Genomic DNA, 115,343 nt, shown 5'->3' on the forward strand with positions numbered 1-115,343 from the left:
TATTCAAGAGCAGCGTCAGTCTTATCGCAATGCGACAAAAAATGGTTTTGAAGTAGGTACCTTTGAAGAGTTGATTCCTACGGCAGATATAGTGTGTAATTTAACACCAGATAAGCAACATACTAAGGTAGTACATGCCATTATGCCACTTATGAAACACGGAGCTACATTGTCGTATTCGCACGGTTTTAATATCGTAGAGGAAGGCATGCAAATTCGAAAAGATATTACGGTTATTATGGTAGCGCCAAAATGTCCTGGATCAGAAGTAAGAGAAGAGTATAAAAGAGGGTTTGGTGTTCCTACATTAATTGCGGTACATCCTGAAAATGATCCTGAAAACAAAGGGTTTGCCCAAGCAAAAGCATATGCGTATGCAACAGGCGGTCATAGAGCAGGGGTTTTGGAATCTTCTTTTGTAGCAGAGGTTAAATCGGATTTAATGGGAGAACAAACCATACTTTGCGGGGTTTTGCAAACAGGATCTATACTTGCGTTCGAGAAAATGGTTGCCGAAGGAATAGAACCTTCTTATGCTGCTAAATTAATTCAGTATGGTTGGGAAACGATTACCGAGGCATTAAAACATGGTGGTATCACTAATATGATGGATCGCTTGTCAAATCCTGCAAAACTAAAAGCATATACACTGTCTGAAGCTCTCAAAGAAATCATGCGTCCGCTTTTTCAAAAGCACATGGATGATATTATGTCTGGCCATTTCTCTAAAACCATGATGGATGATTGGGCGAATAACGATAAAGATTTATTAGAATGGAGAGCTGCTACAGGAGAAACTAGTTTTGAAAAAACAAATGCAACGGATGCAATCATAGAGGAGCAAACATACTTTGATCAAGGAGTGTTATTGGTTGCCTTTGTTAGAGCAGGAGTAGAACTAGCTTTTGAAACCATGACAGATGCAGGAATTATAGCGGCATCAGCCTATTACGAATCTTTACACGAAACACCGTTAATTGCAAATACTATTGCAAGAAAGAAGTTATATGAGATGAATAGAATCATATCAGATACAGCAGAATATGGTTGTTATTTATTTGATCATGCATGTAGACCATTGCTTGTAGAGTTTATGGAAACAATAACAACAGAAGTTATAGGGCACTCTTTTTTAGGATCTACTGCAGTAAATAATCAGGAATTGATTGCGGTAAATGATGCTCTTAGAAGTCATCCTGTAGAAATCACCGGTAAACAATTACGAACTGCAATGACTGCCATGAAGTCTATTAAAACCAAAGTAGAGGAACCTGTTTTACAATAAGATGAAAGTACAAGTACAATCCTATTATCCCAAACTATCCGATATCAAAAGTGCAGTAACTACCTTGCAAGCAGTTGTTTCGGAAACACCTTTGTCTTTAAACTATTCGTATACGAATAAATTTGAAGCTAATATTTATTTTAAAAGAGAAGATTTAAACCAAGTACGTTCTTATAAAATTAGAGGAGCGTACAATAAAATAGCTTCTTTACCGGAAGAGGATTTAGTAAATGGAATTGTTTGTGCTAGTGCGGGTAATCATGCACAAGGTGTAGCACTTGCCTGTAGTATTAAGAAAATCCATGGTACCATTTTTATGCCCACTACTACCCCTAAACAAAAGGTCGAACAGGTGAAGATGTTTGGTGGTGAATTTGTAGACATCGAGTTGAGTGGTGATACATTTGATGATGCTTTTAATACTGCAATATACGTTTCCAATAGCTTACAGAAAACATTTGTGCATCCTTTTGATGATCAAAAATAATAGAAGGGCAAGGCACTATAGGATTGGAAATCTTAGAACAAAGTAATGCGACAATCGATTACTTGTTTTTACCCGTTGGGGGTGGTGGGTTAGCAGCAGGAGTTTCCAGTGTTTTTAAATATTTATCACCTCACACCAAAATAATAGGGGTGGAGCCTGAGGGAGCACCTTCAATGTCTACTGCGATGCGACAAGGTGATATCGTAAAGTTAGCCACTATAGATAAGTTTGTAGATGGTGCAGCGGTTCAAAAGGTAGGAGATTTCACCTTTCCAATATGTAGAGAAAATCTTTACGATATGATAACTGTTTCAGAGGGTAAGATCTGCCAAACTATTTTAGATATGTATAACAAAGATGCAATTGTTGTAGAGCCAGCTGGCGCATTAACTATAGCTGCATTAGATACCTATAAAAATAAAATCATAGGAAAAAATGTTGTCTGCATCGTAAGTGGAAGTAACAACGACATCACTAGAACGGCAGAGATTAAAGAAAGAGCCTTGTTGCACGGAGGATTAAAACACTATTTTATCGTTCGTTTTCCACAGCGCTCTGGAGCTTTAAAAGAGTTTGTAATTGATGTTTTGGGAGAAAATGACGATATTACATTTTTCGAATATTCTAAAAAAACCAGTAGAGAGAATGGTCCTGCCGTTGTTGGGGTTGAATTAGAAAATGAAGAAGATTTAAAACCATTAATTTCCAGAATGCAAGAGAGAAATTTTTTCGGAGAGTATTTAAATAATAAACCCAATTTATTTGAGTTTCTAGTATAGTGCTGTCAAGAGATGATGAAGCTATTTTGCTTTTAAACTAAAAAACCCGAACGAGAGTTCGGGTTTTTTATGTGGTGCCTCCAGGAATCGAACCAGGGACACAAGGATTTTCAGTCCTTTGCTCTACCAACTGAGCTAAGGCACCATTGGAGCTTAATTAAGTAGCGTTTAAAATATGAAAATCGCAATTAAAGCGATTTGATACTTTTGTGGTGCCTCCAGGAATCGAACCAGGGACACAAGGATTTTCAGTCCTTTGCTCTACCAACTGAGCTAAGGCACCAGTTGCTACTTTCATTAAGCGGATGCAAATATACAATCGTTTTTCGATTTACCAAAAGAATTAAAATAAAAAAATGAATTGTAACTTTGCTCTGTACTAAATACGTAATATGCTTCTAATAATTGATGTTGGTAACACTAGGGTAAAGCTTGCTGTTTTTGAGCGAGATAGCATTGTTGAAAAATTTATTTTTGATAAAAGTGAAATTGTAACTGCTATAGAGAGTGTTATTTTAAAATTTCCAATTTCAAAAAGTATTATTTCATCCGTGGCTTCAATACCAGAGAAAGATGTTGCGACAATTTCTACATTGATATCTCCTTTATTTTTAAATCACGCTACAAAAGTACCTTTTGTTAATTTATATGATACACCAACAACCTTAGGGGTAGATAGAATCGCTTTAGCTGCGGCTGCAGTTCGAAAATACGAAAATAAAAATTGTTTGGTAATTGATGCGGGAACTTGTATAACGTATGATTTTATCTCTAGTAAAAAAGAGTATTTTGGAGGAGCTATTTCTCCTGGTATTGCAATGCGCTTCAGAGCCTTACACGAATTTACTTCCAAATTACCTTTAGTATCCGATACGGAATCATTTGAGTTAATTGGAAATAACACCAACGCTTCCATTCTCTCTGGTGTTTTAAATGGGGTATGTTTTGAGATTTCTGGTCTTATAGATAAATATAAGTCAGAGTATCAAGATTTAACAGTTGTTTTAACAGGAGGAGACACAAAATTCTTGTCAAAACAATTAAAAAGTGGCATATTTGCCAATCCAAATTTTGTTTTGGAAGGTTTACATACGATTTTGATATACAATTCAAAGGATGATTAAAAAAATTACAGTTACAATATTGCTGTTGAGTTCCTTGGCTATACTGGCCCAGAGAAATAGTACTTCCCCGTATTCTTATTTTGGAATAGGTGAAAATTTTGATCCATTAACCGTAGAACAAGCTTCTATGGGTGGAATTGGAGTGGCACTTAAAGATGTATATCATTTAAACTTCACCAATCCGGCTTCTCTTGCAGATTTAAAAGTAGCAACTTATGCCATGGGTGGAAGTATGTCTTTTATTACCATTAAAGAAGAAGGAATTAGTGATTCTGGAAGTTCAACAAGTCTTCGCTATGTTTCTTTGGCCTTCCCAATTTCCAAAAATATGGGTTTTTCTGTCGGACTTCAACCTTTTTCCTCAGTAGGTTATGCCTTACTAAACACCGAGTACAATGGAGAAGATATATCTAAAGTAAGTAGATATTCTGGCTCAGGTGGTACCAATAGACTATATGCTGGTTTTGGGGTGTATCTGTTCAAAGGTTTTTCCTTAGGTGGTGAGGCAAGTTTCATATTTGGTTCAATTGATAAAAATATTTTAGAAATCTTAAATGAAGTTTCCAGAGGGACACAAGTTGAGGAAAATTTAAATATTCGAGGAGGATTATACAAAGTAGGTGCTCAATACCAAAAGATCTTGAAAAACGACTTGCAATTGAGTACTGGTGCATCTGTAACTTTCGGGGCAGATCTTTCTGCGAAAGGAAGCGAACGTATTTACTCTATTGGTGCAATAGATAGCAGAATTAGAGAGTTGTTAGATGATTCCGCTGTGCAAGGAACAGTCACTATTCCTTTAAATTATACCATTGGAGTTGGTTTAGGAAGAGCAAATAAATGGTATGCGGGTCTTAACCAAGAATTTAGCGAAGCTGCCTCTGTGTCAAGTAATGTAGATATACCCGATGCCTTATACCAATATGAAAAAGGTTCTAAGTTTTCAATAGGTGGTTATTACATTCCCAAATTTAATTCAATATCAAGTTACTGGGATAGAATAACCTACCGTGCTGGTTTCCGTATGGAAAATATAGGGGTAGCAGTAGATGGTCTCGGTACGGGGCAAGATTATACCTCAATTAAAGACTTTGGCATAAATGTTGGGGTTGGATTACCATTGCCAAAGCAATTATCTAATTTAAATCTAGGATTTGAATACGGACAAAGAGGAACTACAGATAACAATTTAGTTAAGGAGGAATATTTTAATATTAAATTAAGTTTATCCTTAAATAGCCGTAACTGGTTTAAACAAAGAAAAATAGATTAAATATAATAACTGACAAATGATGAAAAAAATACGTATTTTCTTGCAGCCATGTTTTTGTTTGTTGCCGTGAGTACCGTTCATGCACAAGCAAGCCAAGAATGTGCTATGAAGTACAATCTTTTTAAACAGAAAGCGATTACCAAAAAATATGCAGAAGCGAAGCCTGACTTAGAATATTTAATAGCAAATTGTCCAAAATTATCTGTGAATATATATAAATACGGTGCTAAAGTTGCTGAAAAAAGTCAAGATCCTGATTTAGCAAAACGCATCTATGAAACAAGATTAGTAAACTTTCCAGATAAAGGAGCTGCTAAAGCACATAGTGATTATGCTACGTATCTGATAAATAATAAACTCGCTTCGGATGCGGAAGTATTCGCTATTTTACAAAAAGCATATACCATTTCTCCAAAAGAAATGAGTGTTAAAAATATTTTCAGATACTTTAAGGCAGTTACGGAACAAAATAAAGATTCCAATCCTCAGTTAGTTTTCGATACTTACGATGATGTTATTGAGTCTGTGCAAGAGAAGTTAGATGATTATAATGTAAAAATAGCAAAACTTCAAGCCAAAGAAGAGGCTGGTACCATTGACGCTAAAGAAAAGAAACTTTTAAATGCTTACACTATCAACTCTACATCTTTAGGAAAAGTTGAAGGTGGGTTAGATGCCATGATTTCAGAAATTGCAACATGTGAACGATTAATTCCAATATATTCTAGAGATTTTGAGGCTAACAAAACCGATGGTGTTTGGTTGAAAAGAGCGGTTTCAAGAATGTATAATAAAGGGTGTCAATCGGATCCATTATTCGAGAAATTGGCAGTTGCCTATGCGGATGTTACACAGTCTGCTGATGCATTTAATTTTGTTGCTGGTATAATGGATAGAAATGGGGATAGTAGTGGAGCAGCAAGCATGCGAAAAAAGGCCTTCGATTTAGAAACAGATCCTCTAAAGAAAGCTAGACTTAAGCTTCGTGAAGCACAAGGTTCAAGTGGAAGTAGGGCGAGAGCTCTGGCCAATGAGGCACTTCGTTACAACCCTAATATGGGTAAAGCTTATCTATTTATCGCGAGTTTGTATGCAAAGAGTGCTAATTCATGCGGTACGGATGAATTTGAAAAAAGAATGGTTTACGTAGCTGCTCTTAACAAAGCGCAAAAAGCTGCTAGAGTTGATCCTGGTTGTGGTGCTGGAAGATATATATCAAATTATAAAAGGAATATTCCTTCTAAAAAATTAATCTTTCAGAAAGGATTAGCATCAGGTTCTTCACATAAAATTGGATGTTGGATTGGAGAAACTGTTCGCATACCATAGAGGATATGAAACACATACTAAGTAAAAATTGTAAAAACATTGTTGTCATTTTATTGATAACAATGTTTTTTCTTGTGTGAACAATCCTAAAGAAGTACGAGATTTTCTTGCCGACCGAAACCTTCCTATTGCCGTAGGAAAAAACATACGCCATTCCTATAGAGATTCGGGTGTGGTTACTTCTAAATTAATCACCCCTATTTTAAACGACTATACCAATAGAAAAAAACATCCCTTTAATGAGTTTCCTCAGGGCATAAAAATTATTACTTTTGATGCTACAAAAGGAGACTCTACAACCGTAACTGGTAATTATGCTTTAACCTTTACAAATACAAAAATTTCGGATATAAGAGATGATGTAGTAATTGTTAATCATAGTGGAGATACCAAATTAGAGACTAATCAGTTATATTGGGATCAAAAGGAGAAAGTAGTTTTTACAGAGGATGGTTTCCGGCTAACCACTGCAACGGACACCATTACTGGTTTTGGATTTGAATCGCTGCAAGATTTATCCAAATGGGTAGCTAAAGACATCACTGGAGAAATTATAACAAAAGAAGATTTATAATGAATACACTTTGGAAATATTTGCAATATGGTTATCTTGTTGTAGCTGTAATCTTTTTAGTGGAGGGGATAGTCCGAATTAATTCAGATCTTCCACAAGCATTAATTATGTTTGGTTTATCGCTATTTATTGCTTTTATATTTTTTTTCAAACGACGTTTTAGAAAAAAGTTCAAAAGAGAAATAAACAAAAGTAAATACAAGGCTAATGCAGTTTGAAATTATTGTTATTTTAGTTTCTATTTTATTTTCTGCTTTTTTTTCAGGAATGGAAATTGCCTTTATCTCTGCGAATAGACTTCATATTGAATTAGAGAAAAAGAGTGAGGGCATAGTGGCTGCAGTTTTGGCCAAGTTAACGCAGAAATCCTCTAAATTCATCACTACTATGTTAGTTGGCAATAATATTGCTTAGTGGTCTACAGCTACTTTATGGGTGATCTTTTAATGAATTGGTTTCAAAATTTTTTACCCTCTAATAGTGCTTTTGTTACGTACTTATTAAAAGATGTTAGTTTACTCACACAAACTTTAATTTCCACCCTTATTATACTGGTGACTGCTGAATTTTTACCGAAAGCTATATTTAGGATCTATTCGAATAAACTTCTCAAGATTTTCGCCATTCCTGCGTATTTCTTTTTTTTGCTTTTTTACTTTATAACCTCTGTTCTTACTATAATTACTGATTTTTTTCTTCGTGTCTTTTTTAAAGCTGCCGAAAAAGAAGCAAATACAGCTTTTAGTAGAGAAGAGTTAGGTAATTTTATTTCCGAGCACCTAGACGGAGGGAATGAAGAAGAAGAGGTGGATTCTGAGATTCAGATTTTTCAAAATGCCTTGGAGTTTCACAAAGTTAAAGCGAGGGAAATAATGGTGCCGAGAACAGAGCTTATGGCTGTTGATATTCACGAGTCTGTAACTACCTTAAGAAATCTTTTTATAGAGACAGGATTTTCAAAAATTTTAGTTTACAAAAATTCATTAGACGATATTTTAGGATATGTAAGCGCTTTTGAGCTCTTTAAAAAACCAAAGTCTATAAAGTCTTTATTACTGCCAGTGGAGTTTGTTCCAGAGTCTATGATAATTAAGGATATTTTAAATACACTTATCAAGAAAAGAAAAAGTATTGCTGTGGTCGTTGACGAGTATGGTGGAACTTCAGGAATTATTACGGTAGAGGACGTAGTCGAAGAACTATTTGGGGAAATTGAAGATGAACATGATACCCTAGATTTGTTTGAAGCAAAATTAGATGCTAATGAGTTTCAATTTTCAGCCCGTTTGGAAATTGATTATTTAAACGAAGAGTACGGCTTAGATATTCCAAAAGAAGAGGCATACGAAACACTTGGAGGTTTTATTATCGAGCATACAGAAACTATTCCTGTGCAAGACGAAGTTATAACAATAGATAAGTTTGAAATTAAAATATTGCGTGTAAGTGCCTCTAAAATCGATGTCATTTACCTCAAAGTCTTAACGAACCAAGAGTAACAGAATACCTGCTTAATTCTCCGAGTGAAAACCACTAAAAAACATTGCATTATTAAATGTGAAATTGTATTTTCGCACACTGTTAATAAATTAAAATGACGTATGGCAATTTTATCTAAAATTAGAGAACGATCAATGTTCTTAATTCTTGTTATTGGTTTAGCACTTTTTGCGTTTGTTCTAGATCCATCAACTATTTCAGATTTTTTTAATTCCAACAAAGTAAATGAGATTGGTGAAGTAAATGGAGAGGTAATTTCTCGTCAAGATTTTGCGGAAGCTTTAGAGGCGTATAAAAAGCAAACTGGAAATAGAGTTTCTGAAATGCAAGCTGCAAAAACAGTGTGGAATAATTTAGTACGTCAAAAGTTATACAAAGCGCAATTAGAGGAAGCAGGAATAACGGTAGGGGAATCGGATATTTTAAATGCATTGATAGAATCCTCAGGAGTTCAAAACCAAGAAAGATTCCAAACAGAAGGTATTTTTGATAAAACTAAATTTAAAGAGTTTTTAGCAACTACCAGAGCCTCTGGTTCACAAGAATGGGAAGCTTGGCAAAATTACATGGCCTCTCTACAGAATAATATTGAGAAATCAACTTACGACAACTTGGTAGGGGCTGGTTTGGGAGCTTCTTTGAAGGAAGGAGAAATGCAGTATCTATCGGAGGGAACCAAAGCATCTGGAAAATTTGTGTATGCTCCATATACCGCTATAGCAGATAGCTTAGTTACTGTTAGCAAAAGCGAAATCAAAAAATATATTGAAAACCATGCTGCTGCATATGAAGTAGACGCAAGTCGCGATATTAAGTTTGTGAAGTTTCCTATTTTACCAACAGTAGAAGACGAAGAAGCAATAAAACGCGAAGTTGCAGGTTTTGTTCCGGATGCAAAGGGCTTTACAGGATTAAAAAAGGCAACAGACTACGAGCTTTTAGCCGAAGATGTAAAGTCGGACGTTGTGATGAATAGCAATTATCGTTTTAAAGTCGGTGTGCCTCAAGTAATAGCTGAAGATCTTTTTAAAGGTGAGGTGGGCGATGTATTCGGCCCTTATAAAGATAATAATCAATTTAAGGTTTCTAAGATAACAGAAATAACTACTATCCCTGATTCTGTAAAGGCTAGTCACGTTTTAATTCCTTTTGTTGGGTCACGCTCTGCAACTCCAGAGACTACAGATTCAGACATACTTGCAAAAAAGAAAGCAGACAGTTTAATGGGGGTTATTAAAAAGTCACCTTCTGCTATTATTGCAATAGCAAAAGCGTATTCAGCAGACCAATCTAATGCAGATAAAGGAGGAGAACTTGGATGGTTCACATATAATAGAATGGTACCTGAATTTAGAGATTACTGCTTTACGAGTAAAAAAGGAGATGTTGGTGTGGTTAAAACTGCTTTTGGATACCATGTTATTTTGATTGAAGATCAGAAAAACTTTCAACCGGTAGTTAAATTAGCAACTGTTGGTCGTGATATCGTTGCTTCTGAGGCAACTGAAAATCAAATTTTTCAAAATGCCGAAACTTTCGCATTAGAATTATCTAATGGCAAAAAATATGAAGACTTGGTGAAAGAATCTAATCTAAACTCTTTACCAGCAGTCGGTTTGAAAGCTTTGGATGATAATGTTCCTGGAATCGGAAATGAGAGAGATATCATTGTGTGGGCCTTTGACAAAGAGGTGAACGTAGGTGACTTTAAACGATTTGATATTGATGGAGGATATGCTGTTGCAGTAGTTACAGATAAAACGGCTAAAGGATTAATGCCTGTTGACAAAGCCATAACGAAAGTTCGTCCGATTTTATTAAATGAAAAGAAAGCGGCCATAATCAAAGATAAAATGGCTGGCGCAACACTTAAAGAAATTGCTGCAAATGTAAATGATCGTGAACGTAACTTTACTGATGTGAACTTACAATCTCCTACGATTTCTGGTGTAGGTTATGAGCCTAAAGTTGTTGGCGCTATGTTAACAGCAGAGGAAAATAAAGTGTTTTCGAAAGTAGTAGGAGATAGAGGCGTGTATGCTTTTGTGGTAGAAAAGAAAGTATTGCCTGCGGCATTACCTAATTATGATACCTACAGAAAAAGAATAGCCAATGATAGAAAAAATAAGTCGTTCCAAATGTACGAGGCGGTAAAGGAAGCTTCTAAAATTGAAGATCGCGTTAGTTCATTTTACGGCATCGAGGAATAATTGTCTTCCTATTAATGTATTGTAAAAAAAGCCTAGGTGTAATCCTAGGCTTTTTTTCTGTTTTAGAAAATGGGTTGTGATAAAGTTATGGATTCCTGTTCAATAGTAAATTTTGTTACTTCCTATAGTTTAAATACAAAAAAACAACTCCTTTTGAGAGTTGTTTTTATTTAAATGAGTATGTTTTTTAAGCGTTTAATGGTTTACCGTCCCATGCTGCTTTCGCAGCTTCCTTAACAGCCTCTGCATAGGTTGGATGACCATGGCATATTCTTGCTATATCCTCTGCAGATGCTCTGAATTCCATCGCAACAGCCATTTCCATAATTAAATCTGCAGCACGTGCCCCTACGATATGAACTCCTAAAACTTCATCGGTATGTTTGTCTGCTATAACTTTAACAAAACCATCTATGTCTCCACTTGCTCTTGATCTTCCCAAGGCACGCATGGAAAATTTACCTGTTTTGATATCTTTTCCAGCGTCTTTTAACTCGAGTTCAGTTTTACCAACAGATGCAACTTCTGGCCACGTATAAACAATTCCTGGTATCAAGTTATAATCGATATGTGGTTTTTGACCTGCTAAATATTCAGCGACAACAACGCCCTCTTCTTCGGCTTTATGCGCTAACATCGCCCCTCTAACCACATCACCAATTGCAAAAATGTTTGCGATGTTTGTTTGTAGGTGGTCGTTTACTTCTATCTGACCTCTTTCATTTACTTTAATTCCAGCTTTTTCTAAATCTAATCCTTGTGTGTAGGCTTTTCTACCAACGGATACCAAACAATAATCACCCGTAAAGTTTACTTCTTCACCTTTTTTGTTAGTAGCAGTAATTTTAATTTCCTCTCCATTTCTCTCTACTGCTGTTACGGCATGATTTAGATTAAATTTCATACCCTGTTTCTTTAGAACTTTGGTAAGTTCTTTCGAAACATCTTTATCCATGGTTGGTGTTATGGTTGGGGCGTATTCAATTACCGTAACTTGTGCCCCTAAGCGTTTGTATACCGAGCCCAATTCTAATCCTATAACGCCGCCACCAATCACTAACAAATGCTTTGGTACTTCCTGTAATTTTAGCGCTTCTGTAGAGGTTATGATTCGCTCTTTATCTATATTTATAAATGGCAAGCTAGCTGGTTTAGAGCCTGTTGCAATAATCACGTGAATTCCTTCAATTATTTCCGTGCTTCCGTCACTTTTAGTAATCTTTACATGCGTAGCATCTTCAAAAGAACCTAAACCTTCAAACACGGTAATGTTATTTTTATCCATTAGATATTTGATACCTCCTGTAGTTTGCTCTACAACAGATGCTTTACGCGCTATCATTTTACTAAAATCATAGGTCGGTTTTTCTACAGATATTCCGTGCTCTTCAAAATGATGTACTGCATCGTAGTAATGATGTGAGGAATCTAATAATGCTTTGGACGGAATACAACCAACATTTAAACAAGTACCTCCTAGTGTAGAATATTTTTCAATAATAGCGACTTTTTTACCTAATTGAGCAGCTCGGATAGCAGAAATATATCCTCCAGGTCCTGAGCCTATAACGATTACATCGTATTTCATTGTTATTTGTTTTTCTAAGCGTTATGCTTGTATTATTTAGTTCTTATTTAAGCCACAAAGTTACAATTATTTGTGATAAATAGCATTACAACCATCCAAATACTAACATCTAACGCAATAAAAAATGATGTTTCTTAGTTTGCTTATTCTATTTTTTCTTTTGCTATACCAACTCAGGAATTTTTACAACAAACTCTTTATCTTTGATTGTTGTACATACAGTAATTTTATTAAAGAAGAGTAGTGGTGAGAAAATCAATTTTAATTATAGGGTATGTTTGGGTAGAACCAACGACATCTGCTGCAGGAATGAGGATGTTGCAGCTAATAGATTTTTTCTTAGCAGCAAATTATTCGGTAATTTTTGCCTCACCCGCACAAAAAAGTTCTAAAACTTTAATTTTAGAGAATCCAAACTACTCAGAAGCAAGTATTGTTTTAAATTCTTCTTGCTTTGATACTTTTGTAACTAAAGTAAATCCTTCCGTGGTATTGTTCGACCGTTTTATGATGGAGGAACAATTTGGGTGGCGAGTAGCCAAATGTTGTCCGAACGCACTCCGTATTCTAGACACTGAAGATTTACATTTTCTTAGAAAAGTTCGGCAAGAACAAGTACAAAAGAACATTCCTTTTTCAGAAAATGCATTGCTTCGTTCTGATTATGCCAAACGAGAGATTGCTGCTATTTTACGTTGTGATTTAAGTCTTATTATTTCTTCTTATGAAATGGCGCTTTTAACTACCTCTTTTAACATTGCTTCAGACTTACTGTTGTATTTGCCATTTTTTATTCCTGAAATTACTAAAAGCGATAGTGCTGCTTGGCTTCCTTTCGAAGAAAGAAAAGATTTTATTTTTGTAGGGAATTTTCTGCATGCACCAAATGTAGATGCTGCGGTTCAATTGAAAAAACAACATTGGGATAAAATTCGCAAGAAAAATCCCCAAGCTAAACTACACATTTATGGTGCCTATGGGACACAACAAATACAAGAGTTTCACAAACCCAAACAAGGTTTTTTGGTACACGGTTACGTTAATGATATTAAAACTGAAGTTGGTAAGGCTAGAGTTGTATTAGCGCCATTGCGTTTTGGCGCTGGTATCAAAGGAAAGTTAACCGAGGCTATGACATGTGGTACCCCAAGTGTAACTACAGAAATTGGCGCTGAAGGCATGCATAAAGATCTTGCATGGAATGGGTTTGTATCGATAACAGAAAATGATTTTATCGACGATGCTACAACCTTGTATACGGATAAAAAAAATTGGGAAATAGCCCAGAAAAATGGAATTTCAATAGTTAATACCATATACAATGAAACGGCATTAGCTGCTGTCTTTTTAGAGAAATTAAACGCACTAGAGACGGATTTGAGTGCACACAGAAGACGTAATTTTATGGGTGCATTGTTACAATATCAAACATTGCAATCTACCAAATACATGAGCAAGTGGATTGAGGAGAAGAACAAACGCTAAAAAAATTAGTACAGGCATATCTTGGTATTATTTTTATTGGAAACAATATATGTAAAAGTAAAAATATAGGTTTCTAGATATCTTTGTCTTCAGGTAATCTCTATGCTTTTGAAGATTTGGTGCAATACTAGTACCATTTCGCTGCTGCATATTATTATTATTATAGTAGTAATAGTAAAATATTCTAGATCTACAGTTTGGCCAAGTTTTTCACCAATTATATATCTCTCTTGAACGGTTTTATTTCCTTTGGAAAAATTCTGTTTTATGTAAGTATGTTTCCCCTCCGTTGTAATAGCATTTCATTATACATAAAACAGTACCCTAATATCATGGTGTTTTGTGTATTATACGATTTTATTATGCATTCAGTAGTCCTGCTCTTTTCAGCAAAGCTTCTGGTTTTGGTTCTTGTCCGCGGAAGCGCTTGTATAAAATCATTGGTTTTTCTGTACCTCCTTTAGATAGTATATTGTCCTTAAACCTAGCGGCCACTTCTGTGTTAAATATTCCTTTCTCTAAGAAATATTCAAAAGCATCTGCATCTAGTACCTCTGCCCATTTGTAGGAATAGTATCCAGCAGAATACCCACCCTGAAATATATGAGAGAAAGAAGTACTCATACAGTTTTCCGCTACGTCTGGATATAAACTGGTATTCTCAAAAGCTTGTTTTTCGAAATCTTTAACAGAAATTATTTCCTCTATATTGCCAGAATGCCACTGCATGTCTAACAGTCCAAAACTTAATTGTCGTAAGGTTTGCATTCCTTCATGAAAGGTTGCAGAAGCTTTTATTTTGCGAATAAATTCCATAGGAATTGTTTCCCCAGTGCTGTAGTGTTTTGCAAATAATTCTAAAGCTTCTTTTTCATAACACCAGTTTTCTAAAATTTGGCTTGGTAATTCCACAAAATCCCATGAAACAGAGGTTCCTGACAAACTCTTAAAGGTAGTATTAGCCAACATACCGTGCAAGGCATGACCAAATTCATGAAACAGGGTAGTAACTTCATTAAAGGTTAGTAAAGAGGGTTTGCTTTCGGTTGGTTTTGTGAAATTACAAACAATAGAGACTTGTGGGCGATGATTAATATCGTCTTGAATTTGTTGTGATTTATAGGAAGTCATCCAAGCGCCATTTCGTTTTCCTGCTCTCGGATGAAAATCTGCGTAAAAATGAGAAACAAAATTTCCATCAGCATCTGTAACCTTATAGGTCCTTACATCTTCATGGTACTTATCGATCGAATCTATTTCCTCAAAGTGGATAGCAAATAATTTATTTGCAATTTCAAAAACCCCTAAAATCACATTGTCTAATTTAAAATAGGGTTTTAAAATTTCTTGATCTAAATCGAATAATTCCATCTTTAGTTTTTCAGAATAATAAGCAGCATCCCATTTCTCCAATCGATTAATCATCTTGTTTTTTGGCATAATTTTCCAAATTTTGGAATTCTCGTTCGGCAGCAGGTTTTGCTTTCTTTAATAAATCATTTAGAAAGCTAAGTACCTTTTCCGGTGATTCAGCCATTCGTTCTTCCAAAACAAAATTTGCATGTGTTTTGTACCCTAATAAATTTGCTCGTTCTCGTCTCAGAGCTACAATTTCTAAAACGATACTTTCATTATTGTTTTCGTTATTCTGAAAGCCTTTTTTACCAAATGCTAGGGCTAATTTTTTCTGAGAGTTCTATTTTTAGCGTAAGTCATGAAAGGGATATAACTAGGGTAGTCGAGGGTAATTATCCAGCCTTTTTTTTCTCTTTGTTCTGCCAGTATTTTTGCAGCTTCCTTTGCCCCTTCAGGAAGCCCGTCTAGATCTTTTATATCGGTTAAAAGTAGCTCAAAATCATTGGTGTCTGCCAAGACATTTTCTCCAAACTGCAATGCCAAATTAGCAAGTTTTGTGTCGATTTCGCGAAGTTTATTTTTATCGCTATTTTTTAGATTAGCACCATTGCGAGAAAAACTTTTGTATTGTTTTTCTAATAAAGTGTGTTCTTCAGCGGTTAATGAAAGTGTTTTTATTTGCTCGTAAACTTTTTTTATTCTTTCAAATAAGGTTTGGTTAAGTGTTATATCATTTTTGAATTCACTGAGCCAAGGAGCTATTTCTTTTGCTATTTTTTGAATGGTAGGATTGGTTTCCGCTGCATTTAAGTTAAAGAAAATAGCAGTAATTCGATCTAATTTGCTTCCTACTTCTTCTAATTTTACAATAGTATTTGCAAATGTGGGTTTTTCTAAACTATTTACAATGTCTTGAATTTCTTTTTTTGCCATACCAATGGCTGCTTTAATAGCTGGTGTAAAGTCTTTTTCTGAAATTTTTGAAAATGGGGCAGTATCAAATTCTTCAAGTAATGCATTCATAAATAGTGTTTTTTAGTAGGTATTTAGGTATTTTTTTTCTATTAACTAGGGGCTAAAAACAAAATTATTCTTATTGTGAAAATAAGAATAATTTTAGTTTTATAGGAAAAGCTCTGGAGTCTTTATTTTTTAACTCGCTCGGATGCTTTTTCTACCTTTAACTTAAGTCCTTCTTTATAGGCAATCACTTTATCAAGTACACAGGTATCCGAAGCACCAATTATTTGTGCCGCCAAAATCCCTGCATTTTTTGCACCATCTAAGGCAACGGTTGCTACTGGAACACCGCCGGGCATTTGCAATATGGAAAGTACAGAGTCCCAGCCGTCTATAGAATTCCTACTCTTCACAGGAACTCCAATAACTGGCAAAGGGCTCATACTAGCGACCATACCTGGTAGATGTGCAGCGCCCCCTGCACCAGCAATAATAACTTTAATGCCTCTTTTATGCGCATTACTCGCATAATCAAATAGCTTTTCTGGAGTTCTGTGAGCAGAAACTATATCTACCTCTATTTTGATATCAAAACTTTCTAAAGCATCAATTGCTTCTTGCATTATTGGGAGATCGGAATCACTTCCCATTATTATTCCTACCATAATTTTTTATAATCGTTATTTTATTTACTAATTACTTTTATTATTTCTTTGACCTCCTGAGCAATATTTCTAGCAATATTAATATCTTCATTTACAATGGTTACATGTCCCATTTTACGAAATGGTTTGGTTAGTTTTTTACCATATATGTGGGGTGTTACTCCATTAATTTTTAGTATTTCGGCAATGTTTTCGTATACCACAGGACCAGAATATCCCTCTGCACCAACAAGATTTACCATAATACCTGCTACTTTACTTTCGGTATTTCCTAATGGTAAATTTAGGATACTTCTTAAATGTTGTTCGAATTGGTTAGTGTAACTTGCTCAATAGAATAGTGACCAGAGTTATGTGTTCTCGGAGCTACTTCGTTTACAAGGATGTCATCGGATTCGGTTTGAAACATTTCTACCGCTAACAATCCGATGAAGTCGAATGCTTTGGCAACATCTAAAGCTACCTGACGAGCTTTTTCAGCAACGCTAGAACTTATTCTCGCAGGGCAAATAACATATTCTACCTGATTAGCCTCTGGATGAAATTCCATTTCAACAACAGGATATGTAGTGATGTCTCCTTGTGGATTTCGAGCAACAATTACTGCGAGTTCATTTTTAAAGGGTACTAATTTTTCAGCAATACATTCGTTGTTCGGAAGATTTTCAAGATCCGTAATATTTCGTACAATTTTGACCCCATTTCCATCGTAACCAAATCTTGCAGATTTCCATACAAATGGGAAAGTAACTGCCTCTCTTGTAATCGAATGCCTTAACTCTTCTAGAGAAGAAAATCGAACAAAATCTGCTGTCGGTATAGCATTGTCTTTATAGAATAATTTTTGCTGTGCCTTGTTTTGAATTATTTTTAAATTTTTTGGTTTGGGATATATGGTTAGTCCCTCAGCCTCTAGTTTTTCTAAAGCAGTAATGTTTACATTTTCAATTTCTATAGTTAAAAGATCTACCTTTTTACCAAAGTTGTAAACGGTTTCGAAATCTTGTAAATCTCCTTGATGAAATTCATTACAAATTGCCGCTGATGGTGCATCTTTACTAGGGTCTAATATAGCGGTATAGATATCAAATTTTTGGGATTCTGTAAGCAACATTCTTCCAAGCTGTCCTCCACCAAGAACGCCTAGTTTGAAATCTGAAGAGAAGTAATTTTTCACGTTAAAATTGTTAGTGTGTGTTGTAAGTGCAAAAGTAACAATCTATTTCATAGATTATTCAATTTAGTTTGTAATTTGTATGGAAGTACCATTTAGAAATACGTTATAGACTCTTGCTCCTCCATCACAGTTGTTTTCTCCTGAAACCAAACGACCGTCTAACATGCTGTATTTACTTTCGTCGCAAGGGCAAACAAGAAAAGGAACTTCAATGCGCATGGGCGTTTCACAATCTCTATTTGGAGATTGTCTGTCTAAAGCAATGAATTGTCCAAAAGAACCACCTGTGCCTTTGTTAAAGAGAACAATGCCATTGATACCTCCGTTTATTTCAGCGACTCCATTTGGGGTCAGTACACCATTTAATTGCGGATTGTTGACATCCAGAAAAATCGGTTGAATAGTATTGTTAAAACAGCTGTTAATCACGTCATTATCGGAGCAACTTAAGTTTAAAAAAAGGACAACGGCAAAAACTATTTTTTTCATTTGATTCTGGAATGGGTCTACAATCGAGCCACGAATTTACGAAAATTTTGTACATTTGTATCTGATCTCATTCCTAATGGTGTGAGATTTTTAAATTTAAGTAAACAATGGGAAATGTATCGTATTATTCTGCGGAAGGCCTAAAAAAGCTGAAAGAAGAATTAGCACAATTAGAGCAAGTGGAGAGACCTCGAGTGTCACAGGAGATAGCGGATGCCCGAGACAAAGGAGATTTAAGTGAAAATGCTGAATATCATGCAGCAAAAGAAGAGCAATCTTTATTAGAGACGAAAATAGCAAAACTAAAGAACGTAGTAGCAAATGCAAGGATTCTTGACGAGAGCCAACTAGATGCCTCTAAGGCATTAATTCACTCTATTGTAAAGATTAAGAATACAGCAAATGCCATGGAATTTACCTATACCTTAGTAGCAGACAGCGAAAGTGATGTGAGAAATGGTAAATTATCTGTTAATTCACCAATAGGTAAAGGTCTTCTTGGAAAAAAGGTTGGTGATGTAGCCGAAATTAAAGTGCCTAATGGTATTATGAATTTCGAAATTATTGATATATCTCGATAGTAATAGGGTATAACTGTTTGTTTTACAGTCTCTAAAACTTTTTTTAGTTTAAATATATTTATATGGCAAGCATATTTTCAAAAATTATTTCGGGGGAAATACCCTGTTATAAAATCGCTGAAAATGACATTTTTTTGGCTTTTTTAGACATCAACCCTAATGCGAAAGGGCATACTTTGGTTATTCCAAAAAAGGAAGAGAACAAAATATTTGATTTGTCTGAAGAGGCATACAATGATCTCATGTCTTTTTCGTATCGCGTGGCTAAAGCATTAGAAAAAAGTATTCCTTGTAAGCGCATTGGCATGAGTGTAATAGGCTTGGAAGTACCACACGTTCACGTACATCTTATTCCAATTCAAACTATGGCAGATATGCAGTTTGTACAAAAGGAAGTCATGTCTGAGGAAGAGTTTCAAGCATTAGCGAAAACAATAGCAAGAAATTTTACGTAAATTCTTCTAAAACGCTTGCGTTTTATGCAATTTGATTTCAAAAGTGGTTCCCTTGCCAAGCTCGGAATCTAATACAGCTATTTTTCCTTTATGATATTCCTCAATAATTCGCTTCGATAGCGATAGTCCTAAACCCCATCCTCGTTTTTTTGAAGTAAAGCCAGGATTGAAAATACTTTTGAATTGGGACTTTGGTATTCCTTTACCAGTATGCTTACGCGAATACTTACTCCTTTACTTTTTTCTGTAATAAACACTGAAATTTTTCCTTTTCCCTGCACAGCATCTATTGCATTTTTGAGAAGATTTTCAATAACCCAGCCAAAAAGTTCCTCATTTATACTTGATTTGAGTTTTTCATTCTCGCTTTCGAATACAAAGGTTATTTTCTTTGAACTTCTAGATTCTATATACTTAAAAACGGTATGTGTGATTTTAGTAATATTACTATGTTGTAGTTCGGGTAAAGATCCAATTTTAGAAAATCTATTGGCAATAACGCTTAAGCGGTCTACATCTTTTTCAATTTCATTGACATACATTTCATTTATTTGCTCTGAACGAAGTATCGTTACCCATCCTAATAAAGAGGAAAGTGGCGTACCAATTTGATGTGCAGTTTCTTTTGCCATTCCTGTCCAAAGTTTGTTCTGTTCGGCAATCTTTCCAGATTGAAACATCATGTAAACAATTAGAAGAAATAATCCTAAAATGAGCAAAAGAGCCAATGGATAATAGGTAAGCTTGTAGAGCAGGTCTGAATTTCTGTAGTAAATATATTGTTTTTGGGTGTTCTTATAGCTGATTTCGATTGGGTCATTTTCAGTTTGCATAATTTGTAATTGTTTTTCCAAATATCTTGGATTCAACGATTTAATGCTATCCAAGTTATGACTTTCTAAAATAGTACCATTACTATCCGTTAAAATTACCGGAATGCTTTTCGTGTCTTCAATAATTTTTAGCTCTACGTTAAATTCATCATCAAGATTTGTATTGGTCCCAAATTCTTTCATAGCAGCTGCGAGTAATTCCATTTTGGTTCGTTCCTCTTCCTTAAATTTTTGAAAAATATATAGGTATTCCAAAGGATTAAAGACACTATTATAATAGATATTACAATGGCTATTCTACGTAACCAAAAAGTGTTTTGAAAAAATCTCATAAGTCAAATATAAACTATTCTCTCCTATAACTAAATATCTAAAACTATAGTATCTTTACAAAAAAAATAAACGATGTTATCTATAGATCCTAAAAATATACCAACCGCTAAATTACATGGATATTTGTTGGGTGCAGTTGCACCTCGTCCCATAGCATTTGCGAGTACTTTAGATGAAGAGGGAAACCCTAATTTATCTCCTTTTAGTTTTTTTAATGTTTTTGGAGCCAACCCTCCGATTATGATTTTCTCTCCAGCTCGAAGTGTTCGATCAAATACAACCAAACATACCTTAGACAATGTTGAGTTAACCAAAGAAGTGGTTATCAATATTGTTAATTACGATATAGTGCAACAAATGTCTTTGAGTAGTACCATGTATCCAAAGGGAGTAAATGAGTTTGAAAAATCAGGACTAACCATGTTGTCTTCGGATGTAGTTAAGCCTTTCGTGTAGCAGAATCTCCTGTGCAGTTTGAATGTAAAGTTACCGATATAATATATACCGGAAATGAGGGTGGCGCCGGAAATTTAATTGTTTGTGAAGTAGTAAAAATTCATGTTAAGGAACACATTTTAGATGCCAAAGGTGGTATAGATCAGTATAAAATTGATTTGGTGGCTAGGGCTGGAGGAAACTATTACACTCGTGCTAGAGATGGATTTTTTGAGATTCCAAAGCCGCTTACTTCTCTGGGTATTGGCGTAGATCAAATTCCAGATAGTATTAAAAATAGTACCGTTTTGACCGGGAATAATTTAGGGGTTTTAGGTAATGTTGATGCCTTACCTTCTGAAAATGATGTTGATAACTTTGCAAAAGAACATTCGAAATTTGTTGGCTTATCTGAAGAAAAAAACATATTTTTGCAAAAGAGTTTTTAGAACTTAATGATGTAGATAGTGCTTGGAAAGTACTTTTAATAAAATAAAACGACAATGGAAGTAATTGGAAAAATTAAATTAATTAACGAGACACAAACTTTTGGAACTAATGGTTTTAGAAAACGTGAATTGGTAGTAACTACTGATGAGCAATACCCGCAGATGATTTTAATTGAGTTTATACAAGATAAGTGTGATTTACTAAATAGTTATCAAGTAGGACAAGATGTTAAAGTGTCTATTAATTTAAGAGGTAGAGAATGGATTAACCCGCAAGGAGAGGCAAAGTATTTTAATTCTGTTCAAGGATGGAGAATTGAGAACCTAGCCCAAGCTGCTTCTCAAAATATTCCACCAGCAGACCAATTTTCTCCTGCACCAGACTTGGCAGATAACGAGCCGGATGATTTACCATTTTAATACAGGAACACGCATTAATTGCACACCAATAAAAGAGCGATTTATCGCTCTTTTTATTGGTATACTATGGGTACTATTTTTTTGATTCTTTCTTACCTGGCATAGGACCGCGAAGATGAATGATAAGACCGTTTAAAAAGTTTCTTAATATTTGATCGCCACACTCTTTATACTTTGGATGGTCTTCACTTCTAAAAAAGGCTCCTAATTCTGCTTTAGAAACTTTAAAATCGACCAAACTACATATTTCAATAATGTCGGTGTCTCTTAATTTATGTGCTACTCGTAATTTTTTGAATACATCGTTATTTGATAATCCTCCCATATTTTTAGTATTTAATTAACCATATTAAATATGGCCCATGCATATAAAGCAAAACGTAAAAATCTAAATAATCCAAAGGTGACAACACCTTTTAAAGGATATTTAATCATGCCTGCCGTCATGCAACTTATTGAAAATGGCAATGGTAGCAGGGCACCTACTAAAATTAAAAATCCGCCCCACTTACTTGTGTTTTTTAGGTGTTTTGCCATCTTAACCTCTAGATAGTCTTTCACAGATTTAATTTTTAAGGTTAATCTACCTATAAAGTACGATAGGATACCACCAGAATACGAAAGTACGGCTAAAAGTGAAAGGTTAAGTAATGGGTCACTTGTTTTTTTAGACCACGCAATAAATATTTCCGGTGGAATTAAGCCCAGTAAGGTCTCCGAAATAAAAAAGGTAACTAGAACTCCAACACGAGAGAAGTTCTCTGTCATGGCCTGTAAACCATCGTTGATATTGTACACATATTTATTGAATAGATACAAGCCAACAACTGTTCCTAAAATTGGCCAAAATGCTTTTTTTAAGCTTTCCCAAATAAATATGTAAAACCCTGTGCGCTGGTAATAATTATGCAAGCGTTTTGCTTTCGGAGTTGTGTTTTTTTTATTTCGTTTTTTATTTTGTTCCATTGTACTCTACTACTTTATTCTGCATCTCTTGGAGCCTGCAAAAATACGAGGTAATTACAGATAAATCAAAGAAATATTTGGAATTATAAATTAGCAATGGCAGCCTCTGCACATCGCTCACCGTCCATAGCAGCAGATACAATTCCACCTGCGTAACCACCGCCTTCTCCACAAGGAAACAGACCTTTTATTTGTGGGTGCTCTAAACTGTCTTTTCTTGGGATATTTACAGGAGAAGAGGTACGTGATTCTACCCCAACTATATTTGCTTCCTCCGTATAATAGCCATGCATTTTCTTGCCAAATGCTGTAAATCCTTTTCGCAGTCTTCCTCCAATAGATTTTGGAAGCAAGGAATGCATCGGTGAGGAGTTTAAACCAGGCTGATACGAAGTTTCATTTAAAGTAGAAGACAATCTTCCCTCCACAAAATCCGTCAATCTTTGGGCAGGAGCGGTTTGGCTTCTTCCTCCTGCATTAAATGCTAGTTTTTCCAAATCTTTTTGAAATTGTAATCCTTTTAAAGCTCCGAATTGTTCGTATTTTGGAAGATCCTTTTCGACGTTAATTTCTACAACGATTCCCGAGTTTGCAAATTTGTTGTTTCTCCTTGAAGGGGACATCCCGTTAACGACCACCTCACCATTTGCAGTAGCAGCAGGTACAATAAATCCTCCAGGACACATGCAAAAGGAATATACCCCTCTGTTGTTAACCTGATGAACCAAGCTGTAGGCTGCGGCAGGTAAAAGTTCATCTCTAACCCCGGTACAGCTGTATTGAATTTGATCAATAAGTTGTTGGGGGTGCTCCACTCGAACCCCCATAGCAAAAGATTTTGCTTTTATTGCAATCTTTTTTTTGTGTAATAATTCGTAAATATCTCGTGCAGAGTGACCTGTGGCTAGTATTACAGAGGAAACATTAAATGTTCTGCCATCTTTTAAATGAAGGGCCTGTAATACGTTATTCTTTATTGCGAAATCTGTTACTCTTGCCTCAAAGTGAATTTCTCCCCCATAGTTGCGTATTGTTTCTCGTATGTTTTGAATTATTTTGGGGAGTTTATTGGTGCCGATATGAGGATGGGCATCTATTAAAATTTGATCGGTTGCACCGTGAGAGACTAAGTTTTCAAATATTCTTCTAACATCACCACGCTTCAAACTTCGCGTGTAAAGCTTTCCATCAGAATAAGTTCCTGCACCACCTTCTCCAAAACAATAATTAGAATCTTCGTGTACTTGATGGTACTGATTAATAGCCTTTAAATCTCTCCTTCGTTCTTGTACATTTTTTCCTCTCTCGAGTACAACTGGTTTATACCCGAGCTCAATACAACGCAAAGCAGCATACATACCAGCTGGTCCGAACCCTACGATATGAATTTCTTTTGCTTTGGAGACGTCCTTATAGTCGTATTTATAAGTAGAGGTTTGCGGTATGCTTTCTTTAATATAAACCGCTACATTGTAATGAAATACAATTTCTTTTTTACGAGCGTCGATAGATTTACGTAAGATTTTAATGTCGGTAATTTCTGTAAAAGGAACTTTTAAAGCCCTACTGGCTTTCTTTTTTAGAATGTTTTCTATATGCGCTTCCTTTAAAGCAACTCGTAATTGCACTTCTTTAACCATAAGGCAAAGTTAGGTAAAATAAGATTTAGTCTATTTGTTTATTTTAGCATTTCAAAATTTATCCAATGAGAATCACCAAGCTAATTGAAGATGTTTTTCGAAAATATTTACCTTCTCCATTTACCATTGCCGTACTTCTAACCTTGTGTACGTTTTTAATGGCCTATTTTAGTACCAAACCCGCTTCTGTGTCGTCTTTTTCATATGCAAAGCAAATCCTAATTTTTTGGGAACAAGGAATATGGTCTAATGGATTATTGGTTTTTGCTTTTCAAATGATGTTGATACTTGTATTAGGGCATGTATTAGTATTGAGTAAACCGGTTAGCCAATGGATTTTAAAGGTTACAAAATATTGTACATCAACAGCTACAAGTGCCGCTATTGTTAGTTGTACTACGATGTTTGTTGCCTTTTTTAATTGGGGATTAGGATTAATATTTGGAGCCTTATTGGCAAGAAAAGTTGCCGAACATGCCCAAAAAAATAGTATACCATTAAATTATCCTATAATTGGGGCTGCTGGTTATACAGGGCTTATGGTTTGGCACGGCGGTATTTCGGGTTCTGCTCCTATTAAAATTAATGAGAGTGGTCATGTTAAAAGTATTATGAATGCTGTTTCTTCCGATGAAATTCTGCAGCAAATTCCTGAGACTATTACCTATGCAGAAACTATTTTTTCTTGGTGGAATGTCCTTATTTTTTTATTGGTTGTCATTGCAGTATCCACTACCTTGTTTTTTTAGGTAAAAAGTCTTCCCCAACCGCTTTACATCTTTCAGAATATCAAATGCAAAAAGAACATACAGCAATCACGCAAGCCGAAAAACTCGATAGCTCAAAAGGGTTGTCGAATGTATTTGGTTTTTTGGTACTACTAGCCTTTGGTTTTCGATATGCTGAGGATATTGCGGTACTAAAAATTACACCAAATCTAATAAACTTTTTGATGCTTGGCTTGGCAATTATTGTACATGGAAGTTTTAGAAGCTTTATTAATGCTGTTTCGGAATCTATTGCAGACGTATCAGGCATTTTAATACAATTCCCATTGTATTTTGGTATTATGGGGGTTATGAAAAACACAGGTATGGTTTCGTTTATAGCAGATTTTTTTGTTTCTATTTCTACAGCTACTACACTACCGATCTTTACTTTCTTTAGTGCAGGATTGGTTAATATCTTTGTGCCAAGTGGAGGAGGGCAGTGGGTTGTACAAGGTCCTATCGTAGTGGAAAGTGCTATTAAATTAGGGGTTCCTTTACCAAAAGCAATTATGGCATTAGCCTATGGAGATCAAATAACCAATATGCTGCAGCCTTTTTGGGCACTGCCATTATTAGGAATAACAAAACTTAAAGCAAAAGAAATTTTACCCTACACTTTAATCGTTATGGTGGTAGCAAGCGCAGTATATCTTTTGGGACTTTTACTCCTATAAAAAAGCATAGTTAACATAAAGTATTCTTATAGATTTACCTACTTTTTTATAATTTTGTCATTCCCAATTAGTATACTTTTTTAATGGTTTGGTTAGATGATAGTACGGATTTTCCCTCCCAAGAATTAGCTTCTGAGGAAGGTATTTTAGCTCTTGGCGGTGATTTATCTGTAGCAAGACTTAAGGATGCCTACAGCAAAGGTATTTTCCCTTGGTTTAATGAGGGAGATCCAATTATTTGGTATTGTCCTTTGGAGCGAATGGTTTTGTATCCGGATGAAATTCGAATATCGAAGTCTATGCGACAAATTTTAGGTAAAAATAATTTTAAAATTACAGAAAATAAAGCTTTTTCAGAGGTTCTTTATCATTGTAAATACATCCATAGAAAAGACCAATTAGGAACATGGATTACCAATTCTATGGAAACAGCGTATCTTGCAATGTACAATCATGGGTATGCCAAATCTATTGAAGTTTGGCAAGGAGATGATTTAGTTGGTGGCTTGTACGGGGTAGATCTAGGAAATGGAGTATTTTGTGGCGAAAGTATGTTTAGTAAGCGCAGTAATATGAGCAAAGTAGCTTTATTCATTTGGCAAAAAAGGGAGGTTATCGATTAATAGACTGTCAGGTGCACAATGCACATTTAGAGAGTTTAGGTGCGCGAGAAATTGAGCGAACGAAATTCCTAAAACTTCTCTAATTCATCATATATTCCCAACAAATGGTATGCCTGTAACTTATTGTACCATGCTTTTTAGCAACTCTGGATTTGTAAAATATACTATTATTCCAGCGACGATTCCTATGATTGCTGTTACGATACCCGTAAGTATTAAAATGATAGAAAGTACTACTAAAAAGCGTAAAATTTTAGTGAAAGTTTTTGCAACACTATCTCCATATAGCTTTCTAAAAACGTAGGTGTAGTATAGAATCATGCCAAAAATACTGAACATAAACATTTTAGGGTAGATATATATAGCTACGAGAAAAAGAAATATACTAATGTACATGGTAGTACCTAAAATATAGGCATTCATAATGATATGTTCCCCAAAATTGTATGGTTTGCGATATGTCCAGAAACTAATAAGGGCATAAAATGGTAAAAGTAAAAAAGTGGTAATGTTTAAGTATTTAACAAAAAAGATATTGGTTTTTCGTTGAATATTCAATGTAAGTTTAGCCGATTGCTGCGCCTTTTGAAGCGAAGCTAGTTCTGTGGCGGAAATGTTTTTTAGTTTCGATAAATCTCTAGATGCAGTTTCTCGAAGAGCAGCGTTTTGTTCTGCGTATAAACTATCTTGAAGTTCTAGATATTGCTCAAAAAATAAATTAAAAACCAAAAGTGAAATTGCCGCTCCAACTGCCAAAAAGGTTAAGGGAGCCATATATCGTTTGCGAACCCCATGAAGATATTCATACAATACTTCATGAGGTGCAACGATCATTTTTTTTAAGGTGGTAAAATAGGCATTGTCTAAACCGAAAACAGCGAATAATTCTCCCATTAGAAAACGAAATGTTATTCTGTTAACGATAACTTTTGCCCCACAATGATTACAAAATTGGGCGTCTTTTTCTAAAGACTCATGACAGTTTTTACAATGCATATTTTAAACGAAGTTATTTTAATACTGTAAACTCAATATTAGAATCGGCAAATACACTATGTGTTTGCGTTTTAAAATCTTCCTTGTCAGCCTTGTATATATTCTCAACGTAGGTTTGTGGATTTAAATCAATTAAAGGAAACCAGGTACTTTGTATTTGAATTTGTAATTTGTGTCCTTTTTTGAACGTATGAAATACATCTTGTAATTTTATGTTTACTGCTGTTTTTTTATTCGGTACAAATGGTTCTGGGTTTTCAAAGCTATTTCGGAAACGCCCGCGCATCACTTCACTTCTAACCATCATGTGGTAATTACTTAATTTTAAATGCGGTTGCATTTTGTCATAATTGTTTTCAAGATCACCAGGGTGTACATCTATTACCTTAACTACCCAATCTGCTGCTGTACCTGTAGTAGCAACATTTAATTTTGCTAAAATATCTCCAGCTAAGGTATAATCTTCTGATAAAACCTCTGTTTCAAAAACCAAAACATCTGGTCTTCGAGCGGCAAAACGTTGATCATCCGTCATGTATTTTCTCGGGGTGAAAACAGTCTTGATATCTTCAGAATAAGGAACAGGTTTTTTAACATCGCTAATAAATTTTACGGCACTATTTGTTTTTTTAGTGGCACTTAGTTCTTGGTCTTTCGAAAGGAACATACTTTCTTTAACTGTATTTTTTGGAGGCCATGTATCATATGACTTCCATTCCTTTTTTCCTGTATCGTAAACATATGCCTCTGGTAATCCGCTCTGATTACTACCATCCCCTTTTAAAAAATGGTTAAAGAATTTAGTCTCGATATTTTTTTGAAATTTAAGAGAGATGGAATCCCCAAAATAGTAATTTCCTACTGCATTTGTAACACCGTTTCTAGACCATCCTCCGTGATCCCACGGGCCAAAAACCATGGTGTTGTAGTTGTTTGGTTGATTTTTCTCAATTCCTTTATATGTTTCTAAAGGTCCATATAGATCTTCGGCATCGAACCATCCTCCAACAACCATAGTTGCTACAGTAGAAGGTACCTTGTTTAAGTGTTGTATTATTCCTTTACTCTGCCAAGTAGCGTCATAATTTGGGTGCTCTACTATTTCTTTCCAAAAGAAGTCATCAATAGCATATGGATCTCTTTCTTTGCCGGCTATTTCCTTTTGGTATTGGAAATAGGAGTTTAGATTTTTAATAGGTCCCGCATCTAAAAAGAATTGGTACTGATCCTTTGTTTTCATATCTGGGAATTTATACCATGCTGTATCGGTAGGCTGATCTTTGTAGGTACCAAATAATGATATTGCTCTAAAATAACTCAATAAAAATGCGCCATTATGGCGAAAATCATCGAAAAAGAAATCTCCTATACACGCCTGTGGTGAAGCTGCTTTTAAGGCAGGGTGGGCATCAATGGTAGACACTGTTGCATAATGACCAGGATAAGAAATACCCCAGGTTCCAACCTTACCATTGTTGTGGGGAGTGTTTTTAACCAGCCAATCTATGGTGTCATAAGTATCTGAAGTTTCATCTGCTTGTTTTTCTGTTTTGTTGGGGATATATGCACGCATATTATCGTATACTCCTTCACTCATCCATCGTCCTCGTACATCTTGGTGCACGAATATATTTCCTTCTTCCATTAATATCGGATTTGGAGCAATTCTTGTTGCATACTTATCTTCTCCATAAGGTCTGCAGCTGTATGGTGTCCTTTTTAAGAGTATCGGATATGTTTTGCTGGTGTCTTTGGGCGTGTAAATGGTAGTGTGTAACTTGGTTCCATCTCGCATTTCAATTAGCACCTCTTTTTTCGTGTAATTTTCTTTTACATAATTCTTTTTTGGACCTTCCTTACTAGCGCTGTTATTTTGTTTTGAGCAACTAGTTATGCTAAAAAGCAAAATGAAAATAATTCTAAAATAAGATTTCATTTAGTAGTTTTTTAAATTTTTCAAAATTTTGATTACCTAAGTAGGAAAATAGATGTTCGTTTGTTTTTGTACGTTGAAGGGGGGAGCTTTCAAAATACGCAAGGCAAGATAAAAAAATAAAAGCAACCTGATACAGGTTGCTTTTATTTTTAGTACTAGATTATTTTATTGGATTTAAGGCTTTTTCAATTCTGTTTATTATATCCTGTAGATGGTATTTGGTGATGGTGTTTGTAACATTTGGTAGATTTCTCTTTAACCTGCTTTGTAAACTTATAAGTTCTCCGCGAACTACAGGTTTAATATCCGACTGATTTATGGTAACTGCCGTTTGTTTTAAATAACCACCTTCATTTCTTGGAGCACGCTGATTTTTGGCTTCGTTTAAAAGAAAGTTTAGCTGTTCTATATATGCTCTTTGTAGATTTCTTCGATAGGGATCAATACTTTTTTTAGTATATAACTCTTTCCAAATTCCTTGACGTAAATCGTTCATCATTTCGAGAATGGTAAATGCCTCTGCACCGTATAAACTCTCTTGTTCAATGAGTCTTGTTAGACGACCAGGTTTCAAGATTCTTTCCAAAGTTCGCACTTGTAAATTTCGCAACCTTTCCACAGAACCAGAATATTGTGTTTTACTGATAATGTTCTCATCAATGAGCCATTTCGGTGTTTCGAACAATTCCGAATTGATAAAAGATAACGCTTTCTTTTGATGTGCTTTAGGAACAGGAACATATACAGCACCCTCCTGATCGGAGGTTTTGTAGTATTCATATACACCCCCTATGTTAGAACTAACATGACCCATGTAGCGATTAAACTGCCCCATAAGTTGGTTGTACATTGTTTTTAATTCTTTGTAGTCCTTACCTTCTTCCGTGGTCCATTCTTCAAGCCTTGGTAAAATTCGTTTCAAGTTAAGAATTCCATAAGCACTCGCTTTTACAGCATCATCTCCCAAGTCTTCTGTTTGTGAACTCGGATCAATTATATTCCGAACTTGTTGGTGTCCGAATCTATACATTGGGTCTCCTTCTTTTTCTTTTATCCAACGGTTTAGAATTTCTTTTTCTTCTTTTTCACTTTTATTTAGAATAGGACGATATCCCCAATTGAGTGCATATTTATCATACGGTCCAATATTTGGCATTAAAGCAACGTTTTTATCCTCAGGTTGTGCTACGTAATTAAAACGTGCATAATCCATAATAGAAGGAGCAGTACCGTATTTTTGTGTAAACGAAGCAGATCGCAATGAATCTACTGGGTAGGCAACAGAACTTCCCATATTGTGTGGTAATCCAAGGGTGTGTCCTACCTCATGTGATGAGACAAATCGTATTAACCTTCCCATAATTTCATCTTTAAACTTATTGCCTCTAGCTTCCGGATTAATAGCAGCTGTTTGGATAAAATACCAGTTGTGAAGAAGTGTCATTACATTGTGGTACCAATTGATGTCTGATTCTAATATTTCTCCAGATCTAGGGTCACTAACATGTGGTCCGTTTGCGTTTGGTATGGGAGAAGCAAGATATCTAACAACTGAATAGCGCACGTCTTCCGGACTCCACTCCGGATTTTCTTCAACAGTAGGTGGATCTTTTGCAAGTATCGCGTTTTTAAATCCAGCGGCTTCAAAACCAACCTGCCAGTCTTCAATTCCTTGCTTAATATATTTTCTCCATTTTTTGGGAGTTGCTCTATCAATGTAATATACGATAGGTTTTTTCGGTTCTACTAATTCACCACGCATGAACTTTTCCATATCTTCCTCTTTTACCTCTAACCTCCAACGATCTAAAAAAGTTACCGATTTACTTTTTTGGGCATCCAAGCCATAATCCGTTTGCGAGCTCGTAAACCAACCTACTCTTTCGTCAAAATACCTTCTTTTCATTGGCTCTTTAGGCAATAATATCATAGAATTACTCAATTCCATAGAGATAGATCCAACACTGCTATTCGATGGGGGAGCTGCCGAAACATAGGTTTTTACATGACGAATTTCTATGTTTTGAGGATAACTGCTCATACGTTCGACATACGATCTAGTTTTATCCATTTTCGATATTTTATATTGTTTTCGTCTAGCTTGCGGAAATCCAATAGCTTTTACATCTGTTTCAAAAAGAGGCGAAGCATCAATAACTGTTGTGGTAGAATCTTTCCCGTATGCTTTCACATCAAAGGCGTAAAGAATTGGTTCAAAATTAGAATTAACTACTGCCTCGTGAATAGGTAGTATTGTATCCGCAACCACATTATGAGACACTACTCTTAAAAGTATTTTATTTTGTTTTTTTTCCCAGCGTAATACCTGCGTATTCTGCTTGCCACCACCAAATCCAATGCCGTTTGCAGTTTTTGCTATACGAGTTACCATTAGCATTTCTCTGTGCAAAAGGGAATCGGGTATTTCGAAAAGATAGTTGTTGTTTTTTGCGTGTATTGTAAATAAGCCTTGGTCAGTTTTGTGTGCTGCGGTAACTATCTCGCTGTATGGCTTGATTGCATTTTTAGTAGGTTTTGCTTTTTTTGTTGTTTGAACTTCTGCTTTTTTTGACTTTTTTTTTCTTTCGCTGTGCCTCTGCACTAAAGGAAAACGCCAATATCAAACTGAAAGTTAAAATAAAGGATAGTATATTTTTTAGCATGATTTGTAGTTTCCATTAAGGGTCACTTTTTTTTGGTTTTCCTTACCCAAATTATCTTAATTAAATGTTAAAGACCTATATTTTTGATAGCGTATACGTATTATATTACGTTTTATTTTTTGCTTATGATCGATGAAAACTTTCTTCGTTTTGTAAGGTTGTTTTATCATTTTCTAACTTTGTAAATGGCAGTATGCTTAATCGCTTAATTTTAAAATTTATATAGGTTTTAACACAATAACTATGATTTATTGTTTCATATTTGATAATATTGCATCGTATTTACTTTTCTATTACAAGTAGATTTATTAACCAATACTGTATTATGAAGTTTTTAACAAACGCTCCATTTATATCTAGAGTAATTTTCTTTTTTACGCTACTTTTTATTCAATTTTCATTCCAAGGAAATGCACAAATTTATAATCCAGTAAAATGGACTACCTCAGTAGAGAAACTATCCGATACAGAATATACTCTAGTAGCTACTGCGGTAATTGAAAACGAATGGCATATATATTCTCAATTTGTAAAACCAGGAGGCCCAATTCCTACCTCTTTTTTCTTTACTCAGAACGATAATTATGTAGTAGAGGGGAAAGTAGTTGAAGAGAAAGGTAAAACGATTCAAGATGCTACTTTTGGTATGGAGGTGAAATCGTTTAGCAATAAAACTAGTTTTCGACAAAAAGTGATAGTAAAAGACGCTTCCCAACCAATTATGGCTTCTGTTGAGTTTATGGTTTGTAGAGATACACGATGTTTACCGCCAACGGAAATAGATTTAAAATTTGAGGTTGCAAATGCAAAATTAGTAGATGCCTCACTTCAAAAAAAGGATGTCCTTAAAAATAATACCGATAAGAAAGGCTTACTCAAAACTTTTTTTATTGCGTTTTTATTTGGGTTTACAGCACTTTTAACCCCGTGTGTTTTTCCTATGATACCAATGACAGTTAGTTTTTTTACGAAGCAAAGTAAAAATAAATCACAGGGGATTAGAAATGCAATTATTTTTGGTGTCGCTATTGTTTTAATTTATGTAATACTTGGTATTGCAGTAACCTTAGCCTTTGGACCAAGTGCTTTAAATGAATTATCGACCAATGTATGGTTCAATATCATTTTCTTTTTCCTTCTCCTAATTTTTGCGATTTCTTTCTTAGGAGCTTTTGAAATTACACTGCCAAGTTCTTGGGGAACCAAGGTAGATTCACAGGCAGATCGAGGAGGGCTAGTCGGAATCTTTTTTATGGCACTAGCACTAGCTATCGTTTCCTTCTCTTGTACAGGTCCTATCGTTGGAACTATTTTAGTAGAAGCAGCAGTTGGAGGCGAAACAATTGGCCCAATTGTGGGTATGTTTGGGTTTTCGCTTGCCATAGCCTTACCGTTTACTTTGTTTGCAGCATTTCCAGGTTGGATGAACTCTTTACCAAAGTCAGGAGGTTGGTTAAATACGGTTAAAGTTGTTCTTGGCTTTTTAGAATTAGCTTTTGCATTTAAGTTTTTGTCGAATGCTGATTTGGTTTTGCAACTGCATTGGCTCGAAAGAGAGGTGTTTTTAGCAATATGGATTGCAATATTTGGCGCTCTTTCGTTGTATTTATTTGGTAAAATTAGACTTCCTCATGACTCTCCTGCAAGTCATATTTCTGTTGGTAGATTAAGTTTGGGCTTACTTTCACTAACCTTTACGATATATATGCTGCCAGGTTTATGGGGAGCACCATTAAACTTAATCAGTGCTTTTCCTCCAGCACAACATTACAGTGAGTCTCCTTATGGAGTTGGATATCAAAAGTTAGGTACAGTCACACAAACTAATGCCGGTAATGCATCATCGTTAAGTTCTGAGAAATTACCAGAGGGAGCACATGTTTTACCACCACATAATATCGTTGCCTTTCACGATTACGATAAGGGATTGGCCTATGCGAAAAAAGTGAACAAACCAGTTATGCTCGATTTCACTGGACATGCGTGCGTGAATTGCAGAAAGATGGAACAAAATGTTTGGGCGAAGGATAAAGTTTTATCGATACTTAAAAATGAGGTTGTTCTTATTTCTTTGTACGTAGACGATAGAAGAGAGTTAAAGGAAGATGAAGTTGTAGAGTCTAAGTTACGTCCGGGGAAGAAGCTGCGATATATCGGTCAAAAGTGGAGTGAATTTCAAACCATAAAGTACAAAACAAACTCTCAGCCGTATTATGTATTAATGGATTTAGAGGAGAATAATTTGATAGCGCCTGTAGCGTATACACCAGACGTTGACGAATATTACCAATGGCTTCAAAATGGTATTAAAGCTTTTCAGTAAATATAGATACTTTGAAAAAAATCAACGTCACGTTTCTAGGAAAAATTGAGGTATAGAAAACGAATGTGATTAACTTATTCAAGTATTTATAGAAAACGTCGTACCTTTGCACACGGTATGAGAATTAGACGACTTTCAGATTGGTTACCTACCACAAACAAAGAGGTGAAGTTACGAGGATGGGATGAATTAGACGTTATTCTTTTCAGTGGTGATGCCTATGTAGACCATCCAGCCTTCGGTCCAGCTGTTATTGGGCGTATTTTAGAAAGCTATGGATTGCGTGTTGCCATAGTTCCGCAACCTAGCGTTCATGATAATTTACAAGATTTTGAAAAATTAGGAAGACCAAGATTATTTTTTGGAATAACTGCTGGATGTATGGATTCCATGGTAAGTAACTACACTGCAAGTAAGAAACGAAGGGATAAAGATGCATACACTCCCAATGGAGACAAAGGATTCCGGCCCGATTATGCAACTACTGTCTACACCAAAATTTTAAAAGAAAAATTTCCAGACGTTCCAGTGCTTATTGGAGGTATTGAAGCTTCTTTAAGGCGTGTTACACATTATGATTATTGGTCCAATAAATTAATGCCAACTATTCTGGAAACTTCAGGGGCTGATATGTTGGTTTATGGAATGGGGGAACAACGCTTCGCGAGGTTGTTGAACTTTTGCAAAAAGGGGTTCCTTTTTCAAGTTTAAAAACCATTAAGCAAACTGCCGTTCTATTAAACGAAGGAGAGAAAATACCTAAGAATAAGAATTGGCAGGATGTAGAGATAGCCTCTCATGCTACCTGTTTAAAAGATAAAAAGGCCTATGCAAGTAATTTTAAAGTCATAGAGCAGGAGTCTAACAAATTATATGCTCGAAGGATTTTTCAACAAACTGGGGAAAAACTGCTAATGATAAACCCGCCTTATCCAACCATGACGGAAAAGGAAATAGATGGTTCTTTTGATTTGCCGTACACTAGAATGCCCCATCCAAAATACAATAAACGTGGGCCAATTCCTGCGTATGAGATGATTAAATTCTCCGTAAATGTACATCGTGGTTGTTTTGGAGGATGTAGTTTTTGCACTATTTCAGCACATCAAGGAAAATTTATAGCAAGTAGAAGTCAAGAGTCGGTTTTAAAGGAAGTGGATGAACTTACCAAAATGGAAGACTTTAAAGGATATCTATCCGATATCGGAGGTCCATCTGCGAATATGTATCAAATGAAAGGAAAGGTACAATCGATATGCGATAAATGTGTAGCACCTTCTTGTATTTCTCCCGTAATATGTAGTAATTTAGATACCTCGCATAAACCTTTAACAGAGTTATATCAGGCGGTTGACGCCCATCCAAAAGTTAAAAAGTCTTTTATAGGAAGTGGAATTCGACATGATATGTTAGTTCCCGAATTCAATAAAAACGCCGATCCAAAAGAGTTAGATGCTTACACAGAAGAGGTAATGACCAAACATGTTTCTGGTAGATTAAAGGTTGCTCCGGAACACACATCTGATCCTGTTTTAAAATTAATGCGTAAACCATCTTTTACTTATTTTCATAAGTTTAAAGATCGCTTTGACAAGATTAACAAAAAAAAGAAATTAAATCTTCAGTTAATCCCTTATTTTATCTCGAGTCATCCTGCATGCGAGCCAGAAGATATGGCGAATTTAGCAGCCGAAACAAAAGATATGGGGTTTCAGTTAGAGCAAGTTCAAGATTTTACCCCAACACCAATGACGGTAGCAACGGTAATTTATTACAGCGGTTACCATCCGTATACCTTAAAAGAGGTCAATACTCCAAAGACAAAACAAGAAAAGTTAGAACAGCATAAGTTTTTCTTTTGGTATAAGAAAGAAAATAGAAAGTGGATAAAAGATAAATTAACGAAAGTCGGAAGAACGGATTTGCTTACCAAGTTATTACCAGAAGATGTTAGTTGGCGTAAAAACAAACCAGGAAAAACAAAAAACACTTTTGATGATGCGATAACTTTTAAGCCTCGTTCCAAAAGTCCAAGAAATAAGTCAAGGCGTTTAAAGAAAAAAAGAAGGTGAAATTAGTCTAAAATTTTTTTATAGTAATTGTTTGCTTTATTTGGTGGCACAAACCTTGCAATCTTCTCGGTCTTTGGTTTCTCCAATTAATTTTCCCTCTGCATTTAACACATAACCACAACAGTCCATGTACCCTTTTGCAATTAATTTTCTCCCTCTTTGAATTTGAGATTTAGTCGTAGATAAGGTTTGTCCTAGCTCTTTCGCAACTTCCTGTTGCTTAAGCCCCTTTATATCCGATAGAAATATAGGGTCGCGATATTTTTTCGGTAAGTTTTTAATAATTCCAGCCAAGCAATCTTTTTCAGTATGCATCGGTTCCTCTGTATCTATGTCTTCTTCTAAAAGGTTTGCCTCTACTGCATAATTGTTGCTTTTATAATAAGTAAACACGGTATTTCTAGCCACGCTAAATAACCAGGGCTTTAACTTTTTTGGATCTTTTAGGGTGTCTAGTTTGGTGTGTATTTTAATAAAAGTATCTTGAAGAATATCTTCTGTTATGGCACTGTTTTTTACTTTACTTTGAATAAAGCTTCGTAATTCTGAAGAATAATCCAACCAAATATTTTGTGTATTCATAGTTTTAAATATACAAAAAAAATACTGCGGTATTTCACAAAACCATAGCTGTTTCATCAGTCTTAGAGTAAAAATTGAGAACAACTATGGTTTTGGAAAAATTACTGGTAATAGTTTAACAAGTACAATTTGTACACGCACAATCAACACATGTACACTTGTTGCAATTTCCTGCTTTACATTCTTTACAATTGCAATTACATTCCGTTTTAGTTTTCATATTAAGAAATTTTAATGTTCATATAGTAGACTGTATAAGATCGAAAAAGATGCAAAAATTATAATATATTTTTTCCCTTTTGCTTTTGTGGGCTGCATGTGTTCACACAAAAAAATGACACACAAAACTAAAAAGTTTATGGTGTCATTTTTGGAACCATAATACCCATAGTCCCTAAAGTTCTAATAGAATTTTCTAGTACACTTTTTCTCCATTTATAAAGGTTGCGATAACTTTGGTATTTGGTATTGCATCACCAGGGATTGTCATGAGATCCTTTTCTAAAAGTATAAAATCAGCAACCTTTCCAATTTCAATACTTCCTTTTTCCTCTTCTTCGAAATTAGCGTAGGCATTCCATATGGTCATTCCCTTTAATGTATTTTCTCTAGAAAGTGCATTGCCAGTCTGGAATCCTTCTTCTGGATATCCTTGTAAATCTTTTCGAATGGCAGCAGCGTAAAAAGTATGTAATGGACTTACTTTTTCGACAGGAAAATCTGTCCCTAAAGCTACTTTTCCATACTGTTGTAGTAACTTTTTGTACGCGTAAGCTCCCTTCATTCGTTCTGCACCAACCCGATCTTCAGCAATACATATCCGATGTTGCATGGGTTGGTTGAATAGATGGTAATACATTTTTAAACATACTAAAGTCCTTTTGATCTACAATTTGCGCATGCTCAATACGCCATCTTCTGTCCGTGGAGTTCTTCAATACATTTTCATAGGTTTTTAACATCACATAATTTGCCGAGTCTCCAATTGCGTGCGTATTCATTTGGTATGGAGAGGCTGCGATTCTAGTTGCTAATTTCTGCAGGTTATCGTAAGAGTTTACCAAAGCTCCAAAATGTCCTTTTTTATCCGAGTAAGGATCTTTTAAAGTGGCTCCTCTAGATCCTAAAGCCCCATCGGCATATACCTTTACCGAGCGAACATGTAACCTATCGGTTTTTACGATGCCTTTGTTGAGGTAATAGTTAAGATTCTTTTCTTTATTGGATATCATTGCGTAAATACGCATTTTTAATTGATTTTCTCTCTGTAAACTATCGATTAACTCTATTACTTCTTTGTCAAGACCAGCATCGTCTACCGTAGTTAATCCAAGAGAAAAACAAATTTTTTGTGCATCCATTAAGGCCTGTATTTGTTCTGATTTGGATGGTTCTGGAATTTTTATAAAATCCATAGCATTATCAATTAAAACACCGGTCAACTTTCCGTTTTTTTGAATGAAATCACCACCTTCAACTTTCGATGCTACTGTTATTCCTGCTAAGTCCATTGCTGCTTGATTAACTAGCATAGCGTGTCCGTCAACTCGAGTAATGGCTACCGGTGTTTTTGGAAAAGCTTTATCTAGTTTTTCTTTGGTAGGGAACTCTTTTACTTCCCAATCATTTTGATCCCAACCCCGTCCGGTGATGTAGGATGTGTTTTTACTTTTTTGAAATGCAACTAATTTTTCAAGTACATCGTTATAACTTGTTGTTCCTCTTAAATTTACTTTTTGCTGCTGTAATCCCAAACCGTAGAAGTGGCAATGACCATCGATAAAACCTGGATAAATAGCATGTTTTTTTGCATCCACTATATTATTTGCATCGTATTTATTTAGGATGTCCTTTGAACCTCCAATATCTAAAAATTTGCCATCGCTAATAGCAAAACTTTCCGCTTTTTCAAAACTTTCGTTTACCGTATATACATTTGCATTAGTAACGATTAAATCTACTTGCTGCTTTGAGGAACAGCTTAGTAATACACTTACTAATAATGCTGCTAATACGTTATTTTTTAATGGTTTCATATAATTGATTTTTTGTATATGTAATATGGCCATGCAATGAAAATAAATTGCACTATTATTCTGATATTTGCTGCTATTTTCGACCCAATAACAGGGGTGTCTTTTAAGGCATCCCAAATATGAATTGGTAGAAAAATTAACATTAATAGCACACAGCCAATTGCAGCATTTTTTTGGTGTCTTTTTATAAGTAGACCAAGGCCCAAAATAATTTCCAAAATACCACTCCCATAATTAACCATGTTTTCAGGGAAAATACTCGGTATAAAAGGACTGTATAGCTCAGGTTTGTAGAAGTGATTGATGCCTCCTAAAATCAGAAATGCTGCAAAAATATATTTTGCAATGTTTGGTGCGTGTTTCATTTTTTTGGTATCGTTAATAGCAGAGAAAGCTAGAAAGTTATGCCATCTCGTACTTATAATTTAATAGATTCCGTTGTGTATAGATATTTGTCCATAAGGTATACGATACTTGCCATAGAAGCACTACCTAGCTCTAATTCTCTTTTGTTTACTTTGTCAAAAGTATCAATTACGGTATGATGGTAGTCAAAGTAACGTTGCGAATCTGGTTTGTATCCAACTAAGGTAACATGGTCTTCTTTTAAAGGACTTATATCAGCGCCACCGCTTCCTTCATAAATGTCGTGAAGACCATATGGTGCAAGTAATTTTTTCCAACTTTGTAAAAGTTTCACGTTTTTTTCATTAGCGTCAATAGAGAATCCTCTTGGCGTATGCCCACCAGAATCCGATTCTAAAGCACTGATGTGAATTTCACCATTTTCTTTTGCTAATCGCTCGTACTCTTTTGCACCGCGTAAACCATTTTCCTCGTTCATAAAGAATACAATACGAATTGTGTTTTTAGGTTTGATGTTATTTTTCTTAAATAAATATGCCACCTCCAATGATTGCACCACGCCAGTACCGTCGTCATGCGCACCATCGCCGAGGTCCCAAGAGTCTAAATGTCCGCCAACTACCATTATTTTATCTGGGTTTTCACTACCTTTTATTTCTCCAACTACATTAAAAGATGGTGCATCAGGAAGGGTTTTGCAGTTTTGTTTAAAGTAAAATTCTAGATTTGGTTGTTTCTTTAGATGTTTGCTTAAATTTTCTGCAGCTCTTGAACTTATAGCTGCAGCTGGTATATATTGTTCTTTCGGCAAGTCACCATATCCCATTGATCCTGTGTGTGGGTAATCGTTTATTCCATTAGTCATCGATCTTACAATAACCCCAACAGCCCCATATTTCCCAACTGTTGCAGCGCCAGAAAATCGCTGTCCGACACAACCTCCATAAGCTTCTCCGGTGTTTATTAAGGTATTGTCGAAGGCCCCATTGTAAAAAACAATTTTACCTTTGGCCTTTGTACCAAGTGCTTCTGCTTCTTCTAAACTTTTCACCTCAATTACTTCTGCGCTAATTCCATCTCTTGGTGTTGCAACGGAGAATCCTAGTGCACAAATTGGAACTTGAATTTGGTTTCCATTAAAAGAGTAGTTGGCAACTTCTTTTGCACCACGAACCCAATGTGGGACCATAACCGGTTGCAACCAAACCGAATCTAAACCAACTTCTTGCATTATTTTTTCTCCCCAAATAACAGCTTGTTCTGCTTCTTTTGAGCCGGAAAGGCGTCCTCCGATGTTGGTGGTTAAATCTCGGAGCCATTCGTAAGACTTCCCTTCGGTTAAGGCAGTATTAAAAAGACCTTTAATGTTAGTAGAATCTAATTTTTCTTCTTTTAAAGATAAATTGAATGCTTTTTTTTGGGTTTTATTTTCTTTTGAGCAGGACAGTAATGTTAGCACGCTTAGTAGCAGCGTTACATATATTTTATTCATTAGTTTGAGGTTTTGTTTGCTGTAAAGCTACAAAATTCATTCAAAAATTACTATTTTGTTGTTTTATTTATAATAAATCTTTTGTTTTGTTGAGAATAAAACAATTGTTTTGTTTTTAATCTTGACAGAATTTCTTGCTATGGAACTAATTTTTTAAATCATTTGATTTTATCCCTGTTTTAATAGTACATTGTAAACGCAAATTATAATTAGAGTTCTTATGTATTTTTACTTGGGTAGCAGCCTCCTTGTCTGGAGACATACTTTTTGTCTTTTCCTATTGATAAGTGGTAATTCGCTAGCACAAAATATCAGTGCAAAAAAATGGAAGAATCGAATATTAATCGTGGAGACTTCTTCATTACAAAATGATAAATATATTGCACAATTAGAGGAATTTAATGGGCTAGCAAATGCATTTCAAGAGAGAAAACTGATTCTTTATTTAATGCATGATAATACATATACCTTGTTTACTTTTAACGAGGATGTAAATTCGGAGCAATGGAGGGAGATAACCAATACAAAGGGCTTTATAGTAAGTCCAGAAACCTCCTTTAAAATAAGTCTTATAGGTTTAGATGGCGGCATCAAACGAACGCAAAACAAGATCTTAACCAAAGAGGAGTTGTTTTTAGAAATAGATAGTATGCCCATGCGAATGCGGGAAAGACGATTTTAAATTTGTTGGAGTTATGCGTAAAATTTTAAAATTCCTTCTTAGTCTAACTATCGTGGTATTCGTCCTGGTTTATTTTGTGCAAAAGGATTTTACAAAACCGGGTCCGGTTTTGTATACGAATGCAAATATCATTACCTTAAATGAAAAACAACCTTATGCCCAATCTATGTATGTAGTAGATGGTAAGATTCAAGACATTGGAGTAGTAAGTGCGTCTCGATCGAACCTTGCAAAAGAGACAACTATTGTCGATTTAAAAGGGAAGACTGTCTTACCTGGATTTATTGATCCGCACACACATTTTTCTATCAGTATGTTTTTGGCTGAAATGCACGACCTATCCGGATTCCGATTCGATTCTAACGAACAAATATGGCATGCGTTTAAAAATATTGTTGCCAATACAAAACCCGGAGATTGGATTATTTGTAAAGGGCTAGATCCGGTTTTAGTTTCTGATTTAGAGATTCCCTCAATAGAATATTTGGATGCAATAGCTCCAAATAATCCGACGTTATTTTTTAGTCAAAGTTTACATAATTATTGGGCAAATTCTAAAGCTTTTGCTCTGGTTGGGATTAGTGATAGTACACCAAATCCGTCTACACATAGTTACTATGGAAGAGATACAGCAGGAAAACTTGATGGCAGCATTGTAGAACAAGAGGCAGTAAAGCCTTTTTTTGACATCTTAAAAGAAGAGGTGTTAACAACAAACCGTTTAAGTGATGCGGCTACTTTGGTAATGGAAGAATATGCCAAAAATGGTAATACAACCATAGTATCAACAGGAATTACGATTCAAGATGCAAAACCACTTTTACTTTTTGAGCATCTTTCTAGAGAACATGTATCTTTTTTTGGCGGGGTATTAGAAAAATTAGGATTTCTTCCAAAGCGAAAACCATATCCAAGACATTTTATCTACATGCGACACGATATGGAACATTTGTTGCCAAAAATTTAACTGCCAATGATTTTTACAATGTTATTGGACTGAAGCATTGGTATGATGGTTCACCCTACATCGGATCTATGTATCTAAAGCAGCCTTATCAGGATTCAAAATTAACCAACGCTGTTTTACACATACCAAAAAAACATAGAGGAGAGGCTTTATTAGAGGCCGATGTGTTAAAAGATTTTATTAGAAAACACCATAAAAACGGTTGGCAGATAGCGATACATACCCAAGGAGATGCTGCTATTAGCGAGGTCGTTAGTGTTTTTGAAGAGCTGAACAATGAATTGGATTTTAGTACTTCTAGACACCGCTTGGAACATTGTTTACTTTTACCCAAAAAAGATTTATTGCGAATGCAAAAACTGCAGCTTACCCCTAGTTTTCACATTAATCATTTGTATTATTATGGAGATGCATTAAAAACTGAAATATTAGGTGAGGAGCGCGTTGAAAAAATGTTACCGGTGCAATCTGCTTTGTCGATGGGGATTAAAATGTCACTTCACGCCGACCAACCAATGTTTCAAAGTAAACCATTCCGGTTAATCCAAACTGCTGTAGAACGAAAAACGATAACCGGTGATACGATTGCAAAACATGAACAAATATCTGTGATGAATGGTTTAAAAGCGATGACAATTGATGCCGCGTGGCAAATTCATATGGAAGATAAAATAGGTTCCCTTGAAATAGGAAAATATGCCGATTTCATTGTGTAAATAAAAATCCGCTAGAGATACCGGTCGCTGAGCTACACGCCATAAAATGTTTACAAACCTATGTAAATGGTGCTATAGTAAAGTAATGTTTTTGTTGTAATAATTTACTCTTAAATTAGCACTCCAAGGATTTCAGTTTTTTTCTTATACTACTCTGCTATTGGTTTAAAAAAGGCTGTCGAATTTCCAAGTAACCCCACCAAACACTTGAAATCCTTGTACGTTAAAATTAGTAAAACGTTGGTATTCTTGGTTTAACATATTCTTTAGGTTTAGATACACTGAAAAATCGTCTGAAAAGTTATATCCTCCGTGCATGTTTACATCGATATAACTGTCTAAATCTACAGCAGTAAATGGTGATGGAGCATTGGTTGCATAAGCAACTCCTTTTCTTTTTCCGACGAAAAATACGTTCGCACCAGCATACCATTTTTTCATTTTATACTCTCCAAATAATTCTCCTTTCATTGTAGGAGCGTTCCAAGGGTGTTGTAGGTTGTTTAAGGTATAGCTATGATAGGTAAACGTTGCACCTAAAGTAGAATTTTTAAAACCTTCATAGCTTATCTCTCCAAAAATAGTGGTACGTTTTATATCGTCATAAATAACTCGAAATGAATTTCCAAACTCAAAACCATTCAAAATAAATCCATTATCACCAGTTGCTTTGCTTCCGTCTGTTTTGGAGTAATTAAGGGTGTAAAATGGATTGTCTTCAATGCTGGAGAAACTTCCTTTGAAGTGGTAGCTAAACTGTTTGTGGAGCATTCCTTGAACACCGCCAAAAAATTGATACATTTCATTGGTTTGGGTGATGTTAAGTGTTGGTGAAACAAATGGATTTTCATCCGTAAACTCTTTAAAGTTATTCGTTGTTAGGTCTCCTCCCGCACCAATGTATATCTTGGCGAAGTCTTTTATTATGGGATAGGATATTTCTACATCTGGATACAGTAGAAAATTATTGATGTCATTTTCTAAGTCTATGGAGAAATACGCTTTACCACCTAATTTTACGTATAAATCGGATGCTATAAAAGCATAACTAGGTTGCACTCCTAAGGTAAAAAAGGAATATGGGAATTTCTTTTGATCTTCGTAGGAGGTAGCAAAACTTCCACCTAAAAAGTTAATAGAAGAGGAAACTGAAAGTGCATTTAAATCGTTGTGAATTAGATCTAATGGAAGGCTGAAATCTGCGTCCAAATCGAAATTGAATTCACTACTACCTAAACCATCTGTTAAAAAATACGCCGATGTGTTCGCGGTAGAAATATAGGAATCGTCAAAGTCTATGGCACCGTATACCTTGTAAAAACCGTAAGTTATACCTTCTTCAATAGCCTCAATTACATTATCATTAAATGTGATTTGTGATGGTAAACCATACCAATTGTATCCATCCCTTTCTAAATTTATCCCTGCTTCCCAAGTAAAATAGCGTTCCGTTTTTTTATGGCTCATATCGATATCCATATTGTAGTATGTGCTATTTAGTTCGGTATTGGCTACCGGATCCATGGATAAATTAAAATTCGCATAAATTCCCAATTCACTATCACGACTTGTACTCTGTCTAAAGTACCCTTGAAGTGCGGGTGCAATGTTGTTACCAAAACCCAAGGAAAGAAAATTATCGTACAAACGTTCTCGTTCTCCTAGGTCTATTTTTTTTAGCGTACCGCTTTTTGGGACAAAAGTAGAGGCCACCGGAATGGATCTAATGGTGTAGGATAATTTTTTCTTTTCGGTTTCTTTGTTTGAGGAAACCATAGGTTTTTGCTTAATTTTAAATGCATCAGTAATTTTAGGGACATAAGATGTAACCACGTTTATTACTTCTGTTTTGATGGTATCGTTAGCTCGTTTTGTTTTTTCTTGTGCTTTGACATCAACGGCCAATAACAGCACAAATAACCACACATAATTTTTCATTAATTTCAAAGTGTTTAACTTTTGTTAGTTACCGATTCGTTGGTTTTTGCTTCTTTATTTTTTATGGTATTCAATTCGTTCTTAGCTGCCTCTACAAGGTCTTTGTATTGGCTAAAGTTTTTGATTACATTGTCTAAAATATAGGTCGCCTGGTACGCGTCTTTTAACGCATAGTAATTTTTAGCCATAATAATATAGCTCTTTACGCCCCAATAGGTATAGCTGGAATAGTTGGCAATTAAATTTTCAATAGCTTTATTAGAGGATTCATATTCTTTCTGTTCGTGCAAGAACAAGCTATTGTAATACAGGCACTCTGCCTTGACAGCACCGGTTGCCTTGTTACTAGTATCCTCAAAATATGCTGCTGCATTTTCATAATCATTTGTTTTGAAATACGATCTTGCTAGGATAAGTTTTGCATCTTCCGCGATAACATTTTCTATCTTTCCTGTACTTAAAATCTTATCCCCGTAGACTATAGCTTTTTCATAATTTTCATTTAAGTAGTATCCTTTCATTAAATTACTTTGGGCGAATATGCGGTTTTGAGGATAATTTGCGTCCTGTTCGAGTTGCTGCAGTACCGCAATTGCCTCTTTCCATTTTTCTTTGTCAAGGTATATTTTGGATAGGTTTACTAGGGCTTCTTCGGTATATTCACTTTTTTGTTGTAGGGTAACATATTGGTAGTATGGAACAGCACTAGATAGATTTTCTACTTTTTTTAAGGATTGCGCTAGGAAAAAGTTTGCTTTGAGCGAATGAATTCCTGCTGGGAATCGCGATAAATAATTTTCAAATCCTTTTATGGCTGCGTTTGTGTCATTTTCTAAAAACTTATTTTCTGCTGCTTGATAGGTTGCATTATCTAACTCTGCATTGGTAACATTGATAAATTTTATGTTTTTTGCCCAAACAGCATATTCTTCTACTTTTCCAAGATCTATATATACATTTTTTAGGTTGGTTACAGCTTGTTTTGCCTCACTTGAATTAGGGTATTCCTTTACTACTGATTTGTATTTTTCTATGGCTTTTTGATTATCGTTAGCCGTATAGTACAATAACCCTTGACGCAATAAAACACTTGGGATATAATTGCTGTTTGGGTGTTTTAATAAAATTTTGTCGTAGGTTTTTAACGCCTCTTTTACCTGCTTTTGGGTTGTGTAAGTGTTTCCAATTTGAAATAAAGCATCGTCTACCAATTGGGAGTTTTGAAAAGTACTAACAAGTGTTTCAAGATTTGTTATTTTGGAACTATTGTCTCCTAAAAACCCCTTACTCATAGCAATTTGATATTGTGCGTAATCTGCACCAATTCCACCATCGTCGATTACTTTTGTATAGGCTTTAACTGCTTTTTCGTATTGTCTTTCGGCATAATACGAATCGCCTAATCTATTCGCAGTATCGTCTTTTAAATCTGAATTTTCAATATCACTTTTCAGGAAGCTTTCAAAGTACACTGCAGCATCTCTGTAATTTTGTAGTTTAAAATGAGCATATCCTATGTTATAATTTATTTGTTGGAATTCTTTATTACTAGGGTTTTTAACCAAAAAAAATCTTTCCAACGCAGCTTCATAATCCCCTAACAAATAGTGTGTTTCTCCTAACCAATAATTAGCGGTGTCAGCCACCGCTATATTTGACGAACCGGAAGCGGTTTTGAAATAGGCTTGTGCTTCTTTAATTTTTTGTTCGTTAAATAGCTGTATTCCTCTATACATTGAAATTTCCTGAATAATCACTTTCGTGTTTTGTTGTGCAGGGTTGTTTTTAAGATAGGCAAGTGCCCCTTGGTAGTCTTGTTGGTTTACATAAGAGGATATTAGTAGATTTTGTATTTCGTTATGTTCCGTAGCTAAAGGATATTTTGTGAGGTAAGTCTTTAAAACTTCCGGTACACTTTGGTAAGGATTTCCTTGTTCATAGCTTAATTTTGCATAATTTAGCCAAGCACTCTCTGTAATCTTGGAGTCAAAATCCATTTCACTTGCGTTTTTAAATGCATTTAAAGCTTCTCCCTTTTTATCGAGTTCTAAATAGCATTCTCCAAGATGATAATAGGCATTTTGAGCTACTTTATTAGTCCCTTCAATAATTTTATTGAAGTTGGTTATTGCATTGTCATATTCCTTTTTTTTGTAATACGCGTAACCAAGGTAGTAATAGTCGGTATTGTTCCATTTACCATTAGTTCCTTTGTAGGCTCTTAAATACGGAATTGCTTTTTCGTATTTTCCTAAATTAAAGTAACTCTCTCCAATAATTTTAGCTATTTGAGAAGCTTCATTTTCTTTTTTGGTGGTCTCTAAAAGTTTCTCCCCAATTTCAATAGACTTGTCAAATCGTCCTGCTTTAAAGCTAATATCTAGGATGTAGTAGTTTGCCTTGGTTTGGTAAGTTGCATCGTCTGCTAGTTGGCTCAGGTTGTCTTCTGCTTCTCCAAAATTCTCTTGTTTGTATGAAATATAACCATAGTAATATCGTGCGTCGTTTCCATAGATAGGGTTACCTAATAAAACCTTAAACCTAGCTTTCGCATCTTTGAGATAATTGGAGACCAGTAAAGCATACCCCATTTTATAGTTAAATTCATCTTTTTCCTCTTGCGATAAAAAATCTTCATTTACTTTTTGGTACCATTTTAATGCATGGGATGCTTTTCTATTGGCAAAATAATAATCTGCCACAGTTAAGTATGCCTTTTCTTTTTTATTGTGATATGGATGTTTTTCTACAAACTGTTCTACTTTTTTATTTGCATCTATTTGATTTAATTTAACAGCGCAGATAGCATCGTAATACAACGCATCTCCGCGTAAGTTTTGGGATTTATTTTTACTATTTATAACTTTTTCAAATAACCGTTGGGCAGCGGCATAAGATTTATTTTCAAATAAGGTATACGCTTCATTATAATCTCTATCGTCAGCGATGTCATATGCTGTTTTTGGCCAAAATTTGGGGTATAAAACCCATTAAAAGTAATAATATAATGCCCCTTAGGTAAAAATTAATTCCCATATTCTTTTTATATCTAGAAACTATAACGTTAATTTTGTTATTTTGTTGGAGAGTTAAAAGTCAAAAGTAACAAATGTTATAAAATAACCTACGAAAAACTTTAGTTTTGTAAAAATCATCCTTTATATGAGTACACCTGTCTTACATCTTGAAAATGCCGATATATACCAAAAAGACAATTTGGTTCTTTCAAAAGTTAATTTCACACTGCAAAAAGGAGATTTCTTTTATCTGATAGGAAAAACAGGTAGTGGAAAGAGTAGTTTACTAAAAACGCTATATGGTGATTTGCGATTGCAACGAGGATTAGGAAGTGTTGTTGGGTTTGACTTGAAAAAAATGAAGGAAAAAGACATCCCTTTTTTACGACGTAAATTAGGAATTGTTTTTCAGGATTTTAAGTTGCTAAACGATAGAAATGTATTTGAGAACTTAGAGTTTGTTTTGAAAGCGACTGGTTGGAAAAATAAAGTCGAAATGAAGGAAAAAATCCACGAAGTGCTAGATAAGGTCGGTATGAAAGAAAAATACTACAAAAAAACCTTCGAGCTTTCTGGTGGAGAGCAACAGCGTGTCGCAATTGCACGGGCGCTTTTGAACGATCCTGAGTTGATTTTAGCAGACGAGCCAACAGGTAATTTAGATCCTAAAACTTCTTTGGAGGTAATGGAACTCTTAAATGCAATTCACCAAAGTGGTAAGACTATATTGATGGCAACCCACGATTACCAATTGATTGTTAAATTTAAGCAGCATACGGTAAAATGTGAGGGAGGAGAGTTGTTTGAGGTAGTGCAACAATCTGTTTAATATGTTATCCGTTCTTATTCCAAGCTATAATTGGGATACCTATTCTTTAGTCGAGACGCTCTTTGTTGCGCTTCAAAAAGAAAATATTGCCTTCGAAATTCTTGTTTTGGATGATGCCTCTCCATTTTTAAGTACTTCAAGCAGTGAAAAAATCAATAGTCTTCCAAATTGCAGCCTTGTCTCTTTGCCAAAAAATATAGGTAGGAGTAAAATTAGGAATTTACTCGTGGAAAAAGCGACTTATGACTGGTTGTTGTTTTTGGATAGTGATGTAATGCCTAAACACACTAATTTTATTGCACGCTACATTGCTACAATGCATGTTGCAAATACTGTTGTTGTGGGTGGGATATGTTATGAGGATACTACAAGGAAAAAAACGATTCGTTGGCAGGTAGGTAAAAAGAATGAGGAAAAATCTGTAACCATTAGAAATGCACAGCCCTATAACTTTTTTTTTACTGGTAATTTTTTAATTCGAAAAGCAGTTTTTGATACTATTAGATTTGCAAATGATTTGGCAAAGTACGGTTATGAAGATTTACTTTTTGCAAAGCAGTTACAAAAGCATTCTGTAGTTGTTACTCACATAGAAAATGAAGTATATCACTTAGGAATAGATTCGGATATAGAATATGTAGCGAAGACCAAAGATGCTCTCAAAAATTTGGCGTTACTATTGGCACAGAAACAAATTTCGTTTCCGGATACTAAACTATCGAAATATTACAAAATGATAGCATGGACAGGTATCCCTTCTTTACTGGAAAAATTCACTGATTTTCTCGAAGAAAAGGCAATCAACTCTTCTTCTTTTTTTTATTACAATACATTTCGAATTGGGTATTTATCGAAGGTTTTTAAAGAGACTTTGTAATATAATTTCTTCCTTTTCCCAAATAAGTTCTGCTCGAGCTCTCTCTAAATTGTTACCATAATCACTATTTGCAATTTGTTGAACGGTAGTAGCAAATTGCTCTGGAGTTCTTTTGGTTAATACTTCACCAATTGCATACTGCTCTATAATTTTTTTCATCTCTGGAAGGTCAGAGGTTAGCACCGGTACCCTGGCTTGAATGTAGTCAAAAACTTTATTCGGGAGTGCATATCGATAGCTTAACCCCATATCTTCTTCTAGGCTTATTCCAATTGTAGCCATCGGGGTAACTTTCCGAAGTTCCTCGGGAGAAAGTTTACCCAGAAGCAGCACTTGTTGTTGTAGGTTTTTCGTTGAAATCTCATTTTGAATCTTTGAAATAATGTCACCACTACCAATAATAAGAAATATCCACTCTGGTAATAAATGCATACTCTCTAATACTAATTCTATACCTCTTCCTTTATTTACAGCACCTTGATAAATAATGGTATTCTTATTTTTTGCCTTTTGGAAAGTATCTAATGCTATCGCTTCATTTTCTTTCCTTGGTACGTTTTTTACAACAGAGAATTTGGTTTTGTATTTGCTGTAATAATACCCAGCAATACTATCGCATACCGTATAACAATTTGCCAATTTTGGTACGATAATAGCCTCTATGCATTCCCAAATTTTTTTGATTCTTGGACGATTTGTTAGCTCTGGAATTTCAGGGAATAATTCGTGACTATCATATACTATTGTTTTTCTTTGAAGCACGCTTGCTAGGTAACAAGCAGGTAAGGTGTCTAGGTCGTTTGCGAGAATAATGTCTTTCCTAGTAAAAAGGAGTAAAATAATTAAACGAATATTGTATTCTGCATAAAATAACGGGCCTTGTTCGAACCATAATTTTAAGCGCAGCGTACTGTATGATCTTTGTAAAGGTACGCTATCGGAACGCAGTCTTCCAACGAGTAAAATTTCATAGCCAGATTTTTCTAGTGAGGAACAAACTTTCGCGACCCGTTGGTCTGTTGTAATATCATTGGTTACAGAAACTAATATTCGTTGCAAAAGTAGTAGGTTTAGAAACCAAAGATAAAAAAAACCCACTCTAAAGAGTGGGAAAATTGCTATGAAAAACTATGAAAAGAAACATATAAATGTTCCATGTTTTATGAGTCGAGGAGAATTTTTATTACTTACAAAAAAATATTTTTTAACATTTTTTAACATATTTTACAAAAAAAGCCTGAACAGAAGATCTATTCAGACTTTTAATATTTTCAATGATATCGTTATTTAAAAAGACAAAAGTGCCTCATTGTTTTTTGCCACTGCTGCTGCAGAAGAACTAAGGTGTTCCTTTTCTGCATCATTTAAATTAATCTCTACGATTTTTTCTATTCCATTTTTTCCAAGAACTACTGGGACACCAATGCATAAATCCGATAAACCATATTCTCCTTCTAATAAGGCAGAACAAGGAAATATTTTCTTTTGATCACAAGCAATTGCTTGCACTAAACCTGAAACAGCTGCTCCTGGTGCATACCAAGCTGATGTACCTAGTAACTTTGTTAAAGTAGCACCACCAACTTTAGTATCTTCTTTTACTTGATCTAATCTTTCTTCGGATAAAAATTCTGAAACAGGGACAGAGTTTCGTGTAGCTAAACGCGTTAAAGGAACCATTCCTTTGTCGGAATGTCCTCCAATTACCATTCCATCTACATCAGATATTGGTGCTTCTAATGCTTCTGCTAAACGATACTTGAATCTCGCTGAGTCTAGAGCACCACCCATACCAATAATTCTATTCTTTGGAAGGCCTGTTGTTTTATGCACTAAATAAGTCATCGTATCCATTGGGTTCGAAACAACAATAATAATTGTATTTGGTGAATGTTCAATCAAACTTGCTGCAACGGATTTTACAATACCTGCATTAATCCCCAACAATTCATCACGAGACATACCTGGTTTTCGAGCAATTCCAGAAGTAATAACGCAAATATCAGAGTTGGCTGTTTTGCTGTAATCTCCAGTTGTTCCAACAATTTTAGTGTCGAAACCATTCAATGAGGCAGTTTGCATTAAGTCCATAGCTTTTCCCTCTGCAAAACCTTCTTTGATGTCTACTAAAACAACTTCTGAAGCGAAATCTTTGATAGCAATGTACTCTGCACAACTTGCACCTACAGCACCTGCTCCTACAACTGTTACTTTCATTTTATATATATTTTTTTGAAAATTATTAATAAGATGCACAAAAATAGCGATTTGCCTAAGGATAAAAAAGTAAATTAAGACCGAAGTTATTCTTTTAACTAATTATAAGTTTTTGTTAACTCTTCTTTATTGTAGCGAGTAAAACAAATTCAAGTGTCCTTGTTTTTTAACGTACTACTTGCTTTTACAGTATAGTGTGTATAGCAAAGCGCTTCAAATACGACTATATCTTTTGTAGGTTATCGAAAACTAAATGCAATTCCTCCATTAATGGTGGTGTATTCTTGAAAGGAACACCTTCCAAATATTTTGAAAAATCCAATATTAAAACGTAATCCTAAGGTTGCATTAATACCACCTACATTCTGTTTCAGTGCTAATGGGTCTATCACTGTTTCTTCAACGATAGTGCCAGTAGTCTCTGTATCGTATATTAAGGTGTACCTACCTAGCATTTCTAAACGAGAATTGCCACCCACATATCCAACACCCCCAAATACATTAACAATAGGAAAATTTAAGGATGCAATAGCTTTAAATGTGTAGGTGTTTAAATTAAATTCTGTGGTTGCATTATCTGTTAAAACAGCTCCTGTACTTGCGTCATCAATGGTATAAATAACCTCCATATTAGAATATGCGGCTAATAAAGCAATATGTAAAGGAGTTTTGTCTAATGGACCTAACCAATCTGTAATTTCTTTTTTAAATCCAATACCAAATAGCCCTCCTTTTACGTCATCCGTTCCAACTTTAGGGGCATATCGTATTATAGCATCTAATTTAAAAGGTAATCCTACACCTATTTGTACAGCAGGTGCAGGTATAATACTTAGTGGTAAATCTTCTTTAATACCTTTGGGAAGGTCGAAGTCTGCAGATACCTCTCTACCGTCAATGGTTCGTGTGTATCGCAAACGCGCAGGAATTTCGTTCTCACTACCTGCCACCGTAGGAGAATTTGTATTGCTGCTTAATATTGTTGTTTTATCGGATAAATTCAAATGTGCAACATCAAATAACTCATCTTTGGTTGGGATAAAAGACCCGTTTGCTCCGATAGTTATGTCAAACCCAAACTTTTTATGTACTTTGGCCGTATGATACCAACCATTACTCATACTGTAGATTAGTCCTTTAAAGGCAGGTTTTAAATAACCATTTGTAAGTTTTACTGCGTCCTCCTTTGCTAGCAGTATTGTTTCTATTTCTTGTGCTTTACCAATTATTGCCGTAAGGAGAAAAAGTAATAAAAGGGTAATTTTTTTAATTTTCATCATTTTTTATTTGGATAGCGCTTCTTTGTTTTGTTGCTACATTTTCAATTAAAGATAAAATATTTTCAAAAAGAAAGCACTTGTAAAGCAAAAAAAATCCCGGTGAAGGGATTTTTTAAGCTATTTTAAGCATCGATATTTGCATATTTAGCATTTTTTTCGATGAAATCTCTACGAGGCGGAACTTCATCTCCCATTAGCATGGAGAAGACACGATCTGCTTCTGTTAGGTTGTCGATGGTTACCTGACGCAGGGTTCTAAACTCCGGATTCATCGTAGTGTCCCATAATTGCTCTGCATTCATCTCTCCTAAACCTTTGTATCGCTGAATGTTTGCACCATTACCAAATTTTTGTACGATAACATCACGTTGGTTGTCATCCCAGGCGTATTCTCTTTTTTGTCCTTTTTTAACAAGGTATAGAGGTGGAGTTGCTATGTAAATATAGCCTTGTTCTACCATTTCTCGCATGTATCGGAAAAAGAAGGTTAAAATTAACGTTGCAATATGCGAGCCATCTACGTCGGCATCACACATGATAACTACCTTGTGATAACGAAGTTTCGATAAGTTCAAGGCTCTAGGATCTTCCTCTGTTCCGATGGATATACCTAGTGCAGTAAACATGTTTTTAATTTCTTCATTTTCAAAAACCTTGTGCTGCATTGCTTTTTCTACATTCAGGATTTTACCTCTTAAAGGAAGAATAGCTTGGAAGTTTCGATCTCTTCCCTGTTTGGCAGTTCCTCCTGCAGAGTCTCCCTCTACCAGAAATATTTCGCATTCCGCTGGGTCTGTTTCCGAACAATCGGATAATTTTCCGGGTAACCCACCAATACTCATTACTGTCTTGCGCTGCACCATTTCACGAGCTTTTCTAGCAGCATGACGCGCTTGCGCGGCGAGGATTACCTTTTGCACAATAGTTTTGGCGTCGTTTGGATTCTCTTCCAAATAATCGGTTAACATCTCAGCAACAGCTTGTGATACTGCTGAGGTTACCTCTCTATTACCTAGTTTTGTTTTAGTTTGTCCTTCAAATTGTGGTTCTGCAACTTTAACAGATACAATTGCGGTTAGTCCCTCTCGAAAATCGTCTCCGGAGATTTCAAATTTTACATTTTTCAACAAGCCAGACTCGTCTGCATATTTTTTTAAGGTATGCGTTAGTCCTCTTCGGAAACCAGACAAATGTGTTCCTCCTTCATGGGTATTAATATTATTTACATACGAATGTAAATTTTCAGAATAGGAGGTATTGTAAACCATGGCTACTTCCACTGGAATACCATTTTTTTCTCCCTCCATGGCAATTACGCCAGCAGTTAATTGCTCTCTTGTAGCATCTAAATACTTAACAAATTCCGATAGTCCTTCTGTACTGTGAAATGTTTCCGAAATAAAATTACCTTCATCGTCTTTATTTCTTTTGTCCGTTAAAGTAACGGTAATACCCTTATTTAGGTATGCTAACTCTCGCATACGAGTAGCAAGCGTATCGTAATTGTATTCTACAGTCTGTAAGAATATGGTAGTGTCTGGCTTAAAGGTAACCTCAGTACCATTAGTATCTGTATCTCCAACGGTTTTAACAGGGTACATAGTTTTACCTCGCTCATATTCTTGCTGCCAGATTTTTCCATCTCTGTAAACTGTTGCTTTAAGGTGATCGGACAAAGCATTCACACATGAAACACCTACTCCGTGTAATCCTCCTGAAACTTTATAGGAATCTTTGTCGAATTTTCCACCAGCACCAATCTTTGTCATCACTACTTCCAATGCCGATACTCCTTCTTTTTTGTGCAGCCCTACCGGAATTCCACGGCCGTTATCACGAACAGTAATACTATTATCTTCATTGATAAATACCGAAATCTCATCACAATGTCCTGCAAGAGCTTCATCAATAGAGTTATCTACGACTTCATAAACTAAATGGTGTAAACCACGAACACCAACATCACCTATATACATCGAAGGACGCATTCGTACATGCTCCATTCCTTCTAAGGCCTGAATACTATCGGCTGAATAATTATGCTTTTTTTCTTCGCTCATATTTGTTGCGTATTATTTCTGTTAGTCTCTTACTTTAAATACTGCACCTTGTTATTAATTATTATGATCGTGCAGACATTCCAAAAAAATAACCGCATCAAGCGATTACTTCTATTACAAATTTACATTTTTTTGGTGTTAAAATAAAGTTTTTAACAGGTTTTGTTTCAAAATAAACAAAAACAAAAAATCGTCAAAAGTGTCTTAAATCGCTTAAAAAAGGGTTTATTCGGTTAGTTTTTTATTTATGATCATTCTGTGAAATTTAAATTCTAGAAATCGGCTTAAACCATCGATTTAGCTCTACTAAGTGTGTTGAATTTTCTTTAGTATCGACTTTTTTATAATTGATTTGTTTATCGGCATGACTTTTGATTTGTTTTTTTAAAATACTTTTAATGTACTTCAACTTTAAAACTTACATGAAAAGATAACCTAAAACTAAATCTATACTATGAAAAAGAACACGTATGTAATTATTGCTTTATTATTTGTGGTTTTCAATTTTACAAATTGTAATGAATCGGATACTACCGAATACCATTTGGAACAAGACCTATTGGGAGAGTGGCAAATGACTTCCTTTCTGTATAATGGAAATACGAAGATGGTAATGTCGGGAAATACAGTAGCGATTACTTTTGTAGGAGAAGGTAAAAATATCCATTCCACCATGACTTTTACAGAGAGTCCAAACAAGGTTTTTACTTCTGGATCTTATGATATTGAATTAACAACAACTAGTGAGGAGAACTCCGAAACGGAATTACTGGCTATTACAAGTATACAAGAAGAGGCTAATTGGCAAGCAGATGGCTCCGTTTTAACCATTGGAGAGATACTTTCAAGATCCCTTACTTATGACGGAAATATTTTAGATTTTTTTCAAAATAGGGATGCAATAGATTTTACGGTTGAAGAAATAACTGCTACCTCTTTACGGATTAGATATTCGTTCCAAGAGCTTTCTGAAGATTCAGTCATGGTAAAAGAGCTTTCTGCTGATCTTGTTATGGAATTTAAACGATAATTTAATTTCGTTATAAAATTAAAAGCTACTTACTAAAAATAAGTAGCTTTTAATCGTATTTGACTATTTTTTACAGCATCTATAAAAGTTACCCTAAAGCTTTACAGGGTTGCCCACTACCGTTGTTACATATTTCTCCTGTATTGTCCTCCGACTTCAAATAAAGCACTTGTAATTTCACCAAGGGAACATACTTTAGTAGCCTCCATGAGCTTTTCAAAAATATTTTCATTTTGAATTGCCGCATTTTGCAGAATGTTAAGTTCTTCTTTTACTTTGTTTACATTAGCAGCATTTAAATTTTCTTTCGTTTTTATTTGAAAGAGTTTTTCCTCCTCTGTTGCTCGAATTACCTCTTGAGGTGTAACCGTTGGTGATCCTTTCGAACTCAAGAACGTATTTACCCCAATAATCGGAAATTCTCCAGTGTGTTTCAGCGTTTCGTAATACAAACTCTCTTCTTGAATTTTCGAACGTTGGTACATGGTTTCCATAGCTCCTAAAACACCACCTCTTTCGGTAATTCTATCAAATTCAGTCAGTACAGCTTCCTCCACTAAATCGGTTAATTCTTCGATAATGAAAGAGCCCTGGATAGGATTTTCATTTTTGGCCAAACCTAACTCTTTATTTATGATTAATTGAATTGCCATAGCTCTGCGCACACTTTCTTCTGTTGGTGTGGTAATTGCTTCATCATATGCATTTGTATGCAGAGAGTTACAATTATCGTAGATAGCGTACAATGCCTGTAAGGTAGTTCGAATATCATTAAAGTCTATTTCTTGTGCGTGTAAGGATCTACCAGATGTTTGAATGTGGTATTTTAACATCTGTGCACGAGGGTTCGCATTGTATTTATATTTCAGCGCTTTAGCCCATATTTTTCGGGCAACTCGTCCAATAACAGCGTATTCTGGATCTATACCATTAGAGAAAAAGAAGGATAAGTTTGGACCAAACTTATTAATGTCCATTCCTCTGGAAAGATAGTACTCCACGTAGGTAAAACCATTTGCAAGCGTTAATGCTAACTGGGTGATGGGGTTTGCACCAGCTTCCGCAATATGGTAACCAGATATTGAAACCGAGTAAAAGTTTCTAACATTTTTTTCAATAAAATACTCTTGTACATCTCCCATTAAACGCAACGCAAATTCCGTAGAAAAAATACAGGTATTTTGCGCTTGGTCTTCTTTCAAAATATCTGCCTGTACAGTACCACGAACTTGGGCTAATGTACTCGCTTTAATAGTTGCATATACCTCTGCAGGTAGAACTTGGTCACCCGTTAGTCCTAACAGCATTAATCCCAAGCCGTCATTACCCTCTGGTAAATCACCATTGTATGATGGGCGGTCTAAACCTTTGGCATCGTATCGTTCTTTTAATGTATCTTCTACCGTACTCTCTAAACCGTGTTCTTTAATATATTTTTCACAATTTTGATCAATTGCTGCATTCATGAAAAAACCAAGAAGCATAGGAGCAGGACCGTTAATAGTCATGGAAACAGAAGTCATTGCATGGCTTAGGTCGAAGCCAGAATACAATTTTTTAGCATCATCTAGACAACATATAGAAACTCCCGCATTACCAATTTTACCGTATATATCTGGTCGGTGTCCTGGATCGTTACCGTATAGCGTAACGCTATCAAAAGCTGTAGACAATCGCTTGGCAGGCATTCCTAAACTCACGTAGTGAAAACGTCGATTCGTTCGTTCTGGGCCTCCCTCTCCAGCAAACATTCGTGTTGGGTCCTCTCCAGTTCGCTTAAATGGATATAAACCCGAAGCATACGGAAATTCACCTGGAACGTTTTCCTGTAAGTTCCATCGTAATAAATCTCCCCAAGCCTTGTATTTTGGCAGGGCAACTTTCGGAATTTGAGTATGAGAAAGAGATTCTGTGTGCGTTTCGATTTTAATTTCCTTGTCCCGTACTTTAAAACTGTATATAGGACTTTTATATTTCTGTACTTTTGAATTCCAGTTTAAAATAATTTCCCAATTATAGGGATCTAAATCCATTTTAGCACGGTCAAATTCTGCAAGTAAAAGTTTAAGGAATTCCTTGTTTTCTTCTGTTGTAAGAATTGAGTTCGCTTCGATTCCACTTTTATCGAGTTCGATAGTGGAACCAGAAACACTCTCTAAAGTTTTGTAAATCCCGTATAGTTTTTGCGCTACTTTTTCTTGCGTATCGACTTTTTTATCATAAGCCCTATTACTTTCGGCAATCTCCGATAGGTATCTTGTTCTTGCCGGAGGAATGACAAATATTTTCTCCGACATTTCCTCCGTAATCGTAAACGATGATTGTAAATCAGCTCCGGTTTTCGCTACTATTTTATCCATGATTGCCTTGTATAATGAATTCATACCAGGGTCATTAAATTGCGAGGCTATAGTTCCAAAAACAGGAAGTTGGTCTTGTGGAATATCCCATAAATTGTTATTGCGCATGTATTGTTTACGCACATCACGTAGTGCGTCTAAAGCACCGCGTTTATCAAATTTATTGATAGCTACTAGATCTGCAAAATCGAGCATGTCAATTTTCTCTAATTGTGTAGCAGCACCAAATTCTGGTGTCATCACATATAGAGAGGTGTCAGAATGCTCAATAATTTCTGTATCCGATTGACCAATACCAGAGGTTTCCAAAATGATTAAATCAAAAGCAGCTGCTTTTAAAACTTCTACAGCCTCATTTACGTATTTAGACAATGCCAAATTCGATTGTCGAGTGGCAAGAGATCGCATGTAAACGCGATCATTATTAATTGCATTCATCCGTATGCGATCTCCCAACAAGGCTCCTCCGGTTTTTCTTTTAGAAGGATCTACAGAAATAAGCCCAATCGTTTTTTCTGGAAAATCAATTAAAAATCGCCTTACTAATTCATCTACTAAACTTGATTTACCAGCGCCACCTGTTCCCGTAATACCAAGCACAGGAGTGGAAGCTTTTTTATTATTTTCATGAATTTTTTTTAGGGTGTCTTTTGCTATCTCAGGGAAGTTTTCTGCGGCAGAAATAACTCTGGCAATGCTTCCAGTTTCTTTCTTAGAAAGTTTGTCAACTTCACCGTTTAATGTGTCTCCGATAGGATAATCAGATTGCTGAACTAAATCATTAATCATTCCTTGCAAACCCAATTCACGACCATCGTCAGGTGAATATATCCGAGTAATTCCATAGTCCATTAGCTCTTTAATCTCCTCGGGAAGAATTACTCCTCCACCACCACCAAAAATTTTGATATGGCCAGCACCTCTTTCTTGCAGTAAATCAAACATGTATTTAAAGTACTCGTTATGTCCTCCTTGGTAAGAAGTCATCGCAATTGCATTAGCATCCTCTTGTATCGCACAGTTTACAACCTCTTCCACACTTCGGTCGTGTCCTAAGTGAATAACCTCGACTCCAGTAGATTGAATAATCCTCCTCATAATATTAATGGCAGCATCGTGTCCATCGAAAAGAGAGGCAGCAGTTACAATTCGTACTTTGTAGGTAGGTTTATAGGGAGTTATTTGTTCCATTCGTAATTTAACTTGAATTAATGGTTTGCAATTTACGAAAATCTTAAAAAAAAGAAGGATTTTATATAAATTATATATATCTAATGAATGACCAAGATTTACGGGTTTCCAAGTAGTTTAAATTATTTTCGTTGGTATACGCCTCTCGCTCAAAACTTATATTCACATAGGCTAATGCTGTATTTTTATACAGAAGCAACTTTATCAGCCATTCAATACCGTAAATTAAATAGAATAGCAAAAGCAATGTTTCTCGTTGCTGTTGCAAATGAATTTTCTCGTGATTAATTAAATAGAGATTGTTTTTAAGTTCCTTCCTTTTTAGAAATATGAAAGGATAGATGGCAAGACCAACAAAACCTTTGGGTATTATATGTTTTGTAATTAAAATCAATTGTTAAAAATACAAATTTTAAGTTAAAAACACATTTAATATTCTCATTTGATTTTTTAAAATAACTATACATTTTACCATTAAAATGGTATTATTTTGTCAATTTTGATGTAATTCGGAAGATTTTTTGATCATTTCCATTGAATTAACATTTAAATAATATTACCCAAGTATCATTTTATAAATTTATAAAAAGTACATGTTTTTAGGGGAAGAAATATATGTATTGTTATCTTGGATGTAAGTCTTAACAACTTTCATCGTTATTAATTTTTCGAACAGTATTTTAATACTAATTTTTGGGTGCAGTTTTAATTGCATCCTAAAGCTTTTATTACCTATCCTATCTCTTTTCCTAAGACTTTAAAAAATGCGAGTGCCATGAAATTAAGGAAAGAAAAGATTATTTTTGTTTTTTTATTTTTAATTCTCTGTTTTTATGCTTCGGTAAGGAGAATTACAACAATGAAACAAAAAAGAGTGGGAAATCAAGTATCAAAAGTACATTTGCGCAATTAATTGTGCCAAAAATGAGCAGCGGAATTTTGACAACAAAAATTTATTGATAGATTCCTACATTCAAATGGGAACTTTTCTGAATAATAGAAACTCAATTTACAGCGACTATGAAAAAGCAATCGAGTTTTTTGAGATGGGATTAGAGGTTTCAACCACCGCACATATTTTACAAAGAGCTTCTTGTTTTGAGGGTATTGGTGATGCAGGGAGGTATTTACAAAATGTAATTATAGCCACTGAAAATTATGCAAAAGCCGAACTTTTATATCGAAAACTAGAAAATTACAATAAAATAGCAACTTGTTTACATCGCACAGGGGATTTGTTATTGGATCAAAAAAATTATACATTGTCTAAAAGCCATTATGAAAAAGCTTTAGAGTTTTACACTAAAGAAAAGAATTGGCTATTTGTGGCTTCTTGTTTATCTAATATAGGAGAAATATATGTTCTTCAGGGAAGAAAAGAAGATGGTCTCCATAATTTCAACAAAGCTTTAGCGCTCCATGAAAATCACAAAACAGATCCAAAACACAGTGCCTTCACATTGTTTGAAGTTGGAAAATTATACCTAGATAGCCTACATATACCAAATCGCGATAAATATTTTAACAAGGCATTACAAATAGTCGAACAAGATAACTTATTAGACGGTATTGCCTATGGGAATATTTTAATGGCAAACCTGAAATATAACGACGGAGAGTATGTGGAAGCTAAAAATTATGCAAAGAAAGGTTTGCGTATTGCTCTTTCCTACGGTCATAAAATTAAAATTCGAATGGCATATCTTATTGCCTCAAAGATATATGAAAAGATGGGGGCCTACGACGAGGCACTACAAAATTATAAATCTTACAGAGAAATTGATACCCAAGTTCAGCAAAAAGAGAATAACGAATTTAGTGCAGAGTTAGAGACAAAGCATCAGGTAGAAAAGCAGAATACTATATTGCTGCAAACCGAAAAAGAAAAAAATATTGCGAAAAACCAACGAAACTTAATTATAGTATTCTTATTTATCTTCCTTTTTCTAGTACTGATTTTAATTCGATATCAAATTAAGTTGAAAAAGAGTAACAAGATGTTATTTCAAAAAAAAGAAGAAATTCAAAATATGAATACGTCATTGGTAAAAACAGTAAATTATAAAAATATCCTTCTCAAGGAAGTACATCATAGGGTAAAAAACAATTTGCAGATAATTTGCAGTATTCTTGAGATGCAAATAGACTCAAGTGGTAATTCTAAGCTTCAAGAAAAACTTCAAACGAGTATTGATAGAATATTTTCTATGGCTTTAGTACACGAACAATTGTATTCTGACGGTAAAGACGAGACCATTGATGCACAGGGTTATTTTTACGATATCATTAATTCGATTAAGTCTTCACAAAAATTTACCAACAAGAAAATCTTGGTACGATTGCAAATTGAAGCCATCCATGTAAATCTACAAAGGGCATTACCATTGGGTATGATACTAAACGAGTTAATAACCAATGCCTATAAATATGCCTTTGATTATCAATCTGATGGTTTTATCAATGTTTCATTAAAATCAGATGGGAGTTATGTGTTTTTAGATATCAGCGACAATGGATCTGGGATTGATCTTTCAAAAGCAAGAACAAATAGTATAGGGTTACAATTAGCGAAAGATTTTACCACACAAATACGTGGTACATTTACTTGTTTTGTCAAAAATGGCACGCACTATAAAATTGCCTTTCCAATGATGATTAACACTGCTAAAATATCTTGATTTTATTTGGCATATTATTTGTTGTATTTTTATGGATAATAATACATTTCCAAAGCAAAAAACTTTTCTCTTTTAAGGTTGTTTTACTATTTGTCTTTGGAAAATTTCTAACTTTTCGGAATCGTAACATTTCTGTTACTTTTGAAATAAAAATATAAATAAATGAAACGATTAAATTCACTTTTTGTACTGTTTTTTTTGGGATTATTCTTTTTGTCGTGTAGTTCTGTAAGAGTTTCTACCGATTATGATACACAGGTAGATTTTGGTGCTTTAAAAACATTTGCTTTCTACAAAACAGGAGTCGATAAGGCTGCTATATCTGATTTGGATAAAAAAAGAATCATGCGTGCCATAGAGGCTGAACTTCTTGCAAAGGGAATGACTAAATCTGCAACCCCGGATGTTCTAGTTAATATTTTTACCAAATCGCGAGAAAGAGTTGATGTTAATGATAATAGCTTCGGAGGCTATTGGTATCCTTGGTATTACGGCCCATCACAAGTTACAGTATCTACGCAAACGGAAGGTACACTATTTATTGACTTGTTAGATACTAATGGAAAAAATCTACTTTGGCAAGGCATAGGAACCGGTGTCTTACAGATGCGATCTATGGAAAAAAAGGAAGAACGAATCAAAGAATTTGTACATGAGATCATGGAACAGTATCCTCCTCAAACCAAATAATAAGCTACTTTAGAGAGGAATTACAGAAATACAATTCCTCTCTTTTTTAGAATTAAATTTTAAAAGCCTTCTCCAGGATTTTCTGGGCTTTGTGCTTGTGCTTGTTTCGGATGTAATAGGAGGTAAGTTCCCAATGCTGTCAGCACAGTATACTTTCCATATTCTCCAATTTTTTTTACGGCTTCTTTTCTACAGATTAATTTTTTGTCCTTGTTTTGCATGGCTAATCGATTTTTTTAATAATAAATTTTTTATATCTGTCTCCTTTTTTGGTGGTTATCTTTAAAAAATACATTCCAGTAGAAAGTTTAGGAATGGATATTTTACACGTTCCATCTATATCTAATATTTGTGTTTGTATCTGTGAACCAAGTTCTGAATACAGGCTAAATTTTACTCTTCCTTTTTCTACATTTGTTAAGGTCAATTCTCTTGGAGCAGAAATGTATATTTGTATTGCTTTTGCATTGCTGTTGGGTTCTTCTGAAACTAATATTCTTGAGGTGATATGTAGGTAAAATCTACCAAGGTCTTTTGTATTCTCTTTTAGTCTGATGCGGTAGTTTTCATTCCTTAGGTTTGTATAGGTATTATTTCGTTTATCTTCTAGGAAAACTTTAATAGTCTTTGGGATATTACGTGTCGAAGCACCGAAGGAAATGGTTTGGTCTTTTATCGTTGTAACTCCTAAAGGAATAGTAATGTTTTTCATACTAGAATACGGTACACTTTGAATCCCTAGTTTTTTATTATTTTCTCGGCTTACAAGCTGGGTGTACAAAATTCCTTGGTTGTTCATTCCTGCAAATACGGTGCCATCATAACCATTGTCAAATCCTGTGGTACATCCCTTCTTAAATATAATTTTAGTAGTTGTTTTATAAGAGTCATTACCAAAGGTAACAAGTACTTCAGCACTGTTTTTTTTTCATAAGTATCACTGAGATGGCTCTGATTTTCCCTTTCAAAAGTTATGGTGCCTTGGGTATTCGTCTTTATGAAAAAGCCTTTTGAAGGAGCAATTTGAAAGGAGCTGTCTGTTCCTGCCATTTTCAATTCGTATTTAGATGCTGTTGGATTCCATATCCATATGGTTTGTTCCTCTAAAATCTTTTTATTATCCTTTAGGAAGGTTCCCAAATTTAAATACGATGTATACGGGTTACCAAGGAGGTGAAAAGCAATAGAGTCTGAAGTTATTCTTTGCGTTACCGAAGCTGTCGAGACACTACCGGATAATGTAAGCTTCCCTGGGCTCGCTAGTTTTACAGCAAACCCCTCCGCTTGCTTTATTTCTTTATTCGAGTTTACAGTTTGGTAATCCCATTTGTTTTTCGTTTTGTCATATAAAGCAATGCCAATATTTCCATTCTTTCCTGTGGCCAAAATATGGTTTCGTATTACATTTTTAATTTTTTCTCCCTGCACAGGAAGTGTTGCTAAATACCAATTTGTACGCTCTAAATTTTGCTCGAAATTCACGATACCTTTACTATCTTTTTTGGCGATAAAACTCGCTCCTGATTTAATATTTAAGGAATTAAATTCTATAGATTCACTTGCGGTTGGATAATGGTTTAATCCTGAAGGAATTTCCACAATGTCATCGTGTTGAGGTACTGTACTATCCAACCAATTACTTGCGGTATTCCAATTTTCATCTGTGTTTCCTGTCCATTTTATAGTTGGTGAAAAGGAACGATTGGTTGTGTTGTATCTCCCAGGAGAAAAGTTTTCAGGATTGGAAGCTATTTCTGAATGTTTCTGAAATGTACCAATCAAATCTAATTCTCTAGCGATGGATTGATCTATATTTCCTGCAACGCTATATTCTTGCCTTAAGATTTCTGTACCAAATTTATTTTTTAAAACGATAGTGTCACTACCATTATTTAATCCTAAATTACCCGAACTTGCAACTTGTACCATACCGGGAACAGTTATTGGTGTTCCACCACCAAAAATAACGATGGTTTCTTCTACAGGAATAATAGTACCAGCAGGAAAAATATGTCGTTCACGAACAGCGTCTGCAAGGACCCAGTTGGATATATCAATAGCAGTTCCACTTGCATTGTATATTTCTATAAATTCATCTTCACTAGTATCCGATATACCGTCACCATTTGCATCCCCTTTACTACTTGATGGATCTGCTAATATTTCATTAATTAGCAATGGTCTTTCTCTGTCTATTATGTGTATGTAATGGTTTTTTTTTCTAACTTCTACAGTTCCTGAAGTTACAGTAATGACAAGACCTAGTGTTTCACTTTCAATATCGCTATCAGGATGCAATGCAATTTTTACATATTGTGTTCCATTTGCAGTGAAAGTAAGTTCTGTGGTGAGAATTTCGAAGTCTTCTCTATTTACTGTGCTATTTGCCTCTGCTGCAATCCCTACCGTTATTTCAGAACTGAAATTTGTCATAGAAATTGGTACGCTAGTGATAAAATTAGTGTTTGGTTCTGTTAGGTAGGTGTTTTCTGATAGAAAACCTAGTATTGGATTTGTCGTATTAGAAATTGTAGAGCCTTGTACTACTATATCATTTCCTGGACCTTCAAAGCCAGCACTTCCTGCGGTACTTTCTGCATAATACATATAGATTCTGTAGTGTATTGGTATTGAAGATACAGCATGATTGATTGCAAAAGTAAGTTGTTGTGTATTTGTTACATCTTGTAAGTCTTGAGCATCACCTACAGAGGTGCTGTAATTGTCTAAAGAACTTCTTATGGCAATAGTGCGTGGTCCGGTTACAGATTTTTGTATGTTCACAGTAATAGAGGAAACACTATAGGTGCATCGGTTCTCAGGACTAATGGATAATTCTATATAATCATTTTCTGCGATAGCCTGTGCTATATCTCCGGTACTCCAATGCTTGGCATTAAATCGATTTTTATTTTTTGATCCGATTAGTCCAGATCCTCTTTGCAGTATTGCCTTCTTAAGATTTGGGTGATTGGTGGTCGAGGAAACGGTAGATTCATTACCAGTTAATCCATTACAATCAAAGGTAATTAGTTCTTGGGCAGCTACATTAATTTTTACCAAAAGCAGCGCCAAGAACAAAGTTTTTGTTCTTAAAATTTTCATAACTTTTTTTTTCAAAAGTAGAAAATATAATTATAACTTCTTAGTAATTAAGGTTTTATTTTTTTTTCGTGTTTAAGTATCGGGTAGGTGCTTATTCTATTTTTTTGGAGTAAATCAAAGTACGCTTTACAATTTATTAAGCCATAACATTTCTGGAGCGTTTCCTTACTTCAGCTTGTGCCTAAATTTATTATACTATAGTGAAAAGAATAAAAACAGCTTTAGTTTTTTCTCCAAAATAAAGGGGTTAACAGTATTAAAACGGTAAATAGCTCTAAACGGCCGATAAGCATAAGGAAAGAGCAAAACCATTTTGCACTTGCCGTTAAATGAGAAAAATTATCCACAGGACTTACACTGCCAATAGCAGGTCCTATATTTCCGAGGGAGGATGCAGAAGCGCCTAGCGCCGATGCAAAATCTAATCCGAGAAAAGAGAGTACTACTGTCCCTACAATAAAAATGAGCATATAAATAATAAAGAAGGATATGATATTGAAAACAATAGTTTGGTTTACAGCTTTTCCGTCATATCGCACTGGGATTATAGCATTTGGGTGTAACGATTTTTTAAACTCTAAAAAACTATTTTTAAGCATAATGATATGACGAACAATCTTTACACCTCCAGAGGTTGAACCTGCCGAGCCACCGAGAAAAAATAGGGCAAAGAAAATAGCGGTAATAAAATAATTCCACATGGTGAAATCAGCAGTGACAAAGCCGGTGGTCGTCATTACCGATAAAACCGAAAATAAACTGTGGCGTATCGCACTTTCTACCTCTCCAAAAGGCATTGGATGTTCTATAGTGGTTTGCAATCTAGAATCTTGATAAAAGACAATATTAACTGCTACAATAGCAGCAATACACAGTATACTAAAAAGGTAGTATTTGAATTCTTCGTTCTGAATAACCTTTTGAATTTTACCTTTTAAAGCAAAATAGGTAAGTACAAAATTGGTTCCTGCGATGAACATGAAGAAAATGATGATATATTGAATGGCAGGAAGATGGTTCCAATAGGCTATACTTGCATTTTTGGTGGAAAAACCTCCAGTACTAACGGTTGCCATTGCATGGTTTAGTGCGTCGAACCAAGACATCCCTGCTATTTTCAAAAGAAGGAATTCTACAAACGTTAAAAGTACATAGATTAACCACAAACGTTTTGCGGTATCTGTTATTCTTGGATGAAGTTTGTCTGCTGATGGGCCAGGGGCTTCCGCCATAAATAATTGCATCCCTCCAATGCCTAAGAGTGGTAAAATTGCAATCGTAAGTACAATAATCCCCATACCGCCAATCCAATGTGTTGCACTGCGCCAAAATAAAATACCTTTGGGCATTGCTTCAATGTCATTGATAATGGAAGAACCGGTAGTAGAGTATCCGGAAATAGTCTCAAAAAAAGCATCTGTTATACTGGGGATAGCACCAGAGAGAACGTATGGTAGCATTCCGGTTACGGATAGGGTAAGCCATCCGAGGGTAACAATTAAATACCCCTCTTTTTTTTGTATATTTTTTGATGTAGGCTTGTTAAAGAAAAAAAGTAATAATCCGGCGGTTATGGTTATAATTCCCGCATTCAAAATTCCTAATGCAGCGTCTTCATCATGGTATAAACTGAACGGAATTGCTAGCCACATAAATACACCATTTAGCGCGGCAGTAATCCCGAGGAAACGATATATTTGTTTGAAATTTAGCTGGTTCATTAATTGAATAAATCTTCTACAGTTGTAATAGCCTCCGACAAACAAAAAACAATAGCTTTATCACCGCTTTGTAATTGAAAGTCACCAAATGACATCAATGGTTTTCCTCTTCTAATTACACCGCCGATGACTGCTTCTCTTGGAAAACGTAATTCTTTTATTATTTTATGCGTTACTTTCGCATTAGGTTGCACTTCAAACTCCATAACTTCTGCATCCACATTATGCAGATTTGCCAAGGCTAATAAACCACCTTTTCGGATATGTCTGAAAATATTACTTGCTGCTATTAGTTTTTTATTGATTAAAGTGTCAATACCAATCGTTTGCGATATATTAATGTAATCCATGTTTTCAACTAGAGCGATGGTTCTTTGAACTCCTTTTGATTTAGCCACCAAACACGACATTATGTTTGTTTCTGAATTTCCAGTTACAGCCACAAAAGCATCCATAGATCTAATGTTCTCTTCCTCGAGTAATTCTAAATCTCTTCCGTCTCCAAATATTACTAAGGTATTTCTTAAATCTTCAGCAATTTGTAATGCTTTTTCTTTTTTACGTTCTATTAATTTTACATTAAAATTAGCTTTACATAGATTACGAGCTGTTTTTCTTCCAATGCTACTTCCGCCAAGAATCATTACATTTTTGATATCAATGTGTTCTTTCCCTATGATGGGGTTAAGCTTATTTATACTGTAATTGGGAACGGAAAAATAGACCTGATCATTTAACTTATACACAACATCACCACGTGGAATTATAGTTTCGGTAGCTCCTTCTCTTTTGATAGCGATGGTTATAAAGTCTACGTGCGAAAATTTGTCCTTGGCTTCTTTTACGGTTAGATCTAGAATAGGAGATTTGTACCCTAGTGTGGTTCCCATGATATTGAATACACCTTTTTCAAAGGCAACCGTATCGTTAAAAGACGATTGATCCAATAGCATTTTAATTTCATCTGCGGCTAATTCTTCCGGAGAAATCATGAAGTCTACACCGTAATCTTCAAATTTTATAGTATCATTTTTTAAAAATTCTGGATTGTGAATACGTGCAATAGTTTTATTCACACCCAATGCTTTACCAATTACAGAGATTGTAAAATTAGTGTTTTGGCTTTCGGTCACTGCGAGTAGCAGGTCTGCATCTTCCATGCCTACCTCTTTCAGTAACGATACGGATGTCGCATCTCCTTTTCTAGTGATAACATCCAGATGATTGTTAATATAGTTTAGCTTTTCACCGTCGAGGTCTATAATGTAAGTGTCCTGAGATTCATAGGATAAAAGTTTGGCTAAATGAAAACCAACGTCTCCAGCCCCGGCTATGATAATCTTCATATTTTATTAAAAAGATAGTAAACAAAGATACTATCCTTGTTTGGGTTGTGCAAAAAATTATATATTTATCCGTAATTACTAAAAATTGCAAGATGAAAAACGTATCTATTAAATCTTGGTCTTCGATGGATAGGCCAAGAGAAAAGTTAATTCTAAATGGGAAAAACGCGCTTTCTGATGCCGAATTAATGGCAATATTACTCGGCTCCGGAAGTAAAGAAGAAAGTGCCCTGGCGCTTTCCAAACGCATTTTACATACCGTAGGAAATAATTTAAATAACTTAGCAAAGCTTCCGATTTCACAACTCATGAAATTTAAAGGTATTGGAAAGGTTAAGGCAATAACCATAATTACCGCTTTAGAATTCGGAAAAAGAAAACAGTACGAATCAGAAATAGCAGTTTCAAGAATTTCCTGTTCTAAAGATGTTTTTAACGCATTTCACTCGCATATTGCGACCATAGAACACGAAGAGTTTTGGGTTATGTATCTCAATAATTCCAATGTAGTTCTTAGCAAACAACAGATAAGCAAGGGAGGAATCACGGCAACATTAGTAGATGTTCGTTTGGTATTGAAAAAAGCTTTAGAACTTTCGGCTATTGGGATAATTTTGTGTCATAATCACCCTTCGGGAATTGTAAAACCTAGTCATGCAGATCGCAACCTTACGGAAAAAATTAGAACCGCAGCAACCACAATGGATATTGCGTTGTTAGATCATTTAATAATAACTGAAAAAGCGTATTTTAGCTTTGCCGATGAGGGATTGTTGTAAATGCAATTTTTGGTATATAAATACTGTTTCATGCTTTTAATTTACACGCATAAAATTACGCCAAGAGTACGATATATATGCAAACATATACTTACTCGTATTCTGCAAATTCCAATAAGTTTTACCACAAAAGTAGAGGATTTCGTTGCGCATAATGGTCCTAAATTTTCCTATACGAAAGTTGCTTTAGGGAAAGAGTTTTTTGTTAAAAGTCATGATTTATTATTCCAACAAGGCATTCAAGACATTGAAATAATCGTTGAAGATTGGGATACAGTTCCATGCTTTTTTGTTACTGGAGAAAAGTCTGGGGTTCCTTATGATATATTTTCTGCCAGCTTTTATCTCATCACTCGTTACGAAGAATACTTACCTCACATTAAAGATAAATACGATCGTTTTGAAGCTTCTGAAAGTATAGCTTTTAAGAGTAACTTTTTAGAAAAGCCTGTCATTGATATATGGGCATATCGTTTCTTACAAGAGCTGCAAGCGAGATTTCCTGATTATGCATATACCTATCGAAGTTATCAGTTTATCTCCACCATCGATGTAGATAATGCATATGCATATAAACATAAAAGTTTGGTCCGAACTGTTGGAGGTTTTTTCAAAGATGCCTACGGATTAAAGATCTTTAACTTATGGGATCGGTTTGCGGTATTGTTTAATATTAAAAAAGATCCATTTGATACGTTCAAGAAAATTTTGAAACTCAAAAAAGAGCACGATGTTCGTACTATTTTCTTTTTTTAATTGGAGATTATACTTCCTTCGACACCAATGTTTCTGCCGCTAAAACTAAATTCAAGTTACTCATAAAAGATATGGTAGATTATGCAAGGGTAGGCCTTCATCCTTCGTACTATACAATGAAAGATTTAGCATTATTAAAAAAAGAAAAAGAACGGCTTGAATCCATAACAAATTTACCTATTAAAAGATCCCGACAACATTATTTGAGGTTTTCTTTACCAGATACGTACCAAAAGTTAATCGATTTAGAAATAGAAGAGGATTACTCTATGGGGTATGCGAGTCAAGCAGGGTTTAGAGCAAGTACCTGTACTCCTTTTTACTTTTACGATTTAGATTTTGAAATCCAAACTCCGTTAAAAATATTTCCATTTGCAGTTATGGATACTACTTTAAATGATTACATGAAACTAACACCCAAACAATCTTTGGGAAAGATCAGAGATTTAAAAAATGAGGTAAAGAAGGTTAATGGTACTTTTATAACGCTTTTCCATAATGAAAGTTTAAGTGCCTATCAACGATGGAGAGGGTGGAGTAGGTTGTATGGTTCGATGTTGAAAATATCTAAGAGTTCATGATCGTATATACAAAACGAGCGCAAGTAAACGAACAAAAATACAACCACTGTATTAAAAATGCAGTGCAATCTAATATTTTTGGATTTTCGTGGTACCTAGATATTGTTGCAGATTCTTGGGATGTACTTGTCTTGAATGATTATGAGGCAGTAATGCCACTTCCGAAACGGGAAAAATATTTTTTTAAGTATGTATATCCACCACTATGGCTGGTTCATTTAGGAATTTATTCGCTTAATATAGAGGATGAAAATGAATTTTTAATCGAATTGCTAGACGATTTTTCTTTTGTGGAACTTCGTTTAAACCCTGAGAATTCCTTTACCGTTTTTTCGAATGTATTGCAGGAGAGAAAAACCCAAATCTTATACTTGAATTCTTCGTATTCCGATATTCGAGCAGCATATAATAGAAATAGAAAGCGAGAGCTGAAAAAAGCAAAAGGCAAAGATTTGACAGAATGTTGGAATGACGCTCCAATTAAATTATTACATCTTTTTAAAGAAAATATAGGTAATAGGTTAAAGAAAGTTAGAACTAAAGATTATGATAATTTGCTACATTTAATGCAATATTGTTTGGAGAGAAAAGTAGGCGAAATGCTTACAGTATACGATGCGAAAAATAAACTGGTATCCGGTGCTTTTTTTTTAAAATATAAGGATAGAGTAACTGAATTAGTTTGTGCTTCCGATTTGGAGAATAGAAACAACGGAGCAAATACTTTTATGAACGATCGTGCTATTTGTAAATACCAAAGAAATTTTAGCGTTTTTGATTTTGGTGGTTCAAGCATGCAAAACATAGCCAAATATTATTATAGTTTTGGGGCTACCGATGCGGTATATATGCAAATAGTTTATAATAATCTTCCAGCATTTTTTAAATTTTTGAAGCGGTAATGTTTTTTATGAAATAAAAGTAAAAGAAACACAAAAAGGAACTCAATCCTGTAAACCACATTAAAATTGCAGAAGTGATGCATGCACCAAGAATACCTAATTTAGGTATTAACCAATAATTTAAAATAACGTTACCTATTAAGGCTATCACGGTAATGTAGTAATTTGCTTTAATTTTACCAATTGCCGATAATAGATTTCCGAATAATCCTTTGAAAATTAGTACGCCACAAACGCCGATATTTAATATTAAAAAGCTTTTAGCGTATGCCACAAATTCTTTGTCGAAAATTGCTAATATGTACGAGTCAAAAATATAAAAAATAAGACAAAAAATACACTGATACTGGTAAACAAATAGAGGTAACTCTTTATGTAGCGCTGAATGTATTTTCGGTCGCGAATTTTTTCAGTAAAAGCTACAAAATCGGTAGTTATAAAAACTCTTGGTAAGAATAAAATACTAAAAGGTATTATGGAGATATATCTGTAAATTGTAACTTTTTCAGTAGAATCTAATAACAGACCAACCAAAAGTAGGTCTATGGTAAAAAGAAGTATCGATGCTACATTAGAAAGGCCACCAAAAAAACCGTACTTCCAAAATTCTTTGTCGATGATTTCGATTTTTTTTTGCTTTTTAAATGGAACCTTTGCCGAACTACGAAATAGTAATATTGTAAAGACTGGTGTGAAAATTAAGGCAATTACATAACCAAATTCTTCAAAAAAATAGCTTAAACCACCAACCATAGCTACCAATATTAGATTGTAGGTTATTTCAATGATACCAACCTTTTTATTATTGTGCTCTAAACGATTTTTAATTTTTAGAACTTCTAATAGGTATACCGGAATAAATATGAAAGATAAAGACATTAAATAAATACCCGAATTACTATTAGTAAATGGTAGAATAGCACCTAATACGAAAACTATAATAGTTATCAGTAAGGAAGCAAGTATCCCATTTCTTACTATGTAATTCAAAACTATTTTTTTATCGGAAGAACTGGTAATTAAAGCGCCGTATCTAATGTAGCTTTGGTGCAAACCAAATCCAACAAATGGCATAATAAATACGATAATATTCCATGAAAATAATACTTCACCAAGTGCCTTTTTAGTTATAAATTGTAACACTAGCCACGAACTTATAAAGGATAAAATGCGTGCTGTAATGGTAGCAATAAAGATGTAACCACCAGACCTTTGTAAAAAATTGGATATATACGACGAAATTAATTGCAATCTAAAGCTTCTTTATATAGTTGGTCAAATGAATTTGCTATTTTTTTACAGCTAAAGTTTGCCGCAGCATAAGCATGCATTTTCGCTTCTAACTGAATTGGGTTTTGTTGTATTTGTAGTAATTTATCTACTAAGGCATTGTTATTTTTCACTTCGATTAGGTATCCATATTCTTTAGGGAAAAATTCAGAAATTCCACCAACGTCGGTACTAATTACGGGTAAACCACAAGCAAAACTCTCTAAAATAACACAAGGCAAGTTTTCATAATTGCTAAATAAAACAAAAACATCAGACGTTTGCATAAGTTGTATCACTTTTTTGTGTGCTATGTGTTCTTTAAAAGTGATGCGCTGCTCCACCCCTAATTCTTTTGCTAGATCTTTGTATTGATGTGAGTTGGCCCCCACTAAAATCAACTCAAAGTTACTACACCTATTTTTTAATAGTCGCATAGACTTTATGATTCCTGAAATATTTTTATGTGTGTCTTGCATGCTGGAGATGTGGAGAATTTTAAATGTAGTCTTAGCATGTCTTTTGGGGACGAAAATTTCTGTGTTTACTACGTTTGGAACACGAACATAGTTGCCAGTAATACCGATAGATTCCATCGATTTTTGAAGGTGAACAGAAACCGGACACACATATTTTGCTCTCTTGGCAATTTGTTTTGATATTTTAATTTCAACAGGAGATAAATTTTTATTTTGAGGTGCATGGTACCCCGTCCAATGTTCTGAAATTATATATGGTTTTTTTAAAAAGAGATTTGCATGCAAAGCAAATATTCCAAAAGGAAAAAGTTTATTTAGATGTACGATGTCGTAGTTTCCAATCGCTTTTATGAGCCTTAGATAGGCCTTAAAAAATAGTATAGTTTTTGCTAGTTTACTTGAAGTTGGTTTCACATAGGCGATATACGTAGATAGCTGCTTTGATTTTTGAATTGAAACCTCTATAGCACTATTTAATAAAGGGTCTGTTACAATATGTAAAACACTAACACTGTGTAATTTTGAAACTGCTTGCGCGTGTCTTGCTATAAAATCTCCATTGTTAGGAAAAACTCTTGAAGGATACCAACCACATAAAAAAAGGATGTGAAGATTTTCTTGACACACTGTAATAAAAATATTTTTGCTAAAATAGAGTTTATAATTTATATTTCTATTTAAATTTGAAAGATGAAGCATATTAAACACCTTTTCTTTGACCTAGATCACACGTTATGGGACTTTGAAAAAAATTCTGAACTTACCTTTAAAAGAATTTTCGAAGAACAGCATATCTCCATTCATTTTAAAGATTTTATAAAAGTGTATTCTCCAATAAATATTCGTTATTGGAAGCTGTATCGAGAGAATGAAATAACGAAAGAGAACCTTCGTTACAAGCGATTAAAAGACACTTTTGATATTCTTAATTTTTCTATCACCGACGGTTTGATACATGAGATTTCAGAGGCTTATATACAATACTTACCATATTTTAATCATTTGTTTTTAGGAGCTGAGGATATTCTTAGCTATTTAAAAGATAAGTATTCGTTGCACATAATTACTAATGGATTCGAGGAGGTGCAAAAAATAAAAATGGACACTTCAAAAATTTCAAAATATTTCGATGTTATTGTTACTTCCGAAAGCGTTGGTGTTAAAAAACCGAATCCTAAGGTTTTTGAATTTGCGCTAGCACAAGCGAAGGCAACACCAAAAGAGTCTTTAATGATTGGTGATAGTTATGAAGCAGATATTTTAGGGGCTCTAAATGTAGGCATGGAGGCGATACATTTTGCAGAAATTGATTCGGATACCAATGGTGTTTTACGCATTAAAAATTTAGAGGAATTGAAACAATATTTATAAAATACAGTTATGAAAAAGAGCACTGTTTCTCCTACTTTTTTTATTTTTCTATTGTTTACAAGTATCTCCTGTGTAAAAGATATTGATTTTGGTCAGGCAGAAGATCTCATTCTCCGTCCAGAATATTTAATTTCCTTAGTCTATACAAATCTTGATCAGACAAATTTTACAGATTCCTCGGGTAATGAAATATCCGAAATTACTGATCGTACAAGAGTGGATTTTTTTGGTAGTTTTACAGAAGATTACTTACAAAAAATTGATGTAGATATTCAAATATCCAACACTTTTAATAGGAGTTTTATATTAGAATTTAGGTTTGTAGACGAAAATAATATGGAAACCTATACGTTTCCCTCTCTTTCTATTTCGGCAAATTCGGCAGATTTTAGATATACGGAAGAAATTGATGTGGCTGTCAACCCTGCTATCCTCCTCACCGAAAGCATAGACATGACACTAACTTTATTACCAAGTCCTGATGGTTCGGTAATTGATAGTACCCAACAAGCAAATTTTATATTTAAATCAGCAGGAACCTTTTATCTTCAAATAAACTAATGAAAAAGTTAGTACTAATTACCCTCATACTTCTTTGCTATTACCCGATTATTTTTTCTCAAAATAAACAGGTATTATTCGGTTTTGATGAAATTCCCCAAACTTTGTTACTAAATCCTGGGTCTCCAGTTACTTACAAATATCATATTGGCATACCAATGCTATCGGGTATTTCCGTTCAGGCAGGCATTACTGGATTTACTATGGCAGATTTATTTAACATGGATAATATCGATTTTACTACCAAGTTTAATACTGTATTAGCACAAATTGATTCGGAGGATTACGTCAGTAGCCATGCCCAAATAGAAATTTTAAATGGAGGGTACAAACTGAATTCTAAAGATTATCTTTCTGGCGGTTTTTACCTAGAAATGGATATATTTAGTACTTATCCAAAAGATGTATTAACCCTATTTAATGAAGGGAATTCTGCGTACTTAAACACCTCTTTTTCCTTAGCACAACCTTCTGTTAAAGGCGATGGGGTAGGAGTGTTACATTTTGGATTGACGCGAAACTGGAATCCTAGGCTAACGGCTGGTGCAAGATTAAAAGTATATTCCGGGGTTTTAAATGTAACCTCTTCCTATAATTCTGGTAGCTTTACCACAAGATTAGGAAACGATAATTTATACACACATTATCTTAATAATTTGAATGTAAGGGGGTACTCTTCTGGTATTTTTTATGAAGAAGATACCGATGTAGTAGCAACACTTATGCGTAACATTTTCTTAGGTGGAAATTTGGGGCTAGGTTTTGATATAGGCCTTACCTACAACATAAACACTAAAACGCAACTAGCCGCTAGCATTCTTGATGTAGGATTTATATCCTACACCAGAAATATTAAGAATGCTTCTATCAGTGGAAATTATTCTATTGCTGGAATCGAATTACAATACGACGGTACAAATCCTGATTATTGGTCAGCTATTGAAGATGAATTCCGTGAAAGTATTCCTAGTGAAGAAAACGAAAATTCCTATTCCGTAGCACGTCCTATTAAGTTTAATGCTTCTATAAGTCATAATTGGGGTAGGTCTAGAAAGAATGACAATTGTCACGACACCTCTTATAATAGCTATTATGACAATGCTATTGGAGGACATGTCTTTACAGTAATTCGCCCTACCGGTCCTAAATTTGCTATAACCGGATTTTACGAAAAACGACTTTTAGAAGTATTAAAAGCAAGAGTTACTTATACTGTAGATGACTTTTCATATAGCAATATTGGTTTAGGTCTATCGGCAAAGATGGGAATTGTAAATGTATACGGTATCTTTGATAATCTTCTACATATTTCCGATATTGCAGCTGCTAATGCTACCGCTCTTCAAGTAGGGGTTAATTTAATTTTTAAATAATTATGATTCGAATTCTTAGTGTTTTACTTTTTTTAGTTTGGAATGGTTATGGTCAAAAAACCATAAATAATTATAAATATATTATAATTCCAAAACAGTTTAATTTTGTAAACAAGCCTGATAAGTATCAAACTAGTTCGTTAACCAAGTTTTTATTCAATAAATATGGATTTACGGCTTTCATAGAATCGGATAACTTACCCCCAGATTTAGTTCAAAATCGATGTATAGCGCTATACGTAGATATATTAGAAGATTCAGGAATGTTTAAAACTAAAAATACAATTCAATTAAAAGATTGTTATGGGGAAATTATTTTTATTTCAAAAGTTGGTGAAAGTAGAGAAAAAGAATATAAAAAGGCCTATAATGAGGCAATTAGAGATGCATTTTCGTCTATAAAGACTTTAGGTTATCAATATACAATACCAAGTCAGATACAAAAGGAAAAGAAAGATGAAGAGGTTTTGTTACCCGTTGCTAGCCTAAACAAAGCTTCTGTAATAAATGATGTATCGATGGCAAATAATTCTAAAGGTAATGCAAGACAATTGCTCTATGCGCAAGCTATCGAAAATGGTTACCAGCTCATAGATAAGGAGCCTAAAAAAGTTTTTGAGATACTTGAAACGTCTCTTAATGATGTTTTTATTTTAAAAGATAAAACAGGAATCGTATATAAAAATCAAGGATTTTGGATTGCTGAATTTTATAAACAAGGAAACCTAGTGGTTGAAAAATTAGACATAAAGTTTTAACAAATTTTAATACGAATATTTATTTTTCCAGAGCTTTTTCAATCGCTCTCTAAAGGAATTTTCCCTACTATTATTTCCCGGTTCATATAGGGTAGTGTTTTGAATCGTATCCGGCATATATTCCTGTGCTATAAAATTATTCTCATAATTATGGGCATATTTATAGTCTTCACCATAATCCAAATCTGACATTAATTTTGTCGGAGCATTTCGCAGGGATAATGGTACAGATAAATCTCCTGTTTTTTCTACAAGTTTTAGTGCTTTCCCAATAGCGGTATACGATGCATTACTTTTTGGAGAATTGGCTAAATATATAGCACATTGGCTCAATATAATCCTGGATTCTGGATTCCCAATAACAGCTACTGCCTGAAAGGTGTTATTTGCCATGATTAGAGCTGTAGGATTGGCATTTCCTATATCCTCAGAAGCTAGAATTAGCAGTCTTCTTGCGATAAATTTTACATCTTCACCTCCAGCAATCATTCTTGCTAACCAATATACAGCTGCATTCGGATCGCTTCCTCGAATAGATTTGATAAATGCTGATATGATATCGTAGTGTTGTTCTCCTGTTTTATCGTACCTACTTACATTTTTTTGAATTTTTTGAAGTACTAGAGCATCGGTTATTTCTATGGTTTGTTCTGTATTTACTAATAGTTCAAAAATATTTAATAATTTCCGAGCATCTCCTCCTGAAACCCGTAATAATGCATCGGTTTCTTTTAATGTAATTTGCTTTGACGCCATATTGCTATCTTCCCGCATTGCTCTGTGTAATAAGGCTATTAAATCCGTTTTATCAAATGCATGTAATACATACACTTGGCATCTTGATAACAGTGCAGGGATGACTTCGAAACTCGGGTTTTCTGTAGTTGCACCAATTAGAGTAATCCATCCTTTTTCCACAGCAGCCAATAAGGAGTCTTGTTGGGATTTACTAAAACGATGAATCTCATCAATAAATACGATTGGATTCCTATTGGTAAATAGACCTGAATTCTTTTTGGCTTTTTCTATAATTTCTCTAACATCCTTTACCCCCGAATTTATGGCACTTAAGGCATAAAAAGGTCTTTTAGATTCGCTAGCAATAATTGTCGCTAAGGTTGTTTTACCAATGCCAGGAGGCCCCCAAAAAATTAAAGATGGAATTATTCCTCGTTGAATTAGGTTGGTTAATATTCCATGTTTTCCAACAAGGTGTCTTTGACTAATATAATCTTCTAGTTTTTTAGGTCGAATTCTCTCTGCTAATGGCGCTGTCATTTTCGTAGTATTGCGTTTTCAAATTTACTAATAATATCAATTTCTTTTATTGTAACTTTTATTTATGGTTTTGTTTTATGCAATTTTAGTACATTTATAATATGAAGGAAAAAAGTTCTATAAATTTTTCAAAACAGGTATTTTTTATTCCTCTTTGTATGGTGTTTGTGATATGGTTTGTTTATATGTTTGAACTCAAATTTTCACTAAACTTTAATGTATTTGGTATCCTTCCCAGAACCATAAAAGGATTACGTGGAATAGTTTTTTCTCCTTTTATTCATGCCAATGTAACGCACTTATTTAACAATTCTGTACCCTTATTTGTTCTTGGTTCTATTCTGTTTATGTTCTACAATAAAGTTTCGTTTAAGGTTTTAGTATATGGTACACTACTTACTGGTTTGCTTACTTGGTTTATCGGTAGAGAATCTTACCATATAGGTGCTAGTGGTGTAGTGTATTTATTATTTAGTTTTATTTTTTTCAGTGGGGTATTAAAAAAACATTTTCGTTTAATAGCGGTTTCTTTAGTTACGATATTTCTTTATGGAGGAATGGTTTGGTATGTTTTACCCATAGCAAAAGGAATTTCTTGGGAAGGACATTTATCTGGTTTTATTGTAGGTACTGTTTTTGCGTATTTTTACAAAAACGTTGGAATTGTAAAGGAAGAATATACGTTTTCAAAAACAGATTTCGACGTCATGTTTGATTCTCATGGTAATTATATTCCTCCGCAAGAGGAAGAAACCCAACTTAACGATATAAACTATACCTATATCTATAAATCTGAAGAAGAATAATTACTCATGTAATTTAAGAGTTACGTTGTCGGACTGTTTCGTATAAGAACACACCACAGGCTACCGATACATTTAAGGAATCAATTGTACCTAGTAAGGGAAGTTTCGCCTTGTAATCGGATAATTTTTGTATAGAATTTGTTACTCCTTTATGTTCTGATCCCATAACAATTGCAAGAGGTTGTTTTAGGTCAATGTTATACAATGATTCCTCTGTTTTTTCTGTAGCAGATATTAATTTAATATTGTGTGCTTGCATCTGAAATACAGCATCCTTTATATGATCGACCTTGCATATTGGTATTTTAAATGCAGCACCTGCAGATGTTTTAATGGTTTCTGCGTTTACTGGAGCACTACCACTTTTCTGAATGATAATACCATCAACACCGGTACATTCGGCAGTTCTTATGATGGCACCAAAATTGCGAACGTCCGATACCTGGTCTAATAATAAAAATAGAGGAAGTTCTTTTTTTTCTAAGGTTTCTTCTAATAAATTTTCAAGTTCATAAAACGAAATTGGCGAAATTTTAGCAACTGCACCCTGATGATTGTTGTGTTTAGAAAGTCGATCTAATTTTTCTGTAGGAACAACACTTGTTGAAATTTTATTTTTTTTAAGTAGTTTGTCTAATTCAAAATATAAATCCCCTCGTAATCCTTTTTGAAGATACACTTTGTTTAATGAAGACCCACTTTCTATAGCTTCTATAATTGATCTTATACCGAATATTACTGTACTTTGTTCCATGTTGCAAATGTAGTGAATTTGAGGGCATAAAAAAACCACCTCAAAAGAGGTGGCTTAATTTATATATCTAATGAATTATAGTTGTCTAAATACGTAACTTACTTCACCATCATCATCAGTTCCAACTATTCCATCTTCTCCAGGATCTGTAGTTTTTTCAAAAGTTACAACATTTGCAAAACCAGTAGTTATATCATCACTACTAAAGGTCCCTGAGAAAGAGTCAATTGTGATTTGATTTGGATGCACAAAAAATAATCTCCAAGGAATTTCATTATCAGTTGCAATCCAAAAACCAATTTGAACTATATAATTTCCATCTGGCCACTCATTATTCATAATATCAGTTTCATATCGGTTTGCTGATTCAGAAACTTCATAAGTAACTCCAGTATCATCATTGAATACGTACATATCCAAATCGTTAATATCAGGATTAGCCCAATCTGCCAACATTGTCATCCTTCCGTCTATTACATCAGCACCATAATCGAATTGTACACTGTCGTAATATGTTAAGTTAAATACATCGGAAGTCATACCAGTTCTGTCATTTGGATCAAATGTAAATGATTCACTTCCATCTGCTGCTGTTACTATAGTTCCAAATGCAACACCATCAATTTGTAATTTACCATAACCTACATTTCCATTAACTCCAAATGTACCACCAGCAGATTCTGCAAGCGAAATAGTACCTGTACCAGAAGTTTGTCCTGCAGGTAGGAATACAAATGAATAATCAGTATTATCATCTGTTACATCGATATTATCTGGTATAAAAGATTTAACTCCGATTCTTGCGTCTTGGTCAAAAGCGCTAGGTATGGTTACAGTGTATTCTATTGTTCGGCCACTTGCTGCTATACCTGCTTCAACAGTTCCAGTTAGTGTATTTTCAATATCTGGAATTATTGGTGTTCTATCAAAATCTTCGCTACATGAAGCAAGAAATGTTGCTGTGGTGATTGCGAATGCATATAATATTTTTTTCATTATTTTAAAGTTTAAAATTATCTACTTAATTCAAATGGATGTGGATTAGCACTAAATGGACTGAAATTCATTGTTAAATTGATTTTATTTACACAAGGTAAAAGTAGTCCATTTTCAAGAAGATACGTATTAGGAGTTAATCCTGCATTGTTTCCTGGTCCAAAAGCAAATCCGTCTTCGTTTACAGCAGTTACTATACCAGAAGCATCGAATGTAAGAATTAAGTCATCTACAGCACCTCCTGCTGTTGGATACTCTCCACCTACAATTGTAATTTGATTTTCTCCTGGTCCTGCTATTATCTCTCTTGTAGTTTGTGTTTCACCGAAGAAAGTCGCGAAGCCAAGGGCGTCCACATTCCACGTACCAACAAAATCCTCAGGTGTAAAAGCTGGACAGGCAAAAGTAAAGTCAAAATTCATTGCATTTCTGTAAACAGGCAATAGTAAGTTAGCTTCTGTACCACCAGTTGTAACACTACCATCGTCATTTAAACCAGGAGCACTACCAGAAAATATTGTGCCATCATTTCTGACAGCTTTAGCGATAAATTGAAAATTGTCTCCAAAGTCTAATTCTGAAATCTCTTTACCTAGAGCAGCTGCAATATTTTCAGCTGTCACATTAAGTGTAGCAGGAAAAGTATCGGTACTGAAATAGTCTTCCACAGTTTGTGTCGTACCATTCGCAAATGTCGCGGTAAAATCAAGAGAATATGATTCTAAATTATTATTTGCATCTTCAATTGTTCGCGTAAAACCTGCGGTACTAGGGTCAACAAAACTTACCACATTAGGCGCTACACCTTCTTGGAATTGAGCAAACCCTCCTCTTTCGAGTGCGTAGGTTGCTGGGTTAGCGAATTTTGATTCATCAGTACAAGAGTAAAACATTGTAACTAAAGAAAATGTCGCTAAAATATATAATGATAATTTAAATATTTTTTTCATTTTTTATTGTTTTAATTATTCGATGAATCCTGCAGGGTTAGTATCCCAGAAAATTTGAACCACTCTTGTGATTTGCTCTAAGTCTGGATTATCATTTGAATTTAATTCCGATTCTGGAATTAAGAAGTTTCTTGGGAAATCAGTTTGGTTAATAACCGAACCTCCTAAATCATTAGGATATCCAGTTCTTCTATAGCCATTATAAGACTCTATACTATTTCCAAAAGATGCTAAGTACAATTCCTTCATGATGATAGATAGTCTAGCCTCATCTGATGTTGCAGCATTAAATAAAGCTGTTACCTCGTCGTAATAGGTTGTTAAATCAGCAGCATCCATCGGTTTACCTGCAAAATTTGCTACTTTGGTGAAAGAATCACTCATCCCTGCTTCTAGGTAGCTTAGTGTATTTCCAGTTGCTCCTAAACCAACAGGAGATGGTAATGTTGCTTCTGCTATTAAAAAGTTTACAAATGAAGAAGTTAATATTGGATAAATACCAGCTCCTCCTATACCTGCATTTACAAGTGTTGATGTATTGTTGATACCTTCATCGAATGCTCCTCCTGCTGGATAAACACCGAAAGTACTTCTACCCTGATTATCATTAGGAATTCCCTCGTCATCGGCATGCATTCTTCCCCAGTATCCTTCTCCTATATAACATAAAGTGTAAACAGGATTTCCTTCACATGGTAAAATTACATTATCATCTGTGTTTACTGGATCTTCTAATTGCTGACGGTATATATAATATCTAAGTCTTGGGTCTGCGATTGATTTTTCATTGAGCATTATATTCATAAACTCGTTACTCATGTATGTGTTAGCACCAGTTACATAATTAGCTATATAATCAGGATGTCTTGCATCTGGTCTAGCATTTTGAGATCCATACTGGAAAATAAAATCATCTTCGCTTGACTTGATGTAGTTACCACTAGCAAGTATACTATTTACTGATGCTGTTGCGCTTGAATTTCCAACTAATTTAGTTTGAACATACATTCTCAGTTTTAAAGTGTTTGCTAATTTAATCCACTTATTCAAGTCTCCATTATAGAAAATGTCTTCAAATGGGTCTTGTCCTGTAACACTTAAATTGCTTATAGCAGAATCTATTTTATTGTAAAGATCATTGTAAATCTCTTCTCCCGAGTCTAACTTCGGTGCGTTTATTTCAGGGTTATTAGCTTCTGAATAAGCCGCAGTTCCAATAAAGTCTACTAGATTCACAAAAGCATATGCTTCAAGTAGTTGAGCAACCCCTACATGGTTTGCAATACTAGACGTCTCATTAAGTCTTTCTAAAAATTGTCTGTTTGCAGTTATTTGATAAGTACTTGACCATGCAAAATTCATTGCTGCTGGTACAGAGTTTGCTGCATATGTATCACGCATGTTGATATGACGCATGATTCCTCTTGAATTTGCACTTAAGTTAAAACTTTGATTCGCAAATCCTAATTGTATATCGTTTAATACAAAATTCTTATCTGCCGATTCAGGTGATAGTTGATTTGGATCGATATTAATATCTAAATCTGTTGTTTCACAAGATGTAAATATTGTTGCGCAAATACTGAGAAACAATACTAATGTTCCAAAGTATTTTGTATTTATTATTTTGTTATATTTCATAATTGTAAATATTTTAGAAAGAAACTTTTACACTTAAAGAATAAGTAGAGTAAGAAGGGTCATTTTGGAAATCTAACCCTCTTGCGTTTGAATTACCACTACTAATTACTTCAGGGTCATAATTTAATCCATCTGGTACATTAAATGCTTTGAACCATATGTTATTTCCTGTTGCAGAGAATGTCACTGAACCAAAAGGACTTTTTTCTAAATGTTTTGATGGTAGTGAATAACTTAATGTAACGTCTCTTAACCTCAAAGTAGTTGCGTCATAAACTAGGTTTTCGTCAACATCTTGTAGATTGATAAAATATAGATCGTTTGCTCCTATTTGAATGTTATTTCTTATTGGTTGTCCATTTGCGTCTCTTATAGCTTCACCGGTATTTGGGTCACCTAACACACCAGGAATTACATATGATCCTTCTCTATCTTCGGTATCTGTTGTTACCCCTCTTCTTAATAGGTTAGAAGCTGTCGTTGAGTATACATCACCACCGTGAACATAATCCCACTGCATTGATAATGAAATGTTCTTGTATGAGAAGTTGTTTATATTAGATAAAGTCCAATCTTCATTTGGATCCCCAATAATCTCATCTTGTAATCCTAAATCTGAACTTGGTATAATTTTTCCTGTGTTAGGATCTATTAATAGGTTACCGTTTTCATCTTTTACAGCATATGTACCTCTGAGTACACCATAGGCTTGACCTTCAATTCCCCAGTTTAATCCTTCTGCAATGTTAACTCTGTCTACAGGTAAATCTTTGATAATTGTTTCGTATGCTGTAAAGTTATTATCCATTGTCCAGTTAAATCCACCTTCTTCATCACTTGTAAAAATATTGAATGAAATTCTTGCTTCAAGACCGTCAGTATCCACACGACCAGCGTTTATAACAGTTTGAGTTGTACCTGTTGAAGCTGCTCTTGAAGAGAATAATATCTGGTTATCTACAATTCTTTTATACGCTGAAATATCAAAGTCTAAGAAATTATTAAATAATTTACCTTCAACTCCAACTTCAAATTCTTTTAAAAGTTCTGGTTTTAAATCAGGATTTGGAAGAAAAGAGTTAACTGAATTTGATCCTGTTACCGCATTTGTAAATGGATTTACATACGCGAATATATTTGAATCTAATGTTTCCGTTGTCAAATATGCACCAGGGAAATTTGCCGATGTACCGTAACCTGCTCTTAATTTTAAATAATTATTAGAGCTACCTTTCAATCCAGACCAAACTTCTGTTGGAATAAATGATAATGATACTGATGGGTAGAATATAGATCTGTAATCTTGTTCCACTGTTGAACCCCAATCATTTCTTGCTTGTAATGTTAAGTACAAATATTTATCGTAATCAAATTCTGCAGAACCATAAACACCAATTGTATTTAATGTTCTATTTCTACTATCGATTGCTGCGTTGTTTCTAAAGTTATTATGGTTTAAAAAATTAAAAACTACCTGATCGGTACTTGAAAGTCCGTAATCGCTACTAATTACTTGTTTTAATTCTCCACCTAATACCCAATTAAATCCTATTTTATCACTAAGATTATAGTTGTTTCCATTTAAACTTAACCTGTGGTTAGTTGTTCTATCATAATCTGTAAAAGTCTGTAAAAAACCTAATGGATTAACTACACCACCTTTGTTTTCATAATTGTTATTAAGCTCATTAACGATGTCTAAACTATATAAATATCTTAGAGCTAATCTATCATTAAAGGTGTAATTACCACCAAGGTTAACATAAGTTCTATCTACGTCTGTATTAAATCTAGAATTCTTTTGTGTCCATCTTGGATTATTTATAGTAGTTCTATAATACACATTTGATCCGTCAAAAGGATCTTCGAAAGGTAATCTATGAATATCTAAGTTTCTTGGAATCCAAGTAACTAATTGGAAAAAGTTTCTTGAAGGTCTCGTTGTTACGTTTTTTACATACTGAATGTTTGAAGTGAATTCGAAATTATTTGATAATTCCATAGCTCCACCAACAGCAATGTTATATCTATTAAACGTATTTTCTTTTAAATAACCTGTCTGAGAAGTTCTACCAACAGATAAACTCACACGACCTTTATCAAATCTTTGTCTTCCAATGAAAGATATAGTGTTTAATAAGCCAGTATTAAAGAAATCAGAAACGTTGTCTGGTACTGCTCTATAGATGTCTGTTGCCCCCTGATATTCTGGGAAACTGTCTGCATATGCATCAATGTCTAAATGATGTGGTACAACTTGATCGTTAAATCTTGCACCCCAGTTTCCGAAGAAGGTAGTGTTGATACTGTTATCAGCTCCTTGCCCATAAGTGTTTTGATAATCTGGCAAGTTTGAAACTTCTAAGATACCTGTTGTAACCGATAAATCCACCTCAAATTTGGCGTTCGCATTTCTACCAGCACCTCCAGTTTTAGTATTAATGATGATTACACCATTTCTACCGTCCTGTCCATAAAGAGTAGATGCAGCAAGACCTTTTAATACAGTCGTGCTTTCAATGTTATTGGCATCGATATCAAACGTTCTATCTCCTGATATTGGAGCACCATCAATAATATATAATGGTTGGTTATTACCAGAAATAGAATTTTTAGATCTAATAATTACATTTGTTTGAGTTCCTAAAAACCCTCCTCCTGTATTAACTTGCACCCCAGCAACTCTACCGGTTAGTAATTTTGTAACATCTGCTTCTGGCTTAGCTTCCAAAACATCTGATTTGATGGTTGATACCGCATAACCTAAAGCTTTAGCTTCTCTTTTAATACCTTGAGCAGTAACAACAACTTCTTCAAGTACGTTGTCTCCTTCCAAGATAACATTAATTTGATTCGCATTTCCTACGACTCTTTCAACAGTTTTCATTCCCACAAAACTAAATACAAGCACGTCACCTGATTTAGCTTTCAACGAATAATTTCCATCAAAGTCAGTTTCAGTACCTGAAGTAGTACCTTTAATTAAAACTGTAACTGTTGGGAGTGGCCCTGTTTCATCAGAAACAGTACCGGAAATTGTCCTGTCTTGCGCAAATGAAACCTGCACAACCAACGCTAATAAAAGCGTTAAAATTCCATTAAACTTTGTTCTCATTATATAATTATTTGAATTAATTAAGCGCTAAATTCCTAAATAAATCTTAAAGAACCAATTTTTTATTAAAAAAAAACATTTTTGTTGTTTAATTCCTAATGAATTCTCTATTTATTTGAAATGTTTTGATTCTTAGGTTTTTTATTATTCAATTTTTTCGTTACCTATGTAGTTGCGAACTAGGTATTTGCGTACAATGATAAAATTTTAACGGAATGATTTGTTTTTTTTGATTCTCTTATTTAGATTCTGTTAAAATAATCACAAATAAAATTTAATTCTTTCTTAAAAATAATTTTAAGACTTCAGTACAATATAATACTTGTTAGTTACTTTATTATATGCTATTTTAGGTATTAAAGTCTAGTTTTGGGAGGTTTAAATGCAATACCCTTTTTCTTGGGGTATTAATCTATATATTGGTAGGCGCCACTATCGATTCTGTTGTCTCTTGTATTGTTCAGTATATCTCTTGATACTGCGGTTCTAATTCCTGCATTTATGGCATCACTTTCTTTTCCTATTTTCAAATTATTTTGTAATGGGGATTTAAAGTTTACGAAACCGTTTTGTATGTTGTTTTGATAGTGCTGTTGGTTGCTAAAGTCTAATTCTGGAATGTTGGAATAGTTGTTATTTACATCATTAAATTTGAATAGTGTATTTTTTACGTTATAGTTAAATGTTGTGCCATCTATTTTATCCAATAAGAATTCTACATTATTATTACCTGTAATAATACAGTTAGTGAAGTTAGCTTCTAAAAGATCACCAAGAATTGTTGTTTTTACTTGGCTATTATTTTCTAAGGTTATGTAATTGTTTATAATTACCGCAGGGAGTGTTCTTATACTTGTGTTCCAGAAGTTGCCAATTGTGGCATGTGTGAATCTATAACTTCCGCCAATGGTACAGGCAAGTGATGCTTGGCCATTGTTCCCGATAACAATATTTTCTGCTTCTATAGCTGCACTTCTTGCAAATATACCATAGTTACTGTTGTTGTATATTTCGGAGTTTTGTATCTGTAGCGTTGGAGTAGTATTTGATCCAATACTATCTACAAGAATACCGATTATATTGTTTTTAATTACTGTATGATTAATATAGTTTTCCATACTACCCGCCCGCATCCAAATGGTTCCCCATTGGCCTGGGGTATTGTTAAATCGATTTTCTAGTCGATCCCCTTCAAAAATGATTTTATCCTCTAAGGTCCCGTTGGCTTTTAAGGATGCATTTTTGTCTACAATAATACCTGAATTTTGATGGAAATAAATTTTAGTTCCAGCAGCAATATCCAATGTGTTTCCATCTGCAATAGCTGCATATCCATAGATAACATATGGTTTGTCATTAGTAAAATTCAGTTCTGAATTTTTGAGAAACCTACCTTTAATGGACGTAGGGCTACCATCAAGTGTTAAGCTATCTATTTTCATGGTAATAGGATCTTTTCCCGGATATATAAAAACAGCGTCTTGTACTAAAGTAACCAAATCGACGTCTTGCTGGTTGTTTCCATTATCAAATAAAATTCGATCGGTATATAGGGGATTGTTTAAAGTGTTATAATCTATGGTAGTTTCGATAAAAACAAAGATGCTGTCTTTGGCACGAATTTCTACGTTTTCAAAATCCTTCCCCGGGATACCATCCACGTTTAAGCGATAGTTTGAGCCAATCCCATTTTCTAATTTTATTTCAGGAATAGTAATGTCGTTTGCGCTAGTGTTGTATACTTTAAGGTTATAGGTGGCAGAACCAATTGAACTGAAAATTGTATCTAAAAATACCGTATCCTTAGAAAATTTTAATGCACCAAAGCTAGGGATTGTTTCAAAATCTTTCCTACAAGAGCCAATTAATACACAAAGAATTAAAATAGTTATGCTAGTTGAGACTCTCATATTTTTATAAGATTAGAAAGGTTGTTACAACAAAAACTGTTGTGAATAAAGATTATTGTTTCTGTATTTTTATTTCAAATAATTTTCCCCAATGTTTCCCTGTTACAAATATGCGATTGTTTTCCGCGTCATAAGCAATTCCGTTGAGAACGTCATCTTCATCTACCAATCGCTGTGTTTTTTGCATTTCTTTAACGAGTCCTTTAAGGTTAATTATACCCTCTACGATACCAGATTTTGGGTTAATTATGGCAATAAGTGGTTTTTTCCAATAATTCGCATATAATTTTCCGTTAATTAGTTCTAACTCGTTCAATTCTTTAAGAGCAAGTTTATTCGTGTAGGCTTGAATGTTTCTCTTTTCTTTTAGAGTAGTTGGGTCTAAAAACCATATTTTATTGGATCCATCAGATTTTATTAATTCTGTGTCATCATGAGTTAGACCCCATCCTTCTTTACTTTTTTCATAGGTAAATTCTCCTTGCTCCTCAAAGGTGTCTAGGTTGTAGATAAAACCCTTTCTAGATTGCCATGTAAGCCAATATATTTGCTTGTTAAATATGGTCATTCCTTCGCCAAAGTAACGGTCTTCTAAAGCTGTTTTTTGTAGTACTTCTCCAGTTTCAATAGCAACTTTTCTTAGAGTAGATTTTCCTCTTTTGCCGGTGGTTTCATATAAGAAACCATTGTGGTATTCTAAACCCTGCGTGTACGCTTTCGAATCGTGCGGGTAGGTATTTATTATTTCGTATTGGTATAGGCTAGGAGAGGTGTTCGCGTAAACTTCGATAGCATTGTTTATTTTTTTAGAATTATCCGGGTAGAACGCAATAGCGGAAACTAAATGCTTACCAACGCCAAAGTCTGCAGTGTTAATAGTTATGTTTTTTTCTTTATTATTAACTCTTTTTCCGCTAACATAGAGATGTACGGAATCAATAGCATTTCCTTCTACCTGTTGGAAATTTATACTAGCTTTTTCTCCAAAAATGGCTTTTTTTGTTGTCTCTAGTTTGAATTTATAGTTGGTATCGCTACAAGACGCTAGCATTGTAAGAGCGATAAAAATACTTCCTTTTAAAAACTTTTTATACATGGTGTTTTTTTTGAAATCTCTTTTAGGTATTCTTTTACAAATTAAAACAATTTATTTGTTTGCAAATAAAAAAAAAGAGTTAAATTTGCACCTTCAAATAGCCATTGCAGGTTTTTGATTTGTATTGATGCGTTTAGAGCTTTACCAATTTTAAACATATTCATATAAAACTTAAAGTATTTAAAAGATGAAAAAAGGTATACACCCAGAAAATTATAGAATGGTAGCGTTTAAAGATATGTCAAATGGAGATGTTTTTTTAACGCGCTCTACAGCCAACACAAAAGAGACTCTAGAAGTTGACGGTACGGAGTATCCATTAGTAAAATTAGAAATTTCAAGAACTTCACATCCATTTTACACTGGTAAGTCTAAATTAGTAGATACCGCTGGTAGAATCGATAAGTTTAAAAACAAATATTCAAAATTTAAAAAGTAATTTTTATTTTGAAACCAAAGTAAAAGCTCTGATAATTGTCAGAGCTTTTTTTGTGCAAAATTTCTTGTATTTTAGCTTTTTTAGAATTTGAAAAGATGAGAAAAACAATTTTAGGAATTATTTTTTCCTTTAATATACTTTGTGGTGTTTTGGTGTATTTCATACCAGACATTGGTAATTTTATTCTATTAGGTATCGCAACACTGTTATCTCTTGTTGCTTTTTACGATGCTTTTCTCCAAAAAAAGCATTCTTTATTACGGGTGTTTCCTCTAGTAGCAAGGTTGCGATGGATATTTGAAGAGGAACGCGAAAAAATACAGCAGTATTTTATTGAAAATGATTTGAATGGTACTCCTATTAATAGAGAGAAACGAAGTATCGTTTACCAAAGAGCAAAGCAAGATGTAGATACCGTTCCCTTTGGAACGCAACATAATGTATACGAGAAAGGTTATGAGTTTGTGCGACACTCTTTATTTCCCAAACACTATAATGATGTTACCGGGGAAAGAGTGCTATTTGGTTCCGATAAGTGTATGCAACGTTATACTGGATCTATAATTAACATATCTGCGATGTCTTTTGGATCTCTGAGTAAAAATGCAATTATGGCACTGAATCAAGGAGCTAAAAAAGGAGATTTTGCACACAACACAGGAGAAGGTGGTATTTCTCCTTATCACCTGCAAGGAGGTGATCTTATTTTTCAGGTAGGTACCGGCTATTTTGGAGCTGGAAAAACAATTAATGGTATTCGAGTTTTTGAGGAAGAAATTTTCGCTAAAAATGCCCAACGCCCTGAGGTAAAAATGATTGAAATTAAGTTTTCACAAGGGGCAAAACCAGGTCATGGTGGTATTCTTCCAGCGTTGAAAAATACCCCTGAAATTGCTGAAATACGCTCTGTAGAACCTTTTACCAGGGTAGATTCACCACCAGGGCATACTACTTTTTCCGATTTTAATTCTATGACTACATTTATACAGAAAGTTCGTGATTTAAGTGGTGGTAAACCAGTTGGTATTAAACTTTGTGTTGGTAATACAGAGGAGATAGAGCAAATGATAGTACATTTTGCGAAAGTTAATAATTATCCTGATTTTATTACCGTTGATGGAGGGGAAGGAGGAACAGGTTCAGCACCGTTAGAATTTTCCAATTATATTGGTTCTCCTTTACTAGAAGGGTTATCTTTTATTCATAAGACTTTAAAGAAATACAACCTTCGAAAACAAGTTAAGATAATTGCTAGCGGAAAGGCCATTGATGCTTTTGATGTGCTTAAATTACTAGCTTTAGGTGCAGATTCTATAAATATGGCCCGAAGTTTTATGTTGAGTTTAGGTTGTATACAGGCGAGAGAATGTAATTTAGATACGTGTCCGGTAGGAGTGGCTACACAAAACAAAGATTTGGTAAAAGCCTTGGTAGTAGAAGATAAAAATACAAGGGTATACCAATACCACAAAAATACAATAGAAGCATTAAAAGAAATGACAGCCGCTATGGGGCATAGTTCTATTGGTGATGTTCGTCCAAATCATATTTTCAGAAGGAAAGAAAACGGAAGTATTGTATCTTTTTCCTCTGCCTATGATGTACATTAATTTATTTAAATTTTGATAAGGTTTTACTTTGAACACACTTGAAGATTTACATTTAGAACGCTACCCAAGTACTTCAAATAAGAGTTTACGACCATATAGCACTGCGGAGCTTCTTGCCCTAGAATATATTGGTGGTCATAATATTGAGAAGGTATATTTATATAACGATCGTTTTGGTTTTTGGAATTGTATGTTGTATCCTCTTCAAACGGTTACTGTATGGACTTATGCTAGTCAAAAAAAAGCCATTGTACAGAATTTAAAACGCAATAATTTTTCAACGGAAATAAATTATTTTACACCATTAGATTCTTTAGAAAAGGTATCGTTAGTTTTATTGAAAGTCCCTAAATCACTAGAGTTGTTTGATTTGTTCCTGTACCAAATTCACCAAGCAGCTACTGCAGATATTGAGGTGGTGTGTTGTTTTATGACGAAATATTTTTCAAAGTCTTTACAGCAAATTGCTGAAAAATATTTTTACGAAACCTCACAATCCAAAGCATGGAAAAAAGCGAGACTTTTTATCTTAAAAGGGCCAAAAAAAGATGTAGCTAGCGAAGAGTTCAAAAAAATCATTTCCTTTAAAGGCAAAGAATTTAAACAGTATTTTGGTGTGTTTTCTTCTAGTAATATCGATATAGGAACCCAGTTTTTACTCCAAAACTTTCATGTTACGCAAGAGGAGCTAATGGTTTTAGATTTAGCCTCGGGTAATGGTGTTATTGCTAATTTTGTTCAAGAACAAAATAAAAATGCTTCGGTTACATTAGTAGATGATTTTAATCTAGCTGTTGCCTCATCAAAATGCAATGTGAACCCTTTAAATAGTGTTTTTATTTGTGATAATTCGCTTTCCTCTTTTAACAAGGAGCATTTTGATCTTATTGTTTCCAATCCGCCATTCCATTTTGAACACGAAAACAATATTGAGGTAACCTTACATTTATTTCAGGAAGTTTTTTATTGTTTAAAAGATACAGGTAGGTTTGTAGTAGTATGTAATAATCATCTTAATTATGCTACTCATTTGTCAAAAATTTTCCCGTCCGTAATCTTGCATGCCAAAAACACAAAGTTTAGTGTTTACGAGTGTGTAAAATTGGGGTAGATAGCTGGTATCATTATTTTAATATGTTATGTCCTCTCTTACTTGTAAGTTTGTCTACCAATACAAGTCGCATAGTATATCCAGTTAATTATAGTATAGAATAAAAAAAAACGTCTAAAAAAAATTTAGACGTTTTACAAGTTAGATTATTATGTTTTAAACTTCTGCTTCTACATAATCTTCAATAGGATTACAAGAACAAATCAAGTTTCTGTCTCCATAAGCATCATCCACCCTTCTAACAGCAGGCCAAAATTTATTTTCTCTTGTATATGCTAAAGGAAAAGCAGCTTCTTTACGAGAATAGGGTAAATCCCATTCGTCAGCAGTTAGCATTTCTTGAGTATGTGGTGCATTTTTTAGAATATTGTTGGCGTCGTCTTTGGTAGTGTTGTCTATTTCTTTACGAATAGCAATCATGGCATCACAAAAACGATCTAGTTCCGCAATACTTTCCGATTCCGTAGGTTCTACCATCATTGTTCCAGCTACAGGAAAAGAAACGGTTGGCGCATGGAACCCATAATCCATTAGGCGTTTTGCTATATCTACTACCTCAATTCCATTTTGTTTAAATTCTCTACAATCTAAGATCATTTCATGTGCTGCTCTTCCCATTTCTCCGGTGTAAAGCGTTGCAAAATGACCTTGTAAACGTTCCTTCATGTAGTTGGCATTCAAGATTGCTATTTTTGTAGCGTTTGTAAGTCCTTCACTACCTAACATAGTTATATAACCGTAAGAGATGAGGCAAGCCAAAGCACTTCCCCATGGCGCTGCCGATATTGACGTTATTGCAGAAGCACCTCCAGTTTCAATTATTGGATTGGTTGGTAAAAATGGTACCAATTGAGGAGCAACACATATTGGTCCAACCCCTGGACCACCACCTCCATGCGGTATTGCAAATGTCTTGTGAAGGTTTAAGTGGCATACATCCGCACCAATTGCTGCAGGATTTGTCAATCCAACTTGTGCATTCATGTTTGCACCATCCATGTATACCTGTCCTCCATTATCATGTATAATTTGCGTGATTTCTTTTATGGCCTTTTCAAATACCCCATGTGTAGATGGATAGGTAACCATTAATGCAGCTAAGTTATCTTTGTGAAGTGTTGCTTTGGCACGAAGATCTTCAACGTCTATATTTCCTTTATCATCTGTTTTGGTAACCACAACTTTCATTCCAGCCATAACAGCTGAAGCTGGGTTTGTTCCGTGGGCTGAAGAAGGAATTAAACAAATATTTCTGTTGGAGTTACCATTTGCCGCATGGTACGCTCTAATTACCATTAAACCAGCAAATTCTCCTTGTGCTCCTGAATTCGGTTGTAAGGAAGTTCCTGCAAATCCCGTAACAACGTTCAATTGCTTTTCTAGATTTTGTAGCATTTCTTGATAACCTTGTGCCTGATCTAATGGCGCAAAAGGATGGATATTACCCCATTGTGGATTACTTAATGGTAACATTTCTGAAGCAGCATTTAACTTCATAGTACATGAACCAAGAGAAATCATCGAATGATTTAAGGCTAAATCTTTACGCTCAAGCTTCTTGATGTAGCGCATCATATCCGTTTCAGACTGGTAAGTGTTGAATATGTCATTTTCTAAAAATGATGTATTTCTCTCCAGATTTGTCGGAATGATAGTGTCAGTATCTAATGCCGTAATGTTTGTGTTTTGAAGGTTAAAAGCTTCAACAAAACAAGATACGATGTTGTTCAAATCATCTAAAGTAACGGTTTCATTTATAGATATGGATACACTATCAGCATCAATGTAGTTAAAGTTTATTTCTTTTTTTTCTGCTACAGGCCGCAGTTTACTGACTTCAGTTTTCACTAAAATCGTATCAAAAAAACAGCATTAGTCTGGGTGAATCCAAGACTCTCAAGTGCTTTAGCTAATGTTTTAGTGGTATTGTGTACTTTATCAGCAATGTAAACTAATCCATCTTTTCCGTGGTAAACGGCGTACATACCCGCCATAACAGCTAACAAAACTTGCGCTGTACATATGTTTGAGGTAGCTCTTTCTCGTTTTATGTGTTGTTCGCGAGTTTGCAGTGCCATTCGAAGGGCGCGATTGCCGTTTTTATCTTTTGTTACTCCGATAATTCTTCCTGGAATACTTCGCTTATATGCTTCTTTTGTAGCAAAATATCCTGCATGAGGACCTCCATACCCTAAAGGAATTCCAAAACGTTGCGTAGTACCAACAACTACGTCTGCACCAAACTCGCCTGGTGCTTTTAGCTTCGTTAGTGATAAAATATCTGCAGCGATAGCGACTTTTATGTTGTGGTCGTTTGCTCTGGCTACAAATTCTGCATAGTCACAAATTTCTCCATGTTTTCCTGGATACTGCAAAATAGCACCATAAAAGTCATCTGAAAAACTAAAGTTCTGGTGGTCATCAATCACTAATTCAATTCCAATTGGAATGGCTCTAGTTTTTAAAACAGATAAGGTTTGTGGTAATATTTCTTTAGAAACAAAAAATTTGTTAGCCCCTGCTTTTTTCTTTGCTCTTTCTCTTACATCAAATAACAAAGCCATTGCTTCCGCAGCAGCTGTACCTTCGTCTAGTAATGATGCATTAGCAAGCTCCATGCCAGTTAAATCACAAATCATTGTTTGGTAATTTAACAACGCTTCTAACCTTCCTTGTGCAATTTCTGCTTGGTATGGTGTGTATGCAGTATACCAACCTGGGTTTTCAAGTATGTTTCGTTGGATAACACTGGGTAAAATCGCTTCGTGATATCCCAAACCAATATAGCTCTTGAAGACTTTGTTTTTTGCAGCCAATTGATGGATGTGCTTTAAGTATTCGTATTCACTTTTAGCTGGCTCTAAATCAAGCTCTTCGGTTAATCGAATATCATCCGGAATGGTCTCATATATTAATTGCTCTACAGATTCTACACCTATCAAATCAAGCATTTGTTTTTGCTCCTTTTCTCTAGGTCCAATATGTCGTAATTGAAAAGAATTCGTGTTCATTTGTGTTGTTGTTTTAATGTGTTGCAAAATTAATGAAAAAACATGATAAATTATACATGTTTATTACCGCCAAATTAAATGCTAAAGTTACACAGGTTTTCCTGATAAGAAATGTTATTTTTGTGTAATGGCTTATTTAAAATCATTCTTAAATTTTTATTTAAATGCAAGTATTCACGTTGCGTTATCGATGTATTCTTTTGTTAAAATTACAGAGTTTTACTTTGGTGTCCCCCGAGATAATACCTTAGATTTTTTTCTTTTTTTGGTACTTTAACTGGGTATAATTTCGTGAAGTATGCAGGGATAGCGAAACTACATCACGCAAGTCTTACCAAGAATTTGAAATCGATTCAAGTTTTTTCTTTTTTTTGTTTTTTGTTTTTGTGTTATTTCACAGTTCAAATAGATTTGAAAAACATTTGGGTTATTGCTCCTTTTGCGCTACTTACTTTACTATACGCAATTCCGTTTCTAAGTGGATTTCAAAAGAGTTTGCGGGCAGTGAGTTATTTAAAAATCATTATTGTTGCTATGGTTTGGTCAGGTACTACGGTTTTACTCCCGATTTACAATGCAAATTATCCGATAGACTCCCCAGTGTTTTTTATGTTTTTGCAAAGGTTTCTTTTAGTCCTTGTTTTAATACTCCCGTTTGATATAAGAGACATGCAATATGATGCTATTTCCTTGCAAACAATTCCGAGAAAGATAGGGGTAGCAAATACTAAAAAACTTGGATTTGTAATTTTGATGGTGTGTTTACTTTTAGAGTTTTTTATTACCGATAAACCTATAGAGAAACGAGTTTTTTTTATCGTTTTTATGATAATTTTAGTCTTCTTAATGAGAGCCAAACAAGAACAATCTAAATACTACAGCTCGTTTTGGGTAGAGGCTATTCCTATATGTTGGTATCTTTTACTGCTTTTTTAAGGTTTTCGTAAATTTCACTTCTTTTTTTTGAGCAATTCATTTTTATGCGCAAAACATTACTAGTTTCTATTTATATTTAAGATATCATTTGTACTTTGCAAGCGACAACACAACGAACAAAAAAAATGAGTACCATAGGAACTAAAAAACGAAATTATATCTTTGATTTTGACAGCACTTTAACACGCGTTGAAGCTTTAGACGTCTTGGCCGAGATCACCCTTGCGAACAATCCAAAAAGACAAGAAATAATCGATGGCATTGTCGCTATCACCAACAAAGGTATCGATGGAGATATTTCGTTTCCGGAATCTCTAGAGAATCGAATTAAACTACTCAATGCTAATAAATCAGATCTAAAGCTTTTAATTCAAGAGCTGCAGAAAAAAGTTTCTAAATCTATAGAGAGTAATAGAGATTTTTTTGAGGCATATTCAGACGATATATACGTTATCTCTGCCGGATTTAAAGAGTTTATTGATCCGATTGTGGCAACCTATAATATTCCATCTGAACGCGTTTTTGCCAATACATTTGAGTTCGACGAGAAAGATGTGATTGTGGGGTTTGACCGATCTAATGTACTTTCAACCCACAATGGTAAAATACAATGCTTGAAAGATTTAAACCTGGAAGGAGAGATTCAAGTTATTGGAGACGGTTATAGTGATTACGTCACTAGAGAGGCCGGGGTGGCAGACAAGTTCTTTGCTTACACAGAAAATGTAACGCGAGATAAAACTATTGCCAATGCAGACCATATCACACCAAATTTAGATGAATTTTTATACATAAACGATTTGCCAAGAAAAATATCTTATCCAAAAAATAGAATTAAAATTCTGCTACTTGAAAATATTCATTCCGATGCCTTTACCAAACTTTCTGAGGATGGATTTACTGTAGAAACGGTATCTAGTAGTCTTTCTGAAGAGGAACTTATTGAAAAATTAAAAGGAGTACATGTTCTGGGTGTTCGTTCTAAAACGCAAGTTACTAAGAATGTCATCGAGGCTGCGGATAAGTTAATGGTTGTTTCTGCCTTTTGTATTGGAACAAAACAAATAGATTTAGAGGCGTGTAAGGAAAATGGTATCGTTGTATTTAACGCGCCTTACAGCAATACGAGATCGGTAGTAGAGCTAGCAATTGGTGAAATTATAATGCTAATGCGAAGTGTTTTCTTGCGAAGTACTGAGCTGCATCAGGGGCAGTGGAACAAAACAGCACAGGGTTCTCGTGAGGTAAGAGGTAAAAAGTTGGGTATTGTTGGTTATGGAAACATAGGTAAACAATTGTCTATTCTTGCAGAGGGCTTAGGAATGGATGTGTATTATTTTGATGTCGAGGATAAATTGGCACTTGGAAATGCTACAAAGCTAAATTCTTTAGAGGAATTATTACAAATTTCAGATGTCGTGACCTTACATATTGATGATAATGCTGCGAATAAAAATTTTATTGGTGCAAAAGAAATAGCACTTATGAAAGATGGTGCTCATTTGGTAAATTTATCGAGAGGTTTTGTCGTAGATATTGAAGCGCTTGTTAGCGCGCTAAAGTCTAGAAAATTAGCAGGAGCAGCAGTAGATGTGTACCCTGAAGAACCTCGTAAAAACGGAGAGTTTTATACAGAATTAAAGGGGTTAGATAATGTTATTTTAACACCACATGTAGGGGGTAGTACGGAAGAAGCACAAAGAGATATCGCTGATTTTGTTCCCAATAAAATAATGGCATATATAAATGCAGGAAATACTGTCGATTCAGTAAATTTTCCAAATATTCGTTTGCCAAAGCACAATAACGCCCATAGATTTTTACACATCCACAAAAATATTCCCGGGGTAATGGCCAAGATTAATGAGGTATTGGCAAAGTTCCAGTTGAATATTACTGGTCAGTATTTGTCTACCGATGAAAAGGTCGGGTATGTTATTACAGATGTCGATAAGCAATACAACCAAGAGGTAATTGCAGAGCTTAAAAAAGTTTCCGGAACGATAAAGTTTAGAGTTTTATATTAAGGAATAGTGTTCCATGTATCATCTAAAAAAAAGTGATGTTCTAGGATTGTTTATGGTATCGTGCAGTGGAGAATGGTGTTAAGTAATTACATAGTTAAGAGTACTTCATTTTTGTTGACGAGTTACTTAGGGCTATTAGTAAATTTTTAGTAAATCGTTATTTTGACGATGTTTTATATTTCAAAAATAAGAGATTGATACAATTTTATAAATTGTCAAAATCTTGAAGTTTCGACGCTATAATGCTTTGTCCCTTTTTTAACGTATTGATATATTTGGATACATTTTCCATTTTAAACCTACTCAGAGGCCCGGAGGCACTTAAACTAGCTATGACTTTGTTTTTTTTATTTTTGATTGGGATTGCAATACATACCAAGCCATTTTCTAATTCTTCTAAATCGAGTGCATAGCCTAAGTCTTTTATTTTCTTTAATTCGTCAGTTAAAATTACAAGGTCGATTATGGTGTTTTTGGTGAATTTTTTTAGAGTTTGTTGTTTTAGGATTCTTTGTTGTGATGTCTCCGAGGAGAAAGCGAGTAGTAATTTTCCAGAGGCAGTAGCGTGTAATGCTTGGTAAGCGCCAATAGAAGTGTTTATTTGCAAACCGTACAAACTGTCTGCCTTGTCGATATGGAAAACCTTATCCTCTTTGACGATACTCAAAAGAACGGTTTCCTGAATTTCTAAAGCTACTTGTTTTAGAGGCTCTTGTGTGATATTTCGAATTGCGTTGTAAATGGAAACCCTATTGCCAAGCGCAAATAGTTTGCTACCTAATTGGTATTTTTCGTTCGAATCTTGGTGAACGATATTTAGGTGGTTTAAGGTATTGAGCAAGCGATATACAGTGCTTTTGTTATACCCCGTTTTGTTGGCTAACTCTCGAACTCCATAGGTAGCGTTTTCTGCGGAGAATGCCTCGAGAAGTTCAAAAGCCTTTAGAACAGATAAATTTAGTTTTTTATCACTCATGTTTTTATGGTAAAATACTTGTATTTCCACTTGCTAAAATAAGTAAATTATTATAACTTTATAAAACACCGTTTTAAATAGTGAAACATTACGAGTTTTTTCAAATCATTTTGAATAGGTATCTTTATATATTTTATAAAAAAGGTGTTTAATAAATATTTATGTACAAGACAACATACGATTTTGCAACGCAATTAGACAACGAAGACGAACTTTCTCATATTCGCAATAATTTTCATATTCCTAAAGATAATAACGGAAAGGAATGGCTATACTTTACAGGGAATTCCTTGGGATTACAGCCCAAAACAACAAAAGCCTATTTGCAACAAGAATTGGATGATTGGGCGAATTATGGTGTCGAAGGACATTTTGAAGGAGAAACACCGTGGTTACCATACCATGAGTTTTTAACCGAAAAAATGGCAAAGATTGTTGGAGCAAAACCTCTTGAGGTGGTCGTAATGAATACCCTAACTACAAATTTACATCTCTTAATGGTTTCTTTTTACCAACCAACTAAAAGGAAATATAAAATTATAATTGAAAGTGATGCTTTTCCATCCGACAGGTATGCGGTGCAATCGCAATTACAATTTCACGGTTTTGATGCTGATGAGGGCTTATAGAATGGAAACCAAGAGCAGGAGAGGAACTTGTCCGAATCGAGGATTTAGCTCATATTTTAGAAGCGCATGGAGATGAAGTAGCAATGTTATTAATCGGAGGAGTCAATTATTACACTGGGCAATATTTGGATATAAAAAAAATAGCAGCACTTGGGCATGCAAAATCGTGTATCGTGGGAATAGATTTGGCACATGGAGCTGGAAATGTCTCTCCAGAATTACACGATAGTGGTGTTGACTTTGCGGCATGGTGTACGTATAAATATCTAAATTCTGGACCGGGAAGTCTGGCGGGTTTATTCGTTCATGAGAGACATGCAAAAAATAGAAATTTACCACGATTCGCTGGTTGGTGGAATCACAATAAAGAAACTCGATTTAACATGCGACAACCATTTGATGTAATGCCGGGTGCAGAAGGTTGGCAGCTCAGTAATCCACCGATTTTGTCCATGGCAGCGATCAAGGCGTCTTTAGATATGTTTGATCTTGTTGGTATGAAAGCCCTACGCAAAAAATCAGAAAAACTAACGGGGTATTTCGAATTTCTCATCCAACAAATTGATACCGATCGAATTAAAATTATTACGCCGAGTAATCCAAAAGAGCGCGGTTGTCAACTTTCCATTCAGGTAAAAGATGCCGATAAAAGTTTACATCAAAAATTAATGGATAAAAATGTAATTACCGATTGGAGGGAGCCAGATGTTATTCGTTGTGCACCGGTTCCAATGTATAATAGTTTCAAAGATGTATATGAAATGGTAGCGATTTTAAAAACACTATTGTAATGGTAAAAAAAGATAACGTAGTAATCATAGGTGCAGGATTGTGTGGAAGTTTATTGGCACTTCGCTTGGCACAAAGAGGTTATAAAGTAAGGGTTTTTGAAAGCAGACCGGATCTTAGAAAAGTGGATATTTCGGCAGGACGTTCTATAAATTTATCGCTCTCAGATCGAGGTTTTAAAGCATTGCGTTTGGCAGGTATTGCAGAAAAAGCAAGAAAAATTTGTATCCCAATGTTTGGCAGGTTAATGCACGATACGTCAGGAAATACTTTTGCTTCCAATTATTCTGGTCGAGATGGTGAGTTTATTAATTCAATATCTAGAGGAGATTTGAACGGAATTTTATTAACCGAAGCAGAAAAGCATCAAAACGTAACGATCCACTTTAATAAAAAATGTACGTCTATTGACATAGAAAATACCATTGCGCATTTCAGCGATTATGAAACTGAAGAAACATTTTCTGTAGATGCAGACGTTATTTTTGGGGCAGATGGGGCAGGCTCTATCCTCCGTAAAAATTATTATTTAGAAAAGAAATTTTTATTTAGTCATAGCCAAGAATTTTTAACCCATGGATACAAAGAACTGGAAATACCTGCAGACGAAAATGGTAAGCATCGAATAAGTAAAGATCACCTTCATATATGGCCTAGAGGAGATTATATGTTAATCGCCTTACCAAACATGGATGGAAGTTTTACTGTTACCTTATTTTTAAGTCATGAAGAGGGTACATATAACTTCAAAGACTTGTCTTCGGAGGAAAAAATCAAATCGTTTTTCCAAGAACAATTTCCAGATGCACTGGCCTTAATACCAAATATAGCGGAGGAGTTTGCAAACAACCCTACCGGTCCGTTAGGAACTGTTCGATGTTCTCCTTGGTTTTATAAAGGAAACACCTTGCTTATGGGAGATGCTGCCCATGCGATTGTTCCTTTTTACGGACAAGGAATGAACGCCTCTTTTGAAGACGTTTATGTATTGGATAGTATATTGAACGAATTTGAGGGAGATTGGTCTGCAGTATTTAAGGCATATCAAGAGCGGCGAAAAAAAGATGCCGATGCAATAGGAAGATTGGCAGTAGAAAATTATTACGAAATGCGAGATCATGTGGCAAACCCAATATTTAAGGAAAAACGAAAAATCGAAATGGCTTTTGAAAAGACTTTTCCAGAAATATATTTTTCTAAGTACTCCTTAGTTACGTTTAATGAAGATATTGGGTACAACGACGCTAGAAATAAGGGGAATGCACAAGACAAAGCCTTATTAAATATGATTGTAGAGCACCAATTAGATACACATAAAGAATGGTCTCGAAAAGAACTAAAGGAGATGCTTAAACGAGTTCAAGAAGAGACTAACGAAATTCTTGAAGAAGATAAAATAGCAGGATTACAAGAATGAAAACCTACATTATTCTTCTTCGTGGCATTAACGTATCAGGAAAAAACAAACTTCCAATGGTAGCATTGCGAAAGCTACTGGAAACCTTAGGTTTCGAAAATATCAGTACCTATATTCAAAGTGGTAACATCGCACTCAGTGCTAGTATGGCAAAAGAAGAAATAGCCACAACGATTGCCGATGGAATTCGGAATTCCTTTGCTTATGAGGTGCCAGTTTTTGTATATAGCGTAGAAGAATGGAAAGATCTTATTCAAAGGAGTCCTTTTCGAGATAAAGAAGAAAAGCAACAGTATTTTACTTTTTTATCACAAAATATAACGATGTCCGAAATGGAAGGTTTCGCAAAGAATGATACGTTTTTAATTATCGAAGATGTGGTCTATGTAAATGTAATAGATGGGTACGGGAATTCTAAATTAAGCACGCTGTTTTTTGAAAATAAATTAAATGTAAAAGCAACAACTAGAAACTTTAACACTACTATAAAGTTGCTAGAGTTGGCAACTAATATTAACGAATAAAGTAATTAAAGATATGGATGGAAAAGTAATTAAAGGGAAAGCAACACCAAGAGGTAAATTTCCACATGTAAAGCAAGTTGGAGATTTTATTTTTGTATCAGGTACTAGTTCTCGTAAACCCGATAATACTTTTGAAGGCGTTGCGGTAGATGCGTTCGGTACTACAAACCTTGACATTAGAAAGCAGACCCAAGCTGTTATCGAAAATATTAAAGATATCTTAAACGAGGTTGGAGCAGATTTAAACGATGTTGTAGAGGTATCTTCCTTTTTGGTAAATATGAATGATTTTGGTGGGTATAACGAGGTTTATGCACAGTATTTCGATTACGATGGCCCAACAAGAACTACTGTTGCAGTACATCAGTTACCACACCCACATTTGTTGATAGAGATGAAAGTAGTAGCCTATAAGAAGCAATAAGAATGAAACTTCAAAATTTTATAAATGGAGCGTTTTGTGATCCAATTCAAAAGGATTGGATAGATAATTACAATCCTTCTACCGGTGCTGTATATGGCAGTATTCCAAATTCTTCCCAAGCTGACGTGGCTGCAGCATACAAAGCTGCTGCTGGTGCTTTTCCGTCGTGGTCTAGTACAACTGTAGAAGAAAGAAGTCAGCTACTATCTAAAATTTCAAATTTAATTACAGCAAAACTAGCCATTTTGGCGAAAGCAGAAGCAAAAGATAATGGAAAGCCCTTAAGTTTAGCTACTGCTATTGATATACCGAGAGCTGCAGCTAACTTTCAGTTTTTTGCAAACGCAATAACACAGTTTTCTTCCGAGGCGCATGAAAGCCTTGGCAAGAACGCTATTAATTTTACGCTTCGACAACCTATTGGTGTGGTGGGGTGTATTTCACCGTGGAATCTTCCATTGTATCTATTTACATGGAAAATAGCACCTGCCATCGCCGCTGGAAATTGCGTGGTGGCAAAACCAAGTGAAGTAACACCTTTAACTGCTTACTTGTTGGGCGAGATATGCCAGGAGGCGGGGCTCCCAAATGGAGTGTTAAATATTGTTCATGGCTTAGGTAAAACAACAGGACAAGCTATTGTTGAGCACCCTCAAATAAAAGCTATTTCTTTTACGGGAGGTACACAAACAGGTGCACATATTGCAAGAGTTGCAGCGCCGATGTTTAAAAAACTATCTCTAGAGTTAGGAGGTAAAAATCCAAATATTATTTTTGCTGATTGCGATTATGAAAAGATGCTCGATACTACAGTTCGCTCCTCGTTCGCAAATCAGGGGCAAATTTGTTTATGTGGAAGTAGAATTTTTGTAGAGCAATCGATTTACACTAAATTTAAAAAAGATTTTATTCAAAAAGTTTCCGAGTTAAAAGTAGGGAATCCGTTCTCCGAGAATACAAACGTAGGTGCTTTAGTTTCTAAAGAACATTTAGCAAAAGTAAAGTCTTACATCAATACTTCAGAAGAGCAAGGAGCAAGGGTTTTATTTGGAGGGAAAGAGGTAAGCGTAAAAGGGTGCGAAAACGGATACTATTTGTCGCCCACTATTATTGAAGTTTCTACTAATGATTGTGTTTTAAACCAAGAAGAAATTTTTGGACCTGTGGTCACTATTATGCCTTTTTCAACAGAAAAAGAAGTTTTGCAGTATGCCAATAATGTAAAGTATGGGCTATCTGCCACATTATGGACCAATAACTTGAATAGATCCATGTTGTTTAGTAAACAATTGCAAGCAGGAATTGTATGGGTGAATACCTGGTTATTACGCGATTTACGAACACCTTTTGGAGGAATGAAAGAAAGTGGTGTAGGAAGAGAAGGAGGAAACGAAGCGTTGCGCTTTTTCACAGAACCCAAAAATGTATGTATTCAATATTAAATTGCTTTGGCCCCTTTGGGTATACTCTAGCAATTAAAACGTAAAGATATTTCTATTAGCAATAGATAAAAAATATAAATAGTATTAAGAAAGATGAACTTAGACTTAAAAAATAAAAATGCTTTGGTATGTGGAAGTACCCAAGGAATTGGAAAAGCGACTGCAATACTTTTGGCGACAGAAGGAGCTAATATAACGCTTGTTGCACGTAATGAAACAAAACTGAAAAGCGTGTTGCAAGAACTACCTAATACAAATCAAAATCACAATTATATTGTGGCAGATTTCTCTAATCCAGAGCTGTTGCAATCAAAACTTAAAGAGTTGCCAGTAGCGTATCATATTCTGATAAATAATACAGGAGGGCCTGCAGGAGGTCCTGTATTTGATGCAACCCTAAGTGCTTTTGAAAGTGCTTTTACACAACATCTTAAATGCAATCACGTTTTAGTTCAAACAGTTGTTCCGTATATGAAAGCGGTATCTTATGGTCGTATTATCAATATTATATCTACTTCTGTAAAACAACCTTTAGATGGTTTGGGTGTTTCCAATACCATCCGAGGTGCTGTTGCTAATTGGTCTAAAACTTTAGCAAATGAGCTAGGCCAGTTTGGGATCACCGTAAATAATGTGTTACCGGGTGCAACTGCAACAGAACGATTAAACGAGATTATTAATAACAAAGCCAATAAAATCGGGAAATCTGTGGAGGAGGTTGCACAAATGATGAAAAATGCCTCACCTGCAAAACGTTTTGCTTCTCCAGAAGAAATTGCCAATGCGGTAGTTTTCTTGGCAAGTGATAAGGCAAGTTTTATCAATGGAATTAATGTTCCTGTGGATGGAGGAAGAACAAAAAGTCTTTAAGTAAAATACTTAAATTGTATACTTGTAAAAAACACCTTAACTTAGAAACAATAATTTACTAAAATCTTTATTATGAGCAATCTTGTACAGCCTTTGAATTTTAAAAAATGGATTGAGGAACACAGACATTTATTAAAACCACCGGTGGGAAACAAACAGGTATGGCAAAATGGAGAATATATTGTAATGGTTGTTGGAGGTCCAAACAATAGAAAAGATTATCACTACAATGAAACCCCAGAATTTTTTTATCAAGTAGAGGGGGATATGTGCTTAAAATCATAAACGAGGAGGGTAAAATGATAGATGTTCCCATTAACGAAGGAGATATTTATTTACTTCCTGCAAAGGTGCCGCATTCGCCACAGCGAAAGGAAAATACAGTAGGGTTAGTTATCGAATATCCTAGACCTAAGGGAGTTATGGATGCCTTAGAGTGGTATTGTGAAAAATGTAGTACTCCGTTATATAGACAAGAATTTGCCTTGGATAATATCGAGACCGATATGCCAATCATTTTTGATAGTTATTATTCCGATCAGCAAAAATGTACCTGTTCCAATTGCGGGCACGTAATGCAGGCACCATCAAAAATAGCTAACTAAGATATTATTTTCCAAAATATTTCAAATGAAAAACAGAAAATTAAGAATCAACGGCCATTCTCATTTATTGCCATATCCAGAGGAGATTCCTCAATTCATGAAAGATAAAGGTATTTTTGGGTAGATAAAGATCGAAAATACATGCTTCAAAAAGATTGGAGCAGACCAGTTACAGATTCTAGTTTCTTTTTAGAGGAGAAGTTGGAGTGGATGGAGCATTTTAAAATTGACCATGCAGTGGTTTTAAACTTATCCCAATTATATGGGAATGGTTTGCGTTTGGAGGAAATGAAACAGGCATTGCGTTTTCAGAATGATTTCAATGCCAAAGTACAACACGACAACCCATCAAAGTTTACTTGTGGTTTCGTAGTGCATCCAGGTTTTGTAAGAGGTGCTTGTTGGGAGATAGAACGCTGTGTAGAACAGCTAGGAATGCGACTTCTCTGTTTGCCGACGCATTACATGGATACTATAGGTACTTGGCGTTGTATTTTTGATGAAGAAAATGAACCAATATTTGAATTGGCTAATAAGTATAATTTGGCGGTAGAAATTCATCCTTATGACGGGGAGAAATTTATTAAATTAGAAAATACAAGTTGGCGCTTTCACCTAATTTGGATGCTTGCTCAGTGTGCTGATGCCTATCACTTTTTGACCTTAAACGGATATTATCAAAAATATCCAAATATGCGTGTATGTTTCGCACATGGAGGACAGTTAGCACAGATGAATCTTGGTAGAAGAATTCAAGGTTTTGATGGACGTTCCGATTTGTTTGAAGGTAAAGTTCATCCGAGAAAAGCAGTAGGACATAAAAATATCTTTTTTGATACGCTAGTACACGATACTGGTTCTTTAGATTTGTTAATCAAAAACCAAGGGGCATCACAAATTGTTATGGGTTTAGATGATCCTTATCCTTTGGGAGAAATGGAAAGTGATAAGCAGTCGTCTTATCCTGGAAAAATATTAGATCTTGCCATTCGTAGAGATATCATAAACGAAACGGAGCGAGATAATATTTGGGAAGGTAATGTTTTGCAATGGTTATTTGGAGAGGATCAGAAGGCTAAGATCGAACTCATAAAAAAAATAATATCCTAGGGCAGTATGCCCCAATACTTTTTGTTACCTATTTTACCGCACACTATGGAGAATTACAAACATTATTTCGATACTAATAAAACTACTTGGAACAAAAGGATCTCTGTGCATCTCAAAAGTCCGTTCTATAATGTAGAGGCCTTTAAATCTGGTCAAACCTCTTTGAATAGTTATGAGTTAGATGCTTTAGGTGATGTTACAGGTAAAAAGCTTTTACACCTGCAGTGTCATTTTGGGCAGGATACTTTAAGTTGGAGTAGATTGGGAGCAAATTGTACAGGTATCGATCTTTCCGATCAGGCAATCGCTAAAGCTCAAGAGCTTGCAGAAGAAATAAACGTTTCTGCCAATTTTATCGCTTGTAATTTATATGATGTTAATCAATATGTTACAGATTTATACGATATTGTCTTTACAAGTTACGGTGTAATTGGTTGGTTACCAAATCTTACTAAATGGGCTCAAATTATTGCTTCCAGATTAAAGGAAGGTGGTGTCTTTTACATGGTAGAATTTCACCCTATTGTATGGATGTTTGATTATTTAAAAAATCCTCCAGAATTAGCATACGGATATGAACAAAAGGATGTCATATATGAAGAATACAGCGGTACCTATGCGGATGAAGATGCGACGATAGTTTCGAAAGAGTATGGTTGGAATCACGGATTGGGTTCTATTGTTACTGCCTTGATTTCTGCCGGGTTACAAATTGAATATTTGAAAGAGTATTCCGATTCTCCGTACAATGTTCTTCCCGGATTGGAAAAGACAGAAACAGGTATGTTTGCTCCTAAAAAATCCTTATATCCGTTAATTTTTTCTATAAAAGCAACAAAACCATAGGAATGCTATGGTTTTGCTAGTTTTGGCAATTATTTGTGTTGCTTAGAAGTTTGCTGTAATGTTTAAGGCTACTTCGTCCCAAGTTTTAGAGATTCCGTCTGCACCTTTGTGTAAGTCTTTGCATACAGTGTTCAGAGATTCTAAGGCTTTTTCAGCTTTCCAATCTGTAATTTTCATAGTTCCTGCAAACTGGAATACCTTACCTTTAAGAGAGTACCTGAAGGGTAACTTTTTGGTGATACCATTCATGGTTATGTCTGAATAGCCCATCGAATCATTTTCAATAATGAATTTCCCAGACAATAACTCTGTTTTATCCATAACTCCAAAAAAGAATTTTTTTATTTTGTAATCTCTTCCAGAGTCATTGGTAAAAAGACTACTTACAGGAACCGAGAATTCTGCTCCATCTATCGCTTCTTTAATACTTTCTCCTATTCCTCCAGAAGTAATTTTTACTTTATTAAATCTTCCCTTTACCGGAATTTTTTCTGTTGTTTTATAGGCTGTCCAATTAATTTCACTTTTTGCTTCCTGTAAATTATAAGCCGCGTTTTTAGTAGTAGTTGTATTTTCTTGTTTCAGTACTTCTTTTTTTGTTTCCGTTTTACAGGATGTTGTAAAATAAGTAAAGCTTAAAACGATTAAATATACTATCGATTTTTTCATGGGAGTTTTGTGGTATTTATAAGGTTAAAGTATGTACTAATTTTATATATTCTCTCTTGGCCTCTTCAGGAGTCATACCCCTTAATTGAATCCAAGCATTAAATTTAAAAGCTCCACGTAAACTTTTGGTATTGGCATTCATTGAAAAGTGATCTCCTTCGACTCCTTGTTTGTAAAATGCATATAACTTTAGCATTACATCCGGGGGAAGTTTTGTTTCCAAGTTAGATGCAATTTTGTAGGCTTTCCGAAATTGTATGTCCAAATCATGATCCATGTGAATAGGTTTAAGACGAACTATCGAATTAAAATATGTATGTACAAATATACAAAAGGAGCAATAAAGTAAAGACTGTCTAAACGATCTAGAAGCCCCCCATGACCTGGCATAATAGTTCCACTATCCTTTACCTTTGCTGTACGTTTAAATTTTGATTCTACGAGATCGCCAAAAGAACCCAAAACCGAAACAAGAATTGCGATAACTATCCAATGCTCTATACTTAATAGGGGAGAAAAATAACCTATAAGTACCCCAGCCAGAACAGAACATAATAACCCACCTAGGAAACCCTCGATAGTTTTTTTGGGCGAAACAGTTTCCAGTAATTTTCTTTTTCCGAAGTTTTTACCAAGGATAAAAGCAAAGCTGTCGTTGGTCCAAATAAGTACTATAATAAATATCATAATTAAGGGAGTATAGTTTCCTTTGTAATTGGGTAAGAGAATTAAAAAGGTAAACGGCAATATAATATAGCTTACAGTAAGATTAAGTTTTTTTATAAAACTGTTTGTTTTTACACTTTTTGTTTTGGGTAAAAAGACCAATAGTTTAACGGAACAAAGTATTGTGTAAAATAATAGAAAGAGTATGCTTATTTCGTTGGCAAAATATTTAGTGGTAAAAATCACTAAGGGAAGTACCGCATAAGGAATGTTATTTTTGAAAGCGATTAGCTTATTAAATTCATATAAACAAATCGCAGCAAATACTGAAATTAGTGCTACGTATGATGCTTCTCTGTATAGGATTGCAGAAATAAAGATAATAGCGTATACCGTGCCTGAAATACCACGCGTAATTAGATTTTGCATATTTTAAAGGTCTTCAAAAAGAAGCAAATATAAATTTTTTGAATTACTATTACCATAATTTAAAAAATCATCACTGTTATTTTGCAACGTATATTTAGTTACCGAACTGATATTGTTGGGGATATTACCGCTAAAATGTGTTTTAATACCAGTTAAACCTTGGTTAGTGTTTTTTACAACCTGACTCATTGTTGCATAGACAATAAAATTATCAGTTACCTCTGATATCTTTTTACTGCCTAGTTGATTAGAGGTAAATAATATGGCTCCTTTATCCGAAATTAAGTACTCACAAGAAGTGAAAAATGGTAGGTCTTTGGCGTGGTCATTTTGGACAGAAACCTTTAATTGATCACAAATTTTTAACAAGTTGTAATCTTTGCATATTAACCTATCCCAATTGTTTTCATTTATAATACTCTCTAGATTAAAAAGAACCTCGTTGATATTTGTACAGTATAAGAATTTACCACCTTTGTTAATGAAGTTATGCACAAACAAATCATCTAAGGACAGATTAACCGGCTGGTGATTAACCTCTTCCTTAGATGATTTATTGTTAGATTTGAATAATTTTTTTAAAAAATTCATGTATTGAAAAACTTATTCCTCTTCCGATGATTTTAAAATTTCTTGATTTTTTTCTTTATCAAAGGGTCTTTCTCCGAAAATCTTAACTAAGTCATCTTTAAAGATAACCTCTTTTTCTAACAAGCGCTCCGCTAAAATAGATAATTTATCTTTGTGCGTATCCAAAATACTAATTGCTCTATTGTATTGGCCTTCAATTATTTTCGAAATTTCTTCGTCAATTATTTTAGCGGTGTCGCCACTGTACGGCTTTACAAAAGAATCATTACCGGTAGAATCGTAATAGGTGACATTTCCAATTTTTTCGTTTAATCCGTAAACGGTAACCATTGCTCTTGCCTGCTTCGTTACTTTTTCTAAGTCACTTAATGCTCCGGTAGAAATTTTATCAAAGATTAGTTTTTCCGCAGCTCTACCTCCCATAGTTGCACACATTTCATCTAGCATTTGCTCCGACTGAACTATTTTTCTTTCCTCCGGTAAATACCACGCTGCTCCTAACGATTGTCCTCGTGGAACTATGGTTACTTTTACTAATGGTGCAGCATGTTCGAGCATCCAACTAACAGTTGCGTGTCCTGCTTCATGAAATGCAATAACCTCTTTTTCTTTTGGAGTGATTACTTTGTTTTTCTTTTCTAGTCCGCCTACAATTCTGTCAACAGCATCTAAAAAATCCTGATGGTGTATTGCTTCTTTATTATTTCTCGCGGCGATTAAGGCCGCTTCGTTACAAAGATTTGCAATATCCGCTCCAGAAAAGCCTGGCGTTTGTTGTGATAAAAACTCTAGTTTAACATCTTCAGCAAGTTTTAAAGGTTTAATATGAACCTCAAAAATTTCTCTTCTTTCGTGTAGGTCTGGTAAGTCGACATAAATTTGTCGGTCAAATCTTCCTGCTCGCATCAAAGCTTTGTCAAGCACATCTGCTCGGTTCGTTGCTGCCAATACTATAACATTAGTATCTGTTCCAAATCCATCCATTTCGGTTAGTAATTGGTTCAATGTGTTTTCACGCTCATCATTACCACCAGTCATGCTATTTTTTCCTCTTGCTCTTCCAATAGCATCAATTTCATCAATAAATATTATGGAAGGAGATTTTTGTTGTGCCTGTTTAAACAAATCTCTCACACGTGATGCACCTACACCAACGAACATTTCAACAAAATCAGAACCGGATAGTGAGAAAAAAGGAACGCCAGCCTCTCCAGCAACCGCTTTAGCTAAAAGTGTTTTACCAGTACCAGGAGGTCCTACTAATAGAGCTCCTTTAGGTATTTTACCTCCTAATTTAGTATACTTTTCCGGGCTTTTTAAGAAATCTACAATTTCTTGTACTTCTTCCTTTGCCCCCTCTAAACCTGCAACATTTTTGAAAGTGGTTTTTACCTTTGTGTCTTTGTCAAATAATTTTGCTTTTGATTTTCCAATATTGAATATTTGACCGCCACCTCCGGCACCAGCTCCTCCTCCAGACATTCTTCGCATAAAGTACAACCATATCGCTATTAGAAGTATGATTGGTAAAAAGCCAATGATACTATCCATAATACTAGTTCTTGCTTCGTTTCTTTTATCAAAATCTAGATTAAGTGAATCTTGTTTTTCTTTTAGTTCTTTTTCAAAATTTTGTAGATCTCCAAAATTATAGGTGTAAAGAGGAGAGCCTTTTCGATAGAAAGGAGAATTTACCTGTTTTTTAAATGGCTCTTTTGTCATTGCCTCATCTTTAATGTAGATTTCAGCATATGATTTGTTTACAACCATTATTTTTTCAATGTCATTCTCTCTAAGGATTTTCATAAACTCATTATCGGAAAGTTTGGAAGTTCCCATATCTCCAGAATTAAGAAAACTCAGTCCAATAAATATTACTGCAATTGGTACGTAGATCCAAAGGGAGTTAAAACTTAATTTCGGTGTGTTTTTTTTCTTATCACTCATAAAAAAATATTTATTATTTAGGCAGGATTTATATTGGTGATTTGAGCATCACCCCATAGGCTTTCGATATCGTAGTAATCTCTTACATGCTTCTGAAAAATATGTACGACAACATTCACATAATCCATCAAAACCCATTCTGCGTTTCCTTGCCCTTCGACATGCCAAGGTTTATCTTTTAGTTCTTTACTTACAGTTTTATGTATGGAACCAGAGATTGCATTTACTTGCGTGTTGGAGTTACCAGAACAAACCACGAAATAATCGCAAACGGTATTTTCTATTTCTCTTAAATCAAGTAATTGGATATTTTCTCCTTTAACATCATCAATTCCTTTGATAATCACAGATAATAATTCGTCTGTACTTGCTTGCTTTTTTGTCATTAAAAAAAAATTATATTTTAGCAAAGTTATTATTTTTTTGCGAGTAAATTACTTAATATCACAACTAGTTTTACCCCTTTGTTATATGAAAATTATCAAATTTGATGCCATTGATTCTACAAATACATTTTTGAAAGATATGGCAGACAATATGCCTGTGGAGAATTACACCGTAATTCTCGCAAAGCATCAAACTTCTGGCAGGGGACAGATGCATACTAGTTGGGAATCAGAGCCTGGAAAAAATATTACATGTAGCGTTTTTGTAAGACAAGATAGGCTGTCAATAAGTAAACAAAAATATCTAAATTTTGCTGTTGCAATTTCCATTTATAATACTTTAGATCAATATTCGATTCCTAACCTAGCTATAAAATGGCCAAACGACATTATGGCAGATGGCTTAAAAATATGTGGCGTATTAATTGAAAACACACTAAAAGGAGCATCTATAGCGGCCTCCATAATCGGTATTGGTATCAATGTAAATCAAGCCTTTCTGAATAATGGCGTCCTAAAGGCTGTGTCGATGAAAGATATTTTACATGCTAATTTTAATCTTGAGGATATAGTTGTTGCATTGATTCAGGAGTTAAAAGTAAATATCCAAAGGCTTCAGCAACATTATTTTCAAGATATAGAAAACGAGTATCTTGCGGTGTTGTATAAAAAAAATGTTCCTTGCATGTTTAAAACAGCAAGGAACAATATTTTTATGGGTAAAATTATTGGTATTTCTTCTGATGGAAAACTTCAAGTTGCATTACCTGATGAAACTGTAAAAGAATTTGGTGTAAAAGAAGTTTCTTTACTAATGCCGTAAATGAAATTTATAATTTGGCAATATTCTCTGTTAGGGTATCTATAAATTTCGTTAACGGTTT

At 34.7% G+C, this 115,343-nt stretch carries 89 protein-coding genes, 2 tRNA genes and 12 pseudogenes (2 of these 103 running past the window's edge); 51 read left to right on the top strand and 52 right to left on the bottom strand.

The annotated features are described in order from the left end of the window. Positions 1–1,285, top strand: the 3' portion of a protein-coding gene (gene ilvC / locus BSU00_RS01205; RefSeq protein WP_105002770.1) for a ketol-acid reductoisomerase. Its footprint begins 212 nt before the window's first position; only the last 1,285 of its 1,497 coding nucleotides appear in the window; its start codon lies off the left edge, out of view; its stop codon occupies positions 1,283–1,285. Position 1,286: 1 nt separating this feature from the next. Further along, positions 1,287–2,551: pseudogene (gene ilvA, locus BSU00_RS01210) on the top strand (threonine ammonia-lyase IlvA). Between the two features lie 72 nt (positions 2,552–2,623). Here ilvA and BSU00_RS01215 read toward each other — a convergent pair. Both BSU00_RS01215 and BSU00_RS01220 read right to left on the bottom strand, forming a co-directional pair. Next, a tRNA-Phe gene (locus BSU00_RS01215) sits at positions 2,624–2,696 on the bottom strand. A 65-nt stretch (positions 2,697–2,761) separates the two neighbouring features. After that, positions 2,762–2,834 (bottom strand) — tRNA-Phe (locus BSU00_RS01220). 109 nt (positions 2,835–2,943) lie between these two features. On the opposite strand from BSU00_RS01220, the gene BSU00_RS01225 reads away from it, so the two are divergent. The 6 genes and pseudogenes from BSU00_RS01225 to BSU00_RS01255 all read left to right on the top strand — a co-directional run bounded on the left by BSU00_RS01225 (position 2,944) and on the right by BSU00_RS01255 (position 10,561). After that, positions 2,944–3,675, top strand: a complete 732-nt coding sequence (locus BSU00_RS01225; RefSeq protein ID WP_105002771.1) for a type III pantothenate kinase — start codon at positions 2,944–2,946, stop codon at positions 3,673–3,675. Continuing rightward, a complete protein-coding gene (locus BSU00_RS01230) occupies positions 3,668–4,948 on the top strand; it encodes a hypothetical protein (RefSeq protein ID WP_105002772.1) in 1,281 nt (426 codons plus the stop codon). Before BSU00_RS01225 ends, BSU00_RS01230 begins: the two co-directional genes overlap by 8 nt. Before the next feature lie 48 nt (positions 4,949–4,996). Further along, positions 4,997–6,277, top strand: coding sequence for a hypothetical protein (locus tag BSU00_RS01235; RefSeq protein ID WP_105002773.1), 1,281 nt, complete (start codon positions 4,997–4,999; stop codon positions 6,275–6,277). Between the two features lie 76 nt (positions 6,278–6,353). Then, a complete protein-coding gene (gene lptC / locus BSU00_RS01240) occupies positions 6,354–6,851 on the top strand; it encodes an LPS export ABC transporter periplasmic protein LptC (protein WP_233188531.1) in 498 nt (165 codons plus the stop codon). A 207-nt stretch (positions 6,852–7,058) separates the two neighbouring features. Then, positions 7,059–8,350: pseudogene (locus BSU00_RS01250) on the top strand (hemolysin family protein). A gap of 102 nt (positions 8,351–8,452) precedes the next feature. Beyond that, positions 8,453–10,561, top strand: a complete 2,109-nt coding sequence (locus BSU00_RS01255) for a peptidylprolyl isomerase (RefSeq protein WP_105002775.1) — start codon at positions 8,453–8,455, stop codon at positions 10,559–10,561. Between the two features lie 187 nt (positions 10,562–10,748). Here BSU00_RS01255 and lpdA read toward each other — a convergent pair whose 3' ends face one another. Next, positions 10,749–12,149 (bottom strand): dihydrolipoyl dehydrogenase, encoded by a 1,401-nt coding sequence (lpdA, locus tag BSU00_RS01260; RefSeq protein WP_105002776.1) that lies wholly within the window; start codon positions 12,147–12,149, stop codon positions 10,749–10,751. A gap of 246 nt (positions 12,150–12,395) precedes the next feature. On the opposite strand from lpdA, the gene BSU00_RS01265 reads away from it, so the two are divergent. Then, on the top strand, positions 12,396–13,634 hold the full coding sequence (locus BSU00_RS01265) for a glycosyltransferase (RefSeq protein WP_369820230.1): 1,239 nt from the start codon (positions 12,396–12,398) through the stop codon (positions 13,632–13,634). 360 nt (positions 13,635–13,994) lie between these two features. Here the strand turns inward: BSU00_RS01265 and BSU00_RS13800 are convergent. The 4 genes and pseudogenes from BSU00_RS13800 to BSU00_RS01285 all read right to left on the bottom strand — a co-directional run bounded on the left by BSU00_RS13800 (position 13,995) and on the right by BSU00_RS01285 (position 18,281). Then, a pseudogene (locus BSU00_RS13800) lies at positions 13,995–16,013 on the bottom strand (M3 family metallopeptidase). 122 nt (positions 16,014–16,135) lie between these two features. Then, positions 16,136–16,615, bottom strand: a complete 480-nt coding sequence (gene purE, locus BSU00_RS01275; protein WP_105002778.1) for a 5-(carboxyamino)imidazole ribonucleotide mutase — start codon at positions 16,613–16,615, stop codon at positions 16,136–16,138. 20 nt (positions 16,616–16,635) lie between these two features. Then, positions 16,636–17,792 (bottom strand): annotated as a pseudogene (locus BSU00_RS01280) (5-(carboxyamino)imidazole ribonucleotide synthase). A 63-nt stretch (positions 17,793–17,855) separates the two neighbouring features. Further along, positions 17,856–18,281, bottom strand: a complete 426-nt coding sequence (locus BSU00_RS01285; RefSeq protein ID WP_105002779.1) for a hypothetical protein — start codon at positions 18,279–18,281, stop codon at positions 17,856–17,858. A gap of 107 nt (positions 18,282–18,388) precedes the next feature. Between BSU00_RS01285 and greA the strand changes: the two genes are divergently transcribed. Beyond that, a complete protein-coding gene (gene greA, locus BSU00_RS01290; protein ID WP_105002780.1) occupies positions 18,389–18,862 on the top strand; it encodes a transcription elongation factor GreA in 474 nt (157 codons plus the stop codon). Positions 18,863–18,924: 62 nt separating this feature from the next. Next, positions 18,925–19,317 carry an HIT family protein gene (locus BSU00_RS01295; protein ID WP_105002781.1) on the top strand — a complete coding sequence of 131 codons (393 nt, stop codon included), beginning with the start codon at positions 18,925–18,927 and terminating at the stop codon, positions 19,315–19,317. A 6-nt stretch (positions 19,318–19,323) separates the two neighbouring features. Here the strand turns inward: BSU00_RS01295 and BSU00_RS13805 are convergent, their stop codons facing one another. Then, positions 19,324–19,515 carry an ATP-binding protein gene (locus tag BSU00_RS13805; RefSeq protein WP_369820265.1) on the bottom strand — a complete coding sequence of 64 codons (192 nt, stop codon included), beginning with the start codon at positions 19,513–19,515 and terminating at the stop codon, positions 19,324–19,326. Further along, complete coding sequence (locus tag BSU00_RS01300) at positions 19,446–20,354, bottom strand: sensor histidine kinase (protein ID WP_369820231.1); 909 nt, start codon at positions 20,352–20,354, stop codon at positions 19,446–19,448. Before BSU00_RS01300 ends, BSU00_RS13805 begins: the two co-directional genes overlap by 70 nt. Positions 20,355–20,555: 201 nt before the next feature. Between BSU00_RS01300 and BSU00_RS01305 the strand changes: the two are divergent. Further along, positions 20,556–21,414: pseudogene (locus BSU00_RS01305) on the top strand (flavin reductase family protein). A 7-nt stretch (positions 21,415–21,421) separates the two neighbouring features. Then, positions 21,422–21,787, top strand: a complete 366-nt coding sequence (locus BSU00_RS01310; RefSeq protein ID WP_105002782.1) for a DUF3127 domain-containing protein — start codon at positions 21,422–21,424, stop codon at positions 21,785–21,787. A 73-nt stretch (positions 21,788–21,860) separates the two neighbouring features. On the opposite strand, the gene BSU00_RS01315 is transcribed toward BSU00_RS01310, so the two are convergent. The 3 genes from BSU00_RS01315 to BSU00_RS01325 all read right to left on the bottom strand — a co-directional run bounded on the left by BSU00_RS01315 (position 21,861) and on the right by BSU00_RS01325 (position 24,393). After that, the gene (locus tag BSU00_RS01315) at positions 21,861–22,112 is read right to left on the bottom strand and encodes a DUF1456 family protein (RefSeq protein ID WP_105002783.1); all 252 of its coding nucleotides are present in this window, start codon (positions 22,110–22,112) and stop codon (positions 21,861–21,863) included. An 11-nt stretch (positions 22,113–22,123) separates the two neighbouring features. Next, a complete protein-coding gene (locus BSU00_RS01320) occupies positions 22,124–22,753 on the bottom strand; it encodes a YqaA family protein (protein ID WP_105002784.1) in 630 nt (209 codons plus the stop codon). Between the two features lie 83 nt (positions 22,754–22,836). Beyond that, the gene (locus BSU00_RS01325) at positions 22,837–24,393 is read right to left on the bottom strand and encodes an NAD(P)/FAD-dependent oxidoreductase (protein WP_105002785.1); all 1,557 of its coding nucleotides are present in this window, start codon (positions 24,391–24,393) and stop codon (positions 22,837–22,839) included. A gap of 65 nt (positions 24,394–24,458) precedes the next feature. Here BSU00_RS01325 and BSU00_RS13640 point away from each other — a divergent pair, with 65 nt between their 5' ends. The 3 genes and pseudogenes from BSU00_RS13640 to aat all read left to right on the top strand — a co-directional run bounded on the left by BSU00_RS13640 (position 24,459) and on the right by aat (position 26,543). After that, a complete protein-coding gene (locus BSU00_RS13640) occupies positions 24,459–25,142 on the top strand; it encodes a TIGR00366 family protein (protein WP_255402254.1) in 684 nt (227 codons plus the stop codon). Then, the gene (locus BSU00_RS13645; protein WP_255402288.1) at positions 25,082–25,837 is read left to right on the top strand and encodes a TIGR00366 family protein; all 756 of its coding nucleotides are present in this window, start codon (positions 25,082–25,084) and stop codon (positions 25,835–25,837) included. Before BSU00_RS13640 ends, BSU00_RS13645 begins: the two co-directional genes overlap by 61 nt. Before the next feature lie 83 nt (positions 25,838–25,920). Next, positions 25,921–26,543: pseudogene (aat, locus tag BSU00_RS01335) on the top strand (leucyl/phenylalanyl-tRNA--protein transferase). 37 nt (positions 26,544–26,580) lie between these two features. On the opposite strand, the gene BSU00_RS01340 reads toward aat, so the two are convergent. The 3 genes from BSU00_RS01340 to BSU00_RS01350 form a co-directional block, all read right to left on the bottom strand. Next, positions 26,581–27,456 (bottom strand): DUF3667 domain-containing protein, encoded by an 876-nt coding sequence (locus BSU00_RS01340; RefSeq protein WP_105002786.1) that lies wholly within the window; start codon positions 27,454–27,456, stop codon positions 26,581–26,583. Positions 27,457–27,469: 13 nt separating this feature from the next. Further along, positions 27,470–29,392, bottom strand: coding sequence for a CocE/NonD family hydrolase (locus tag BSU00_RS01345; protein WP_105002787.1), 1,923 nt, complete (start codon positions 29,390–29,392; stop codon positions 27,470–27,472). A 160-nt stretch (positions 29,393–29,552) separates the two neighbouring features. Further along, complete coding sequence (locus BSU00_RS01350) at positions 29,553–31,994, bottom strand: zinc-dependent metalloprotease (protein ID WP_105002788.1); 2,442 nt, start codon at positions 31,992–31,994, stop codon at positions 29,553–29,555. Positions 31,995–32,380: 386 nt separating this feature from the next. Between BSU00_RS01350 and BSU00_RS01355 the strand changes: the two genes are divergently transcribed. Further along, entirely contained in the window at positions 32,381–34,378 is a 1,998-nt protein-coding gene (locus BSU00_RS01355; RefSeq protein WP_105002789.1) for a thioredoxin family protein, read from the top strand. Positions 34,379–34,495: 117 nt separating this feature from the next. Continuing rightward, positions 34,496–36,450, top strand: a pseudogene (locus BSU00_RS01360) (YgiQ family radical SAM protein). 36 nt (positions 36,451–36,486) lie between these two features. Here the strand turns inward: BSU00_RS01360 and BSU00_RS01365 are convergent. From BSU00_RS01365 to BSU00_RS01380, 4 genes and pseudogenes are all read right to left on the bottom strand, one after another. Beyond that, complete coding sequence (locus BSU00_RS01365) at positions 36,487–37,032, bottom strand: sigma-70 family RNA polymerase sigma factor (protein ID WP_105002790.1); 546 nt, start codon at positions 37,030–37,032, stop codon at positions 36,487–36,489. 415 nt (positions 37,033–37,447) lie between these two features. Further along, positions 37,448–39,068 (bottom strand): annotated as a pseudogene (locus tag BSU00_RS01370) (amidohydrolase). Then, a complete protein-coding gene (locus tag BSU00_RS01375; protein WP_105002791.1) occupies positions 39,065–39,433 on the bottom strand; it encodes a hypothetical protein in 369 nt (122 codons plus the stop codon). The pseudogene BSU00_RS01370 and the gene BSU00_RS01375 overlap by 4 nt, the downstream one beginning before the upstream one ends. Before the next feature lie 53 nt (positions 39,434–39,486). Continuing rightward, the gene (locus BSU00_RS01380; RefSeq protein WP_105002792.1) at positions 39,487–40,926 is read right to left on the bottom strand and encodes a M20/M25/M40 family metallo-hydrolase; all 1,440 of its coding nucleotides are present in this window, start codon (positions 40,924–40,926) and stop codon (positions 39,487–39,489) included. A gap of 220 nt (positions 40,927–41,146) precedes the next feature. On the opposite strand from BSU00_RS01380, the gene BSU00_RS01385 reads away from it, so the two are divergent. The 3 genes from BSU00_RS01385 to BSU00_RS01395 all read left to right on the top strand — a co-directional run bounded on the left by BSU00_RS01385 (position 41,147) and on the right by BSU00_RS01395 (position 43,291). After that, complete coding sequence (locus BSU00_RS01385; protein WP_105002793.1) at positions 41,147–41,608, top strand: DUF4174 domain-containing protein; 462 nt, start codon at positions 41,147–41,149, stop codon at positions 41,606–41,608. Positions 41,609–41,717: 109 nt separating this feature from the next. After that, positions 41,718–42,575, top strand: a complete 858-nt coding sequence (locus tag BSU00_RS01390) for an amidohydrolase family protein (protein ID WP_158254375.1) — start codon at positions 41,718–41,720, stop codon at positions 42,573–42,575. Between the two features lie 29 nt (positions 42,576–42,604). Further along, complete coding sequence (locus BSU00_RS01395; protein WP_255402289.1) at positions 42,605–43,291, top strand: amidohydrolase family protein; 687 nt, start codon at positions 42,605–42,607, stop codon at positions 43,289–43,291. A gap of 165 nt (positions 43,292–43,456) precedes the next feature. Here BSU00_RS01395 and BSU00_RS01400 read toward each other — a convergent pair whose 3' ends face one another. Next, complete coding sequence (locus tag BSU00_RS01400) at positions 43,457–45,229, bottom strand: TonB-dependent receptor (RefSeq protein ID WP_105002796.1); 1,773 nt, start codon at positions 45,227–45,229, stop codon at positions 43,457–43,459. Positions 45,230–45,243: 14 nt separating this feature from the next. Continuing rightward, entirely contained in the window at positions 45,244–48,048 is a 2,805-nt protein-coding gene (locus BSU00_RS01405) for a tetratricopeptide repeat protein (RefSeq protein WP_233188533.1), read from the bottom strand. Between the two features lie 343 nt (positions 48,049–48,391). On the opposite strand from BSU00_RS01405, the pseudogene BSU00_RS01410 reads away from it, so the two are divergent. Further along, positions 48,392–48,910, top strand: a pseudogene (locus BSU00_RS01410) (cell division ATP-binding protein FtsE); the annotation flags it as partial. A 166-nt stretch (positions 48,911–49,076) separates the two neighbouring features. Beyond that, positions 49,077–49,952 carry a glycosyltransferase gene (locus tag BSU00_RS01415; protein WP_105002799.1) on the top strand — a complete coding sequence of 292 codons (876 nt, stop codon included), beginning with the start codon at positions 49,077–49,079 and terminating at the stop codon, positions 49,950–49,952. Here BSU00_RS01415 and BSU00_RS01420 read toward each other — a convergent pair. The 4 genes from BSU00_RS01420 to gyrB all read right to left on the bottom strand — a co-directional run bounded on the left by BSU00_RS01420 (position 49,923) and on the right by gyrB (position 55,509). Continuing rightward, on the bottom strand, positions 49,923–51,011 hold the full coding sequence (locus BSU00_RS01420) for a glycosyltransferase family 4 protein (RefSeq protein ID WP_158254376.1): 1,089 nt from the start codon (positions 51,009–51,011) through the stop codon (positions 49,923–49,925). The two genes, BSU00_RS01415 and BSU00_RS01420, sit on opposite strands and share 30 nt — an antisense overlap. A 228-nt stretch (positions 51,012–51,239) precedes the next feature. Next, positions 51,240–52,169, bottom strand: coding sequence for a malate dehydrogenase (gene mdh, locus BSU00_RS01425; RefSeq protein ID WP_105002801.1), 930 nt, complete (start codon positions 52,167–52,169; stop codon positions 51,240–51,242). Between the two features lie 239 nt (positions 52,170–52,408). After that, positions 52,409–53,449 (bottom strand): DUF6588 family protein, encoded by a 1,041-nt coding sequence (locus BSU00_RS01430; protein ID WP_233188534.1) that lies wholly within the window; start codon positions 53,447–53,449, stop codon positions 52,409–52,411. Between the two features lie 122 nt (positions 53,450–53,571). Continuing rightward, positions 53,572–55,509: a DNA topoisomerase (ATP-hydrolyzing) subunit B gene (gene gyrB, locus BSU00_RS01435; RefSeq protein ID WP_105002802.1), complete on the bottom strand. Its 1,938-nt coding sequence runs from the start codon at positions 55,507–55,509 to the stop codon at positions 53,572–53,574. A 454-nt stretch (positions 55,510–55,963) separates the two neighbouring features. Between gyrB and BSU00_RS01440 the strand changes: the two genes are divergently transcribed. Then, positions 55,964–56,539, top strand: coding sequence for a hypothetical protein (locus BSU00_RS01440; protein WP_105002803.1), 576 nt, complete (start codon positions 55,964–55,966; stop codon positions 56,537–56,539). A gap of 125 nt (positions 56,540–56,664) precedes the next feature. Here the strand turns inward: BSU00_RS01440 and BSU00_RS01445 are convergent, their stop codons facing one another. Further along, entirely contained in the window at positions 56,665–60,090 is a 3,426-nt protein-coding gene (locus BSU00_RS01445; protein WP_105002804.1) for a methylmalonyl-CoA mutase family protein, read from the bottom strand. Positions 60,091–60,177: 87 nt separating this feature from the next. Here BSU00_RS01445 and BSU00_RS13810 point away from each other — a divergent pair, with 87 nt between their 5' ends. From BSU00_RS13810 to BSU00_RS01465, 3 genes are all read left to right on the top strand, one after another. Continuing rightward, entirely contained in the window at positions 60,178–60,378 is a 201-nt protein-coding gene (locus tag BSU00_RS13810; RefSeq protein ID WP_158254377.1) for a hypothetical protein, read from the top strand. 668 nt (positions 60,379–61,046) lie between these two features. Next, on the top strand, positions 61,047–62,768 hold the full coding sequence (locus tag BSU00_RS01460; RefSeq protein ID WP_146104772.1) for a histidine kinase dimerization/phosphoacceptor domain -containing protein: 1,722 nt from the start codon (positions 61,047–61,049) through the stop codon (positions 62,766–62,768). Between the two features lie 162 nt (positions 62,769–62,930). Next, entirely contained in the window at positions 62,931–63,458 is a 528-nt protein-coding gene (locus BSU00_RS01465; protein ID WP_105002808.1) for a DUF4136 domain-containing protein, read from the top strand. 59 nt (positions 63,459–63,517) lie between these two features. Here the strand turns inward: BSU00_RS01465 and BSU00_RS12980 are convergent, their stop codons facing one another. The 5 genes from BSU00_RS12980 to trkA form a co-directional block, all read right to left on the bottom strand. Next, complete coding sequence (locus BSU00_RS12980; RefSeq protein ID WP_199176746.1) at positions 63,518–63,679, bottom strand: hypothetical protein; 162 nt, start codon at positions 63,677–63,679, stop codon at positions 63,518–63,520. A gap of 2 nt (positions 63,680–63,681) precedes the next feature. Next, positions 63,682–64,170, bottom strand: a complete 489-nt coding sequence (locus tag BSU00_RS01470; protein ID WP_158254378.1) for a T9SS type A sorting domain-containing protein — start codon at positions 64,168–64,170, stop codon at positions 63,682–63,684. Between the two features lie 83 nt (positions 64,171–64,253). Further along, positions 64,254–66,563, bottom strand: a complete 2,310-nt coding sequence (locus BSU00_RS01475) for a lamin tail domain-containing protein (RefSeq protein ID WP_105002810.1) — start codon at positions 66,561–66,563, stop codon at positions 64,254–64,256. A gap of 221 nt (positions 66,564–66,784) precedes the next feature. Beyond that, entirely contained in the window at positions 66,785–68,284 is a 1,500-nt protein-coding gene (locus BSU00_RS01480; RefSeq protein ID WP_105002811.1) for a TrkH family potassium uptake protein, read from the bottom strand. Further along, positions 68,284–69,630 carry a Trk system potassium transporter TrkA gene (gene trkA / locus BSU00_RS01485; RefSeq protein WP_105002812.1) on the bottom strand — a complete coding sequence of 449 codons (1,347 nt, stop codon included), beginning with the start codon at positions 69,628–69,630 and terminating at the stop codon, positions 68,284–68,286. The genes BSU00_RS01480 and trkA overlap by 1 nt, the downstream gene beginning before the upstream one ends. Positions 69,631–69,722: 92 nt before the next feature. Here trkA and radC point away from each other — a divergent pair, with 92 nt between their 5' ends. The 4 genes from radC to BSU00_RS01500 all read left to right on the top strand — a co-directional run bounded on the left by radC (position 69,723) and on the right by BSU00_RS01500 (position 72,648). After that, entirely contained in the window at positions 69,723–70,409 is a 687-nt protein-coding gene (gene radC / locus BSU00_RS01490; protein ID WP_105002813.1) for a DNA repair protein RadC, read from the top strand. 30 nt (positions 70,410–70,439) lie between these two features. Beyond that, positions 70,440–71,165 carry a hypothetical protein gene (locus tag BSU00_RS13060; RefSeq protein ID WP_233188535.1) on the top strand — a complete coding sequence of 242 codons (726 nt, stop codon included), beginning with the start codon at positions 70,440–70,442 and terminating at the stop codon, positions 71,163–71,165. Positions 71,166–71,281: 116 nt separating this feature from the next. Beyond that, positions 71,282–71,746, top strand: a complete 465-nt coding sequence (locus BSU00_RS13065) for a polysaccharide deacetylase family protein (protein WP_233188536.1) — start codon at positions 71,282–71,284, stop codon at positions 71,744–71,746. Next, a complete protein-coding gene (locus tag BSU00_RS01500; RefSeq protein WP_105002814.1) occupies positions 71,743–72,648 on the top strand; it encodes a hypothetical protein in 906 nt (301 codons plus the stop codon). The genes BSU00_RS13065 and BSU00_RS01500 overlap by 4 nt, the downstream gene beginning before the upstream one ends. On the opposite strand, the gene BSU00_RS13815 is transcribed toward BSU00_RS01500, so the two are convergent. The 3 genes from BSU00_RS13815 to BSU00_RS01515 are packed head-to-tail and all read right to left on the bottom strand — an operon-like array spanning position 72,629 to position 75,095. Then, a complete protein-coding gene (locus BSU00_RS13815) occupies positions 72,629–72,922 on the bottom strand; it encodes a polysaccharide biosynthesis C-terminal domain-containing protein (RefSeq protein ID WP_158254379.1) in 294 nt (97 codons plus the stop codon). The genes BSU00_RS01500 and BSU00_RS13815 overlap by 20 nt on opposite strands. Positions 72,923–72,942: 20 nt before the next feature. After that, a complete protein-coding gene (locus BSU00_RS01510) occupies positions 72,943–73,899 on the bottom strand; it encodes an oligosaccharide flippase family protein (protein ID WP_105002816.1) in 957 nt (318 codons plus the stop codon). Continuing rightward, on the bottom strand, positions 73,890–75,095 hold the full coding sequence (locus BSU00_RS01515) for a glycosyltransferase family 4 protein (protein WP_105002817.1): 1,206 nt from the start codon (positions 75,093–75,095) through the stop codon (positions 73,890–73,892). Before BSU00_RS01515 ends, BSU00_RS01510 begins: the two co-directional genes overlap by 10 nt. On the opposite strand from BSU00_RS01515, the gene BSU00_RS01520 reads away from it, so the two are divergent. The 4 genes from BSU00_RS01520 to BSU00_RS01535 are packed head-to-tail and all read left to right on the top strand — an operon-like array spanning position 75,087 to position 78,459. Next, entirely contained in the window at positions 75,087–75,767 is a 681-nt protein-coding gene (locus BSU00_RS01520; RefSeq protein ID WP_105002818.1) for a YjjG family noncanonical pyrimidine nucleotidase, read from the top strand. The genes BSU00_RS01515 and BSU00_RS01520 overlap by 9 nt on opposite strands. 9 nt (positions 75,768–75,776) lie before the next feature. Further along, positions 75,777–76,328: a hypothetical protein gene (locus BSU00_RS01525; RefSeq protein WP_105002819.1), complete on the top strand. Its 552-nt coding sequence runs from the start codon at positions 75,777–75,779 to the stop codon at positions 76,326–76,328. Then, on the top strand, positions 76,328–77,701 hold the full coding sequence (locus tag BSU00_RS01530; protein WP_105002820.1) for a DUF5723 family protein: 1,374 nt from the start codon (positions 76,328–76,330) through the stop codon (positions 77,699–77,701). Before BSU00_RS01525 ends, BSU00_RS01530 begins: the two co-directional genes overlap by 1 nt. Before the next feature lie 2 nt (positions 77,702–77,703). Beyond that, positions 77,704–78,459 carry a hypothetical protein gene (locus tag BSU00_RS01535; RefSeq protein WP_105002821.1) on the top strand — a complete coding sequence of 252 codons (756 nt, stop codon included), beginning with the start codon at positions 77,704–77,706 and terminating at the stop codon, positions 78,457–78,459. A gap of 6 nt (positions 78,460–78,465) precedes the next feature. Here BSU00_RS01535 and BSU00_RS01540 read toward each other — a convergent pair whose 3' ends face one another. Further along, positions 78,466–79,737, bottom strand: a complete 1,272-nt coding sequence (locus BSU00_RS01540) for a replication-associated recombination protein A (protein ID WP_105002822.1) — start codon at positions 79,735–79,737, stop codon at positions 78,466–78,468. A gap of 185 nt (positions 79,738–79,922) precedes the next feature. On the opposite strand from BSU00_RS01540, the gene BSU00_RS01545 reads away from it, so the two are divergent. Next, positions 79,923–80,543 carry a rhomboid family intramembrane serine protease gene (locus tag BSU00_RS01545; RefSeq protein WP_233188537.1) on the top strand — a complete coding sequence of 207 codons (621 nt, stop codon included), beginning with the start codon at positions 79,923–79,925 and terminating at the stop codon, positions 80,541–80,543. Positions 80,544–80,556: 13 nt separating this feature from the next. On the opposite strand, the gene rlmB is transcribed toward BSU00_RS01545, so the two are convergent. From rlmB to BSU00_RS01580, 7 genes are all read right to left on the bottom strand, one after another. Beyond that, positions 80,557–81,297 (bottom strand): 23S rRNA (guanosine(2251)-2'-O)-methyltransferase RlmB, encoded by a 741-nt coding sequence (gene rlmB / locus BSU00_RS01550; protein WP_105002824.1) that lies wholly within the window; start codon positions 81,295–81,297, stop codon positions 80,557–80,559. A gap of 75 nt (positions 81,298–81,372) precedes the next feature. Further along, positions 81,373–82,293: a hypothetical protein gene (locus BSU00_RS01555; protein ID WP_105002825.1), complete on the bottom strand. Its 921-nt coding sequence runs from the start codon at positions 82,291–82,293 to the stop codon at positions 81,373–81,375. 17 nt (positions 82,294–82,310) lie between these two features. Further along, complete coding sequence (locus BSU00_RS01560; protein WP_146104773.1) at positions 82,311–83,243, bottom strand: hypothetical protein; 933 nt, start codon at positions 83,241–83,243, stop codon at positions 82,311–82,313. A 15-nt stretch (positions 83,244–83,258) separates the two neighbouring features. Continuing rightward, positions 83,259–84,884, bottom strand: a complete 1,626-nt coding sequence (locus tag BSU00_RS01565) for a SusD/RagB family nutrient-binding outer membrane lipoprotein (RefSeq protein WP_105002827.1) — start codon at positions 84,882–84,884, stop codon at positions 83,259–83,261. Between the two features lie 13 nt (positions 84,885–84,897). Then, complete coding sequence (locus BSU00_RS01570) at positions 84,898–87,999, bottom strand: SusC/RagA family TonB-linked outer membrane protein (protein ID WP_105002828.1); 3,102 nt, start codon at positions 87,997–87,999, stop codon at positions 84,898–84,900. Between the two features lie 407 nt (positions 88,000–88,406). Next, positions 88,407–89,909, bottom strand: a complete 1,503-nt coding sequence (locus BSU00_RS01575; RefSeq protein ID WP_105002829.1) for a hypothetical protein — start codon at positions 89,907–89,909, stop codon at positions 88,407–88,409. A gap of 52 nt (positions 89,910–89,961) precedes the next feature. Continuing rightward, positions 89,962–91,005: a glutaminyl-peptide cyclotransferase gene (locus tag BSU00_RS01580; RefSeq protein ID WP_105002830.1), complete on the bottom strand. Its 1,044-nt coding sequence runs from the start codon at positions 91,003–91,005 to the stop codon at positions 89,962–89,964. Positions 91,006–91,192: 187 nt separating this feature from the next. On the opposite strand from BSU00_RS01580, the gene BSU00_RS01585 reads away from it, so the two are divergent. The 3 genes from BSU00_RS01585 (at position 91,193) to BSU00_RS01595 (ending at position 94,165) form a co-directional block, all read left to right on the top strand. Next, a complete protein-coding gene (locus BSU00_RS01585) occupies positions 91,193–91,444 on the top strand; it encodes a type B 50S ribosomal protein L31 (protein ID WP_105002831.1) in 252 nt (83 codons plus the stop codon). 95 nt (positions 91,445–91,539) lie between these two features. Continuing rightward, positions 91,540–93,054 carry an FMN-binding glutamate synthase family protein gene (locus BSU00_RS01590; protein ID WP_105003383.1) on the top strand — a complete coding sequence of 505 codons (1,515 nt, stop codon included), beginning with the start codon at positions 91,540–91,542 and terminating at the stop codon, positions 93,052–93,054. Positions 93,055–93,082: 28 nt separating this feature from the next. Further along, positions 93,083–94,165: a methyltransferase gene (locus tag BSU00_RS01595; protein ID WP_105002832.1), complete on the top strand. Its 1,083-nt coding sequence runs from the start codon at positions 93,083–93,085 to the stop codon at positions 94,163–94,165. 156 nt (positions 94,166–94,321) lie between these two features. Here the strand turns inward: BSU00_RS01595 and gcvPB are convergent, their stop codons facing one another. Beyond that, positions 94,322–96,013, bottom strand: coding sequence for an aminomethyl-transferring glycine dehydrogenase subunit GcvPB (gene gcvPB / locus BSU00_RS13820; RefSeq protein ID WP_369820232.1), 1,692 nt, complete (start codon positions 96,011–96,013; stop codon positions 94,322–94,324). Beyond that, the gene (locus BSU00_RS13825) at positions 96,013–97,176 is read right to left on the bottom strand and encodes a glycine dehydrogenase (protein ID WP_369820233.1); all 1,164 of its coding nucleotides are present in this window, start codon (positions 97,174–97,176) and stop codon (positions 96,013–96,015) included. The genes gcvPB and BSU00_RS13825 overlap by 1 nt, the downstream gene beginning before the upstream one ends. Before the next feature lie 411 nt (positions 97,177–97,587). Between BSU00_RS13825 and BSU00_RS13070 the strand changes: the two genes are divergently transcribed. Together BSU00_RS13070 and serA are read left to right on the top strand one after the other, a co-directional pair. Next, positions 97,588–98,112, top strand: a complete 525-nt coding sequence (locus BSU00_RS13070; protein WP_233188538.1) for a hypothetical protein — start codon at positions 97,588–97,590, stop codon at positions 98,110–98,112. A gap of 125 nt (positions 98,113–98,237) precedes the next feature. Further along, positions 98,238–100,139 carry a phosphoglycerate dehydrogenase gene (gene serA / locus BSU00_RS01610; protein WP_369820234.1) on the top strand — a complete coding sequence of 634 codons (1,902 nt, stop codon included), beginning with the start codon at positions 98,238–98,240 and terminating at the stop codon, positions 100,137–100,139. A 205-nt stretch (positions 100,140–100,344) separates the two neighbouring features. Here the strand turns inward: serA and BSU00_RS01615 are convergent, their stop codons facing one another. Further along, a complete protein-coding gene (locus tag BSU00_RS01615; protein WP_105002833.1) occupies positions 100,345–101,115 on the bottom strand; it encodes an IclR family transcriptional regulator in 771 nt (256 codons plus the stop codon). Between the two features lie 161 nt (positions 101,116–101,276). Here BSU00_RS01615 and kynU point away from each other — a divergent pair. From kynU to BSU00_RS01660, 9 genes and pseudogenes are all read left to right on the top strand, one after another. Then, a pseudogene (gene kynU, locus BSU00_RS01620) lies at positions 101,277–102,535 on the top strand (kynureninase). Continuing rightward, complete coding sequence (locus BSU00_RS01625; RefSeq protein ID WP_105002834.1) at positions 102,535–103,950, top strand: NAD(P)/FAD-dependent oxidoreductase; 1,416 nt, start codon at positions 102,535–102,537, stop codon at positions 103,948–103,950. Before kynU ends, BSU00_RS01625 begins: the two are co-directional and overlap by 1 nt. After that, positions 103,947–104,474: a DUF1697 domain-containing protein gene (locus BSU00_RS01630; RefSeq protein WP_105002835.1), complete on the top strand. Its 528-nt coding sequence runs from the start codon at positions 103,947–103,949 to the stop codon at positions 104,472–104,474. The genes BSU00_RS01625 and BSU00_RS01630 overlap by 4 nt, the downstream gene beginning before the upstream one ends. Positions 104,475–104,487: 13 nt before the next feature. After that, a complete protein-coding gene (locus BSU00_RS01635; RefSeq protein WP_105002836.1) occupies positions 104,488–104,898 on the top strand; it encodes a RidA family protein in 411 nt (136 codons plus the stop codon). Positions 104,899–104,900: 2 nt separating this feature from the next. Beyond that, the gene (locus BSU00_RS01640; RefSeq protein ID WP_105002837.1) at positions 104,901–106,340 is read left to right on the top strand and encodes an aldehyde dehydrogenase; all 1,440 of its coding nucleotides are present in this window, start codon (positions 104,901–104,903) and stop codon (positions 106,338–106,340) included. A 93-nt stretch (positions 106,341–106,433) separates the two neighbouring features. Continuing rightward, positions 106,434–107,210, top strand: coding sequence for an SDR family oxidoreductase (locus tag BSU00_RS01645; RefSeq protein ID WP_105002838.1), 777 nt, complete (start codon positions 106,434–106,436; stop codon positions 107,208–107,210). Between the two features lie 72 nt (positions 107,211–107,282). Continuing rightward, positions 107,283–107,815 (top strand): annotated as a pseudogene (locus tag BSU00_RS01650) (3-hydroxyanthranilate 3,4-dioxygenase). Positions 107,816–107,840: 25 nt separating this feature from the next. After that, a pseudogene (locus BSU00_RS01655) lies at positions 107,841–108,925 on the top strand (amidohydrolase family protein). Between the two features lie 45 nt (positions 108,926–108,970). After that, complete coding sequence (locus BSU00_RS01660; RefSeq protein ID WP_105002839.1) at positions 108,971–109,771, top strand: bifunctional 2-polyprenyl-6-hydroxyphenol methylase/3-demethylubiquinol 3-O-methyltransferase UbiG; 801 nt, start codon at positions 108,971–108,973, stop codon at positions 109,769–109,771. A gap of 42 nt (positions 109,772–109,813) precedes the next feature. Here BSU00_RS01660 and BSU00_RS01665 read toward each other — a convergent pair whose 3' ends face one another. The 6 genes from BSU00_RS01665 to rsfS are packed head-to-tail and all read right to left on the bottom strand — an operon-like array spanning position 109,814 to position 114,459. Next, positions 109,814–110,440, bottom strand: a complete 627-nt coding sequence (locus BSU00_RS01665) for a YceI family protein (RefSeq protein ID WP_105002840.1) — start codon at positions 110,438–110,440, stop codon at positions 109,814–109,816. A gap of 16 nt (positions 110,441–110,456) precedes the next feature. Further along, positions 110,457–110,717: an acyl-CoA-binding protein gene (locus tag BSU00_RS01670; protein WP_105002841.1), complete on the bottom strand. Its 261-nt coding sequence runs from the start codon at positions 110,715–110,717 to the stop codon at positions 110,457–110,459. A gap of 20 nt (positions 110,718–110,737) precedes the next feature. Continuing rightward, entirely contained in the window at positions 110,738–111,535 is a 798-nt protein-coding gene (locus BSU00_RS01675; protein ID WP_105002842.1) for a phosphatidate cytidylyltransferase, read from the bottom strand. A gap of 3 nt (positions 111,536–111,538) precedes the next feature. Then, complete coding sequence (locus BSU00_RS01680; RefSeq protein WP_105002843.1) at positions 111,539–112,126, bottom strand: hypothetical protein; 588 nt, start codon at positions 112,124–112,126, stop codon at positions 111,539–111,541. Positions 112,127–112,138: 12 nt separating this feature from the next. Next, entirely contained in the window at positions 112,139–114,073 is a 1,935-nt protein-coding gene (ftsH, locus tag BSU00_RS01685; protein WP_105002844.1) for an ATP-dependent zinc metalloprotease FtsH, read from the bottom strand. Positions 114,074–114,090: 17 nt separating this feature from the next. Beyond that, positions 114,091–114,459, bottom strand: a complete 369-nt coding sequence (gene rsfS / locus BSU00_RS01690; protein WP_105002845.1) for a ribosome silencing factor — start codon at positions 114,457–114,459, stop codon at positions 114,091–114,093. A gap of 85 nt (positions 114,460–114,544) precedes the next feature. Here rsfS and BSU00_RS01695 point away from each other — a divergent pair, with 85 nt between their 5' ends. Further along, entirely contained in the window at positions 114,545–115,282 is a 738-nt protein-coding gene (locus BSU00_RS01695) for a biotin--[acetyl-CoA-carboxylase] ligase (RefSeq protein ID WP_105002846.1), read from the top strand. Between the two features lie 7 nt (positions 115,283–115,289). Here the strand turns inward: BSU00_RS01695 and BSU00_RS01700 are convergent, their stop codons facing one another. Continuing rightward, positions 115,290–115,343, bottom strand: the end of a protein-coding gene (locus tag BSU00_RS01700; RefSeq protein ID WP_105002847.1) for an orotate phosphoribosyltransferase. Its footprint extends 336 nt past the window's final position; the window shows 54 of its 390 coding nt (coding positions 337–390); its start codon lies off the right edge, out of view; it ends in the stop codon at positions 115,290–115,292.

The organism is Tenacibaculum sp. SG-28 (assembly GCF_002954385.1).
Lineage (GTDB): Bacteria > Bacteroidota > Bacteroidia > Flavobacteriales > Flavobacteriaceae > Polaribacter.

Bases quoted from the DNA above. Each gene is read 5' to 3' on its own strand.
- rsfS (WP_105002845.1), bottom strand. From the start codon at position 114,459: ATGACAAAAAAGCAAGCAAGTACAGACGAATTATTATCTGTGATTATC.
- radC (WP_105002813.1), top strand. From the start codon at position 69,723: ATGAAAAACGTATCTATTAAATCTTGGTCTTCGATGGATAGGCCAAGA.
- BSU00_RS01355 (WP_105002789.1), top strand. From the start codon at position 32,381: ATGAAGTTTTTAACAAACGCTCCATTTATATCTAGAGTAATTTTCTTT.
- BSU00_RS01310 (WP_105002782.1), top strand. From the start codon at position 21,422: ATGGAAGTAATTGGAAAAATTAAATTAATTAACGAGACACAAACTTTT.
- BSU00_RS01375 (WP_105002791.1), bottom strand. From the start codon at position 39,433: ATGAAACACGCACCAAACATTGCAAAATATATTTTTGCAGCATTTCTG.
- BSU00_RS01585 (WP_105002831.1), top strand. From the start codon at position 91,193: ATGAAAAAAGGTATACACCCAGAAAATTATAGAATGGTAGCGTTTAAA.
- BSU00_RS01365 (WP_105002790.1), bottom strand. From the start codon at position 37,032: ATGAATACACAAAATATTTGGTTGGATTATTCTTCAGAATTACGAAGC.
- BSU00_RS01345 (WP_105002787.1), bottom strand. From the start codon at position 29,392: ATGAAATCTTATTTTAGAATTATTTTCATTTTGCTTTTTAGCATAACT.
- BSU00_RS01385 (WP_105002793.1), top strand. From the start codon at position 41,147: ATGTATTTTTACTTGGGTAGCAGCCTCCTTGTCTGGAGACATACTTTT.
- rlmB (WP_105002824.1), bottom strand. From the start codon at position 81,297: ATGGAACAAAGTACAGTAATATTCGGTATAAGATCAATTATAGAAGCT.
- trkA (WP_105002812.1), bottom strand. From the start codon at position 69,630: ATGAAGATTATCATAGCCGGGGCTGGAGACGTTGGTTTTCATTTAGCC.
- serA (WP_369820234.1), top strand. From the start codon at position 98,238: ATGAGTACCATAGGAACTAAAAAACGAAATTATATCTTTGATTTTGAC.
- BSU00_RS01440 (WP_105002803.1), top strand. From the start codon at position 55,964: ATGAAAAAGAACACGTATGTAATTATTGCTTTATTATTTGTGGTTTTC.
- gyrB (WP_105002802.1), bottom strand. From the start codon at position 55,509: ATGAGCGAAGAAAAAAAGCATAATTATTCAGCCGATAGTATTCAGGCC.
- BSU00_RS01540 (WP_105002822.1), bottom strand. From the start codon at position 79,737: ATGACAGCGCCATTAGCAGAGAGAATTCGACCTAAAAAACTAGAAGAT.
- BSU00_RS01635 (WP_105002836.1), top strand. From the start codon at position 104,488: ATGGATGGAAAAGTAATTAAAGGGAAAGCAACACCAAGAGGTAAATTT.
- BSU00_RS01500 (WP_105002814.1), top strand. From the start codon at position 71,743: ATGATCGTATATACAAAACGAGCGCAAGTAAACGAACAAAAATACAAC.
- BSU00_RS13810 (WP_158254377.1), top strand. From the start codon at position 60,178: ATGACCAAGATTTACGGGTTTCCAAGTAGTTTAAATTATTTTCGTTGG.
- BSU00_RS01670 (WP_105002841.1), bottom strand. From the start codon at position 110,717: ATGGATCATGATTTGGACATACAATTTCGGAAAGCCTACAAAATTGCA.
- BSU00_RS01470 (WP_158254378.1), bottom strand. From the start codon at position 64,170: ATGAAAAACATTACTATTCCTTTAGGAGTTACAACGATAAAAGACCAA.
- BSU00_RS01565 (WP_105002827.1), bottom strand. From the start codon at position 84,884: ATGAAATATAACAAAATAATAAATACAAAATACTTTGGAACATTAGTA.
- BSU00_RS01630 (WP_105002835.1), top strand. From the start codon at position 103,947: ATGAAAACCTACATTATTCTTCTTCGTGGCATTAACGTATCAGGAAAA.
- BSU00_RS01380 (WP_105002792.1), bottom strand. From the start codon at position 40,926: ATGAATAAAATATATGTAACGCTGCTACTAAGCGTGCTAACATTACTG.
- BSU00_RS01230 (WP_105002772.1), top strand. From the start codon at position 3,668: ATGATTAAAAAAATTACAGTTACAATATTGCTGTTGAGTTCCTTGGCT.
- BSU00_RS01615 (WP_105002833.1), bottom strand. From the start codon at position 101,115: ATGAGTGATAAAAAACTAAATTTATCTGTTCTAAAGGCTTTTGAACTT.
- ftsH (WP_105002844.1), bottom strand. From the start codon at position 114,073: ATGAGTGATAAGAAAAAAAACACACCGAAATTAAGTTTTAACTCCCTT.
- BSU00_RS13060 (WP_233188535.1), top strand. From the start codon at position 70,440: ATGCTTTTAATTTACACGCATAAAATTACGCCAAGAGTACGATATATA.
- BSU00_RS01575 (WP_105002829.1), bottom strand. From the start codon at position 89,909: ATGAGAGTCTCAACTAGCATAACTATTTTAATTCTTTGTGTATTAATT.
- BSU00_RS13640 (WP_255402254.1), top strand. From the start codon at position 24,459: ATGAGAATCACCAAGCTAATTGAAGATGTTTTTCGAAAATATTTACCT.
- BSU00_RS01645 (WP_105002838.1), top strand. From the start codon at position 106,434: ATGAACTTAGACTTAAAAAATAAAAATGCTTTGGTATGTGGAAGTACC.
- greA (WP_105002780.1), top strand. From the start codon at position 18,389: ATGGGAAATGTATCGTATTATTCTGCGGAAGGCCTAAAAAAGCTGAAA.
- BSU00_RS01545 (WP_233188537.1), top strand. From the start codon at position 79,923: ATGTTTGAACTCAAATTTTCACTAAACTTTAATGTATTTGGTATCCTT.
- BSU00_RS01525 (WP_105002819.1), top strand. From the start codon at position 75,777: ATGAAAAAGAGCACTGTTTCTCCTACTTTTTTTATTTTTCTATTGTTT.
- lpdA (WP_105002776.1), bottom strand. From the start codon at position 12,149: ATGAAATACGATGTAATCGTTATAGGCTCAGGACCTGGAGGATATATT.
- BSU00_RS01535 (WP_105002821.1), top strand. From the start codon at position 77,704: ATGATTCGAATTCTTAGTGTTTTACTTTTTTTAGTTTGGAATGGTTAT.
- BSU00_RS01340 (WP_105002786.1), bottom strand. From the start codon at position 27,456: ATGCATTGTAAAAACTGTCATGAGTCTTTAGAAAAAGACGCCCAATTT.
- BSU00_RS01325 (WP_105002785.1), bottom strand. From the start codon at position 24,393: ATGGTTAAAGAAGTGCAATTACGAGTTGCTTTAAAGGAAGCGCATATA.
- BSU00_RS01415 (WP_105002799.1), top strand. From the start codon at position 49,077: ATGTTATCCGTTCTTATTCCAAGCTATAATTGGGATACCTATTCTTTA.
- BSU00_RS01475 (WP_105002810.1), bottom strand. From the start codon at position 66,563: ATGAAAATTTTAAGAACAAAAACTTTGTTCTTGGCGCTGCTTTTGGTA.
- BSU00_RS01285 (WP_105002779.1), bottom strand. From the start codon at position 18,281: ATGAAAAAAATAGTTTTTGCCGTTGTCCTTTTTTTAAACTTAAGTTGC.
- BSU00_RS01675 (WP_105002842.1), bottom strand. From the start codon at position 111,535: ATGCAAAATCTAATTACGCGTGGTATTTCAGGCACGGTATACGCTATT.
- BSU00_RS01570 (WP_105002828.1), bottom strand. From the start codon at position 87,999: ATGAGAACAAAGTTTAATGGAATTTTAACGCTTTTATTAGCGTTGGTT.
- purE (WP_105002778.1), bottom strand. From the start codon at position 16,615: ATGGTAGGAATAATAATGGGAAGTGATTCCGATCTCCCAATAATGCAA.
- BSU00_RS01480 (WP_105002811.1), bottom strand. From the start codon at position 68,284: ATGAACCAGCTAAATTTCAAACAAATATATCGTTTCCTCGGGATTACT.
- BSU00_RS01695 (WP_105002846.1), top strand. From the start codon at position 114,545: ATGAAAATTATCAAATTTGATGCCATTGATTCTACAAATACATTTTTG.
- BSU00_RS01665 (WP_105002840.1), bottom strand. From the start codon at position 110,440: ATGAAAAAATCGATAGTATATTTAATCGTTTTAAGCTTTACTTATTTT.
- BSU00_RS01300 (WP_369820231.1), bottom strand. From the start codon at position 20,354: ATGGAATTACTCGCAGCTGCTATGAAAGAATTTGGGACCAATACAAAT.
- BSU00_RS01520 (WP_105002818.1), top strand. From the start codon at position 75,087: ATGAAGCATATTAAACACCTTTTCTTTGACCTAGATCACACGTTATGG.
- BSU00_RS01555 (WP_105002825.1), bottom strand. From the start codon at position 82,293: ATGAAAAAAATATTATATGCATTCGCAATCACCACAGCAACATTTCTT.
- BSU00_RS01295 (WP_105002781.1), top strand. From the start codon at position 18,925: ATGGCAAGCATATTTTCAAAAATTATTTCGGGGGAAATACCCTGTTAT.
- BSU00_RS01465 (WP_105002808.1), top strand. From the start codon at position 62,931: ATGAAACGATTAAATTCACTTTTTGTACTGTTTTTTTTGGGATTATTC.
- BSU00_RS12980 (WP_199176746.1), bottom strand. From the start codon at position 63,679: ATGCAAAACAAGGACAAAAAATTAATCTGTAGAAAAGAAGCCGTAAAA.
- BSU00_RS01580 (WP_105002830.1), bottom strand. From the start codon at position 91,005: ATGTATAAAAAGTTTTTAAAAGGAAGTATTTTTATCGCTCTTACAATG.
- BSU00_RS01640 (WP_105002837.1), top strand. From the start codon at position 104,901: ATGAAACTTCAAAATTTTATAAATGGAGCGTTTTGTGATCCAATTCAA.
- BSU00_RS01225 (WP_105002771.1), top strand. From the start codon at position 2,944: ATGCTTCTAATAATTGATGTTGGTAACACTAGGGTAAAGCTTGCTGTT.
- BSU00_RS01625 (WP_105002834.1), top strand. From the start codon at position 102,535: ATGGTAAAAAAAGATAACGTAGTAATCATAGGTGCAGGATTGTGTGGA.
- BSU00_RS01315 (WP_105002783.1), bottom strand. From the start codon at position 22,112: ATGGGAGGATTATCAAATAACGATGTATTCAAAAAATTACGAGTAGCA.
- BSU00_RS01530 (WP_105002820.1), top strand. From the start codon at position 76,328: ATGAAAAAGTTAGTACTAATTACCCTCATACTTCTTTGCTATTACCCG.
- BSU00_RS01400 (WP_105002796.1), bottom strand. From the start codon at position 45,229: ATGAAAAATTATGTGTGGTTATTTGTGCTGTTATTGGCCGTTGATGTC.
- BSU00_RS01590 (WP_105003383.1), top strand. From the start codon at position 91,540: ATGAGAAAAACAATTTTAGGAATTATTTTTTCCTTTAATATACTTTGT.
- BSU00_RS01235 (WP_105002773.1), top strand. From the start codon at position 4,997: ATGTTTTTGTTTGTTGCCGTGAGTACCGTTCATGCACAAGCAAGCCAA.
- BSU00_RS13065 (WP_233188536.1), top strand. From the start codon at position 71,282: ATGAAAGATTTAGCATTATTAAAAAAAGAAAAAGAACGGCTTGAATCC.
- BSU00_RS01680 (WP_105002843.1), bottom strand. From the start codon at position 112,126: ATGAATTTTTTAAAAAAATTATTCAAATCTAACAATAAATCATCTAAG.
- BSU00_RS01445 (WP_105002804.1), bottom strand. From the start codon at position 60,090: ATGGAACAAATAACTCCCTATAAACCTACCTACAAAGTACGAATTGTA.
- BSU00_RS01255 (WP_105002775.1), top strand. From the start codon at position 8,453: ATGGCAATTTTATCTAAAATTAGAGAACGATCAATGTTCTTAATTCTT.
- BSU00_RS01560 (WP_146104773.1), bottom strand. From the start codon at position 83,243: ATGAAAAAAATATTTAAATTATCATTATATATTTTAGCGACATTTTCT.
- BSU00_RS01430 (WP_233188534.1), bottom strand. From the start codon at position 53,449: ATGATGAAAATTAAAAAAATTACCCTTTTATTACTTTTTCTCCTTACG.
- BSU00_RS13825 (WP_369820233.1), bottom strand. From the start codon at position 97,176: ATGAACACGAATTCTTTTCAATTACGACATATTGGACCTAGAGAAAAG.
- BSU00_RS01515 (WP_105002817.1), bottom strand. From the start codon at position 75,095: ATGCTTCATCTTTCAAATTTAAATAGAAATATAAATTATAAACTCTAT.
- mdh (WP_105002801.1), bottom strand. From the start codon at position 52,169: ATGAAAGTAACAGTTGTAGGAGCAGGTGCTGTAGGTGCAAGTTGTGCA.
- BSU00_RS01660 (WP_105002839.1), top strand. From the start codon at position 108,971: ATGGAGAATTACAAACATTATTTCGATACTAATAAAACTACTTGGAAC.
- BSU00_RS01320 (WP_105002784.1), bottom strand. From the start codon at position 22,753: ATGGAACAAAATAAAAAACGAAATAAAAAAAACACAACTCCGAAAGCA.